The sequence below is a fragment of the Sphingobacterium gobiense genome, assembly GCF_002980575.1.
GTDB lineage: Bacteria > Bacteroidota > Bacteroidia > Sphingobacteriales > Sphingobacteriaceae > Sphingobacterium > Sphingobacterium gobiense.
In genome coordinates, this window is sequence record NZ_PVBS01000005.1 from 1 (window position 1) to 115,343 (window position 115,343).

Sequence of the window (115,343 nt, forward strand, 5' to 3'; positions counted from 1 at the left end):
ACTGTACGGCCCGGACCGAAAAAATTGTCTCTTATCTTACAACTTTCCCCCATCAAGGGTACTCGCTGCGCTACATGATCATCTATCTTAAAGAACTTCTGCACCTCCGCTTCGCGCTTCGGCTATCTGAACCGTACCTTAATAAAGCACGGAATCTCTATCTTGTTTTTTCCTCCGTTTCCGAAGGGACTGCAAAGGTAGGAAAGTTTTTCAGAAAAGAAAAAAAATATTTTTTTTATTCCCGCCCCTTCCTGCTCCCGGGTCCCTAAGGACCGCATCCCTCCCTCGCGGAGTGGGGCAAAGGTAGGGATTCTGACCCTATCCCGCAAGGACGGAAAGCCCTTTTTCGCCGGAAACAATCCAAAACACTGGAAATCTGGAGTATAGTTTTTGAAAACTACAAAACCGCGACAATAGATTGCTTAAATCGTGTACGAACAGCCTTTCCATTTTTTAACGCTGGTGTCCATTTTGGCGATCTATTCATCACACGCAAAGCTTCTTCAGCAAATTCCGGACTTATTTTATCCTTATTCACAATTTCAATATCACAGACAACACCATCTTCGCATACGGTAAATTCTATTATAGCCGTTTGTTTAAGCCCATAATCCACGTACGCCGTACTATCCATTGAATTGACAAGATCACGAATATCAAGATTATCACGAACAAATAGGTTCCACCCAGTAATACCCCCCTTAAACTGCGCATGTGTGTCTACATCATATACAATAAGGGAGTCTCTAGACGCTTGTGCGAATAACATTCCGCATGTAACACTTAACAGGAAAGCAAACAACCACCACTTCATAACTCCTCCTTTGTTTACTTTAAAAGTACAGAAAAACTATGCCTTCACCAAACCTACTATTTCCGGAAGCTTATTTTCATTGTTAAAAAGAAACGTCATTGGTTGTTCCGGATTCTTTATAATTTCAAAAAGTGTGTAGCCCCATGGTTTCCAGAAATTCTCCAACACTTGCCCATACGTTTTGGTCTGCCAATTATCAAAAATAGGTTTCAATGTCCAATCATTTAAAGCCATAGGCTCTACATACACTTTTTCAGGCGTTTCCATAAAGGTATATTCTGGCAAACGATTAAATAAATAAGCGGAATAGAAATACCGCGCACAGATTTCTTCGAATTGTATGGGGTGTAAAACATGTCCTTTTACGTGATTTAAAGTCTCTTCATGATAAATAGCATTCGTACCATTGTCCTGCAAAGTCGCTATAACACCAAAATCTCTCATGCGTAAAGAAAAAACCAAAGTATTAATCTCATCTCTGTACAAGAAGGTTTCGGGGGCGTTATCTATGGGAAACACTTGTATGTTAAATGGATTGACATGCTCAAATTCCATGGGCACAACGAGTGACTGCAACATAAAGTGTAGATTTCGGAACTTATGTACCAACGCTTGAGAAAAATTCATCTCCTCTCCACTATGTACTGCCTGTCGAATCCCGACCTGTATCTCGTTGAAAACAACGCCATATAAAATCTTCCCTATCCATTGAAACAACATTTTTTCATCTAGATTTTTTACTTCCTTATACCCCACTTTCATAGCTCTTTCTACATCGTTCTCTATCTGCTCGAACGCTTGGGCAACTCCAACAGAACAAGGTAATTTGAGCGATTTATAGGTCACGAGATTTTCATCCAACATTTTAAAAGGCTTTTCTTCCAGATCGAATGCCCGCATCATCCATACAGGAAACACTTGAACTTCTTCCTCTGGGGTCCGAAGCTTTTCTCCGGTCAAAAAACACGCTTGATTATCGAACTTAAATGCGACGAATGGATTATAAAGTCTTGATGCCATAATAAAAACAAAGGTAGGGGTTTGAAGTTAATTATGCACCATCCACAATCACCTTAAAATCTTTGAACAAAAGTACCGCATCAACTTGTTTACCATCTTTGTTTTTCACACCTTTTAACATAGAAGTCCTTCCTTTCTCCAAGAGATTTTTCATCTCTTTTTCCTCTAGAAACATCCCATTTAATGTACGCCAAATCTTAAAATCACAGCCACGGGCATAATGGTCACATTGCGCCACTTTATCATACAAAAGTATATTCCCTGATGCGCATTTCGGACATTTTATTTTTCCTTTTTGTTGAGGTTTTATTTCTTCCTGCTGTATCGTCACGCGCAATTGGAGCAATTCTTTCGTGATTTTCAAGGTATAATCCTTAATATGCTTCATAAAAACATCGTACGATACTTTATTGGCCCGCATCTCTTCTAGCTTCTGCTCCCACTTTCCTGTTAGTGTAACCTTAGCTATCGAGCGATCCTTAATTAACCGATAAACCGCAAGTCCCTTTTCTGTCGGTATAAGCTTCTTTTTATCTCGTTTAATATAATCCCGTTGAAAAAGTGTTTCTATGGTCGCTGCTCGTGTAGCCGGTGTCCCCAGACCACAATCTTTCATAGCTTGGCGCATTTCGTCATCTTCAATTTCTTTACCAGAGGTTTCCATCGCTTTTAAAAGCGATGCTTCGGTATGGATAGGCTTAGCTTTTGTAAAGCGTTCTGACAATTCCAGCGACAAAATTTCGAGTAGCTCTTCTGCTGACAATTTAGGCAATTGCGCATTCTCGTTGTCGTGGTCGTCCGTATTTTTTTCGTCATCGGGTAAATCTACCTGCTCAGCCGATAGACGCCAGCCATATTGTTTAATAACAGTTCCTTTGGCAATCAACTCCACTCCTTGTGCATCAATTGTAACGGTTGTAATATCTTTCAAACAAACATCCGAAAAACTCTCCACCATACGCTTCGCTATCATATTATAGATCTGTTGCTGCTCTTTCGGCATCGGCCCTGGTTTCTCGTCCGTAACCAATAAGGCGTGATGATCCGTCACTTTCTTATCATCAACGGAGCGTTTATTCAATCTTGCGCCAATGAGGTTACGGCTTATGGAAGCGATTTCTTCTCCTGCAGTATCCGCAAGATGTTGAAAAAGTTCTTCAATCTTTTCAAATACGTCCTCTCCTATATAACGAGATCCCGTACGCGGATACGTGATAACCTTTTTTTCATACAATGTCTGTGCAATATTCAATGTTTGATCAGCCGAATATCCGTATTTTTTGTTGGCATCTTGCTGCAAAGATGTCAGATCGAATAGCAGGGGGGGTTGCTCCTTGGTTTCCTTAGCCTCTACTTTTACCACTTTTGCTTCCGTTCCGATAGCGAGCTTTGCTATAGCTGCTTCCGCTTCTTCCTTTTTATCTATTTTATTGGACGTTGCCTTAAACTTGATATTGTCTTTTTCAAAGCCGGCCTGTATCTTGAAGAAAGCTTGCGGTTTAAAGTTCTTGTTCTCTACATATCGTGAACAAATCATCGCCAACGTTGGTGTCTGTACCCGTCCTAACGACAAAAGCCCTCTGTTTCCAGCGGCCAATGTCAGTGCTTGCGTAGCATTTATACCTATCAACCAATCGGATTCTGCCCTTGATTTAGCAGACATGTATAGGCTATCATATTCTTTTCCGTCTTTTAGGTTGGCGAAACCCTCTTTGATCGCTTTGTCTGTCTGGGAAGAAATCCAAAGTCTTTTAAACGGGGCTTTCGCATTAAGATAATAGTATATATTCCGAAAAATCAACTCTCCCTCACGTCCCGCATCCGTCGCCACAATGATTTCTTCTGCCTGCGAAATTAATTGCTTAATCGTATTCAATTGTTTCTTCGCACCAGCATCGTCTATCTGCTTTCCATCTCTTTTTACTTTCTTCACTTCTAAGCGAAATTCGGGTGGTATGATAGGCAGATTAGACACTGACCATGTGGCGTATCCGTACGCCTGCGGTGTACACAGCTGTATAAGGTGACCAAAGGCATAGGTAAAAGCATAACCATTGCCTGTAATATATCCGTCTTTCACCTCCTTGGCTCCCATCACACGAGCCAAATCCCTAGCCACAGACGGCTTCTCTGCTATAACAACTTTCATCTTAACGCTTCAGCCCTTATTTTAATTATATATCTAAAATTACTTCAATGATGGGATGGATATACCTTTTATTTTCCGGTACAAATCCACAGCGTAAATATCCGTCATTCCCGACACATAGTCCAATACAGCTCGAATTTTGGCATATGTATCGGTTTGTGCTGTATGGAATTGATCGGGAATCATCGCTACTATTTTTTTATCAAAATGTCCTTTGTCTTCTTTTAAATAGGGCGGAATAAACTCTTCCAACAACGCATTCATTACCTTAAAACCTGCTACTTCAATTTGCACTACGGTCGGCGCGTTATAGATACGGGCTACCGATATCGCCGAAATCTTCTTCATTTGCGCCACGATGTTATTATCCAACGCATCCACCAGTGGCGTCTCAAACGTACCTGCCAAAAATCTATCTTGATTTTTGGCGAATACCGACGCACAGCCGTGAATCAAAGTATTGATTGCTTTAGCGCGCAGGAGCTCTACACGACTACCCGTGTCTGCTAGAGCATCGAGTCGGTGTCGCAAGTCTTCTCCTCCACACAGCGGCAATAATAGCTCCTCTACTTCTGTATAAGAGAGTATTTTTAGATGATGGGCGTCTTCCAAGTCTATAATATTATAGCATATATCATCGGCGGCTTCTACTAAATATACCAATGGATGTCGCAAATACCCATTTGGATTCGTCGGATCTGCTTTCAATCCCAGCTCCTTGGCAATTTTTCGGAACGCTGCTGTTTCTGTATCGAAGTAACCATATTTCTTACGATGATGGTTATTTTTCAGATGCCCCTCAATAGCGGAACAAGGATATTTGACAATAGAAGCCAGTGTCGCATATGTCAAAGCAAATCCTTTTTCATCTTTCCCATTGAAAGCATGTGTCAATATACGCAATGCATTAGCGTTACCCTCAAAATGTGTTAAATCTGCCCATTCTTCGACACTAACGAGTTGTTTGTATACTTGACCTTTTCCTTCCGTAAAATAGGAAGAAATGGCCGCCTCACCCGAGTGCCCAAAAGCGGGGTTGCCCAGATCATGCGATAAACAGGCTGCGGAAACGATATTGCCTACTTCTTGCAGAAACGGATATTCTTGATCTATGTTTGGATTTTCTTTTTTCATAATATTATAAAAAAGACGTCCCAACGATCGTCCCACACTTGCTACTTCCAGACTATGGGTTAGTCTGTTGTGCACAAAAACTGCTCCGGGCAAAGGGAAAACCTGCGTTTTATTTTGCAATCGTCTAAAAGGTGAAGAAAATATCAATCTATCATAATCTCGTTGAAATTCTGAACGCGCATCAATCTGGTCACTCACTTCACGATGCTCGTACCCCCAACGTTTTGTAGATAATAACTGTTTCCAATTCATGTAAAGTATACGTTTTACGTTTGCCACAAAGATAAGGTTTATTAGGATATAGTTACTTTCCGCTTTATTTGAGCTTATCAAGCTAATTGCTTATATTTACGGTGTAAACCCTATATATCATGGATATCTATTCACTTCCGGATTATCGAAATTTTGAACACAAAATTAATGGAAAAAAAACACATCTTTTTATCTTAAAGAATCGCACAGGGATGCAGGTAGCCTTTACAGATTACGGTGCACGTATTGTTAGTGTTCTGGTTCCGGATAAGGCCGGGAATCTTCGGGACGTCGTATTGGGGTTTAATTCTATCCACGAATATTTGCAAGCAAACGAACAATATCATGGCGCTACCATAGGTCGTTTCGCTAACCGCATTGCCAATGGCCGCTTTCATTTAGATGATAAAGAATATACATTACAACAAAATAATGGCCCCAACTGTTTACACGGTGGCCCATCGGGATTCCATGCCAAGGTTTGGGACAGACGAACATCTTTCAAAAAGAAAATAGATTTTTGCTATGTCTCACCGGATGGCGAAGAAGGGTTTCCAGGAAATTTGAAGGTCACCGTATCTTATGAATTAACAGACGACAATGAAATTGTTATAAAATATAAAGCGGAAACAGATAAAAAAACAGTCATCAATCTCACTAATCACGCCTATTTCAATTTGGATGGTGAAGGGCAAGGCGATGTACTCAGCCACATCTTACATCTTCCCTCCAGCCATTTTCTGCCTATTGATGAAAATCAGATACCATTGGATAGTGAAGCTTCGGTATATGGCACTGCATTTGATTTTCGCTCGCCCAAGAAAATATCACAAGATATCGACAATGACGAGGTGCAATTAAAGCACGGCAACGGCTATGACCATACATTCGTAAATCGCCAACCGATTTCACAAGTGGCCGCATCTGCCTATTCCCCGAATTCGGGAATTCGTCTTCAGGTGTTCACCACAGAACCGGGGATACAACTTTACACTGGGAATTTCCTTTCCCGCAAAGATACCGGAAAATCCGGACGTCAATATTCGTCCAGATCAGCTTTTTGTTTCGAAACGCAACATTATCCAGATAGTCCTAATCATCCACAGTTTCCATCCACGGTATTGGAGCCGGGGCAAGTATTTGAGTCAGAAACGATTTATAAGTTTAGTCTTGTCAAATAAAACAAGCCTGTTCTTTTTAAAATATCTTATAGAATATAATCCATGAAAAGAAAATTATTAATCCTTGCAATGTTAGGTCTTGTATTCGTGTTCCAAACAGTGAATGCTCAAATAGCCGCTAAAAAAGGAACTACGTTGGACGAAATAGTGAAAGAAGTCAATATGCTGCTGCAAAAGGGCGATGACGACTCCAAAGCACTAGCGGAAAAAGAAGCTCGTGTCATGGCAAGCTCCAAAAACGAAATGTTTGTACTGATGGCTGCAAGCCTGTACAACTATCTCGGAAAAAAAGAGGAAGCCGACAAAACAAAAAGCAGTATAACAAAGAAATTTCCGCGGGGAATCCAAGCCAGAAAAGATGCTTTCGAGGCATTCATCGACGACGAATCGCTGACTGCCGAACAATTGGAAAGAAAATATGCCGATTGGGAGAAAAAATTCCCGAAATCATATTTCGAGAAATTAAACACTGGCGAGGCAGATTATGGATTCAGTATCATGACCTACTATAGCCAGGCTGCACAAAGAATGGCCAGAAGGCTTATCAAAGATGGCGAATACGACAAAATAACGACATATCTTGACAAAGAAGCAGGCGTTGACGGAACTCTTATCGCACAGGATTTATTCGAATCCGGGCAATATGAAAGGGCGCTACCTATCGCTTCATCTGCCTATAAAAAGAATGCAACGGTATTGGAAACAACCCAAAAAGAAGAAAACCCTACATATACCGCGAAGCGGAACTACAACAGCTCCGCAGCACTGTATGCCAAAGTGCTGATGAAAGCCGGAAAGAACGATGAATCTGTAAAAATTGCGCAGCAATTATTCGATTCTGGACACACCTTGCCGAGCAATACCGCTTTACTGGCAGAAGGTCTGCAAAAACAAGGCAAAGACTTAGACGCATTCCTGGTATTGCACAACGCTATGGTTAAATCCGGAAGGTCTTCAGATAATGTCGTCTTATATCAGGCAATAACGCCGATATATGGGAAGCTGAACAGTGGTAAAGGTGATTTTGAGCAATACACGTCATCTTTGGACAGCGAAATCAGCGAGGCTTTGACGGCAAAATACAAATCCCAAATGATCAAAAAGGAAGCCCCTCTGTTTTCTTTGGTGAACCGAGAAGGCGAAACGGTCTCCTTAGTTGACCTAAAAGGCAAAGTGGTTGTATTGGATTTTTGGGCGACGTGGTGTGGGCCTTGCGTCACGTCCTTTCCGGGCATGCAAGCGGCCGTAAACAAGTTTAAAGAGGACAAAGAAGTCGAATTTCTTTTTATCGATACCTGGCAGCGTGAAGAGAACTACGTAGAAGAGGTCAACAAATTTATCGACGATAACAAGTACACGTTCCACGTATTATTTGATGAAATGAAAGACCGCGATAAAGCGACAACTACGGCCTATGGCGTAAAGGGAATCCCGCACAAAGTGGTGATTGACAAAGAAGGATTTATCCGCTTCGAATCATCCGGAAGCACTGCGGATGTCGATGCCATCGTAAAAGAAATGGAAACTAAAATCGAGTTGGTCAAAAACGCTGGATAAACAGGAACGGCGATTATTGGATCGCCGTTCCTATCATTTTAACAAATCTTCCAAAGCCTTCTCTACTTTCTCAAAGCCGAACTCAGCTTTCACTTCATTAAACATCCGTGAAATTTCATCGTTACAAAGGTTACCTATACTCCCCTCGTGGGTATGGCGTACTTCTTTTGAAGGCTGAAATGTTCCGTTGTCAATATCTAAGCCTATCTGACGATAAGCCTCTCGAAATGGTATCCCCTGCAATACCGCATTATTTACTACTTCCACACTAAACAAGTAATCATATTTAGGATCATCCAAAATATGCTCTTTTACCGAAATATGTTCCAGCATAAAAGCCGTAATTTCCAAACAGTCACTTAAGGATTGGAAGGCAGGGAAAAGATTTTCTTTCAATAATTGTAAATCCCGATGATAGCCCGACGGCAGGTTTGTCGTCATTAACGCGATTTCGTTCGGTAGCGCTTGAATCTTATTACAACGCGAGCGTATCAATTCAAACACGTCTGGATTCTTCTTATGCGGCATAATACTAGATCCCGTGGTCAAATGAGCTGGGAACGATATAAAGCCAAAATTTTGATTGATGAACAGACATACGTCCATCGCAAATTTGGCTAACGTAGCAGCTAAAGCACTCATTCCCTGCGCTAATATACGTTCTGTTTTCCCTCGCCCCATTTGTGCATAGACTACATTATAGTTCAAATCATCAAAGCCTAATAATTCGGTTGTCAATTTACGGTTAAGCGGAAACGAAGAACCATACCCAGCAGCGGAACCCAATGGATTTTTATTACACACCTTCCATGCCGCTTTTAACATTTCCAGATCATCCACCAGACTTTCAGCGTATGCTCCAAACCATAAGCCGAAAGATGAAGGCATTGCAATTTGTAAATGTGTATAACCAGGAATCAATACCTGTCTATGTTGTTCACTCAATTGGATAAGTTTATGGAAAAGTATATCCGTTCGTTGTACCAAATGTTGTATTTCAGAACGAAAATATAATTTGAGATCGACCAGAACCTGATCGTTGCGAGACCTTCCTGAATGGATTTTCTTTCCCGCTTCTCCCACACGCTGCGTCAGTAGCATCTCAACCTGGGAATGCACATCTTCCACCGAATCCTCTATCGCAAAATTTCCGACTGAAATATCGCGATAGATTTGCTTTAATTCCTTTTGAACGACATCTAGATCCTCATCACTCAACAAGTTTATACTATTTAACATTTGAGTGTGTGCCAATGAGCCTAACACATCTGCTGCAGCTAAATGTAAGTCCATTGCCCTGTCGTTGCCTACAGTAAACGCTTCCACAAAGGAATCTACATTAATGTTCTTCTGCCAAATTTTCATTCAATTTCGTTTTTACCGGAACAACAAGTATTTCCTCTCCTACAAATCCTCTTAGCTTCTTGAAGCTCTCTTTTTATTTACTAATTTCTGTCACAAATTTATCGATTCTTAGCCAATAAACATAAGGTCAATTTGCTCCGTTAAAAAACACAATCGTTTCGATCAAATAAGTGGTCACTCACTTTTTTTTAAAAAATGTCTTTGTGTGAATAATTTATATCCCTATGTTTGTAAACACAAAGGGGAAATGGAATAACAAAATAAAGGCAAGTGAGTTAATACTCACACTTTATTTTACCAAGCTAACAAACTAAATTTGATAGACGAAGGTCTTAAAACTTGAAACGAAATACGGCTGACCACTTATAAACTAATTTTGTTCTGAAGCGTATCACAGAGAGGGGTGATACGCTTTTTTTATAAATTATGTAGTACCTTTGTTATTAAGGACAATACCAAAAACAATATAAGATATGGGAACAGAGAGCAAAAGACAGCAACGGTTTGCGGGCGTTATTCAAGAGGATCTTGCAGCGCTATTTCAACGAGATGGCAATTCTTGGGCTCCAGGAGCTTTTATAACCGTAACAAAAGTACGAGTTACACCGGATTTGGCAATCGCTCGTATATATTTGAGTTTTTTAAATACGAAGACAGCTAAAGAAAGTTTAAAGCAGATTCAAAGTAAGATTAGTGAAATACGTTATAAATTGGGTATTAGAATTAAAAATCAGGCGCGGATAGTTCCCGAGTTGGAATTTTTCTTGGACGACACCAACGAATACGTCGAGCACATGGACAAATTATTTGAAAAAATAAGTAAGGAACCCAGACAGCCTGATTAATCAGTGTTGATAACACCTCTCTATGCCTTATGCTTTGAATGATCGCCTCGTTTTTCCTCATCCCGCGTTGGCGGACGACGATGGCCTGCTCGCCGTTGGAGGAGATTTAAGCGTCGAACGTTTGTTATTAGCATACCAGCATGGCATTTTTCCTTGGTTTTCTGATGAGACACCTATTCTTTGGTATTCGCCACCGGAGCGTTTTGTACTCAATCCGAAAGAACTTAAAGTAACAAAGAGTATGCGCCAACTTATACGCAACTCTTCTTTCCACACGGCGCACAACACGTCTTTCGTGGAAGTCATAGATAAATGCGCATCCACAAAGCGAAGGGATGAGCAAGGAACGTGGATCACAAAGGATATGCAAGAAGCTTATATCCGTCTACATGAATTGGGTTACGCGCACAGTATAGAAACATACGACAAAAACGGAATACTGGTGGGAGGACTTTACGGAATACAGATAGGATCAATATTTTGTGGTGAGAGCATGTTTTCACATGTGCCCAACACCTCTAAGCTGGCTTTAATTTATCTCTGTAAAGAATTTAATTTCGATTTAATTGATTGCCAAATATACAGCGAACATTTAGCGTCTTTAGGTGCAAAGCTTATTCCAGGCTCCTCCTACTATGAACTTTTACAAAAACAAACTGTTGAACCCTTTGCTATTTAGACCACGCTGGGCACTCCTCAACCATGAAAAAAACTAAGTATATAATTATATAAAAATATTAAAAGCTTCAATAAATAGTAAGATGAAATTTAAAATCGGAGATTTTGTTCGTTTTGTAGACGAACCCATTGAAGGACACATAACTTCTTTTCAAGACAACGATATCATCGGTGTAACGGATAATTCTGGTTTTGAGATTCCTGTTCCTGCCAATAAGATCACATTGGTACACGGAAATATGCGCCGCGATGACGATGAGGTGGAAAAAGCACAAGTCACTACTGTCCCACCTCCCTTTGTAGAACGTGGCATTTACCTAGGTATAGCAGGAGAACAAAGGGATGGACTTGCTAAATTTTTCTTTATCAATCATACTTCTTATGATATTTTGATAACCGCAAACGAAATTAATAGTACAAAACGTACTGGTATATTCGCAGAAAAAATATCCGCCAGAGATTTCATTCAGTTTTATACGGCTAATTTCACAAACGTTAGCAAATGGCCAAACTTTGAAATACAAATTCTGCGCTATAGCATGTTACCGCATAATGCAACTACCACGCTACATAAAGAGTTTCGGTTGAAACCGCTCGATCTTATCCACCCCAAAGAAAACGACGAGCTTTTAGGAATGAAAGTTTGGCGTTATGAACTGGACAAACCCGAGGAAAACATCGGATTGGACAAATTAAAGACCCATTTTATTTCCCACCGTCCAGGTCGACGCTAGACATTATAAAGTCATGAAAAATTTATGTACCAGGTCATTTATTCATCGTAGGAATTATGATGTTTATCATATTCGCGAATCTTGAAATCACAACCATTTGTAAATCAAACAATTTAACAAGAAATTAACATTATTTAAAACCATTCTAAATTCATTGTATTGACAGATTTTTGACAGAAAACAAGGGCTTTTACTCTACATTTGCAAGGATAAAATTATTGAGCAAGATCTGGGCCTTGAAGAATTTAAAAGTAATAGCATTTACTCACAAGCACGTCGAACTAAAAGACTTGGGGAGTTTGGTCATCTGCAACGAAGAGTTAGAAGATCGCTTAGTCAATCTAAAAACTAGGTTGGATATTCCGGAAATTTTTTATATTGCGACTTGTAACCGGGTGGAGTTTGTGTTTTGTGGTGCGCATGAGTTAAGTGATGAGTTTGTAGCCGATTTCATGGGCCAAATGAACTTCTGTGTCCCAGCAGAGCGTCTCCAATGCTATTTAGGGCAGGTTACGCGTTATTCCGGCATGGACGCGTTGACTCATCTGTTTCGTATGTCTTGTTCGCTAGAGAGTTTGGTTGTTGGTGAGAAGGAAATTCTGGCCCAAGTACGTCGCGCATATGAAAGATGCCGAAAAGCAGGCTTTACAGGCGATTATTTGCGCTTAGTTATGGATCGTCTAGTTAGAACAGCTAAGGACGTATACACATATACAAATATTTCCCGTAATCCAATCTCCGTTGTTTCATTAGCTTACCGTAAACTTAAAGAGACCAAACTACCGGCTAATCCTCGGATTTTAGTCATTGGCTCAGGTGAAACCAATCAAAACTTAGCTAAATATCTAAAAAAACACCAACATTCGAATTTTGTGGTTTTCAATCGCACGTTGAAAAATGCATGGAAATTAGCTCGAGAATTGAATGCAGAAGCCTATTCATTATCAGAATTAGCTCATTATAAGAAAGGATTTGATGTGATGATTGTATGTACAGGTTCACCCGAGGCAATTATCGATATAAACCTTTATAAATCCCTTCTCAATGGGGAAACCGATAAAAAAGTAATCGTTGATTTAGCGATACCTAATGATATCGACGCCGACGTAGTAGCACAATTCCCTATCCAGTATATCGAAGTCAGCAGTCTACAAGCAATTGCCGAAAAAAATAAGCAAGACCGCTATGCAGAGCTGGAAAGTGCGGATGCTATTATCCAACAAAATATCCAAGAATTTTTACCGATTATTAAGCAACGTCGTGTTGAAGTTGCCATGCGTGAAGTGCCTGAAAAGATCAAAGAAATCCGGTCATTTGCGTTAAATGAGGTATTTGCCCAAGACCTTAAAAATCTCGACCCTCAAGCACGTGAAGTCTTAGAAAAAGTCATCAGCTATATGGAGAAGAAATACATCAAGGTACCCATGGTAATGGCTAAAGAGATTTTGGTTAAAAATTCCCAAACGGAAATCAATTAAAAATCTTCCAAAGACAGAAAATATACCATAATTCTGACAAAGACTGTCGGGATTGTATAGCTATTTAGTTAAATTTACTCCAACAATATTTTCAATGGAAGAGTAGAGCAAAATAAATTCATTTTATGGTGCCGATACGATTTCATTGCAATTGCATATGAATATGAATTACTCACAAGTAAATTTATATTATGGCATTATGCATTTTTGCTTATTTTTAAAGGCATGCATGAGCTCATTTAACATTCGGTTCGTGAATGCAAAGCATTTTATTTAGGTTTGTATGCATTTTCAAACCATTTAAGCAGGAGACGGTGAATAGAAAACTTATCATTGGAACTAGGGGTAGTCAACTGGCATTATGGCAGGCTGAGTTCATTAAGGCAAGGCTCGCAGAGATTGGCGTAGAATCCGAATTAAAAATTATAAAGACCCAAGGGGATATCATTCAGCACCTACGGCTGGACAAACTAGAGGGTAAGGGATTCTTCACAAAAGAATTAGAAGAAGAGTTACTTACAGGGCAGATAGATTTGGCTGTTCACTCTCACAAAGACTTGCCTACCGTCAACCCTCCCGGACTGACCATTGCGGCGGTGTCGGAGCGGGAGGATCCATCGGAACTACTGATTATCCATAAGGACTGTGTCGATATAAAAAAAAGGCTGTCGCTGAAACACAATGCATCTGTCGGCACTTCATCCAATCGACGTAAGGCTCAATTATTATCTTTGCGCCCAGACTTAGAGTTCACCGACTTACGGGGTAATCTCCAAACACGTATCCAGAAACTGCGCGACGAAAAGTATGATGCTATCGTTTTAGCAAAAGCTGGCATCGCTCGCGTTGAAATGGATCTATCAGACTTTCACATTGAAGAGATCCCGCCGATCGAAGTAATTCCCGCCCCGGCGCAAGGCGTGTTGGCGGTACAGATCCGGGAAGCAGATAAAGAATTGTTTGAACTTCTGCAGAAAATACACGATGAAAATGTTGCGAAAACCATTACCGTAGAGCGAAAAGTATTAAATTTATTCGATGGCGGCTGTCATGCTCCTTTAGGCTGTTTTTGTCGCGAAACAGAAGACGGACAATACGAAGCTTGGACATCCATTGCAGAAGACAATGAAGATTTTCCAAATCGCCTATATATGCGTGCTGAAAGTACAGATGATATGGCTGACCGAATTTTCGCCAAATTCCAAAAAGAAAGAAAGCTACCAAAGAGTGTTTTCATTACACGCGACCTAGACGAAAACTCTTACTTAGGTCGTTATTTAGTAAAACACAACATTCAGGTTGACGCACGTTCTCTCATAAGGATATATCCAACTATCAACAAATTGGATTCTTTTATTTTAAAACGTGCGGATTGGATTTTTTTCAACAGCAAAAATGCTATTGATCATTTTTTCAAATTAGAACCTTGGATTTTAAAAAAGACAAAACTCGCTGTACTCGGCAGAGGTTCGGAAGACGCATTACGCAAACACGGACGTGTTGCTGACTTTTCAGGAGATAACTTAGGCATCAAAACGGAAGACATTGCAAAAGAGTTTGCTAAACTTGTCGATGGCCAAACGGTCTTTATTCCCCGAGCAAAAGATTCTTTAATGTCGATTCAAAACGCACTTACGTCCAATACGAAAGTTATTGATATGCCCTTATATGAAACCGTGATACAAGAGAATGTTGATAAAACCAACGCAGAAGTGCTCATTTTCACAAGCCCTAGTAATGTAGAAGCATATTTTCAAGAACACCTCATCGACCCTGGTCAAAAAATTATTTGTATCGGACATTCTACTGCCAAGGCGATAGAAACTATGGGGCTAAACTATACGCTTCCTTTCACACCCGATGAGATTGGCCTGTCAGAAGCAATCTTTGGATTGGATTATGAATAAGTGATAAGCGATGAATAAAGAAATATTTAATCTCTAAATACTAAAGAATGTTGCACCGTCCAAGAAGAAATAGAAAATCTACTGTTATACGGGATATGATTCAGGAGCATCATCTAACCCCCGCCAACCTTATTTTCCCCCTTTTCATCATAGAGGGAAAAAATCAGAAAACCGATGTTTCTTCTATGCCCGGGATCTATCGACATTCTATTGATAACCTACTGCGCGAGGTAGAAAACTGTATGAAACTGGGGTTATACGCATTCGACCTCTTTCCCAATATTGACGACTCACTTAAAGACAAATACGCTACCGTAAGCTATCAAAAAGGCAATCTATATTTGAGAGCTATCGAGGAGGTAAAGAAAAACTTCCCTGACGCCTGTGTAATAACGGATGTAGCTATGGACCCTTACAGCTCGGACGGACACGATGGCATTGTGGAGAACGGTGTTATCCTGAACGATGAAACATTAGCTATTTTAGGAAAAATGGCGCTTGCTCATGCAGAAGCGGGCGCAGATATCATCGCTCCTTCAGACATGATGGACGGACGCATTGGCTATATCCGTGGAGTACTTGATGAAAATGGGTTTTCGGACGTTTCGCTGATGTCCTACACCGCTAAATATGCTTCGGCTTTCTATGGTCCTTTTCGGGATGCCCTTAATTCGGCACCAAAGGCAGGAGATAAAAAAACTTACCAAATGAATCCTGCTAATTCACGGGAAGCGCTCATTGAAGCGCAGTTGGATGCAGAAGAAGGCGCGGACTTCCTGATGGTTAAGCCCGGACTTCCTTATTTAGACATCATTAAATTACTACACGATAATTTTGACTTACCTATTGCAGCCTACAATGTGTCCGGTGAATATGCTATGTTGAAAGCTGCCATTCGAAATGGATGGTTGGATGAAGAGCGGGCCATTATGGAAACATTGATGAGCTTCCGTCGCGCTGGCGCAACATCAATCTTAACTTATCATGCAAAAGAGGTGTTAGAAAAAAAATGGCTATAGCCTGTTCTTTTTTAGAAAAAAGAATCAAAAAATCGTCGCTTAAAACCTTTGGCATAAGGGATAGTGCAATTAGGGTATTTCTACATTCGCCAAAGCTTTTGATGCGACATCAAGTGTTAAGGATGGGATAGTAGCAGAAATCTGGTTCCCCTCCTTCGGAGAGGTTAGAGGAGGGTCAACTTTACAGATCACAAGTCATGAACTACGAGAAACGAATCACAAAAATGGAACAAGATATTTCCCGCGTAAAATCTGCGGAACTTTTCGAGAAGGCAAAAAATTATTTTCCGGGGGGCGTAAACTCTCCAGTACGGGCGTTTAAATCAGTATATGGCACACCGCTTTTTATTGAACGAGGAGACAAGGCCCGAATATGGGATGCAGATGATAACGAATTCATTGACTACTGCTGTTCATGGGGCCCGCTTATTTTGGGGCACAACCATGATAAGGTACGGGATGCGGTAGCCCAGCAGTTAGACAAAGGACTGAGCTTCGGCGCACCTACCCGACTAGAAAATGAATTAGCAGAATTGATTTTAACCAATAACAGCTACATCGAAAAAATTCGCTTTGTCAGTTCCGGAACCGAAGCAGTTATGTCCGCTATCCGCTTGGCTAGGGGATACACCAAAAGAGATAAGATTATTAAATTCGAAGGCTGTTATCATGGTCATTCCGATTCACTATTGGTCAAAGCTGGTTCTGGATTGGTTACCTTTGGCGAAACGTCATCCGCCGGTGTACCCAAAGCATTTGCCGAAGAGACCATTGTCATTTCATTAAATGACAAACAAGCTTTAGAAGAAGTTTTCTCGTCATTTTCTGATCAGATAGCCGCTGTTATCATAGAGGGTATCCCCGCCAACAACGGTTTATTAATTCAGGATAAGGATTATATTCATTTCTTACGCCAAATTACACAAGAACATGGTGCCTTACTTATTTTTGATGAAGTAATCACCGGCTTTCGATTAGGGTTTGAAGGAGCTGCACGCTACTATGATATACAGCCTGATATTATTACTTACGGAAAGATTATCGGCGGAGGCATGCCCGTTGGCGCGTATGGCGCTTCCAAAGAGCTCATGGCACATATTTCGCCTGACGGCGGTGTATATCAAGCAGGCACGCTATCCGGAAACCCGATAGCTATGTCTGCAGGAATTGCTGCGCTTCGCATATTAGCGGAGCCCGATTTTTATACCAAACAAGAAGAGAAAACGAGAAGTTTTATAGATACAATACGCGCTTACATAGATCGGAGAAACTACGCGGTTCAAATCTTCACGGTTGGGTCTATCTTTTGGTTTGCTTTTACAGATCAAAAAAGTATCAAACGGGCGGATGAAATTGATCCGCTTTCTATGGAAAAATATAAAGTCATGCACCGTTCGCTGCTCAATCAGGGTATATACTTCGGCCCTTCGGGATACGAAGTCGGATTTATTTCCAGTGCCCACACACAGGAAGATCTAAACCAGACGATAGAAGCTATCAAGACAGCGTTGGACACGGCTTTTGCGTAATAAAACTTTTTTCCGTTATATTTGTTCAATAACAGAAGTAGTAAATCATAAAAATAATTAAATCAAAGGTATGAAAATGACCAATTTGAAAACTGCCCTAGCATTTGTTGCTGCATCAGCGACACTTGTGGCATGTAATCCAACTACAAAAAATACAGATGCCGAAACGCAAGATAGTACAGCTTTGGCTGACTCCGTTGGTAGTATTGCCGTAAATCCTTTAGCGCACGCGAAGGAGTTTCCGGGAGCAACACTGGAAATCGCGTCGATTACAGCTGAAAAAGTTGGCTCAGATTCCGCAAAAGTTACCGTTAAATATAATGTTAGCAATTTTGAACTGACCGCACAAACAGAGCATGACCACCACATGGCAAACTCGCATGACGGACAGCATATCCATTTCATTTTAGATAATGAGCCCTATGCAGCGTTGTATAAGCCTGAACATAGTGTGACGGTCGCCCTTAACTCTGAGCACTATTTGATGTCGTTTTTATCACGCTCGTTCCATGAGTCTATCAAAACAAACGATGCTTCTAAATTAGTAAAGTTTAAAGTTACTGCGGATGCTAAAATTGAAGAGTTACCAGATTCAGGACAAGCGGCGTTATTCTACAGCCGTCCGAAAGGTGAATACAAAGGAGATGACACAAAATCCTTGCTATTAGACTTTTTCACTGTTAATGGTTCTTTAGGTGCAGATGGCAATAAGGTTAAAGCAGACATTAACGGACAAGAATTCTTATTGGATCAATGGGTGCCTTACGAAGTATTGAACCTTCCGATGGGTGAGAACACATTTAAATTAACACTTGTTGATAAAGATGGAAATGCTGTAACGGGCGATAACGTTTCCGTCGAAAGAAAAATTACGCTTTCTGCGGAGTAAGAAATAAAATCAATAAAAAAGTAAGGGCAGACTATACGTCTGCCTTTACTTTTTTATCCGTATGACAGTGCTTTCTGTGGTCAAGTTTGTTTATTTTTCACGGGAAAAAGAAAAATCAGAACCCTATAGACTTCAAATTAAGCCCTGCTCTTTCATCCAAGCCGAACATCAGATTCATATTCTGAACAGCTTGGCCCGATGCTCCTTTCAACAAATTGTCGGTTGCATTTAGAATCAACAATTGATTGCCGTGTTTCTCCAAATGCATGATACTCTTATTGGTGTTGACGACCTGTTTCAAATCAATATTTGCTTTGCTTACCCATGTAAAAGGGTGGCTCGCGTAATAGTCCTCATAAAGCGTGTAAGCTTCCGCTTCAGTCAATTCGGAAGTCACGTATATCGCTGAAAAAATCCCTCTTGGAAATGCCCCCCGTTGCGGAATCATATTAATCCGTTGCATGGCCCGTTCAAGTAAGGATAAGTCAGATTGTGGTAGAAAATCTGGTTGAAGCTGATTCAACGATTCGGAGACTTCCTGCAAATGTTGATGTTCGAACGATTTATAGGCAGAAAGATTTCCACTACGCCAAGAAAAATGCGAAGTAGATGAAGGTTTTTGCCCTGCCCCCGTAGAACCCGTTGTAGCATTGATATGAATCTGCCCTGGCAATAGTCCTTTAGCCGCTAAAGGAAGTAATGCCAATTGTATATTGGTAGCAAAGCATCCCGGATTGGCGATATATTGTGCCGATTTAATCGCTTCCCTGTTGAGCTCGGGGAGACCATAGACAAAATACCCACCTTGGTGGGCGGTGTTCGCTTTCAATCGGTAATCTTGCGACAAGTCGATAATCTTAACGCGTGGATCCACTGGATTTGCATTCAGAAACTTTTGCGCATCGCCATGTCCAACACATAAAAATAGCACATCGATATCGGAATGGAAATCGGAAGAAAATTCCAATTCGGTGTCACCAAACAAATCATTGTGAACCGCATAAATTTTGTTGCCGGTATTTGAAGCCGAATTAGCGAAAACAATTTCTACATCAGGGTGATAAATCAAAACACGGAGCAGTTCACCTCCTGTATATCCCGCAGAACCTACTATACCTACTCGTATCATTCTGTTCCTCCACTATTAACTTTATGCCAAATCAATGCTTGGTTACCGAATATCTTAGCAAAACCTTTTACGTCATCGCCCGTGTACCCTTCATTCATTTCGCCATAGCTACCAAATTTAGTTGACATCAAATCATGTTCAGATTCGATTCCAACAACGATAAACCGATAAGGGTGTAGTTCGATAATAACGCGTCCTGTCACTGTTTCCTGTGCGGAACGGAGGAACGCCTCGATATCCCGCATGACGGGGTCATGCATTTGTCCTTCGTGCATATAGTTACCATAAAAAGCAGAAATCTGATCTTTCCAGGATAATTGCCATTTCGTTAAGGTATGCTTTTCCAGTGTATGGTGGGCTTTAACAAGGATAAGCGGTCCGGCAGCCTCAAAACCGACGCGTCCTTTGATTCCGATAATGGTATCCCCGACGTGTATATCGCGTCCGATACCATATGGTTGCGCTAAGTCCTGCAGCTGTTGGATAACTTTAACCGCACCTATTTGTTCACCATTAAATGCCACCGGCTCTCCTTTAACAAAGTCGATAGTTACCGTTTGCGGTTCGGAAGACGTCACTGGCGTAGGCCATGCAGTCTCTGGCAGATATTTATTCGAAGTCAAGGTCTCCGCTCCGCCGACGGAAGTGCCCCATAGTCCTTTATTGATAGAATACTTTGCTTTTTCGGCGTTGATTTCTACTCCGTGTTTAGCCAAATAAGCTATTTCTTCTTCTCTGGATAGCTTAAGATCGCGGATAGGTGTTATAATCTCCACGCCAGGAATGAGGGTATTGAAAATCATATCGAAACGAACCTGATCGTTTCCAGCCCCCGTAGAGCCATGGGCCACACATGCTGCACCTATTTTTCTCGCGTAATTGGCGATCGCGGTCGCTTGACAAACGCGCTCCGCCGATACAGAAAGTGGATAGGTAGCATTTTTTAATACATTCCCAAAAATGAGGTACTTTATAGTATCGCGGTAATAGTTCTCCGTTTCATTAATTGCAGTATGGGACTTCACGCCTAGGTCGTAAGCACGCTCTTCTATAGCTTTCAATTCATCATCCGAAAATCCTCCGGTGTTGACCACTACAGAATGTACTTCTAGTCCTAAATCTTTTGTTAGATAGATACAACAGAAGGACGTATCTAAACCACCACTAAACGCTAATACTACTTTTTTCATCTGTATATAATTATTTATGAGTGTGAATTTCAATTGTATAAAAAGCTCGTTACACTCGGTTTGTTCTTAAAAGGTGATGAAGCTATCAGATTTATTCAGCCCCCTGTGTGGTTTGTATAAATCATGATGGTTTCATTGGATTACGTTGTTTTACTAATTATATATTTTTTGCGAGGCCAGTACCCACAGGGAATATCGCAGCAACTATCTTCTTGGACGATTTCCACAATTTTGCTTCAATACGTTTCAAAAGTGATTGCTTCTTCACAATACGATCTAAACGTTCTTTCGCTTCAGCACGACGTTGAATTTTTTCTTTGAGCTCGCGTTCCTTCTCGATAGGGTCCCACAGCATTGCGGTACACATACAATTCTTACGTTCTTTGCTTACCAAAATATCAAAGTTCACACAGGATTGACAGCCTTTCCAAAACTCCTCATCTTGGGTCAGCTCGCCATAGGTTACCGGTTCATAGCCTAGGTCCGAGTTTATTTTCATAACGGCCAATCCGGTCGTTAAACCAAATATTTTCGCGCTGGGATATTTTTCGCGCGATAGATCAAAGACACGTTTCTTAATTGCTTTTGCCAATCCTACTTTTCTAAAATCCGGCGCCACAATCAATCCAGAATTAGCGACATAGTCACCGTGTCCCCAGGTTTCTATATAACAAAACCCCGCCCAACGACCATCTTTGTGCAAGGCTATGACCGCTTTGCCCTCCTCTATTTTGCGAACGACATATTCCGGTTTACGACGAGCAATACCTGTTCCACGTGCTTTCGCAGACTCAAACATTTCGTTACAAATCGTTTCTGCATGTCCTATGTGCGCAGAGGTGGCGGGAATAATTGAAAAATCTGAAAGTGTCATCGAAGATGTCGACCTAATAAATTACACATAATGTGTTCTCAACAAAACTCTGTTAATTAACGATTGAGAAACCACCGAGCCGAGTGATTGTTCATATTGGATGTCGTCCTGCCCCCCAATCAAGCTCGAGGCAGAATAGGTCGTCGGAGCCGTAATATAGGACAATTGAACCCTTTCAAAGTATACAATATATCCTTTATAAACTTCTGCGGAAGTTTTTCGAGAGTGGATGGGTGTATACCGAAGCCGTTCATTTATCTATCTATTGACTATTAATAAGACAAAAGTAAAAAATATTTTTTTTCTTTTATGCAATAGCTACTTAGTTTTTTTGTCAAAAAAATATTTATGGCGCTTCCTTCTCGCCAATCTATTAATTAGACCTCCTTTTTGATGAAAGGTTTAAAAGGAACGACCGGGCTTTAATATCACTATTTATTTCGTACTTTTGTATCGGTTTAAATTTCTCGCAAGATGGTTGGTCCAAGTATTATATTCTATATCTTTTTCGCGATACCTTATATCTTTCTTATGTATTGGCTAGTAAAACAAGACAAAAAGAAGTATGCTTGGGGACTTGCTATCGTAACTATTATCGCAATAGTGGGTATTATCGTGTCCCAAAAGGCAAGTAAAGTGGCTATTGAAAATTACAAACAGCATCAGATTGATGCCCGGGAAATTGAAAGGGAAAATCGACAAGATTCGTTAAATAATCGATAAGATGGTGTCTAAAATATTAGTTACTTATTGATAAATGTCGTGTATTATTGTCTGTTAAAAACCAAATATTCTAAACTTTTTTAGACAAAAAAATTCTTAAAAACTATTCTTTTTGAAGCATTGGCTACGTGGCGAGATTTTGAAAAAAACGTAGTGGAAATAGAACAGAAGTTGAAGAAAATAATCTAAGCTTAGGGATTTGATGTTATACTTCGAGTTATTCGCTTATATCTGCTTACCGGTTTATAGAGGGTTAACAGGGGGTTAGTAGGGGTATAATAGGGTGTTAATAGAGATTGTACCCCTATTAACACCCTATAATTTCCCTGTAAAATCACACTCAACGGATAATCTATATATAGCGAGTCTAAACCTCGCATTCCAGACAATCCATATCAACGTTCTTTTTGCCTGCGGATCATTATCTATAAGACACGCTGGTGCTTGTATGGCTAGACTATATTATTCTGTAATCCCCTCCAATTTAAATAGAAAAGCATAATTCAGCGCAACGTCCTTCAGATAATCAAACCGACCAGAAGCTCCGCCGTGTCCATATTCCATGTCTGTTTTAAACAAAACGACCTGATCCCCTTTCTTTATTTCACGTAACTTTGCTACCCATTTTGCAGGTTCGAAATATTGCACTTGACTATCGTGAAGCCCGGTGGTAACCAATAGGTTTGGATACTCCTTTGCTTCAATATTTTCATATGGCGAATACGATTTCATATAGTCATACGCTGCTTTATCATTCGGGTTCCCCCATTCATCATATTCGTTTGTGGTGAGTGGAATAGTATCATCTAACATGGTATTGACTACATCCACAAAAGGAACCTGTGCAATGATACCATTCCATAAAGCAGGAGCCATATTGATAACCGCACCCATAAGCAAACCGCCAGCACTACCACCTTGTGCATATAGATGGTCGGAACTGGTCAGTTTTTCTGAAATAAGATATTTGGCGCAATCGATAAAATCAGTGAACGTATTTTTCTTGTTCATCATTTTACCATCCTCATACCACTCCCGTCCCATCTCTTCGCCACCACGGATATGCGCAACGGCATAAGAAAAGCCTCTATCCAAAAGGCTCAGCCTCGACGAATTAAAGGTAGGATCCATAGACATACCATAGGAACCGTATCCGTAGAGCAACAAGGGTGATTTCCCATTTTTAGAGAAACCTTTTTTGTAGACTAGCGAGATAGGAATCTGGGTGCCATCAGCTGCTATAGCAAACAAACGTTCTGTTATATAGTTCTCTGCATTGTATCCACCGACAACCTCCTGCTGTTTCTTGAGGGTTCTCTCTTTGGTATTCATGTTATAGTCATATGTCGAAGATGGGGTCACGAGCGAAGTATAGCCATAACGTACCATATCGGTATCATATTCAACATTCGTGCTTGGATACACAGTATAGGCCGCCTCCCCAAAATTCAGATAATGCTGCGTTCCGCTCTTTAAAGATCGTATCGCCATTTGTGTCAAGCCATTCTTGCGTTCTGAAATCACAATATAATCCTTAAATTCATCGATATCGGAAACGAGTACGTCATGGCGGTGAGGGATAAATTCTTTCCAATGCTCCTTGGCAGTCTTATCTAACGGACACTCCATTACCTTAAAGTTTTTTGCCCCATCATTGGTCAAAATTAAAAATTTGTCTGCCAGTGCCGTCACGGAATACAACACCCCTTTCATCCGAGGTTGGAACATCTTGAAAGTACCATTCGGTTGATCAGCATCCAATATGCGAACCTCGGAGGAAAGTGTTCCACCTGAATAGATCATAATATGCTTTCCGTTTTTTGATTTTCCTACACCGATATAATTCGTATTGTCTTTCTCTTCATATACGACGACATCGCCTGCAGATCCCGAGCCCAACGTATACCGACGGATTTTCTCGCTCAGCAAGGTAGCTGGGTTTTTGGCCGTGTAGAATAACGTTTTATTATCGTTTGCCCAAGTAGCACTACCCGTTGTACGATCAATCTTGTCCGGTAATAACGCGCCGGTTTCGAGATTCTTCACATAAATCGTATACTCTCTTCGAGATACGGTATCCACTCCAAAGGAAAGCAACTTATTGTCCGGGCTTACCGAAAAGCCACCCGCAGCATAATAGGCATACCCTTCCGCCATATCATCCACGTCGAGCAATATCTCTTCCGGAGCATCCAGACTCCCCTTCTTCCGACAGAATTTATAATATTGTTTACCTTCTTCTGTACGGCTGTAATAATAGTATCCATTTTTAAAATAGGGAACGGACTCATCTTTCTCCTTTATCCGTCCCTTCATTTCGTGAAAAAGCTTTTCCTGCAGCTTTTCCGTGTCTTTCATCATCGCTGCGGTATAGTTATTTTCTGCTTCCAAATAAGCAATCACTTCTGCCGAGTTGGGACCTTTCTTAAAATAATCGTTCATCCAATAGTAATTATCCACTATTGTATCGTTATGGATAGTACGCTCATATACTTTTTTTTCTGCCACGGGGGCAGTAACATTTGGCCAAGTAGCCGCATTTTCTTTCGTGTTATCAGAACAAGATATCGTCATAGCCCCAATAATAATCATATAGTTCCAGTTTTTGTACATAAAAGCGAGTTTTGACAATAAAGTTAATGTAAAAGAATAGTGATTTATATTTTTTTAACAACATCAACTCGCGAGTTACCTTATATTTGTCTCTTGACGAAACAGAAATATATGACTAGAACAGTGAAACTTGTTGCCTTATTAGGTATCAGCATACTTCCGTTATGGGGAAATGCCCAATCAAAAACTACCAACCCACCTAATTGGTATAATCTTGATTTCGAAACAGACGGTGTACACGGAATCAGTACCGAAAAAGCATACGAGCTTTTAACAGGTAGGGAATCAACTCCCGTCGTTGTGGGTGTATTAGATGGTGGTATAGATTATAAGCACGAAGATTTGAAAGACGTCATGTGGACAAACGCCAAAGAAACTATGGGAAATGGCAAAGATGATGATGGAAATGGCTATGTCGACGATGTGCATGGATGGAACTTTATGGGGAACGCCAACGGCGAAAATGTACAATACGATAACTTGGAAATCACCCGTTTGATTCGCATTTACGAACCTAAATATATATCCGTATTACCCTCCACGCCACTTAGCGAAGCTGAACGCCGGGAGTTTGTAGCATACCAAAAGATGATAAGCGAATACACCAGCAAACTCGATCAGGCAAATTTCGGAAACCTAAACTACGGCAGACTAAAGGAAGAAATTGATATTGCCATTAAAAAAATAGGCAAAGACATCATAGAGATAACAAAAGCTGACCTTGATGCCTACAAGCCAAACACTGACCGTCAGAAAATGGCCATCCGCATGACGAAAAGGGAACTTAGTGATGAAAAGAGCTTTGAAGACTTTTACAAAGAGCTGGAAGAAGGTGTGAAATACTTTCGTGCCCAAGTGGACTATCATCTAAACAAAAATTACGACCCTCGCCACATTGTCGGCGACAATTACGAAGATGCCAGCGAACGTTTCTATGGAAACGCCGATATCAAAGGCCCAGATGCAGAACATGGAACGCACGTGGCAGGTATCATCGGTGCGAAACGCCACAACGGTATCGGAATCGACGGCGTAGCGGATAATGTGCAGATTATGGGAGTACGTGTTGTACCCGATGGTGATGAGCGTGATAAGGACGTTGCAAACGGCATACGCTATGCCGTTGATAATGGAGCAAAAGTAATCAATATGAGTTTCGGCAAGGGATATGTATTTAATAAAAAGACGGTTGATGAGGCTATAAAATATGCCGAGGAAAAAGACGTGCTTATGGTACATGCCGCAGGGAATGATGCCAAAGATATCGATATCGTCAAAAATTACCCAACGAAATATTACACAGATAGTCTGAATGCCGTATTGGGCGAAGCGTCAAACTGGATTACGGTAGGAGCTACATCATCGGGGCTCGACGGTGATTTGTTGGCTGAGTTCTCCAATTTTGGATACCGTTCAGTGGATGTCTTTGCACCCGGTGTCAAAATTAATTCTACTATGCCCGGATCTACATATAAGGAACAAAATGGAACAAGTATGGCTGCTCCGGTAGTATCCGGACTAGCGGCAGTATTACGCTCTTACTATCCGGAACTTACGGCCAAAGAAGTGAAAGACATCATCCTGAAATCCGTAACAAAGGTAGACGAAAGAGTAAAAATAAAAGTAGATGGATCTACTAAAAAAGTTTATTTGGATGAAATTAGTGTATCGGGTGGAATTGTTAATGCGAAGGCCGCTATTGAGGAGGCTGATCAGCATATCGGAAAAAAAAAGTAAAAAAATGTTAAATTTCACATAATATAAATATCTATCTTGCGTTTTATATATACTTAGATAAATAAAATGCTTATGGTAGAATTCTTTACAAAAGAACATGATACGGAGTTAAGCGAGGAGAGGGTGAGTATGGTCAAGATAGTTGATGAAATATTTGAACAAAATCTAAAATCCAATTTACAAGAATTGGCAAAAGATCCAACCCCCAAAACCATCGAGAATATATTGAACTATTCTCGTAGCTTAAGGAAGTAAAATGGCAAAGTCTCTAAATAAACTTAGAGACTTTGTTTTTTTGAATATCTTTGTTCATGCTAAAGAAAGAAAGATATCAGGAATTTGTTAAGTATTTTTCGACACACAACCCTGATGCGCAAACGGAATTAAACTATAGTAATCCTTACGAACTTCTGGTTGCCGTCATTTTATCCGCACAATGTACAGACAAGCGCATTAATCAGGTGACTCCTGTCCTCTTCAGACGTTTTCCGGATGCCGCCTCATTAGCCGTCGGCACCCCGGATGAAGTATTTAGCTACATTCGTTCGGTCAGTTATCCGAATAACAAGGCAAAGCACTTGGTTGGAATGGCTAGAAAATTGATGGAAGAATTTCATGGGGAAGTACCCGAAAAAGTGGAAGACCTTATCAAATTGCCAGGCGTCGGAAGGAAAACTGCCAATGTTATATCTTCCGTAATATACAACAAGCCCGCAATGGCGGTGGACACACATGTGTTTCGTGTAAGCAACCGTTTAGGACTAACAAGCCGCGCTACAACACCATTGGCTGTGGAAAAGCAATTGGTCAAATATCTCCCAGAGGATACAATCGCTATTGCGCATCACTGGCTTATCCTCCATGGGCGGTATATATGTGTGGCAAGAAGTCCAAAATGTGAGGCATGCCCTATTACGTATATTTGCAAGTATTTTGAAACACACTATATCAAAACGGCAAAGACGGATTAAACACAATTGAATAACTAAAAATATTAGTAAATTAATTTTGTAATTTTAAATTTTAATTTTACTTTTGACTAGATAATACTAAAAATATGAGCAGCACAGATAAACTAAAAGCTTTACAGCTAACTTTAGATAAATTGGAAAAGTCGTACGGTAAGGGCACGATTATGAAACTGGGAGATTCCGCAGTAGAACGTATTGAGGCTATTTCTACTGGATCGCTGGGTTTAGATATAGCATTAGGCATTGGAGGCGTACCCAAAGGACGTATCGTCGAAATTTACGGTCCGGAGTCATCCGGTAAAACAACCCTCGCCACCCATATTGTTGCGGAAGCACAGAAAAAGGGAGGCATAGCAGCTATCATCGATGCAGAGCACGCTTTTGATAAGTACTATGCACAAAAGCTGGGGGTAGATGTCGAAAATCTGCTTATCTCCCAGCCCGACAATGGCGAGCAGGCCTTGGAGATTGCCGATAACCTTATCCGTTCTGGAGCTATTGATGTCATCGTTATCGACTCGGTTGCTGCATTGGTACCTAAAGGAGAAATTGAAGGAGAAATGGGAGACTCAAAAATGGGGCTCCAAGCCCGTTTGATGTCACAGGCTCTGCGGAAATTGACGGGTACAATCTCTAAAACCAACTGCTGCTGTATTTTTATTAACCAGTTACGGGAGAAAATTGGTGTCATGTTCGGAAACCCAGAAACGACTACCGGTGGAAATGCACTAAAATTCTATGCTTCCGTTCGCTTGGATATTCGTAGAACTTCACAGATTAAAGATAATGACGAAGTAGCGGGTAACCGTGTTAAAGTAAAAATTGTGAAAAATAAAGTAGCCCCCCCGTTTCGTCTGGCAGAGTTCGACATTATGTTCGGCGAAGGAATTTCTAAAGTTGGCGAAATTATTGATTTAGGTGTAGAATACGGTATCATCAAGAAGTCTGGCTCATGGTTTAGCTACGGTGACACCAAGTTAGGACAAGGACGTGATGCTGTAAAGAGTTTATTATTGGACAACCCCGATTTAAGTGACGAGCTCGAAAGCAAAATTCGAGCGGAAGTCAATGGAAGTAATCTTGATGAACATGCCGTTGGAATAGAAGAATAAAAAAAGCCTGAGCATGTCTCAGGCTTTTTTTATTCTCGTCTCTTATTTTGCTTCGTCATAGCGTTTTGCAACGGCATCCCAATCGATAACGTTGAAAATCGCATCAAGATAGGCTGGACGTTTATTCTGATATTTCAAATAGTATGCGTGTTCCCATACATCAATACCCAAAATAGGTGTACCCTGTACTTCTGCCACATCCATCAGCGGATTATCTTGATTCGGAGTTGATGTAACCGCTAGCTGGCCGTCTGACTTCACGATTAACCAAGCCCAACCTGAGCCAAAGCGAGTAGCACCCGCATTCTGTAATTGTGTTTTCAGTTCCGAAAATGAGCCAAAGGTTCTGTTAATGGCCTCCCCCAGCCCACCTGTGGGTTCTCCTCCTCCATTTGCGCTTAAAACAGTCCAAAAAAGCTTATGATTAAAGTGTCCTCCACCGTTATTACGAACAGCAGCGGGATATTTAGAGATGTTTTTGTTGATTTCTTCTAAGGATAGGTTCTCAGCATCTGTCCCTGCAATCGCTTTGTTCAGATTGTCTACATAAGCTTGATGGTGACGGTCATGGTGGATTTCCATGGTGTCTTTGTCAATGTGCGGTTCCAATGCATTGCTCGCATAAGGTAAAGCTTCTAATTCAAATGCCATAATATTTCTATTTTTTTGATTATTATTAATAATGAACACGAATATAACAATTTCAGATTGGCTTAGGTTTTATTTAACCTCCAAAATCTTATTTTCTTTACCTTTTATTACGAAAAAATGATTTTATAAGATCCGTACATTCCTCCGCAAGTACGCCCGAAGCTAACTCTGTTTTTGGATGATAAAGATTCCCATATCGGGAAGCCCCTCTTTTTTTATCCGCTGCTCCATATACGATCCTAGCTATTTGGGACCAATAAGATGCCCCCGCGCACATTACACAAGGCTCTACGGTAACATACAAAGTGCAATCTTTCAAATACTTCCCGCCCACATAATTGGAAGCTGCCGTAAACGCTTGCATTTCTGCGTGAGCGGTCACGTCGTTCAAACGCTCGGTGAGATTATACCCCTTTCCGATAATCTTACCGTGGCTAACAATTATGGCCCCAATAGGAATTTCCTCCTCTTCATAAGCTTTTTGCGCCAGCTTTAACGCTTCCCGCATGTAGGCTTCATCCGTTGCTATGGGATCGAAGTCCGTTGGTTCAAAATTATACACTTTCATTTAACCTACATTTTCAGTTTTCCTAATCTACATTAATTTCGTTCCATTTGGCACCTGTCTTTCTATCGAACACAATACAATCTCTCCATTCTCATCCGGAAATCCTGTGATCAAACACTCCGACATAAAGTCTGCAATTTGCTTTTTTGGAAAATTAACTACCGCTACGATCTGCCTCCCTACCAAATCCTCTTTTTTATAATGTACTGTAATCTGTGCACTCGATTTCAATATACCTAATTCACCAAAATCGATAAGCAATTGATAGGCGGGTTTACGTGCCTTCGGAAAATCCACCGCTTCCAATATAGTTCCAGCACGCAAGTCTACTTTTTCAAAATCGTCCCATGTAATCAAGTCTGCCATTCTTATAGACGATTTGATTCCAAGTTTGAGAGTTCTTTTGCCAACGTGAATGTAATGTATTCTTTATCGCGCCGAAGCCTCTTCGCTAGGCGATTTACCAATGCCTCCTCTTCCCCGGACGTATAAACTAAATCATCATCTGTGAGGTGATTATATTTTCGACTCAATTTTATCTTCAAAACTTCCCAGTCCGAAGCAGTTATTTTTAGTATGCTCATATATAAATATTGAAATAAATACGTTATTATTGTGGTGTATTAAAATAAACAAATATTTTTCACATGAAAAAATCTATACTTACTTTAATTTGTTTAATTGCTGCTATCAGCATTTCACAAGCACAATTATTCCCCACATTTAAGGTGGGATTAAAAGCAGGTTTAGGCTTTTCCAGCCTAAGATCAGAAGGAAGATTCCTTAATTCGGACACCAAAACTGGATTCCAGTTGGGCGCGTGGGGACGCGTGGGAATAGCCGGATTCCATGTACAACCTGAAGCTTATTATGCGAGTAAAAAAGTTGGCATCCAAACAGAAAGTGGCCAAGACGGTGACGCTACCTTTAAGAGTTTTGACGTGCCTATTTTATTAGGTACAAGAATCGGACTCGGTCCAATTGGAGCACGTATTCAAGCAGGACCTGTCTTCTCTTTTGGTCAAAACGAGGATATAAGCTTCACGAAGCCTGCGGAGTGGACGGATTACAAAAAAAGCTCTACCGGAATCATCGGCGGTATCGGTGCTGACATTAGCAGCTTCACGGTCGATTTACGTTATGAGCATGGCTTGAGCAATCTGAATGAAACGGGCAATCAGAAAATAAGAATGTGGACCATCGGCGTGGGGTTCTCTTTCTTATAAGAGGAAGTCTTTTCGAAAATTTAATTTCATCAAAAAGAGGTTGTCCAAGCGGATGACCTCTTTTTGATTAGAAACGTTCTAAATTATTCGTTTTCTTTCGACTTTGTCATAATTGTGTTAACAAATAAATAGATTTGCGAAAATAATATATAAACATCTAGGATAATGAGTAATTCAAAGCCAGTTTTAAGTTCTTCACTCGGAAGAAAACTAATCATGAGCTTGACGGGGATTTTTTTATGTACGTTCCTGATCGTTCACTTGATTGGTAACTTGCAGTTATTTAACAATGACGAGGGGTACGCTTTCAATCAATATGCGTATTTCATGACCCATTTCACCCCTATTAAAGTAGTATCATACTTACTTTACGCTTCTATTATTCTACATGCTATTTATGCCTTAGTCTTAACGATGAAAAACAAGGCTGCTCGTCCGATTGGCTACGCACAGTTCAACGGCGCTGCAAATAGCAAGTGGAACTCCCGCAATATGGGAATCTTGGGAACAATCATCTTGGTTTTCCTAGCCACACACATGTACAACTTCTGGTGGAAATATCACAATGATCAAGTCCCTTATGTAGAATATCGCACGGACTTGGCTACAGGAAACACCACTGCACAGGAGATACAAGCCACGGAATTCAACGATTATCAAGTTACAACGGAAAACAATGTAGAAATCATAAAGGCACGTGATCTCTACAAACAAGTTGACTTTGCTTTCCAGAATATTGGAATAGTCATCTTCTATGTCATCGCCATGGCAGCCCTGTCCTTTCACTTAATCCACGGGTTCAAGTCGGCATTCCAGACGTTGGGCGTTTCTCATAGAAAATATGTACCCATTATTGAGTTTTTAAGTGTTTGGGTGTTTGGTATCATCATTCCAATTGGTTTTGCACTGATGCCGCTATATTTTTATTTCGTTAAATAATATTTAGGATATATCCATATCTGTTAAATATAAAGTATTTAAAATATGTTAGATTCGAAAGTACCTGTAGGCCCTTTAGCCGAGAAATGGTCAAAACATAAATTCAATATGAAGCTGGTCAACCCAGCCAACAAACGTAAATTCACTATCATTGTGGTAGGTACCGGTTTGGCGGGAGCTTCAGCAGCTGCTTCATTGGCGGAACTTGGTTACAACGTCAAAACATTCTGTTATCAAGATTCTCCGCGCCGTGCACACTCTATCGCTGCGCAAGGGGGTATAAATGCTGCGAAAAATTACCAAAATGATGGTGACTCCGTTTATCGGTTATTTTATGATACTATAAAGGGAGGAGACTATCGTGCACGTGAAGCTAACGTTTACCGTTTAGCAGAGGTCTCTGTTAATATCATTGATCAATGTGTAGCACAAGGTGTGCCTTTCGCACGCGAATACGGCGGATTACTGGATAACCGTTCTTTTGGAGGAGCGCAGGTATCCCGTACGTTCTATGCTCGTGGACAAACAGGACAGCAATTGTTGTTAGGTGCATACTCTGCATTGAACCGTCAGATAAGAAAAGGAAAAGTAACTTCTTATACACGTCATGAGATGTTGGATCTGGTAAAAATCGACGGACATGCACGTGGCATTATCACACGCGACATGGTAACAGGTAAAGTAGAAGCACATGAAGGGCATGCGGTATTGTTATGTACCGGAGGTTACGGAAATGTATTCTTTCTATCCACCAATGCTATGGGCTGTAACGTCACAGCCGCTTGGAGGGCCCATAAACGCGGTGCTTACTTTGCCAACCCTTGTTATACACAAATTCACCCTACCTGTATACCGGTAACTGGCGATCATCAATCCAAACTGACATTGATGTCTGAATCACTTCGTAACGATGGACGGGTTTGGGTTCCTAAGACACAGGAACTTGCTGAAAAACTACGTCAAGGGCAACTAAAACCTGTAGATATTAAAGAAGAGGATCGGGACTATTTTTTGGAAAGAAAATATCCATCCTTCGGTAATCTAGTACCACGTGATGTAGCCTCCCGTAACGCAAAAGAAATGGTAGATGATGGTCGTGGTGTCGGTAAGTCCGGAGTGGCTGTATTCTTAGATTTTGCAGATGCCATCAAACGTTTAGGTAAGGATACAGTAGAAGCTAAATACGGTAACTTGTTTGATATGTATTACCAAATTACAGACGAAAATCCGTACGAACAACCTATGCGTATCTACCCTGCGGTGCACTATACCATGGGGGGGGTGTGGGTGGACTATAATTTAATGACTACCGTACCAGGTTTGTACGCACTAGGCGAATGTAATTTCTCTGATCACGGCGCGAACCGTTTAGGCGCATCTGCACTTATGCAAGGTTTATCTGATGGTTATTTTGTTATTCCGTATACAGTGGGTGACTATTTAGCTAATTTAGGAAGCTTTGCTCCGGTTGATAAAAATAATCCTGCTTTCGAACAAACCCGTAAAGAAGTAGAAGATAAAATAAATACTTTATTAAGCCTTAAAGGTTCTAAAACCGTAGACGACATTCATAAAAAGTTGGGCAATATTATGTGGGAATACTGTGGTATGGCTCGTACGGCGGAAGGCTTGACAAAAGCAAAAGGTTTGATTCAGGAATTGAAAAAAGAATTTTGGTCCGACGTGAAAGTGTTGGGTGAAAACGAAGAGCTCAACATGTCGTTAGAAAAAGCCGGACGTGTCGCAGACTTTCTCGAATTAGGTGAATTGATGGTAGATGATGCATTAAACCGCAGCGAGTCGTGTGGAGGACATTTCCGCCTTGAATCGCAGACAGCAGAGGGAGAAGCAAAACGCGATGACGAAAACTATACGTATGTTGCTGCTTGGGAATTTAAAGGAGAAAATCAAGCTGAAGTTCTACACAAAGAGGAGTTGGTTTTCGAAAACGTCAAATTAACACAAAGAAGTTATAAATAGGGGATATATTATCATGGCACAACATATGAATTTAACGCTGAAAGTTTGGCGTCAGAAAAATGATAAAACCAAAGGTAAATTTGTTACTATTCAAGCAAAGGATATTGCAGACGATATGTCTTTCTTAGAGATGCTTGATATAGTAAACGAAGATCTTACACACAAGGGAGAAGACCCTATTTACTTCGATCACGACTGTCGTGAAGGTATCTGCGGTATGTGTTCACTAGTTATTAACGGTCGTCCTCACGGGCCTAAATACGGCATCACTACTTGCCAATTGCATATGCGCTCGTTCCACGATGGACAAACCATCGTCATCGAACCGTGGAGAGCCGCTGCATTTCCAGTACTGAAAGACCTAGCGGTAGATCGCACTTCCTTTGATCGTATTCAACAGGCGGGTGGTTACGTAAATGTTAACACAGGGGGAGTTCCGGACGCAAATGCTATCCCCGTACCAAAACGCATTGCAGATGAGGCTTTTGAATCCGCAACATGTATCGGTTGTGGTGCTTGTGTAGCAGCATGTAAAAATGCTTCCGCTATGCTATTTGTATCTGCCAAAATTTCCCAATTTGCTTTGCTACCTCAGGGACAAACAGAACGCTATGAAAGAGCACAAGCGATGATTGACCAAATGGATGCAGAAGGATTTGGCAATTGTACGAATACGGGCGCATGTGAAGCAGAATGTCCTAAAGGCATCAAATTATCTAACATAGCACGGATGAATCGTGAGTATTTTACAGCTAAGTTTGTCCGTGAAGAAGATATTCATACACATTCTTAGTATATTTAATTATAGAAAACAAGGTGTCCCCGTTATGCGTGCATAACGGGGACTTTTTTTTATATTTACATTCATCGTATGGAGAATAGAGATGCTTACTAAAATTCGGTTTTTACTTTTGGTTTTGACGTTATCCCTTATGGGAACGGCGCTTACCATACACTTCACCATTACTGATGAGGATATGCTCGAACTGGATGAAAAAAAACTTACTCGAAAAATCCATTGGTATGAGGACAGAATTGATGAACTATTGGGGGATAGCCTCATCATCAAAACGTTTCAGCACGCCGATAAATATCCGGTGCAGCTGACAAACATAACGACGGAGCTTACTCAAGAACACATTTACGTTAATATATACAGGGACAACCAGATTATCCACTGGTCAACGAATATATATGTCCCATTTAGTGATGTGGGATTACGTAGGAATACTTCAGTTATTCAAACAGAAAACCGTTCCTTTCTAGCAAAAAAGAAAGAACTAACTAACGGCATTTCGATACTTGCTTTGGTTCCTATAAAGCGGAATTTTGAGAACACAAACCAATTTTTGAACAATAATTTTCTTTCTACTATTGGTGTTAACAATCTTGAAATCGCACAGTATGACGATAATAAAAACATACGTAATATTTATAGTAAAGACGGCGGTTATCTATTTTCAGTCAAGTTAATTGAAGGAAAGAAAGACAACCTATACATCAACTTACAATTCTTTTGTTGGGTGACCGCGCTCGTGTGTTTACTTATATTAACCAATAGTATAGCAGTCTATTTAGCTAAGAAAGGGGAAACGTGGCTAGGAATTATTTTATTTGTAAGCATCTTGGTTGCCGTACGATATTTAGATTTAAAATCTAACTGGCTGTTCATTCATTCCAGTTTGGAACTATTTGACCCCAAACATTACGCCTATAACCAATTCCTGCCAAACATCTGGTCTTTTTTTATAACCACATGTGCTATGTTTTGGTTTATGTGTTTTATTATGTCCATTCAAAAGTATCTTCGGGTTCCTACTTTTTTATCCAAAAAAAATTATGCTATAGGCATTTCCATCATCGGTATTTTCTCTATTTATTTCTTTGGTCAGGTAATCTATTATTTTCTAGGCACACTTCTCACACACTCTCCAATTTACGAAAATGACTTTACGAAAATACTAAATCTCGGCTTCTATGGTTGGCTGTGTATCTTGCTATTTTGTATAAACGTGCTCACATTGGTATTGTATATCGATCGCATCGTACAGATGGTACGTCAACTACTCAATAACATCACTATCATACTAAATATTGAGTTGGTTTGTTTGGTTTTTGCCCTTATCGCTACAGCTCTTATTGGCTTTAATATTCTCTTCGGCATCCTCTTTGGCATCTTAGTTTTCCTCCGGACATACAAAGCTTATCATTTTTCATCACCTTACCAGCTCTCTACCTTTATTTTAACCATACTGTTATTTTCGTCCATTTCGGTCATCTCCTACAACCATTACAACGAGATAAAAAAAATAAACAGAATGGAACAAGCTATTTCTTATCTCTTAGCCGAGGACGATGTAAACGCAGTTTCATTGTTTACTGACCTCGAGAAGAATATTATAAACGATTATAGATTAAGTAAGCTCTTTAGTCTGCATGATAGCGTTCCCGATATTCCCTACATAACCGACTATATCAAAACAAGATATATGAGCGGATATTTATCAAGATTTGAATTTCAAGCTTTCTATTATGACAACGAAGGGATACCTCTGGAGAACTACACCGTGGATAAGCCTACAGAATATCGGGAAAATGTAATCAAGACCGCCATCAAAATTCCGTTCACAACGAACTTTTACCGCTTACGTAGCGAACTGGGGACCCACGAATACTTTACCCATCTTTCGATTCCTTATGAGGACAACCCCGACAAGTTTCACCATATATATATCAATCTAAAAAATCTGTCCTACAGCACATCACTTCCGTATCCGGAGGTATTAACAGATAACAACACTACGGCATGGCAGTTTGATTCCTTTGAGGACAATTCCTATGCGTTGTATAAGGGAAATAATCTAGTTACACAATACGGGAACTACAACTATACCGAGAATGATCTAAGCATTCCAAGTAAACTAAGGGAATATATGAGCCTGGAGGAAAAGGACAATTATTATCATCTCGCCTATAAACCAGATCAATATACCACCATTATTTTAAGTACACAAAAGGCCTCTTTTTGGGAATACCTCGCTTTAGCATCCATTATCTTTATTCTCTTACTGATCTTTTTCGGTCTATTTAATCTCACTAATTACCTTATCAGTACCTTTTCCAGCATATCTTTTCGATGGAATAGAATCCAATACCATTTTCGTATATTACTCAACAATATCCAGTATAGTACACGGATTCAGGCATTGGTTAGCATATCCGTTCTGCTGGGAACGTTGATATCCGGAGCGGTTGCCTTTATAAGCTTAAATAGACAGCTGGAAGAAACAACAACCAATAACCGATTAAAGGAGATTGCGGAAATCACCAAAAAAATTGAAAATCATATGGCTAGCAGCCAAACCCGCGAAGGATTTAATGAGAAAATCGCGGATATGCTCAAAGAGATGGCCCCTTCCACCATGACTAACTTCAACTTATACGATAAATCTGGAAAACTACTTTATTCCTCACAGCAACGTATTTTTGATCTCAAGCTTATATCAGAATTTATGAATCCTGTGGCGTTAAATAAACTCTCTGTGTTGCGAAAATCCGAAGCTTATGAACGCGAACGTATCTCCAATTTCTGGTTCTCTTCGGTCTATGCCACTATCAAATACGAAGACTACACAACAGCTGCTTATTTAAATATACCGTACTATACTACCGAAAAAGACGCCGCAAACAATAAAAATCTATTGCTAAACACGATTTTAAATATCTATACCTTCATTATTATTTTATTTGGATTTATCGCCGTAACGCTTTCTCGGAAAATAACCAAACCGCTAGATATTGTACGGATGAAATTGGCTGAAACGCAGCTATCGAACAAAATAAACGAGCCCCTATATTGGGATAAGAATGACGAAATTGGAATGCTCATTAAGGAATATAATCTCATGTTGATTAAACTAGAAGAGAGCGCCAAACAGTTGCGGGATGTGGAGCGGGAAACTGCTTGGCGCGAAATGGCAAAACAAGTGGCACATGAGATTAAAAACCCGCTTACACCGATGAAATTAGGTATGCAGCAACTGACACGCTCTTATCAAGAAAATGACCCACGTTTTAAAGAACGGTTTCAACGCATATCCACTTCTATTATTGAACAGATTGACATTCTTTCCAAAATCGCAACGGAGTTTTCTGCTTTTGCTAAATTACCGGAAACAAATATTGAAAAAATCGACCTTGTTGAAAAAATTCGAAAGGCTATCAATCTCTTTAGTAACACCGGAAATACGACGATTACGTTGATCAACGAAACGCCGGACAAATCGGTGTTTGTACTCGGAGACCGCGATCAATTCCTCCGGTCGTTCAACAATCTATTTAAAAATGCAATAGAGGGGAGCCTAGGGAGAAAAAAAATCAAAATTAATGTTATTTTACGTTATTCGGACGCAAATTGGGTAGAAATCCTGATTCAGGATAACGGCTTCGGTATTCCTCAAGATGTTATTCCGAAAATATTTAAACCTAATTTTACGACAAAAAGCTCGGGAACAGGATTAGGATTAGCTTTTGTAAAGCAAACGGTAACGGGAATTGGAGGAAAGATCGAATTTATGACTCAAACGAATACAGGGACAACATTTATTATAACACTACCTGTTTATACAGGTTAGGCTTTTTTATACGTTTTTGTATCCTCTTCTGTCTTATTTCAGTACGACGCTAGCGCGTCCCATAATTGCATTATCATTATATAGTAAAACCGTATATGCCCCTTTTTTAAATTTATCTTGTACCCAAAGGAACTGATACTCTTCACCATTGTTAGTAAAATCAATGGTTTCCTTGAATGTATACTGTAGTTTTTCGCCGTGCACATAAAATATATTATTAGCATCACCGAACAAATTGCCTGATGGGTCAATAACACGAACAAACACTTCTTTATTCCCTTTTGTTGTTAACGTGTTATCCGCAATAGAGAACAGCACTTGTAATCGATCTACTCGGCGAGCGCGGGATTCTGTCTCGATTTTCTCCTTTTTTGATACGGAAATTCCATTTACCTGAATATTGGAAACTTTTAAAGCCGATGCAATATTGACTTGATCCTTTAACTCCGTATTCTCTTGAGATAGCGCAGTCACCTTCTTGTCAGTAGTAGAAACCTGTCTGGAAAGCGTTTGATTTTCTTTTTGAAGAATCTCATTTCTAACTTTTAACTCGTTAAGCGCAAGGCGTAATCCAGACACATCTCCCTTTAATCGCGCGACCTCTCTTGTTGCTAATAGCATATCTTCCTCTGAAATAGTTTGATTTTCAAGCTTGGCCCGTAGTTCACTAATAGCCTCTCTCGCACGCATTTCGGAGGCCTGCACCGTCGAATCTACTCCAGCTACCTTTACCGAGACAAGATTATCCAATTCCGCCTCAATACGGTCAATCTCGATCTGTAAGTCCTGTTTCTGAATAGCCACCGTGTAGAGTTTCTCTCCAGACGATTTGAACTTTACATAAAAATAAACATTGGTTGCAAGCAATGCTGCAATCGCTATAATGAAAAAATAAATCTTCGGGTTACTTCTTTTAGACGGCTCTTCTGAATATTTGCTGGGTGCGTCAAGCGTCGCATCCATTTTATCCATATCTTGTTGTTTGTACATTCTCTTTTTCACATAAAATGCCGTAAATCATTATTATTTCATTAATATAACAAAAACTATTCCAATTAACGCTTCGCCAATAACCGTGCATTTATTCAAAATAGTTCAGAATGGTGAATCCTCCTTTTCTCAAGTACTCTTCTTTACGCATCAACTGTAAATCACTGTCTACCATCTCTTTGACCAACATAGGCAAAGTGTATTTTGGGATCCAGCCGAGTTTATTTTTTGCTTTAGTCGGGTCACCAACTAATAAATCCACCTCTGTTGGACGAAAATATTGTGGGTCGACTTTCACAACAGTCTGCCCTAATTTCACATGTTCGATAGGAATCTTCAATCGGTTCAATATTTCTTCGTCACGATCGATAACTACACCTTTTTCCATTACATCTTTACCGCTAAACTCGATCTCTATTCCTACTTCTGCAAAAGCCATGCGTACGAAATCCCTAACCGTAGTGGTTATACCTGTCGCGATAACATAGTCTTCCGGTTGCTCCTGTTGCAGAATTAACCACATAGCTTCCACATAGTCCTTAGCATGGCCCCAATCCCGTTGCGCCGATAGATTACCTAAAAATAATTTATTTTGTAAACCCAACGCTATTTTAGCCACTGCCCGTGTTATCTTACGCGTGACGAACGTTTCTCCGCGCACTGGGCTTTCGTGGTTAAACAGGATACCGTTGCAAGCAAACATGTCGTATGCTTCGCGATAGTTTACGGTAATCCAATAACCGTATAACTTGGCAACTGCATAAGGGCTGCGCGGGTAAAACGGTGTCATTTCGCTCTGCGGAACTTCCTGTACCAAACCATATAGCTCCGATGTAGATGCCTGATATACTTTTGTTTTTTTAGTCAGCCCTAATAAACGAACAGCGTCCAGAATCCGAAGGGCGCCAACGCCGTCTGCATTTGCTGTATATTCTGGTGTATCAAAACTCACCTTAACATGGGATTGCGCAGCTAAATTATATATTTCATCCGGCTGAGTTTCCTGAATAACCCGAATCAAATTACTCGAATCTGTTAAATCGCCATGATGCAAAATAAAATTACGTTTGTTTGCATGTGGATCTTGATAAAGATGATCGATACGGTCCGTATTGAATAGAGAAGAACGTCTCTTCAAGCCATGGACAACATAGCCCTTTTTTAATAGAAATTCAGCTAAATAAGCTCCGTCCTGACCCGTGACTCCGGTAATTAAAGCTATTTTGGTTTTGTTTGTATCCACTCGTCACTCCTTAGTCTTGTACGCGCGAGAAATTAAACACGAGATTACCTGTTCCATTATCCAATGGGATGGGCATACGCATTACCAAAGATTGTCCGTCGGAGTAAGAAAGATCCAAACGATAACCTGTCGTAACATTTCTGGCTTTCTCACCCGAATATATCTTTTTAAATTGGAACTGGGGATGTAAGTTATCATTCGGTATATCGTATACCGACCATACCATGTTGCGTACCGCACCATCCGCACATAGTGTTCCAGACGCGTTGAAAGCAATACTTCCTTGGTAGTTCCCACCTGGTAGAGTCCATACACTGCCGATAAAACAATCAACCGGTGCTTCATCAAAAATGTTTTTAATCGTATAAGCAGCGGGGATATCTTCTCGGTCTACCGAATTTAATACCCATTTACCTTTTAAGCCATTTCGCCATTCGCGAGCAGATGGACCGTCATTACCTAAAGATGAACCACCGCCTCCGGCAGAAGATTTTCTCTGAGCACCACATGATACCAAGAGCATCACCAAGGTAAAGATTGTACAAGCGGATAAGATATGTTTTTGCATAATATAAAAATTAGTTTTCTTAATGGAGTATATTCGCAAACTTAGATAATTTCATTTTTATATGCAATATAATTGCGTGCACATATAAAATGAGTTTGTTTTGAACCTCCGCAGCCATCAAGGCCTTTTTTTTAACGGAAATATAATAACTTTGCATGGAATGGATTCACCCAAAAATCATACCATAAGCAAAATTGTTGCAAAAGCCATCTTGCGGATTACCATTATCCTTATTGCGTTTCCTATAGTCGTCTATTTCACGAATCCTGAGGTAATGTCGCAACGGGTTTTCTTTCCCCACCGTTGGGCGGTCCTATTTCCAGTCTTATTGCTTTTGGTGTTTATAGCGCTCTTAATACCGGTTTTAAAGGATAGATACACAAAAATTGAATATAACTGGCTGTTTTCATTGACCGGCATCTTTGTATGCTTATATCTTATCTTATTCTACACACGTATTTTATCCATTTTGTAATGATGATGGCATCTTTCATTATCCGTGTCCATAGGCTTGTAATATGAAGAAAAATAAATTCTGGACATATATTAAAAACATCTTTAAGATACTCATTACAGTAGCAGCGATCTATTGGGTTTCTCAAAAGATATCGTTTACCGAGCTCAGAAGCGCATTAGAAAAGTGCAATCCGCTTTACCTCTTTCTGGGCTTATTGTCATATGCTGCATCACAACTAATGGCGTCATCCCGATTAAACAGCTTTTTAAAAGTTATTGGATTGCATATCAGTGAACGTTATAATCTAAGGCTGTATCAGGTCGGTTTACTCTACAACTTTTTCTTACCTGGAGGTATCGGAGGAGATGGCTACAAAATATATTTTCTGAAAAAGCATTATGCCATCAGGGGAAGAAGAGTATTGACCGCGGTATTCTTTGATCGGCTAAGCGGTTTGTGGGCATTATCGATTATTACTGGATGCCTTATCATATTTATGCCTCGACTCTCTATACCGAATGTGGTTACTATTAGCGTACTTATAATAGGCACAGCGACTTACCTTTATTTTTTACAACTATTTTTCAAAGAATTTTTATCAAAATTCATCATCACTCATATCAAAGCACTTGCTGTGCAAAGCTTTCAGACTTTAAGCGCCATTGCTATCTTATATGCACTGGGATTCGATGGTAAGTTCTCTCCTTATCTACTAATTTTTTTGGTATCGTCGTTAGTTGCTATTGTACCGTCCATACTTGGCGGAGCGGGTTTACGCGAATCGCTCATGGCATTTGGCGCAGAATATTTTCAGCTTGACCCACACCTAGCGGTTTTAGTGAGTTTACTTTTTTATATTATTTCACTGCTCGTGGCATCCTCAGGTCTTTATTATATCTTGAGGCCGCAACGTTTGGGCATCAAGAAATTACCATCTGCAGAAGAAGTAGAAGAAGAATTAGAAAACGAAGAATAAATACTATGGCAAATATTATTATTACAGGAGCAAGTAGTGGAATCGGTTTTGAGGCAGTTTTAGACTTAACCGCAAACAAGGAAAACAGTGTTATTGCATTGGCTCGCTCTGCAGATAAGTTACGAAAACTCCATGAAATTTCTACTTCACTCAACCCAGAGGGAGGAAAGCTTTACCCTGCTCAATTCGACATTGTGTACGACAACTACTCCGATTCTTTAGTTCCTTTTATCCAATCGAAGTTCGAAACCGTAGATATTTTAGTGAACAATGCGGGGATGTTGATTAATAAGTCATTTCTAGATACCTCATTAGCCGATTTTGCTCAAATATTGCAAACCAATTTGCTGGGACATATCAACATGATCAAACACGTCACTCCGTTAATGAAAAATGGAGGACACATTGTCAATATAGGCAGTATGGGTGGCTTCCAAGGTTCTTCTAAATTCGCGGGTCTTTCTGCTTATTCCACAAGTAAAGGGGCATTGGCTACATTGACAGAATGCCTGGCAGAGGAATTTAAAGAACGGAACATCAAAGTGAATTGTCTCGCATTAGGCTCTTCGCAGACCGAGATGTTTGAAGAAGCCTTTCCCGGTATAGAAGCAGGCACGCTCGCTTTTGAAATGGGACGTTATATAGCCGATTTTGCGCAAAACGGGCATAAATACTATAACGGAAAAATATTACCGGTTTCAAACACAACCCCATAGGAATACTTCCATACGTTTCTACAGGTTGTTAATCCACTGCGCCAAATCCGATAGCACCTGTTCATTAAAAGTTTCTTCGATATCAATATATTCCGAAACGGCACCTGTTTCAGCTTTTTGAAAGAGGTGATTCAATCCGTCGTACGCTTTTAGAAAGTTCTTTTCATTTCTCGGTAAGTGATCAGTTAAACTTTCTAAATTAGGTGCAAAAGGTACCTGCACGTCTTTTGTTCCAAAAGCAGCAAATACCGGAACGTCGATTCTTTTAATGAACGGAACGGGATCAATGCGCATAAAATAACGATAGGCCGGTAGTACCATCATTTTTATTTCGTTCTTTTGGTTATTGGAAAGATTAGGTAACGGCGATGACATATTTTCCAAAATCTGGCGGTACGCATGCTCATCACCCAAATCACTTTTTACCGCTGCGAAATTTCGACGGTTCACTTCTTTCGCGTCCCGAAGTTCTTCAGCAGACATCCCCATAACTTTCCCGATTTCATAGGCCTGCAACACCATCAATGAATCAATGGGTATCGCGGGTGCTCCCAAAAGCCCTATAAATCCGACATCGGCGGAAGATTCTCCGGCAATCAGTTCTGCAATAAGCGCCCCCTCACTATGCCCAATAATCCCCACTCGCGTGGGGTCTACTCTTTCTTGCTTTTGCAAAAATCCTATCGCAGCAATGACATCACGGCTAAAATCACCAATGGTACTTTTAGGATAATTTCCAGTAGAAGCGCCGATGCCACGTTCGTCATACCGCAACACGACAATACCTTGCCTTGTCAGATAATCGGCTATTACTTTAAAAGGTTTATGCCCCATGATTGTCTCGTCTCGATCCTGCGGACCGCTCCCACTAACCAGGACAACAGCGGGTAATTTTTCGCCTTCACGAGGGGTCGTTACGGTTCCCGCCAGCTTAACATTATCGTATTCGCTGGAAAACGCCACATCTAATGTGTCATAATTATACGGTGGCTCGGGCAGTTGTGGTCTTCGTCGTTTTGCTAGCGTCTGACCAGTTTTTGATAGGCGCATAGGGAATGTCATACTTTTTTGGGACACGACGCCTTCAATATGTTCATTTGTTAACATCTTACCTTTGTAGGTTAAGCCAATGGCGGCAACAGCTATCGATATGGAATCCTGTTGAATATGGATTGCACTGATAGGAAGTTTAGCATCTCCCTGCGCCGGGCTCTCCATCGTTCCTTTCCATGCCGAGGTGTTCTCCAAATGGAAAACGAGCGGTAGTGCAACACCCTGTACCTTTAGTTCCCCCTGCCAAGATCCCACAAATTTTTGACCATACCCCAAACAGGATTGAAGCAATACTATTATAAAAATATAATATTTCATATAAAAAGTCCTCTATATACCAATAATGCCATGCCGTCCAATACGAACACCGCAATTACTATCAAAAAACCATGCCCAAATTTCTTACTATTGATAGAATGCCGAATCCCGACTACAAGGAGATAGAAAAAATAAACTATCATGAACAGCAGGAAAATAGCTAAGAGGGCAATCCACATCATGTCCGATTGATCTAATGACATAGCGAGATTAATTTCTGCTGCCTTTTCCATTGGAATCAGCTTTACCATTCAAACAACTAACAAACCGGCAAATAACATGGGTATTCGAGCGATCAGTACATTGTTTAATATATCAACAAAACGAGTTTTTTTATACAGGACCTTCGTGAGCATGAACATTCCTAATGTCAAAATTCCCATATTCGACAGATTTCCTAATATAATAGCAGTTAGACTTGTTGCGCCCATGTATATTTGAATAATACCATCAAACACAATTTTTCCAAAATAAGAAATTGTTATCCCGACTAAAAAACCAACCATATCTATCCATAATAGATTTTTCTCCGAGTAATCTTTAAGTGGGTTTAAGAACAGCCGTTCCATATTATACTTCATATTTTATTCTTGATTAACTTGACGGTATAATTTTAATACTTCGTTTACCTCTTCCGGCTTTTGTGTCCCGATAAGCATTTTAGCGCTGTTTTGATTATTCTTCATTTTTAAGCATTTTTATCCTGTTTATCAAATCATCAAGCTTGTTCCGCACCGTCGGGTAACTCTTCCCCATTTGATTAGCCATTTCCTTCAGACTTCCCGAATTTATTAGGAACTGTAAGACAAACTCCTGTTCTTCAACACTTAACTGCATGAGCACTGGCAAATGATATTTACCAGAAACTTCCGTTTCACAATCCATACAAACCAGTTTTGATACTACTAGTTGATTCTCGCAACTTGGGCAAATTGTCGGTAATTTCATCATACCACCTTCTTTTTTCAAATATAAAAATAAATTATATTAAAATAAACATAAATATATTTAAACATATACTTATTATTATTTATAAACAAGGAATATTAATTAACTTTGTCCTCCTTTTAAGGCAATAGGACTTTAGGTCAGCGTCGCCGCGCTCTATTCCCGATTTCCCGTTAATAATCGTAAATTCGCAAAATTTTAGTCAAATGAGAAAGACACTTGGTTATATACTTACACCCCTATTTTATATCTGCTTTGCTTTGTCGTTGCTAATTTTCCATCCTATTCAATGGCTTTGCCTAAAACTTGGCGGATATGCTGCACACAAAAAAAGCGTAGACCTCTTGAACGGCCTTCTGGTAGCTTGTAATTACACCTTATTTAACCGGACTCGGTTTATAGACAACAAAAGTATTCCGACGGGTAGACAGATTATTTTTGTCGCGAATCACCAGAGCATGTTTGATATCCCACCGATGATTTATTTCTTACGGCGGTTCCATGGAAAATTCATTTCTAAAATGGAATTAGCCAAAGCGGGAATTCCGAGCATCTCTTATAATTTGCTGCATGGTGGGGCAGCAAACATAGACCGTAAAGACCCTAAACAATCCATTGCCGAAATCTTAAAGTTAGCCAACAATATGAAAACCAAAAAGTGGTCGGCTTTTATTTTTCCGGAGGGAACACGTACAAAAACAGGTAAAATGAAAGCTTTTTCGGTAGGCGGAATCGCTACGTTACTGAAAAAAAATCCAGAAGCGCTTGTTGTTCCCGTTGCTATTAAAGGCTCCTATTTAATGGTAAAATATGGGATGTTTCCGTTACGCCCATTCACCTCCATGCGTTGGGAAGTATTAAGTCCGTTGGATACGACCGGGCTCAATGCGGAAGAGATTGTAAAGAAAGCCGAAGAGATTATCAAAGAAAGAGTAGAAGCTTAATTAAGTTAATTGACTTTTCTGCCCTTCCAATCGTATTTTCCAACATTGCCTGCTACCCCTATATATACAAGGTAAACAGCATGAATAAATGACAACGGGAACAAATTGGCCAACAAAGCATGTCTGTTTACCAGACCACAAAGCGGATAAATAAAGGCCAATTCCGCAAGCACCTTCATTCCAAACGCCACGAGAAACAACACATTAAAATTCGGCAAATCAATAATAAATTGTACGAAGCTTGCAATTAACGACAAATTAAACAACCATATACTGACACCTAACCAGACAACCCGCTTGTCCCTATATTTCGTGCTTTTTGATGCCCAACGCCGCCGTTGGCTAATAAAGGACGAAAGGGTTGCTTTCGCATCGGTATATACAATAGCGTCTTTTCTTTTACAGAACCCTATCTTTTCCGCGTATTTTTCCGCTACTTTATGTAAAAACAGCTCGTCGTCACCGGAAGCAAGGTTATCGATACCGTTAAAACCACCCATTTCGTAGAATAGATCCCGTCGGTAAGCAAGATTTGCCCCATTGCAGGTCGTTGGGTTCTTATTCCCAATACCGGCGGCTCCCAAACCGATAAGATACAGAAACTCTAACGTTTGAAGACGTTCAAAATAGCTTTTCTCTTCGGAGTAAGCCACAGGCGATGAAACCATATAAGCCCCCGATTCCTCAAAATAGCCTACGACCGTACGTAGCCACCCTGTATCCATTCGGCAATCTGCATCTGTAGTAACAATTATTTCACCGGAAGCTTGTGCTATGGCTCGGCTAATAGCCAGTTTTTTGTAAGAATTTAATTTATCTCCTTCATTCAATTGCAGCAAGGTAACACCTCTTGAAGCATAGGACGCAACGATTGCAGCCGTATTGTCAGTAGAATGATCATCCACAACAATAATTTGCAAAAGTTCTTTTGGATAGTCTTGATGGACAATACAATTTAGCGTACGCGCTATATTGTCTTCTTCATTACGGGCGGCAATTAATACCGAAACAGATGTATGAACTGATGTCTGCTTCGGTTTAAAATAAGGAACCTGCATCCATCCACGCAACATATAAAATACTAACACGACATACACCACCGTCATAATAACGAGAAATATATCAAGACTTGTTGTCACCCACATAATTTACATTTAAAACAAATACAGACCCCATAATAGCGGGCAGGATAAGGTTGACAAACCAGATACAAGAAACAATCGCCATAACAGCTATTTCCTGCGTCGTAATATAACTATACAAATTACTTGCAACAAAACTACGCACACTAAAATCGAAAATATCGAGCGACGGAACGGCAGATTGAACAAAAAACAAGATGAAAATCATCAACACCATCGACACAAATGGCAACTCAGGTAAAAAGACTAACATCAACACGACATATTGCGAAGTAAATATAGCAAAGCGCGCTAACGAAAGCAGCAAGACACGCAAAAGTTCCCGCGTAGTGAAATCTTCCAGTATGGAGAAAAATGGCTTTATCTTCCGTAAAAATATAAATTTACCAACCAGATAATCTACCCAATGCACGTTGAAATAGAGCACAACAAATGCCACTGCATAAATTATAGCTAACAACCAAACGCCAAATTTGACACTATCCGGTGTCGGTAAATAAGTGGCTACAAACCAAGCGATACTCAAAGAGCCAAATACACTAGTGAGAACCAACTGTGCAAAGAGGCCCACACCCATTGCTATTGCACCTCTTGCTCTGTTACGTGGTTTTAGAAGAAGTATACGACCTCCATACTCACCAATCCTATTCGGTGTAAATATAGCCCACGTAAGACCACAAAAGACGGATTTTATAGCTTTCCACCAGCTAATTACCTCAACCCGTCGACTGAGATATTTCCATTTAACAACTTCTATGGCCCAATTCAGCAACATCATCAGCACGACTACAACCAGCGTTGCGCGTACCGTCCATGGACCGATATTTTGTAGTAGTGCGTTGAATTCGCGGAGGTTCTGTTGATTATTAACCTTCGAAACAATGAACCAGGTCGCCAATCCAACGATGGTCAATTTAATTCCTAGATTTAGATATTTCTTTTGCTGTTTCGTCAATGTTCTAATGTGATGACCGCAAAGTTAATGTAAAATCGTAATATTGCAACATGCAAAGGGAGAAGGCTAAAGAACGTATCATTTTGGGAATTGACCCGGGAACTGTCGTTATGGGCTATGGACTAGTTAAACAAACCGGGCAAAAGATAACACTTTTGAGCCTAGGTGTTGTCAAAATGGGGCATTTAGACGACCAAGGACTAAAACTCCAGCGCATCTTTAAGAAAACCATGTCTCTGATAAAAGAATACCAGCCCGATTGTGTGGCACTGGAAGCACCCTTTTATGGAAAAAACATCCAAGTCATGCTAAAACTTGGAAGAGCGCAGGGTGTGGCTATGGCGGCTGCACTGAGCGTAGACATCCCCATCTTTGAATATTCACCACGTAAAATAAAACAATCTGTCACCGGAAATGGCAGCGCCAGCAAAGAACAGGTGGCCGCTATGCTAAAAACGGTTCTGCAATTCAAAGAAACACCCGAATTCCTAGATGCGACAGATGGGTTAGCTGTAGCCGTATGCCACGCGTTCCAACAAAATAGCGGAGTGGAAAAAAAAGCCTACTCGGGATGGGAGGCTTTCGCCAAAGAAAATCAACGCAGACTACGCTAATCTAGAGTTTCACCTGCCGAATAACATTCTTCACATTGAGCTCTACAATATCCGTCATGGATTTACAATCCAAATAAGCTTCATTATTATAAAAAGCTTTATATCCTTCTCGTAACTTTGCTATATTTTCTGGCGCAGACAACTCCTGTAATTTCGAAGCATCCCGCAAGTCTTTAATGCGATGACGTTCGCTACGTACACGGTGCACGATGGAGGAACGTTCTTCTTGTTGATACTGTAACACGGTCTTTTCGTTTAAATGCTCCATAGCCAATTTAACATAAGGAAGATTTTCCTTGAAATACTGGGGCATGTACACTCTTGGATTTCCTTCATAAAATTGCTGATCGAAATCAATGCCCCGTATACGAAACTGAAAATCGTCGAAATCCGGTGTAATCTGCATCACAAAGTTGTACGCTCGCATGTCTCCAAGCAAGGAGATAATACAACGCTCATTAAACTTAACAAATTCTTTTGCAATACGGGTTTGATTATATTCTGTATTATGTATACCAGATTTACTAAACACATCGCCCGGTATCCCAACGATATGTTCTTCGACTAACGTATCACGGTCTACAAGGTAGTTTACTTGGTTAGGTGAAAGGATCTCTTCTAACTCCAGCCCATATATCCGGGAGGCATCTGCCTGCTTGATATAAAAATAGTCGTATACATCATTTAAGCGGTTTATAATACGTACCCGAAAGGGCTTTGTATTTCCAAATGCACAATATTCTATCCTGTCTATGATTTTATGTTCTACAATACGTGTATTGCCGGAAGCTTTGAGCTGTGCATATACTACCTTTAATGCGTCATATAACTGATCTTGTACATGAGGAGGGTACAGCGGTGTTTCCCATAGGGTATCGTTCCCATATTTATCCATTACCGGCGCAGTTTCCCCAAAATTCAGTAGTTCGCTATATGCCAATGGTAACCTCGTATCCCGCTGATACATGCGAAGGTACTTGTTCAAGCCTATACCTACCGGATAAATAGGTTTTTTGCGTGATATTTTAACGTCATCTTCCATTATGGAGTATTTTTTGAAAAATACGAAATTTTGACTAAAAGAAAAGAAGAAACAATTATAGTCTAACGCAATTCAAGAACAGAAATAACACATTTACAATAAACAGCCGTTATTTTACGAAGAAATAAAATTATAATACAAAAATACTTAGTATTTTTGCAAAAATAAAAAAAATCAAATAGCTACGGTTTAAGAAACGGTGCGTATACAAATGAAGAAACTCCCCGGGGAGAGGAGTTTCTTACGCTAACCAATTATAAACCTATGTTATTTTGAGGGAAGTAACATGCTATTTTAAAACAAAAGTTGTTTTTATCTCCTTTTGTTGTTACAAATATATAAATACATCAAAATATCTGAAAATTTTATTTTATTTTTATATATATTTCAAAATAAAGGCAATTTTTTAACAAAAAACACCATTTTTATGGATAAAAAGTATTCAAATTACGATTTAGACAACCTAGATATTCAAATATTGTCTATTTTAATGGAAAACGCTTCAATTCCGTACACGGAAATAGCAAAAAAACTAATAGTTTCAGGAGGAACCATCCATGTAAGGATGAAAAAAATGGAAGAATTAGGAATAATCAAAGGTTCTCAGCTTATTATAAACCCTCAGAAGGTAGGTTTTGACATTACGGCTTTCTTAGGTATTTATTTAGAGAAGGGATCCCAATACACAGATGCTGTAAAACAACTACAAGACATAAAAGAGGTGGTCGAGCTGCATTATTGTACCGGGCAGTATAGCATGTTCGCCAAGATTGTATGTAGAGATACCGCTCATTTACGTAAAGTACTGAACGAGGATATCCAATCGCTCACTGGAATTCAACGTACAGAGACCATAATCTCATTAGAAGAGAGTATAAAACGGCAAATCACCTTATAAAAAACAGAAACGGGGCGAAATTTCGCCCCGTTTCTGTTTTTTATAATATATTTTTTAATAAATCAACGTAAAAGGCAACGCCTTGCTCAATTTCTACTAAAAATATATACTCGTCTGCAGCATGCGACCGTGCCGAATCTCCCGGGCCGACTTTGACAGATGGAATGGGCAACAAAGCTTGATCACTCATCGTCGGGCTACCAAATGTCTTTGCTCCCAGACGCATGCCTGATTGGACAATAGGATGCTCCAATTCAATCGTAGAAGGATTAAGCCTGGTGGAGCGGGGATTCACACTTACCGAAGCGTACTGTTTAATGATGTCTAGCACCTGTTGATTGCTATAAACATCGGTTGTACGTACATCGACGACGAACGTACAAGATGCCGGAACGACATTGTGCTGTGTACCACCATTCACTACGGTAACAGTCATCTTTACCGGTCCTAAATATGATGAAACCTTCGGAAACTGAAATGTACGAAACCAATCTATGGCCTCCATGGCTTTATATATTGCGTTCTCGCCCTCCTCTCGTGCGGCATGTCCAGCAATACCAACGGCTTCACAATCCAAGACCATTAGTCCTTTCTCTGCGACAGCCATCTGTAGTTGGGTGGGTTCTCCAACAATCGCAAAATCCATCGGCTTGATATGCGTTATCGCTTCTTCAATACCATTTCTTCCCGAAATCTCTTCCTCTGCAGATGCCAACAAGCAGAGATTATACTGTAAATCTTCCCGCTCATAATAATATAGGAATGCTGCAATCAACGATACCAAACATCCTCCGGCGTCGTTGCTTCCCAAACCAAACAGCTTACCTTCCGTCACTACGGGATCAAACGGATCTTTTGTATAACCGCTATTGGGTCTTACTGTATCATGATGAGAATTCAAGAGAATATACGGTTTCGTTTCATCCGTATATTTATTATAAGCCCATACGTTATTGTCTGTACGTTCATAAGCTACCCCTCTTGCATGAAAAAAACGACACAACAAATCTGCTGTGTCGTCTTCTTCTTTGCTAAAAGATGGCAACGCGATCAATTGCTTCAATAGCGAAGTTGCTTCTTCTATCAAATAGGAGATATCGCTACTCATTATATAGTCCCCCTGCCTTTTCTGCGGACAGTTTGATTCCCTTGATAAAGGCTGAACTAAATCCGTTGTGTTCCATCTCATTCAGTCCCGCGATCGTACATCCTTTAGGCGAAGTTACCTTATCAATCTCTCCTTCTGGATGATTTTGCGTCTGTAATAACAAATCTGCTGCGCCCTTAGCTGTTTGTACAGCCATTTTTAAGGCATCATGTGCATGGAAGCCTATTTCCACCCCTCCTTGCGATGCCGCCCTGATAGCGCGTAAGAAAAAAGCAATACCGCATGCGCAAAGCGCTGTTGCGGACGTCATGAGATCTTCTTGAATCACAACTACAGCCCCCACTGCTTCGAATAGCAGCTCTACCTTCTTTATTTCTACATCCGCGACGCTATCGGTCGCTATACAAGTCATAGATTGCCCAATGGCAATAGCTGTATTTGGCATCGCACGCACCACTAATTTATCCTCACCAATCACTTGTTTAATATCAGCACAACTTACACCCGACACCACCGAAACAATAATCTGACTAACATGTACGGTGTCCTTCACTTCTTCCAATACTTTACGAAGTTGTTGAGGCAAGATTGCCAACACCACTATTTCAGCACGTAAAACTGCCTGCGCATTGTTATCGCTTACCTGAAACCCAAACGCAGCTTCTTCTTGTAGATTGGCAATGCTTCTTCGCGTAAGCGTTATATCAGCCTGCACATACTGTCCCGATTTTACAAGCCCTTTAGCAAGGGAAAGGCCGATATTTCCACTACCGATTATCGTTATTTTGCTCATTTTAAATAAATCATGATAGTTAGCCTATTTCGACAACAAACACGTTCCAAATTCTCCCTGTTGATATTTATACAAGTTTAAGGCATTACCAATATATACATTTTTCACTCCTTTTCCAAGCGCCTCAAATGCATTTTCCAACTTCGGGATCATGCCTTCGTAAATTACGTTTGTTGCTTTAAGTTGTTCGAATTCATCTGCTTTGATTGATTGGATGACGGAATCCGAATCGTTGACATCACGCAACACGCCATCTTTTTCAAAACAGTAAATTAACTTCGTTTCATATATCTTCGCTAACGAAACAGCTAATGCGGAGGCAATGGTATCCGCATTAGTATTTAGTAATTGTCCTAAACCATTATGGGTAATGGCCGAAAACACTGGTGTAAACCCCGCTTCTAAAAATTTCTTTATACTATGAGGGTTAACAGAGTCCACTAAAATGTCTCCGACATATCCGTAATCAATCTCTCTAACAGGTCGCTTTATCGCTTTGATCGTATTACCATCTGCTCCGCACAATCCTAGCGCATCGCATCCCAATTTTTGCAAAGAAGAAACAACGTGTTTATTGGTTAATCCTGCATACACCATCGTTACTACATCCAACATGGGCTTATTCGTAATACGGCGGCCATCAACCAATTTTGCCTCAATACCTAAATCTGCTGCAATTCGCGTGGCTATCTTCCCGCCTCCGTGAACTAGTATTTTTTTACCGCGTAAAGCCGAAAACTGCTCCAGGAAACGCTGCAACTGAGCATCATCATCAATGACATTTCCCCCAATTTTAATAATATGCAACCCACTATTCATAGATAACGTGATACTTTTACTTTTTTAAACTTTCCAACATACGTTTTAACACCACCTGGGCCGCCCAAACACGATTACCAGCTTCTTTAACGACTAAAGAATTAGGTCCATCAAGAATTTCCGACGACAGTTCTAAATCTCGTCGCACAGGCAGACAGTGCATTACTTTTGCATCATTCGTCAAGGCCAATTTATTGTTGGTCATCAGCCAATCTCCCTCCACCGGATGAACCTGTCCATAGTCGTGATAAGAAGACCAGTTTTTAACATAGATAAAATCAGCCGCTGTCAAAGCATCATCCAAATCGCCAACTATACGTGCTCCTGCTGTAAACTCGTCGTTCAATTCATATCCGGTAGGATGAGCAATAGTAAAATCCACCAGACCTTGCTCCTGTGCCTTGCACATCCATTCCGAAAAGGAATTCGGAACGGCTTGAGGCAACGCTTTGACATGAGGTGCCCAAGCTAATACCACTTTGGGCCTGGCCATCTTTTTATATTCCATAATGGTAATTAAATCCGTTAAACTTTGTAAGGGATGACGCGTAGCACTTTCTAAAGAAACAACCGGAACCCCACAAAATTTCACAAATTTATTAAATAATTCCTCTGTATAATCCGCTACTTTATCTTTCAAACTGGGGAAAGAGCGTAGACCTAAAATATCACAATACTCACCCATCACAGCGGCAGCCTCCCGGATATGCTCCACTGTTGTTCCGTTCATGATAACACCATCCTTGGTTTCTAATGCCCAACCTTCTTTATCCATATTGATGACCATAACGTCCATACCAAGACTCATTGCCGCCTTTTGCGTACTCAAACGCGTACGCAAACTCGGGTTCAAAAATACTAAACCCAATGTTTTGTTCTTTCCTAATTCCCGCCAACTGTAAGGATTGGCTTTTAGCGACAAGGCTTCTTGCACGACCAAATCTAAATTGTCAATATCAGCAACTGAAAAAAATTTCTCCATCTTTCCATGTAAAAAATAAGGTCATTCCGCTCCATGGTCGAAATGACGGTTAATATTCGATTAAACTGCCTTCAATCGCTCGTCAAGAGCAGTCAAAAATGCATCTGCCATATCGCTCGTTATATTCAAAGCAGGTAAAACTCGAATAATATTAGGTTTCGCCTCTCCGGTAAAAATTCTGTTCTTTATCAACAGATCTCTTTTAACGCTTACTAATTCTTCTGGTAACACAACACCTATCATCAACCCCCTCCCCCTTACCTCTTTTACTCTGTCAAACTTATTCAATTCCTTAATGAGATAGTTTCCGACATTTTGGGCATTTGTCAGTAAATCTTCCTCTTTCATCACATCTAATACGGCAATTGCCGCTGCACAAGCAAGATGGTTTCCCCCAAAAGTGGTTCCCAACATACCGAAAGATGCTTGGAATTTAGGTGATATACTGATTGCGCCAATCGGGAATCCATTCCCCATTCCTTTCGCCATCGAATAAATATCTGCATCTACACCTGCATAATCCTGCGAATAAAAATCACCTGTACGACCGTAGCCGCATTGTACAGCATCCGCAATAAATACCGTTCCATACTGATCACAAAGTGAACGGATCAACCGAAGAAAAGCAATCGACGCCTCCCGTATTCCCCCGACACCTTGTATACCCTCGATAATGACAGCAGCTATTTCGTCTCCGAAATCTTGGAAAGCACGAGTTAAGGCCTCTTCGTCATTAAAAGGCAGAAATACGACATTTTCGGTTTGATTTACGGGAGCTACAATAGCAGGGTTATCCGTCGTAGCTACGGCCAATGAAGTACGTCCATGAAAAGACTTAGTGAAAGCAATAATCTTTTTTCGGCCGTTATGGAAAGATGCCAATTTCAAAGCATTTTCATTCGCCTCGGCGCCTGAATTGCAAAGAAACAACGTGTAATCATCTTTGCCCGACATCTCACCCAGCTTTTGTGCTAGCTGCTTCTGCAACGGGATCTCTACCGAATTTGAATAGAATCCGATTTTATTCAATTGTGCCGTGAGTGCTTCAACATAATGTGGATGGCTATGTCCAATCGAAATCACAGCGTGCCCACCATACAGGTCGAGATATTCGGTACCTACTGCGTCCCATACAATAGACCCTTTTGCTCTTACTATGTTAATAGGGTTTATGGGGTAAACATTAAATAAATCCATGTAAATTAAATAATTGCTAACAAATATAACGAAGAGCAACTAAAAAACAGCACAGTTTATAGAGTTAACAATACTAAATATTAAATTAACATCGATATAACACTAAAATAATATTAACATCTTACATTTAAACTTATAGCTCGAACTGAGACAGGGCAATAATTTGATATGATAATTTTATTCAAGTATTTATTTCTTCCGGTATTCTTGTTATGCATGAGCAGTGTATTATTTGCCCAAAAACACACTTTCTACGCTCCGCTCACGCAGGAATCGATGCGCGAAAATCCTGATATCGCATTTAAGCAGATAAGACGAACCTTACACAATGCTTTAGCGAATGGGAATGATTACGAAGTGGCCGTCTGCTATGGACAGATGGGCGAGTTATACTATTTTCAGGCAGCTTATCTGCAAGCACTGGATAATTTCTACCGGGCAGAGTCCCTGTTCAGAAAACAAAGCCAAATACCAGAATTAGCAGCGATATGGATTAAAATCGGCGAAACCAACTTTCATAACAAACAATATCCGTCGTCCTTAAAGGCCTTTGAACAAGGACTTGCACTATATACATCAGCAGACACACGAGAAGGTATCGCGGATGCCCTGGCGCACATCGGACAGGTTCATGAGAAAAACGGGAATCTAGAAGAAGCTAACCGTTACCAGCATTTGGCACTCGCACAGCTTGGTGAGCAAAGCAACTCAGCACTCGCTGCCAAAATTTATGAAAACATCGGCAGCGTTTACGAGGATAAACTTCAACTTGACTCGGCACGTCTATATTTCAGCAAAGCACTGGAAATCAGTAAAAGAACGGATGACAAAACTCTCCATATCGAAATCACCAATAATATGGGGGACATTTACCGAAAAACAGGAGCATACAACACCGCGCTCGATTACACGCGCCAAGCGGCTTCCTTGGCAAAACAGATGAATGAACACTACCAGCTGTCCAGCGCCTATCGCGATCTCGCCAAAATATTTTCTCTGGTGGAGCAACACGATAGTGCCTACCATTATAGTGAAGCTGGGAGAAATATCCACGCCGACATGTTCTCGGAAGATAATGCCAAACAACTAACCGTACTCCAGACTTTATTTGAGCTTGAACAGAAAGAAGACGCTATTACCCAATATGAACGGGAACGCGGAGTACACTTTACGATGTTGCTGTTTGGCGCAGCAATCGTATTGCTGTTACTTTTCTTAGGCCTTAGTATTATCAGTCGGCAACGATTAAAAATCCTAAATGAACGCAAGCTGCACGAGCAAAGCCAAAAACTCTACGAAACACAGAAAATAGCCATGGAGACGGATCTCCATAACAAGCAATTGAAAGCTGAAAACCTTCGGAATGAACTAGAGCTCAAAAGCAAAGAATTAACCAGCCATACGCTCCATCTCATTCAAAAAAATCAACTGCTCGAAGAACTTAAGGACAAATTGGACGCAATCGTTAAAAGCGACAAAAGAGACCAACGTAAAGAACTAAAACAGGTAATGAATCTACTCCAGCTCAATCATAACCAAGACAAAAACTGGGAGGACTTCCGTGTTGTATTTGAGCGTGTTCATGAACACTTCTTCGACGGATTAAAAGCACACTGTAGTAAATTGAGTTCCGCTGACCTCCGATTGGCAGCATTATTAAAAATGAATTTGAGTTCCGCCGATATATCGACCCTACTAGGTATATCTCAAGACAGTCTTCGCATCGCCCGATATCGACTAAGAAAAAAACTCGCTCTTCCGGAGGGAAAAAGCTTAGGCGTATTTATCCAACAACTTTAACCACTTCCTTATCAAGATAATTTAATATACACTTAATAAAAATTTAATGGCGACCTAAAAACTCCACAAAAAACTAATAAACAACCAAATACGGAATTAAAAAACAAAATGTTGCTGTGTCGTATACGGTCGTAATGCCGATGTTAATGTTTTGTTTACGGCCGAGAATTGGTATTGCCAGCTCGGTCTCCAATCTTTGCCTACGTATTTAATTAATGCTATGTACATCACACCAAACAATTCTTTTATGAAACTTATTTACACTATTCTGTGTTTATTTTGCTGTTCAGCATCTTATGGACAGACGACCATCCTGAAAGGCAAAGTCATGGATGCTATGGATCGCTTTTCACTACCCGGGGCAACATTAAGACTTGAGCCCGGCAATCGTTATACTGTCTCGAATGTTAATGGAGATTTCGAGTTTTTAAGTGTTCCCGCAGGCACTTATACCCTCAGCGTGAACTATTTGGGTTATCAAGCGTATACCAAGCAGATTTCGGTGAATGGTAAACAAGAGCAATTGGAAGTCTTGTTATCGTCTTCTAGCCAGACTATCGGCGAAGTCAGCGTTATGGGAGACATCGTTAAAGGACAAGCCAGAGCCTTAAACCAGCAGAAAAATAACAGCAATATCACCAACATCATCTCGAGTGATCAAGTCGGACGTTTTCCTGATCAGAATATCGGCGATGCGTTGAAACGAGTTCCCGGTATTACCATGCAAAATGATCAAGGTGAAGCGCGTAACATCATCATACGTGGTCTATCGCCAGAGTTGAACTCCGTAACGCTGAACGGCGATCGTATTCCATCAGCCGAGGGCGATAACCGGAATGTCCAAATGGATTTGATACCAGCCGATATGATCTCGACCATCGAAGTCAACAAAACCTTGACACCGGATATGGATGCCGATGCTATCGGTGGCTCAGTAAACCTGATTACCCGAGCCGTACCGAATAAACAACGTATTTCGGCTACATTGGGGGGAGGCTACATGCCAATCCGCGAAAAAGGCATTTACAATGGTTCGCTGGTGTACGGTAATCGATTCGCGGATAACAAACTGGGCATTGTATTAAGTGGTACAATCCAAACTCAAAATTTCGGTTCTGATAACATCGAGGCTGTATGGGACCAACACGACAACCGCGTATTTATGGATCAAATGGATATTCGAAAATACGATGTACAGCGCATCCGCCGTAGTTTTTCCCTCGCAACTGATTATGAAATCAATTCCCGAAACCGATTGGAACTGAACGCTATCTACAACTGGCGCGATGACCGGGAGAACCGTTATCGCACACGGTATAGATCGATGGAATGGGATAAAGATAAGCAGACCTATATCGGCGATATCCGTAGAGAAACCAAAGGTGGTATCGATAAAAATAACAACAACACGAGGTTAGAAGATCAACGCGTGCTAAACTTCTCTTTAAAAGGCGAACACTTACTGACTTCTAAACTGGATTTTGATTGGGCTGCTTCGTATTCTAAGGCGTCTGAAGACCGACCACATGAACGCTACATTGACTATCAAATGCGTAAGGTAGAACTCGGACAAGATTTGACAGACCCAAATAAACCGCTCGTAATCGATAACAATCAAGATTACTCAGCGTTTGGGATGCGAAAACTTACCGAAAATCATGATTATACATCAGAAGATGAGTTTGGTGCCAAGTTTAATTTTCGGTTGCCCCTAAGTATCATCGACGGACAAAAAGGGCGTTTACGCTTTGGAGGTCGTTTACGACTTAAAAATAAGAAAAGAGACAATATCTTCTACGAATACACCCCCGTTGCTGCCGTATTTGGCGCCATGAGTACGTTGCCCATGGAAAATTGGTCGGGCAATAACTATCAACCGGGGAGTCAGTATATTCCCGGCGGATTTATCAACAAGCGATTCCTTGGAGTCTGGGATCTAACAAATCGTGATCTGTTTGAAGAAAAAGCTGATCCATCCGAATATCTAGCCGTAAATTATAAAGCCAAAGAAATTATCACGGCTGGTTACGTACGCTGGGATCAAAACTTTACAGAGCGCACGTCTATGATTGTGGGAGCACGTATAGAGCATACCAGCATCGATTACTCGGGTAATTTCGTCGAAGATGAAGAAGATTTAATAAGCGCTGTAAACAACAAAAACAGTTACATCAACATTCTCCCAAGCTTAACATTGAGACATGATGTTACAAACGACTTCATACTTCGCGCGGCAGTAACAACTAGCTTAGCTAGGCCCAATTATTACGCATTAGCTCCATTTATTAACTCGCTCCCCGGTGACACGGAAATCGACGCTGGAAATCCCAACTTAAAGGCAACTTACGCTACGAATTTCGACTTGATGGCAGAAAATTATTTTCAAAACGTTGGTCTCGTATCCGCAGGAGCCTTTTATAAACGACTAAATAACTTCATCTATCGCTACGCCGATAGAAGTTATACAAGCAGCAAATTCGCCAACGATTTCCCGGATATCTCAAACCCAATTCCTACAGGTGAAGAATGGAGATTTACCCAATCCCGTAATGGGAATAACGTCGATGTGTATGGCTTCGAAGTGGCGTTCCAGCGCCAGTTAGACTTCCTACCCGGCAAATTCCTGAAAGGCTTCGGTATCTATACCAACTATACATACACATATTCCAAAGCACATGGTATCCAGAGTAGTGAAGACGGAGATGAAAGAACAGGTCTGAGACTACCTAGAACGGCTCCACATATGTTCAACGGCTCCCTTTCTTGGGAAAACAATAGATTTTCAGCTCGTGTATCGGCAAATTACACAGCCGCATACCTGGATGAAATCACGGAATCGTCGTTTTACGATGCATACTATGATCGTCAGTTCTTTATAGATGCTAACGCATCCTATAAAATTACAGGGCAGTTCCGGATATTCGGTGAAGCAAATAACTTAACGAATCAGCCCCTACGTTACTATCAAGGAACCAAAGAACGCATGATGCAGTTGGAATATTATCGTCCACGTTTTAACTTAGGATTGAAATTTGATTTATAGTAACTCGATTATTATACCATGCCAAAACCAGCAGAGAAACGTCTTTGTTAGTTTTGGCATAAATAAAGCATGATATGAAAAAATTACTCTTAGCCACTATAATCTCCCTCAACCTGTCCTTCGCGTGCGGACAGGTGAATCCATTTGAATTCGAGAAGCAAACAGGATATAAAGGCAACAACATTCCGGATTTAACCTATCTGGAAGACAGTTACAGCTTTCTGGTGCTGGGAGATTTCGGTCGTGTAGGAAACTATTATCAACAAGATGTGGCACGGGAATTAGGTCATGCAACAATTGTGCTTGATGCGGAATTTATCGTTTCCGTAGGTGACAATTTTTATCCAAATGGTGTAGCAAGTACCACAGACTACCAGTGGGTTTCATCGTTTGAGTCCATTTACAATGATGCTAGCCTTTATCGCGATTGGTATGTAGCCCTAGGCAACCACGACTACCGGGGAAATGTGCAAGCCCAAATCGATTACTCCAATGTAAGCAGGCGATGGAATATGCCGGCACGGTATTATAGCAAAACATTTCACGTCAACAATGATGAAAAGATGCTGCTCATCGTGATGGACACCAATCCCTATATTGAGAGTTATCATCAAGCCTCCGAAAAATATATAGGCGTAGCAGAGCAGGACACAGCAAAACAAACTCAATGGCTGATCGAACAACTGAAAACAAGCGATCCGCAGATAAAATGGAAGATTGTCGTAGGCCATCATCCGTTATATTCGGGAGGAAAACGGAAAGACAGTGAAGACACCAAATTATTTGAGAAAAAATTTGCCGACTTATTTGACAAACACCAAGTCGATGCTTATATCTGTGGGCATGAGCATGACCTACAGATTATCAAACCTAAAGAGCGCTTTACCACCCAATTCCTTTCGGGCGCAGCCAGCGAGGTACGCGAAACGGGTAACCGCGAAGGAACAATATTCGCTACCGCTGAACCTGGTTTTATGGCGTTTTCCGTCTTCGGCAGCAAAATGCTGGTACAGACTGTCCGTGCCGGTGAAACAGGAGCAACTGTGCTACACAAATTTGAATTAGCAAAATAAATATTACCATAAACACATAACGATGAATAAATATTTTTTTTGGTCAGCATTAATCCTTTTGGTATCCTGTCAAGACAGATTAGCACCTGTGGCAGAAAATGCTATTAAACCAACCGTCATTACAGAACCTACTCCGAACGACACGGATGACCCTGCGATCTGGATTCATCCCCAAGACGCTTCCAAAAGCTTAATTATTGGTACCGACAAGGAGGTCGGCGGCGGACTCTACATATACAATTTAGCAGGAAAAATCGTCAAAAAGTATGTAGAGATGCAACGCCCAAACAATGTGGACGTAGCCTACGGACTGATGATCAACGGCGTAAAGACGGACGTCGCCGTGACCACCGAACGTAAAGCGAATACCATACGCATATTCGCTCTCCCCGACTTGACTCCGATTGACAATGGTGGTATACCCATCTTTGAAGGTGAAGAGGAGCGGGATGGTATGGGGATTGCCTTATACACCAAGCAAATCGACTCGGTGACTACCGAGATACACGCTATTGTCGGGCGGAAATCCGGTCCTTCGGGGAGTTATTTGTGGCAATATAAATTAAGTGGAGCTACGGATGGCAGCGTGAAGGCGGAAGTGATCCGTAAATTTGGCACCTATAGCGGAAAGAAAGAGATCGAAGCCATTGCCGTCGATAATGAATTAGGTTACGTATACTATTCCGATGAAACAGCCGGTGTACGTAAGTATTACGCCGATCCTGCAAGGGGGGATGAGGAATTAGCTTTCTTTGCCCGAGAGGATGCAAGGCGTGATCATGAGGGAATTGCAATCTATAAAAAAGACGACGCCACGGGTTATATCCTCGTCTCCAATCAACAAAACAATACGTTCTTGGTATATAAACGCGAGGGCGAAAGCAACGGTCCACATGTGCATACACTCATAGCAGATGTTCCGGTATCTAGTATAGAATGTGACGGTGCGGACGCAACTTCTGTATCACTAGGCGACAGATTTCCAAAGGGTGTGTTTGTTGCGATGAGCAACGGAAATGTTTTTCAGTTATACGATTGGCGCATTTTGCAGGATTGGATTGACCGTCATCCTGTTCAAGATGAATAGCGAAGCGCTATAACAAAACACAGGCGGCTCTTTATGTAGAGCCGCCTATGTTTTTGTCGAGGAGCAGATTGAATTATATACCGTTCACAGTTTGTATAACCCAATATTAACATTAATATATCAACACTAACTAAAACAAAAAAGCCGCCTCCAAAAGGGGGCGGCCATAATATTAAAAAGACTTTATTAACCCTTTTTCTCTTCTGTATCCGAAGACTCTTCAGTCGCGGGAGCTTCCTCTGCTACCGTTTCAGCACTAGGAGATTCTTCTTTAACTTCTTCCGTCGCCTCAACTGTTTCAGCTACCTCAACTTCCGCAGCTTTTTTCTTGCCACCACGTCGGCGTGTCGCTTTCTTCTCTGTCTTCGCTATTTGACCGTAGATTTCATTATAGTCTACCAACTCGATGAATGCCATTTCCGCGTTATCACCAAGACGATTCTCTAACTTGATAATACGTGTATAACCTCCCGGACGAGAAGCTACTTTCTCCGAAATCTCGCGAAATAAAATCGTAACTGCTTCCTTGTCTTTTAAGTAAGCAAATACTGTACGACGAGAATGCGTTGTGTCATTTTTTGATTTTGTGATCAATGGCTCTACATACGCACGCAATGCTCTAGCTTTAGCCAAAGTCGTCGTAATACGCTTATGTTTAATCAATGAAGTCGCCATGTTAGCTAACATCGCCTTACGGTGACTGTCAGTGCGCCCTAATTTGTGTACTTTTTTTCCGTGTCTCATTTTTTTTGTTTTTTGTGCGTACCGTTCTTATCTTCATACTTATAACTCGCCTATCACTTCACAAGCGTGTTTAGTATGACAAAGAGGAATTACGCAACAGGTCGCTTATTTGTAATATATTATTCCTCGTCCAATTTGTATTTGGATAAATTCATACCGAATGATAAACCTTTCGATTTAACTAGCTCCTGAATTTCACTCAATGATTTTTTACCAAAGTTACGGAACTTCAACATATCCGCTACGTCGTATGTCACCAATTCCGCCAGTGTACGAATATCAGCTGCTTTCAAACAGTTTAACGCCCGAACAGAAAGGTCCAAATCCACTAACTCCGTTTTCAAGATTTTACGCATGTGTAAAATTTCCTCGTCAACAACTTTGGTTTCCTCTTTCGTTTGGGACTCCAACAACATGTTTTCGTCAGAAAATAACATGAAATGCTGAATTAAGATCTTGGCGGCTTCTTTCAAAGCCTCTTCGGGATGAATAGAACCGTCAGTAGAAATATCCAACAACAATTTTTCATAGTCAGTTTTCTGTTCTACACGATAGTTCTCTATAGTATATTTTACGTTCTTAATTGGCGTGTAAATAGAATCCACAGCGATAAAACCTACCGGACCGTCTGTAACTTTATTTTCTTCAGCATTTACATATCCGCGTCCCTTAGCGACCGAAATTTCAACCTCTATGGTGACCGAATTATCCATGTTACAGATAACCAAGTCGGGATTTAAAACCGTAAAATTATTGGAGAACTTAGTAATGTCGCCCGCCTTAAACTGATCTTGACCGTTGATAACAACAAAAATTTTCTCGCTATCACCCTGCTCACCAGTCTTCTTGAAACGGACCTGTTTCAAGTTCAAAATGATCTCTGTAACATCTTCAACAACCCCTTTGATAGTAGAAAACTCGTGCGAAACGCCTGAAAACCTTACCGACGTAATTGCATATCCTTCTAGGGAGGACAATAAAATACGGCGCAAAGCATTACCAATAGTTACACCAAAACCAGGCTCTAATGGACGAAATTCGAAAGTACCATCAAAATCAGTTGATTTTTGCATGATAACTTTATCCGGTCTTTGAAATGCTAAAATTGCCATTTATTTTCTTTTAAAAGTTTTTATTAATAAACATAAAATACAACAGAAGAAGTATGATTAGCAAAAACCATACTTCTTTCCATTATTTTACTATTTAGAGTATAACTCTACGATTAAGTTTTCTTTAATGTTTTCCGGAATATCAACTCTTTCAGGGAAAGAAACGAACGTCCCTGTTAATTCATTAGGGTTCCACTCTAACCAATTGAATTTGTTAATTTTTCTTCCTTCTACAGAAGCTACAACAGCTTCCAAAGATTTGGAACGCTCGCGAACAGCGACGACATCGCCTGGACGTAAGCTATATGATGGGATGTTAACGACTTCACCGTTAACAGTAACATGCTTGTGTGAAACCAACTGACGAGCTGCTGCGCGCGTTGGAGCAATACCCAAACGGTAAACAACGTTATCCAAGCGAGCTTCCAATAACCTCAAGAAGTTCTCACCTGTAATACCTTGTTTCGCTGATGCCTTTGCAAACAGCGTACGGAACTGACGTTCCAAAACACCGTAAGTGTACTTTGCTTTTTGTTTTTCTAACAACTGAATAGCGTATTCAGATTGTTTACCTCTTCTTCTCGATGGACCATGCTGTCCTGGAGGATAATTCTTTTTTTCTAACGCTTTATCAGGGCCAAAGATGGGTTCTCTGAATTTACGTGCAATTTTGGACTTAGGTCCTGTATATCTTGCCATTTTTTCTCTCTGTTTGAAGTATCAATCAGCCTATAGCTGACGAATCTTATCTTAAACAATAAAAATTATTAAACTCTTCTGCGTTTTGGAGGACGACAACCATTGTGTGGAAGCGGAGTGATATCCTTAATTGTAGTCACATCGATTCCAACAGTCTGTAGGGTACGGATAGCCGACTCACGTCCAGCTCCAGGACCTTTTACAAAAACTTCTACCTTGCGTAAACCCAAGTCAAACGCCACTTTACCACAGTCTTGAGCAGCTTGTCCTGCCGCGTACGGCGTATTCTTCTTTGAACCTCTGAAGCCCATTTTACCTGCTGATGACCATGAAATAGTCTGACCTTGATTATTTGTCAAAGTAATGATGATGTTGTTAAAGGTAGCGTTGATGTGAGCTTGACCAATAGGCTCGATAACGACGATACGCTTTTTGGTAACCTTTTTACTTTTAGCCATTTCTTAATTATTATTTAGTAGCTTTTTTCTTGTTTGCAACTGTTTTACGTTTACCTTTACGGGTACGAGAGTTGTTCTTTGTACGTTGACCACGAAGAGGTAAATGTTTACGGTGACGTAAACCGCGGTAACAGCCGATATCCATCAAACGTTTGATGTTCAACTGAACTTCAGAACGCAAAGCACCTTCGACTTTAATTTCGTCGTTGATGATATTACGGATGGCTGTCAGTTGATCATCATTCCATTCAGATACTTTAACATCCTCACTAATACCTGCTTTTTTCAAGATATGAGCCGCAGTAGAACGACCGATACCGAAAATGTAGGTAAGGCCTATTACGCCTCTTTTGTTTTTAGGTAAATCTATACCTGCTATCCTTGCCATATAATACTTTAAGCGATTATGTTAATAACTACCCTTGACGTTGCTTGAACTTAGGGTTCTTTTTGTTGATTACAAAAACCTTTCCTTTGCGACGGATAATCTTACAATCCGCGCTACGTTTTTTTATTGATGCTCTAACTTTCATTGTTGTAGTATTTTAAAAGCTCATTATACCGAAAAGAAAAACAATCGCTACTTATAGCGATAGGTAATCCTTCCCTTTGTCAAATCGTAAGGAGACATTTCCAACTTCACCTTATCTCCAGGTAGAATTTTGATATAATGCATGCGCATTTTACCGGAAATATGAGCAATAATTTCGTGCCCATTTTCCAATTCTACACGGAACATCGCGTTAGAAAGCGCTTCCTTAATTATACCATCTTGTTCTATTGAGGCTTGCTTAGCCATATATTCTAACTTAATTTACTTCTTTTTAGCCCGCACAAACAGGAGTGCAAAGATAAATAAAAAATATTGAAAACCAACTACTTTTTACTCAAAACTTCTTCCACGTGTTCAAAAGTCAACAACACGTCTGGAACACCCTTTCTAATCGCAACCATTTGCTCAAAATGCGCAGATAGTTTTCCATCAATGGTACTCACAGTCCAACCATCGTCCCAGAATTTCACACCAGCCTTGCCCGCGTTGATCATCGGCTCAATACAAATGACTAAGCCAGTTTCCAACTTAGGGCCAGAGCCGCGTCTTCCGTAATTCGGCACCTCCGGCTTCTCATGCAGATCTAAACCAACTCCATGTCCTACTAACTCTCTTACTATACCATAGTTGTATGGAGCAATATAATCTTGCACGGCTGCTGAAATGTCGCCAACGCGCTTTCCGGCTACCGCCTGCTCTATCCCCTTATACAACGCCGCTTTCGTGACATCCAACAACTGCTGTGCTTCAGTTGAAATCTCACCTACACCAAATGTATATGCCGAATCGCTAATGAATCCTTTTAGGTTGACTCCCCCATCGATCGAAACAATATCGCCTTCTTGAAGCGGCTTATCAGTCGGAAAACCATGAACCACCTGATCATTCAGGGATATACAAAGTGAATAAGGAAAGCCTTGATAGTTCAAAAAAGCAGGAGTACCGCCGTGGTCGTGGATAAAATCATAAGCCAACTTATCCAAAGACAGCGTAGTAATACCGGGTTTTACTTCCTTCGCAATCTCAGCAAGCAATAACGAGAGTACATTTGCAGACTCTCGTATTTGCTCAATTTGTTCTTCTGTCTTATAAAAAACCTTGGACATCTATTAAAGCGCTGCTTGATCTATACCCTCTACGGAAGTAGTTGTAGAACGGCCTTTCACACGACCTGTCTTCATTAAACCATCATAATGACGCATTAGCAAATGACTCTCAATCTGCTGTAAAGTATCTAACACCACGCCCACCAAAATCAATAAAGAAGTACCTCCATAGAAATGTGCAAATTGGTTATTCACGCCTACTTTAGCAGCCAAAGCAGGTAAGACAGCGATAATCGCAATGAATATTGCTCCTGGGAAGGTAATACGGGAGATCACGTTATCGATAAAGATATTCGTATCGTAACCAGGCTTAATTCCAGGAATAAAACCACCGTTCTTCTTCATGTCCTCAGACATTTGCTGTGGATTCACCATAATTGCGGTATAGAAAAACGTAAATGCAATAATGAGAACAGCAAATGTTACATTGTAGGCAACAGATGTATAGTTACTCAATGACGCTAAAAAATCTGATTGTAAATCCGGAAAAAACTGAGACAAAGCCATTGGCAAGAACATAATTGCTTGCGCAAATATAATAGGCATAACACCGGCAGCATTCACCTTTAAAGGAATATACTGACGTACGCCGCCTACCTGCTTATTACCGACAATTTTTTTAGCATACTGTACAGGAACTTTACGAATCCCCTGTACCACTAAAATGGCGAAAATCACGACAAAGAAAAGGGCTACGAATTCTAATAACAACGGAATTGGTCCGCCACCACTCGGGCTCATACGAGAACCCCATTCGGCCACAATACCTGCTGGCAACTGTGCTATGATACCCGCCATGATAATTAATGAAATACCATTACCAATACCTTTATCTGTAATTTTTTCACCAAGCCACATCACAAACAAGGTACCTGCTGTTAATACCACTGCAGAAAGAATAGTGAACATCGGCTCCGCTAACGTTTTCGCTTCCGCAGGAACCTGTGTTTTCACGTAAGCCACTGCCTGAACCAACGTAATCGCCAATGTCAGATAACGCGTAATCTGTGTCATTTTTTTACGACCCGATTCACCTTCTTTTTGCATTTTCTGAAATGCAGGAACCGCTATCCCCAATAATTGAACAACGATTGATGCAGAAATGTAGGGCATTACACCCAAAGCGAAAATTGCCGAACGAGAAAATGACCCTCCAGCAAACATATTGATTAAATCCAATATGCTATTTCCTTCGCTACTTCTAGCCACTAATGCATCAGGGTTGACACCCGGCAGAACCACGTGACAACCAATACGGTAGATTAGAAGAAGTAGCAACGTCGTCATGATACGATTGCGTAAATCTTCTATTTTCCATATATTGGTTAAGGTTGTGATTAGTTTCTTCATGTAATTTTATAGTTTTTCGATAGAACCACCTACAGCTTCAATAGCTTTCTGTGCCGAAGCCGAAAACGCGTGTGCTTTGACTTCTACTTTAGTAGTCAATTCACCACGACCCAAGATTTTCACTAAGTCTTTTTTAGCTACCAATCCATGCACTTTCAAAGTATCGAAGTCAATAGCTGTTAAATTATACTTGGTTACCAGCTCCTGCAATACGTCTAGGTTAATTCCCTTGTACTCGACGCGGTTAATGTTTTTGAAACCGAACTTAGGTACACGACGTTGCAACGGCATTTGACCACCTTCGAAACCAATCTTTGTAGAATGTCCAGAACGCGAACCGGCTCCTTTATGACCACGAGTCGATGTACCGCCACGACCAGATCCTTGACCTCTACCAATACGTTTTCTGTTTTTAACAGAACCTTTAGCTGGTTTTAAACTACTTAAATTCATTTTGTCTTAAAATATTGTGTTACGCCTTCGCTCTCACTAAACAGGTCGTAACGATGAATAATTGTATTAATAAGGTAAATGGAAAGAATTCGAAATCCTTTCCATCCACCTATTCACTCTTAAACCGTCTCTACCGCTACTAAGTGATTGACCTTCCTCACCATACCGATAATGGACGGTGTAGCTTCAACCTCTACAGCATGATTGATACGTTTCAAGCCTAGGGCTTGAATAGTTCTCTTTTGGCGCTCGCTTCTGTCGATAACGCTCTTTATCTGGGTGATTTTGATTTTTGCCATGATAATTAACCGTTAAATACTTTGTTTAAATCGACGCCGCGGTTTTGGGCAACTGTATATGCATCACGAAGTTTCACCAATGCGTCAATAGTCGCTTTCACAACGTTGTGCGGATTGGATGAACCCAATGATTTCGCTAATACGTCCTTGATACCCGCGCTTTCCAATACAGCACGCATTGCTCCACCTGCTAGTACTCCTGTACCATGGACAGCTGGTTTTACTAAAACGCGACCTCCGGAGAATTTGCCGTGCTGCTCGTGAGGAACCGTACCGTTAATGATAGGAACTTTAATCAAGTTCTTCTTCGCGTCATCGATACCCTTAGTAATAGCCTCAGTAACTTCTTTTGCTTTACCAAGACCATATCCCACGATACCATTTTCGTCACCCACAACAACAATAGCTGAAAAACTGAAGGTACGACCACCTTTAGTCACTTTCGCTACGCGTTGGATGCTCACTAAGCGATCTTTTAATTCAATCTCGCTTGATTTCACTCTTTTTATATTGCTTAATGCCATGTTCTTATTGATTAAAAGTCCAAACCGCCTTCGCGAGCACCTTCAGCCAATGATTTTACACGGCCATGGTATAAGTACCCATTACGGTCAAAAACTACCTTGCTAATACCTGCTGCAACAGCTTTCTCTGCCACTGCCTTCCCTACAGCTTTTGATTGCTCTATTTTCGTACCGCTTACGGCAAAATCTTTTGAGCCCGAAGACGCTGAAGCCAAAGTTTTCCCAGCTTCGTCATCGATGATCTGCGCATAGATACCTTTATTGCTTCTAAAAACTGATAAACGTGGACGCTCCGCTGTTCCAGTCAGGCTTTTTCTTATTCCTTTTTTTATTCGCTCTCTGCGAGATGTTTTATTTCCTGCCATGGTTATTATTTTTTAGCTGATTTACCTGCTTTTCTTCTTAATACTTCACCCGCAAACTTAACGCCTTTTCCTTTGTAAGGCTCTGGTTTGCGGAAACTACGGATCTTTGCAGCAACCTGACCGATCAACTGCTTGTCTGCACTTTCCAACGTGATGGTAGGGTTTTTACCTTTTTCTGCGGTAGTTGTTACTTTAATTTCCTTTGGCAATATAAAAACAATCGGGTGAGAGAAACCTAAGGCTAACTCCAATGTATTACCTGTACTTGTTGCACGGTAACCTACACCGACTAGTTCTTGTGTAGTCTTGTATCCTTCAGTAACGCCTAAAACCATATTATTGATTAAGGCACGGTACAAACCATGTAATGATTTGTGTCTTTTTTGTTCGGTAGGGCGTGTAACTACAATCTGACCGTCTTCTTGTTTAACGGTGATGTCGCTGTCTACCTGTTGCGTTAATTCGCCTTTTGGTCCTTTTACTGTTACCAGATTTTTCTCTGATACAGTAATCGTTACTCCCGAAGGAATAGCGATAGGCGCTTTTCCAATTCTTGACATTTCTTTGTGTTTTTACCTAGATTAATAAACGTAACATAAAACCTCACCACCTACGTTTTGCAGACGGGCTTCTTTATCTGTCATCACACCTTTAGATGTAGACAAGACAGCAATACCCAAGCCGTTCAAAACGCGAGGCATGTTTTCAACACCTGCATACTTTCTTAAACCAGGTTTACTCACACGTGTCAATGTGCGAATAGCCGGAATTTTGCTAATTGGATGGTACTTCAAAGCTATTTTGATGCTACCTTGAGGTCCGTTTTCATCGAATTTGTAATTAGCAATGTAACCTTTATCAAAAAGAACTTTGGTAATCTCTTTTTTAAGGTTCGATGCAGGAATTTCAACAACCCTGTGGTTGGCCTTAATGGCATTCCTTACTCGTGTAAGGTAATCCGCTATTGGATCTGTATTCATTATATGATTAAAATTATGACAATGGTTTCCATGACTTAATCGAAGCCAAAGACCTATTGTCTGTTAACAAAATTTTCAAAAATAAACCTGCATGAACTGTCATTAAAAACAAAATACTAGTTCATGCAAGCTTCATTTCCTTTGTAAGGCAAATTATTTCAATGAAAAAACCCGACAAACCCAAATCGGATTTGCCCGGGCAAAAGTAAATGTTTTTTTCCTGATTACCAAGAAGCTTTTTTCACCCCTGGAATTTTACCGTCCAATGCCATCTCACGGAAAGTTACACGAGAGATGCCAAATTGACGCATATATCCTTTCGGACGTCCAGTCAATTTACAACGGTTGTGCAAACGTACCGGCGAAGCATTCTTAGGCAATTTATCTAAAGCGGCATAGTCTCCTGCTGCTTTTAAAGCCGCACGTTTCTCTGCATATTTAGCTACCAATTTCTGACGCTTGATTTCGCGTGCTTTTATTCCTTCTTTAGCCATTGTTGTTTGAGTTTTGATTTTTGAACGGTAAACCGAATTGTTTCAGTAACTCCAAAGCTTCCACATCATTGTCAGCAGAAGTTACAAAAGTGATATCCATACCTTGGATCTTATTGATTTTGTCAATGTTGATCTCAGGAAAGATAATCTGCTCGGTGATACCTAAATTATAGTTACCTCTTCCGTCAAAACCTTTCTCGTTGATACCACGGAAATCGCGGATACGAGGTAAGGATACAGACACCAAACGGTCAAGGAACTCGAACATATTGTTGTCGCGCAATGTTACACGTGCGCCAATAGGCATTCCTTTACGCAATTTAAAGTTAGAAATATCCTTCTTTGATTTTGTAGAAACAGCTTGCTGACCAGTAATTAACGTTAACTCAGCCACAGCGTTATCAATCAATTTTTTATCAGCAGTAGCAGCGCCGATACCTTGCGATACAACAATCTTCTCCAGCTTCGGAACTTGCATAACGCTTTTATACTGGAACTTTTCCTTTAGCGCTGTACGGATTTCATCCGCGTATTTCGCTTTTAATCTTGGTACGTAAGTCATTATTTAATTTCCTCCCCTGATTTTTTTGCGTAACGAACAATTTTGCCATCTGCATTCACACGACGACCGATACGGGTAGGTTCACCTGTTTTAGGGTCGATCAGTGCTAAATTAGAGATGTGGATAGCAGCTTCTTTCTCAATGATACCACCGTTAGGGTTAGCTGCACTAGGCTTCGTATGCTTTTTTACAATATTAGCGCCTTCTACAACAGCTCTGTTAGTTTCCTTTATAACCTCTAGAACTTTTCCCTGAACACCTTTAGCGTTACCGGCGATAACTTTCACTAAATCTCCAGCTTTGATTTTGATTTTGTGCGTAGTTGTTTTTTTATTCTGTGCCATAATTATAAAACCTCCGGTGCTAGTGATACAATCTTCATGAACTGCTTCTCACGTAATTCCCGAGCTACTGGGCCGAAGATACGTGTTCCACGTGGTTCATCATTATTATTTAACAATACAGCAGCATTGTCATCGAAACGAATGTAAGAGCCATCTTTACGACGGATTTCTTTTTTTGTACGTACGACTACTGCTTTAGAAACGGTTCCTTTCTTCACGTTTCCTGAAGGCAAAGCGCTTTTCACGGTAACAACAATTTTATCACCGATGGATGCATAACGCTTCCCTGTACCACCTAACACACGGATTACTAAAACTTCTTTAGCGCCAGAGTTGTCGGCTACAGTTAATCTTGATTCCTGTTGTACCATTATTTAGCCCTTTCTAATATTTCAACCAATCTCCAGTTCTTTGTTTTACTCAGCGGACGAGTTTCCATGATTAATACCGTATCGCCGATACCGCAGGTATTTGTTTCGTCATGAGCCTTAAATTTAGTAGTTTTTTTTACGAACTTACCATAGATAGGATGTTTTACTTTACGTTCAACAGCTACTACGATAGATTTGTCCATTTTGTTGCTAACTACCAAGCCGATTCTTGTTTTTCTTAAATTTCTTTCCATTTTTCGACTTTACATTTATGCCTCAGCGGCTGTTTTGGATTCCGCAGCAATTCTACGTTTTGAAATCTCTGTCGAGATACGAGCGATAGTTTTGCGCGCTGCTTTGATCGCATTAGGGTTCTCAATAGCAGAAACAGCATGTGCAAATTTCAACTTGTTAAGAGCAGTCTTCTCTTGTCCGAGACGAGCTGTAAGTTCCTCTTGTGATAATTCGGTAATTTCTGAATTCTTCATTTTCTTTCAGTGTTGTGTGGGTTATCAATCAGCTTCATGTGTATCTTGTGGGTAACGGCCACAAAATCCAAACCAATTGACATTACCAACGTTTTATGCTTCTGCGTAGTCTCTACGTATAACAAACTTTGTTTGAACCGGCAATTTTTGAGCGGCTAAACGTAATGCTTCTTTGGCAATCTCCAAAGGCACACCCTCGGCTTCAAATAACATACGGCCTGGACGCACTACGGCTACCCAGTATTCCGGAGCTCCCTTACCTTTACCCATACGTACCTCCGCTGGTTTTTTAGTAACGGGTTTGTCAGGGAAAATACGGATCCACACTTGACCTTCACGTTTCATGTAACGTGTTACGGCGATACGTGCAGCCTCAATTTGACGGCTAGTAATCCATGCTGGCTCCATTGACTTGATACCGAAAGAACCGAAAGCTAACTCCGCTCCACGAGAAGCGTTACCTTTCATACGGCCTTTCTGCATCTTCCTGAACTTCGTTCTTTTTGGCTGTAACATGTTCGTATTTTATTTAATCCACCAGCTGGCGGATATTTGTTTTAATCTATTAATTAATTATCCTCTGTTTGAACCACCACGGTTTCCGCCACGATTACTTCCACCACGATTTCCACCACGTCCACCACCTTTTCGGTTGTCACGACGATCGCCACCACCTTCGTTTCCACCACGGGTTTTCGTGTTTGACGTTTGTCCGATGTTAGGAGATAAGTCACGCTTACCGTAAACCTCACCTTTACAGATCCAGACCTTCACGCCAATCTTACCGTAAGTTGTCAACGCTTCTGCTAATGCATAGTCGATATCGGCACGGAATGTGTGCAAAGGTGTTCTTCCTTCCTTATATTGTTCGGTACGAGCCATTTCAGCACCGCCCAAACGACCTGAACACATCACCTTGATGCCCTCTGCACCCATGCGCATGGTTGACGCAATCGCCGTTTTCATTGCACGACGGAATGAAATACGTGCTTCTAGTTGCTTAGCAATACCTTCTGCTACCAATTTTGCATCAAGTTCAGGGCGTTTGATTTCAAAAATGTTGATCTGAACGTCTTTCTTCGTCAATTTCTTCAACTCTTCTTTAATCTTGTCAACTTCTTGACCACCCTTACCGATAACGATTCCTGGTCTAGCCGTATGGATTGTAACCGTGATGCGTTTCAAAGTTCTTTCAATAACAACCTTTGCTACGCCGCCTTTTGCGATACGTACAGAAAGATATTTTCTGATCTTTTCGTCTTCAACTAACTTATCAGAATAGTTGTTGCCTCCGAACCAATTAGAATCCCATCCTTTGATGATACCTAATCTGCTACCTATTGGATTTGCTTTTTGTCCCATTCTTATAATAAATTAGCTGTTTACGTTATTTAAACTATCTACTACCAAAGTTACATGGTTTGAACGTTTACGAATTCTATAACCACGGCCTTGTGGAGCTGGACGTAATCTCTTCAATTGACGACCGCCCCCTACTTGTATTTCTTTCACATACAAAGCGCTGTCTTCCAACGAAGCTCCTTCATTCTTTGCTTCCCAATTCTTGATAGCTGATAATAATAATTTCTCAACACGAGCTGCAGCTTCTTTTCCAGAATGTTTCAAGATGTAAAGGGCCGCTTCCACTTTTTCGCCACGGATAAGATCTACCACTAAACGCATTTTACGCGGTGAAGTAGGGCAGTTCAATAACTTGGCAGTAGAAGCTCCTCCTACTTGAGCTTTTTCCTGCTCCTTGCGCTGCCTGATTAAGACAGATTTTTTGAGTTTTTTTGTTGCTTCCATTACCTAATTATTTTTTCTTTTCTGCGTGGCCTTTGAATGTACGCGTAGGCGCGAATTCACCAAGCTTGTGACCAACCATATTTTCCGTTACATAAACAGGGATGAATTTATTCCCGTTGTGCACTGCGAAGGTATGACCAACAAAATCAGGTGAAATCATAGATCTGCGAGACCATGTTTTGATTACTGATTTCTTGTTTGTTTCATTCATAGAAAGAACTTTTCTTTCTAAGTTGTGATCGATATAAGGACCTTTTTTAATTGAACGAGCCATTATTTTTTCCTTCTCTCAATGATGTAACGATTCGATATTTTCTTCTTAGAGCGTGTTTTGAAGCCTTTAGCCAACACACCTGTACGCGAGCGAGGGTGACCTCCTGAAGAACGGCCTTCACCACCACCCATCGGGTGATCGACCGGGTTCATTGCCACACCACGTACGCGAGGACGACGTCCCAAATGACGTTTGCGACCCGCTTTACCCAATACTTGGTTTGCTTTTTCCGCGTTCGATACAGAACCGATTGTCGCAACACATGTCGACAAGATCATACGTGTCTCGCCTGAAGGTAATTTAATGATGGCATACTTCCCATCGCGGGCAGATAACTGCGCATACGTACCAGCCGAACGAGCAATTGAACCTCCTTGCCCAGGATTCAACTCAATATTATGGATAATTGAACCGAGTGGGATATTTGCTAGCGGCAACGTATTGCCTATTTCTGGGGCTACTTTATCACCTGCTACTATCGTTTGGCCAACTGTTAATCCAGCCGGAGCAATGATGTAACGTTTTTCACCATCAGCATAATGCAATAATGCAATACGCGCGGTACGATTTGGATCGTACTCAATGGTAGCTACTTTTGCAGGGATATCTTTTTTATCGCGTTTGAAATCAATTAATCGGTATACTTTTTTATGTCCCCCACCGAGATAACGCATAGTCATTTTACCGGACTTATTACGACCGCCTGATTTCTTAACGATACCAACTACTAATGATTTCTCCGGAACGTTAGTTGTAACGTCCGAGTAGTCAGCACCTACTCTAAAGCGAGTACCAGGGGTAACCGGTTTGAATCTTTTAACTGCCATTTTTTATTATAGTGTAGTGTAAAAGTCAATAGTTTCACCATCTTTCACTGTGATGATGGCTTTTTTATATTTAGGAGCCCTTCCGGATACAAAACCTGCTTTTGTGTAACGGCTTTTTGCTTTACCGGCAACAACCGCTGTGTTGACCGCCAAAACAGTCACACCGAACATTTCTTCAACAGCTTGTTTGATCTGTATTTTATTAGCTCTGTGATCAACCTTGAAAGCGTAACGGTTTAATTTCTCCGTCAATAACGAAGCTTTCTCAGTTAAGATAGGTTTTTTGATAATCTCCATATTACTTAGCGAATGCTTCCTCCAAAGTTTTAACAGAATCTGTCGTCAACAAAAGTTTAGTAGCGTTCAATACATCATAAGTATTTAATTCCGCAGCAATGATAACTTTTGTTTTTTTCAAGTTTCTGCTTGATAAATAAACGTTCTTGTTTTCTGTTGGCAATACGAGAAGTGTCTTCTCATCGGCACAGTTCAATGCATTGATGAACGACACATAGCTCTTGGTTTTGATTGCATCGAAGTTTACTTCATCCAATACCAATATGTTGTTCTCTTTAGCTTTGTAGCTCAATGCAGATTTGCGCGCCACCTGCTTCAACTTTTTATTCAATTTGAACGAATAGTCGCGGGGTTGCGGGCCAAATACACGACCACCACCGTTAAACAATGGAGATTTGATAGAACCAGCACGGGCACCACCAGTACCTTTTTGTTTGTGTAATTTACGAGTAGAACCTGCGATTTCGTTACGTTGTTTAGATTTGTGTGTTCCTTGGCGTTGGTTCGCTAGGTATTGTTTCACATCCAAATAGATCGCATGGTCGTTTGGCTCTACACCGAATACGGACTCAGGAAGCTGCACCTTGGCACCTGTTTCTTTACCTGATAAATTTAATACATTAACTTCCATCTCTCTACTATTTGTCTACGATTACATAAGAACCTTTAGCTCCTGGAACGGAACCATTAACAACAATTAGGTTTTGTTCAGGGTAAACTTTCAAAACCTGTAAGTTCTGAATCTTCACTCTTTCTCCACCCGTACGACCAGCCATGCGTTTTCCTTTGAATACGCGAGAAGGCCAAGAAGCTGCGCCTAATGAACCCGGAGCACGTAATCTGTTGTGCTGACCGTGAGTCGCACCACCTACACCGCCAAATCCGTGACGCTTCATCACACCTTGAAAGCCCTTACCTTTGGAAGTACCGACTACATCCACATACTCGCCTTCTTCAAAAATAGTGACATCCACTGTTTCACCTAGTTGTTTCTCATCCTCAAAATGCTTGAATTCAACTAGCTTACGCTTAGGACTAACCCCTGCTTTTGCAAAGTGTCCTTTTAAAGGAGCTGTCGTGTTCTTTTCTTTGGCATCATCATAGCCAAGTTGAACAGCCGAGTAGCCATCCTTTTCTACCGTACGTATCTGCGTTACCACGCACGGCCCAGCCTCAATTACTGTACAAGGGATGTTTTTCCCTTCCGCATCGAACAGGCTGGTCATTCCTACTTTTTTACCAATAATTCCTGACATCTTATAAATAAATTAATTAATCGTCCATCGAAGCAGTAGGGCTTCGCTCAAGACATACTTTCCCCACAAAGGGATTGCAAAGGTAGAAAGAATTTTATAAGTATCAAATAGTTAGGGAATTATTTTTTTGCGAAATTGCACCGTTTACGTATGCAGTTAACACTACCTTATTTTCTTTAGCTTATGTTAATATATTTCGTCCGATACGACACCCCTCTTGGGGTATAAACCTCGCGCAGCAATTTCAAGCATATAACTACACTTAATATCTCATTTAATAAAGTGCTGTTATTGATTAATAATTCGGTTATGGATTAATCAATACTGCTCTGTATTCAGCATTACAAGCGTACAAGCTTCCACCGCTTCAATTCCGGCTTCTTCGAGTTTCTGCTTAAGTTCCTCATTCTCTGTACCGGGATTAAAAATAACCCGTTTTGGTTTGGTCTGCAAGATATAATCATAATATACGGATTGATTCTGCGGGCCAACATACAGTGTAATCGTATCAATGTCCGTGTGAATAGTACCCGTTGTTTCTATCGGTATTCCTGCTACCTTACCTTCTTTTCTTCCTACATTCACAATCGGGTATCCTTTGCGAACCAACTTATTTGCCACCAAATAAGCATACCGAGCGGGGTTAGTGCTTGCACCAACAATAAGTGTCTTCTTCATAAATTGAACATAAGTTAGTTGACAATGAAATCACCATTTGCATTATAAGCGTTTTGCCGTAAAACAGGCATTTTCAAAATTTTATATAAGTCGTCTAGTTTTACCAAACTACCATTTACCATATTGGACAACAGTACAATCGTTATATCATTAGTCAGATCCCTGACATATAGATTGCGAAATCCGTGCCACCATCCTGTATGATAAACAATCTGAGCTTCTTCAGGTGAAAACGTTCGCCAGCCATAGCCATAGCTAAAAAGACTGCGTCTTGCATCGCTACGGGGTGCATAAGCAGAATCTAGCATGGATTCGCCAATAATCCGTCCATCTTTTAATGCAATGTCCAATAAAAATAAATCCTGTACGGTACTGTAGATCCCTTTATCTCCAACAGGACCATCCAGATAATTTTGTACGACCGATCTTCTCCACACCCTATCATGACCAATAACATCCGTCGGAATTTTATCGTATACTGCTTTTGACAACACAGCCGTGTTTTTCATGCCTGCTGGATCAAAAATTGATTCTTTCATGTATATTGCAAAATCCTGCCCTGTCACTTTTTCGATAATCGAGGCCAACACCATGTAGTTGGAATTATTATAATGGAAACGTCCATCAGGAGCTCCATACCGCGTAGGCTTATGTTCTATCAATAGATCCATCGCGTCCATATTGCTCATCGCTTTTTTTCGGTCTTTCCACGCTTCCTCAGAAAAATAAATATAATTCGGCAGACCACTACGATGGCTCAATAGCATTTGTATAGTGATGTTCGGATATGGAAAATCGTGAAAGAAATCATTCACCGTTTGATCCAATTGCAATTTCTCCTCTTCCACTAATTTCAATATACCTAATGCAGTTAATGGTTTGGAAACCGAAGCCAACTCAAATTTAGACGTAATCTTTAGGCTATCCTTATGGAGATAGTCCGCCCATCCAAATGCATTTTGATAAATTATTTTCCCTTTTTTAGCAATCAACACATTCCCGTTAAAAGCCGATTTCCGATGTAGGTTTTGCATAAAGTCGTCTAACTCGTGATCTGCATCTGCTGGATTGTATACGAGCGCAATACTGTCTTTCTCTTGTTGCTTTTGCTGTTTCTGTTCTATTTTCTGTTGTTTCGCTTCCGGCGAAGAACAAGACATCAAGCCGGACAATAAACTGATAATTAAGATCTTCAAAAAATGTATACTCACTGAACTGCCTCTCAAATATATTACGGTTTAAATTAAATACATGCTACCGTTCCAAATTAATATTTATTAAGAGAAAAATCAAGGATTATTCTCTATCATTTATACAAAAAGGACATCTGTCTATGGATGTCCTTTTTAATTCTATTATGAAAATACCTGCGCTTTACGCTAAAAGCCTGATTGGCGCTTCCAATAGTCCTTTCAATGTTTGTAGAAATGCTGCTCCCGTAGCACCATCAACCACCCGGTGGTCACAACCTAAAGTTAACTTCATGATGTTACCCGGTACGACAGCACCATCTTTGACTACTGGAACCTGCTGAATAGCCCCTACAGACAAGATAGCACCATCAGGTGAATTGATAATGGATGTGAATTCGTCAATTCCAAACATACCTAAATTGGAAACCGTGAACGTTGAACCTTCCCAATCTGATGGTTGCAATTTCTTAGCTTTCGCTTTCTGACCATATTCTTTCACTTCTGCAGATATATGAGATAACGATTTACCATCAGCAAAGCGCACAACTGGCACCAATAGGCCATCTTCTACAGCCATTGCTACGCCAACATTTACGTGTTCATTAAAACGAATGGTATCCCCTTGCCATGACGAATTTACCGCAGGGTGCTGTTTCAACGCTACAGCAACTGCCTTAATAACGATGTCGTTGAAAGAAACTTTTACCGGTGCTACTGCATTAATTTGACCACGGGCTTCGATAGCATTATCCATATCTACGGAAATGGTCAAATAGAAATGCGGAGCTGTGAATAGAGATTCTGATAACCGCCGAGCAATGGTCTTGCGCATTTGCGACACTTTTTGCTCCGTATATTTTTCTTCTCCAATATACTGTGGTAAAGATATCGTTTTGGACTCCGTAGCTGCAGATGCAGGTGCCGAAGGCTGTTCCTTTGCTTTTGGAACAAAGGTCTCTACATCTTTCTTCACAATCCGTCCACCCTCAGCAGAACCTTCTATATCATTTAAATTAATACCTTTTTCCTTTGCTATTTTGCGAGCTAAAGGAGATGCTTTGACGCGCGAATCGTCCGACGCGTTAGAAGCAGAGGCTGTCGAACCAGACGCTTCTTCTTTTGTTTCCTTGCTTTCCTGCTTAGCTTCTTCCGATTTAGCAACTTTACCAGAAGAGCTGGGTTGTTGCTTAAGCAAAGGCTTCACATCTGTTCCCTCTGGACCGACAATAGCAATAATATCATTCACTTTCGCTGCTTGTCCCGCCTCTACTCCAATGTATAGCAATGTCCCCTCTGCATAGGCAGTAACTTCCATCGTCGCCTTGTCTGTTTCCACATCTGCAATAGCATCGTCAGACTTGATAGCATCTCCTACTTTAAAATTCCATTGTGCGATTACCCCTTCGGTCATCGTGTCGCTCAATAGTGGCATCGTGATAACCGTACAACCTAAGTCTTCTGCAGAAACGGATGGTGAATCTTCGTCCACATCATCCGAAGCAGGCTCTTCTGTATTGGAGGACGCCTCTTCTTTATTCTCTTCTTCTTTAGAGGCAGAACTGTCCCCTTCTAATAAGCTTTTATAATCTTCTCCTTCTTCCCCCAAAACGGCAATTACAGCGTCAACTGCTACCGCCTCGCCTTCTTTTGGGCCTATGTACAACAATGTTCCCTCTTGATAAGATTCAAAATCCATTGTTGCCTTATCTGTTTCAACTTCGGCAATTAGGTCACCTGAGTTTACTTTATCACCGACTTTTTTGTGCCATTTTGCGATTACACCTTCGGTCATGGTGTCGCTCATTTTCGGCATTTTTACTACTTCAGCCATATCGTATAGTAGATTGTATCTTTAAGTTAAAGTAATTCGCTAAATCATTCCTTTATGAAAGGGTAGTCCTCTTGCACATACACATCTTCATAGATGGCTGAAGGATCTGGATACGGAGACTCTTCTGCGAACTTCACAGCCTCGTCGATCACCTTTTTCACTTCAGCTTCTACCTCTTTAAACCAAGCCTCATCTGCATATTTATTTTCCATAATAGCCGCTTTAGTGGTAATCAAAGGATCTTTCCCTTTATACTCCTCTAACTCTTCTTTTGTACGGTATTTAGCGGGATCTGACATAGAATGTCCTTTATAGCGGTAAGTACGGATTTCTAAGAAAGTTGGGCCTTCGCCTGCACGAGCACGTTGAACAGCCTCATCCATAGCATTATGTACGGCTACAGGATCCATTCCATCAACAGGCGCACTCGGCATATCAAATGCGTGTCCCATTTTATAAATATCCACCATGTTCGTGGTACGCTGCACGGAGGTACCCATCGCATACCCGTTGTTCTCACAAACAAAAATAACCGGCAATTTCCACAACATCGCCATGTTGAAGGCCTCATTTAAAGCTCCCTGGCGAACAGCACCATCACCCATAAAACATACATTGACATTATCATTTCCCAAATACTGTTCCGCAAAAGCAATACCTGCTCCCAATGGGATCTGTCCACCAACGATTCCGTGACCACCCATCATTTTATGTTCTTTCGAGAAAAAGTGCATGGAGCCACCCTTACCTTTAGAGCAACCTGTCACTTTTCCAAAAAGCTCTGCCATACATTCTTTAGCAGACATACCTTTTGCTAAAGCATGCGCATGGTCACGGTAAGATGTTATAACGGAATCCTCGGGTCTAGTAGCAGAAATAGTGCCTGCCATAACCGCTTCCTGACCAATATAAAGGTGACAAAATCCGCGAATTTTTTGCTGACCGTATAATTGACCTGCTTTCTCCTCGAATTTACGCATAAGTAACATGGACTTATACCATTCTAAGTATGTTTCTTTTGTTATAGGTGTTGAACTCATTTTGAAGTATTGAATTTCTTAACTAATCCGACTACAAATCTAATCATTTATAACGATATTTCGGGCAATATTTCAGCAGGAAAAGGTGTTTTTTGTCAAAAAAGCAATCAATTCCTCATATGAAATTTTTTGTTGCTCACCCGATGCCATGTCCTTCAGTGAATACGCACCGGATGCCATCTCCTCTTCCCCAACCAGCAATACATAAGGAATTTGTTTGCCATCCGCATATCCCATTTGTTTCTTCAACTTCGTCGAAGCAGGATAAAGCTCAGCAGCCACTCCGGCTTTTCTTAAATTGAATAACAAAGGAAGTGCATGCGCATACGTTTCTTCGCCAAAATTTGTAATAAGTACTTGTGTTGAGGAAGCAGAAGAAGCTGGAAAAAGTTCCAACTCTTCCAACACATCGTAAATGCGGTCAGCACCAAATGAAATGCCCACACCCGTAAGACCTTTTAATCCGAACATTCCAGTTAAGTCATCGTACCGACCTCCACCTCCGATACTCCCCATTGAGACCTCATTTGTCTTTACTTCAAAAATACAACCAGTGTAGTAGTTTAAACCACGTGCGAGGGTTATATCCACTTCTATACTATTATCCAACAATCGTTCTACCCCGAAATCCTTCAGATAACGGAAGACCTCCTCTATTTCTGCGACACCTTGCAGTCCAATGGAAGAAGCAGATAATATCTCTTTTAAAGACATTAGTTTTTCATCATTGGAACCATCAAGCAGAATGATGGGCTTCAATAAATCGAGATCTGTTTCCGTAAACCCACGTCCCAACAGCTCACTGTTTACACCATCCAGCCCAATTTTATCTAATTTGTCGATAGCCACAGTCATATCAACAATCAACTCAGGTTTTCCTATCACTTCCGCGATACCCGATAAAACCTTACGGTTATTAATCTTTATAGTAAAATCGTTCAAGCCTAAAGCCGCTAAGGCCTCTCGATAAATCAGTATAAATTCTGCTTCGTTAAGCAATGAGGAAGATCCTACTACGTCAACATCACATTGATAAAATTCTCTATATCGCCCCCGTTGCGGCCTATCCGCACGCCACACAGGTTGTATCTGAAAACGTTTAAAGGGCAGGACAATCTCATGTTGATGCATGACAACGTATCGAGCGAAAGGCACGGTCAAATCATAACGGAGTGCTTTTTCTGAAATATGAGAAAGTAGCTTATTGGACAATTTTTCGCTTAAGAACGCTGCTGGCGCTTTAGCTAGATAATCCCCGGAGTTGAGTATCTTAAAAATTAATTTATCTCCCTCTTCACCGTATTTTCCTGTTAAAGTAGATAAATTCTCGAACGAGGGGGTTTGAATCTCATTGTAACCAAATTTTTTAAAGACAGTCCTTAAAGTATTGAATATATAATTTCGCTTTTCCATTTCCCGAGGAGAGAAATCGCGCGTGCCTTTAGCTAATGAAGGTTTGATATTTGCCATATGGCAAAGGTAATAAAAAAGGGAATTAACGGGAAAGTTCTTCCATGCCAAACACTTTCAACTCCTCACAAGCCTTTTCTGCGGCCAGCTTTTCAGCACTTTTCTTATTAAAATCCTTTCCGACACCCTGTATCTCGCCATCTATAACAACTTTCATTGTAAACAGTTTAGACGATTCGCCTGGTGGATTCTCGACCGGTACAAACTGAATATCCTTTCCAAAATGTTGACACCATTCAATAAGACGACTCTTAAAATTAGTTTCGGTAATTTCCAACATCTGAATATCAACATGGGGTTTGATAATCCGCATTAACAGAAATTCCCGAGTGAATGCATATCCCCTATCCATATATACGGCACCAACAACAGCTTCAAAAGCGTCCCCAAGCAGAGATCCCTGCTTGTTCGGATAGCTTATCATACGGGCATCGTATTCTATCAACTCATTAAAACCCAGCTTATGGGATAGTTGATTCAGATTGGCACGACTAACAATTTTCGAGCGAAGTTCCGTCAAAAATCCTTCACCTTTATAAGGGTACAACTTAAATAACAGCTCCGCGACGACAGAACCCAATACAGCATCCCCCAAAAACTCAAGCCTCTCGTTACTATTCTTTACACCGTCCTTAATGGTGGTTGCAACAGACTTATGGCGAAACGCCATTTGATATAACTTGATATTCCCCGGAACAAATCCAAGGATATTCTTCAGTTTACGAACGTAAGCTCTATGCGGAGAAAAGTATAAATAGTATATCCTCAAGAAAGGCATTAAGTCTATGATATAAATAAGTAATAGGCAGTCTCTCTTCGAAACCACCTATTATTTGTATCTCAATAATCCCCTTTTTCTTAATATAAAATATTAAGAGTGGTATTTCTTTACAATAATGGATGCATTATGACCGCCGAAACCGAATGTATTACTCAATGCAGCATTTACTTCCCGTTTCTGAGCCTTATTAAAAGTAAAGTTTAGATTATTATCAATCTCTGGGTCATCCGTAAAATGATTAATAGTAGGCGGTACAATATCATGTTTAACGGACAAGATGGAAGCCATAGCTTCTATTGCTCCTGCTGCTCCCAATAGGTGCCCTGTCATTGACTTTGTAGAGCTGAGGTTCATCTTATACGCATGCTCGCCAAATAACCCGATAATAGCCTTTGGCTCACTGATATCCCCAACCGGTGTAGATGTACCGTGAAGATTGATATAATCAATATCTGAATACGCAAGTCCTGAATCCGTAATGGCCATATTCATCGCCAATTTAGCACCCAACCCCTCGGGATGAGATGCGGTAATATGATGTGCATCTGCACTCATACCACCTCCCGCAACTTCAGCGTAAATCTTGGCTCCACGCGCCAGCGCATGCTCCAAACTTTCTAGGATAATAGCTCCCGAACCTTCACCCGAAACAAAACCGTCACGATCCTTATCAAAAGGACGAGATGCGGTTTTAGGGTCGTCATTGCGGGTAGATAATGCGTGCATTGCATTAAATCCACCTATACCGGCTTCGTTTACCGTCGCTTCTGAACCACCAGTGATAATAACATCAGCTTTACCTAACCGAATATAGTTAAAGGCATCAATCATCGCATTTGTAGCAGACGCGCAGGCAGAAACTGCCGAAAAATTTGGCCCGTGCAAACCATAACGCATAGAAATATGACCAGGAGCAATATCGATAAGCATTTTTGGGATAAAGAAAGGATTGAAACGGGGTGTTCCATCACCTCTGACAAAATTTGCCACTTCTTCAGTAAAAGTAGTCAAACCACCAATACCAGCCCCCCAAATAACACCTATCCGGTTTCTGTCTAAGTTATCGAATTCTAATCCAGCATCCTTTACAGCTTCATCTGTAGAGGCGATAGCATACTGAACGAAAGGATCGACCTTGCGAGCCTCTTTACGATCCATATGGTTATGTGGATCAAATCCCTTCACTTCACAAGCGAATTGGGTCTTAAATTTTGATGCATCGAAATGCGTAATAGGAGCAGCGCCACTCACACCATTAAGCAATCCGTCCCAATAACTTGAGACATCATTTCCTAAAGGTGTAAGGGCACCTAACCCTGTTACAACTACTCTTTTAAGCTCCATTAAATATGTTTGGCCTAATAAATTAGTTATTAACGTTCTTTTCTAAATAAGAGATAGCTTGACCTACTGTACTGATGTTTTCAGCTTGATCATCTGGAATAGCCACGTTAAATTCTTTTTCGAATTCCATGATCAACTCAACTGTGTCAAGTGAGTCTGCACCTAAATCATTCGTGAATGAAGCCTCTGGTGTTACTTCTGCTTCGTCTACACCTAACTTTTCAACGATAATTGCTTTTACTCTTGATGCGATATCTGACATGATTTTATAATTTAATTGTTTAATAAATCTGTGCAAAGAAAAATAAATTTCCCCAAATATCAAACCCTTTTTTGACTTGATGGTGGGAAAGAAGAACGTCCTGACTCTCTAACCTGTCTAAAAACCGCTACCATTACCATACAGAGCGTATCCAATATTAACATTTTTTTTTGTTTATACCAAAAACTTTGAAACCAACAGGTGTTTTTAACCATAAAAATAGGTAGAAATATACTTTACAGGCGATTTTTTCCTAATTTCGAAAACTGTGAGCATAACTAAAAAACATTTGACACTTGATCTCGATTTCGATATCGAGCTCGATTTCGTATTGATTGGCATCAGTTCACCATTACGCGACTACAGACTATGTCATTTTCTTTACAAACATGCTGGCCTGGCGTTTGAGCGTGGAAAAGAAGATTATGTGGATCACAAAGGATATGCAAAAGAAAAAGAGCGAGATGAGATGGATTACCATATCGTGTATGAAAAAAATAAACAAAAGAAGCTGCTAAAACACTATTTCACAATCTATCGCTATTGTGACAACAATTTTGAATTCGAATTCTACATCATAAGCAACCGTAGTTTAGAGGGCACTTTTCTTCTCCCCGAACTTCCAAATTTTGACTACTTTTTAATTATAAAACATTATATAGACCGAGACGACCTCCGCACATTGTTAACCGAAATAAAGGACATCAATGAAGTCATTCTAGCTAAAAAGTTAGACCCCGCATCATTGAAATCCAAAGAAAATCTTATATTTTAGCGTTTTAAAATAACGCAAAGTGTAAATTTTACACTTTCTTAAACCTAACTTATTAAACAGATTGCTATTTTTGCACTATACTGTTTTACTTCTTAAAAGAATAAAATACACATAAATAAAACACTGTAAATGAATAAGATTCAAAAAAGGACAAAAATTGTTGCCACACTAGGTCCGGCATCGTCAGATAAGACCATATTGACGAACATGATTGCAAAAGGTGTGGATGTCTGTCGCCTTAATTTCTCTCACGGCAGCCAAGACGACCACCTCAAAGTGATTAAAACTATTCAAGAAATTAACAATGAACATCCTTTTAACGTAGGAATTTTGGCGGATCTTCAGGGTCCGAAAATTCGTATTGGGAAAATGAAAGAGGGAGGAGCTATTTTAATCAATGGTTCGCAGGTCGAGATTACAACCAAAGAGCTCATTGGCGACGAAGCGCGCATATATATCACGTACGAAAATTTCCCGAATGATGTTAAGGAGAATGAAATCATCTTATTGGATGATGGAAAGCTACAATTGAGGGTTATCAGTACGAACCACAAAGATACAGTAAAATGCCAAGTGGTACATGGTGGCGTATTGACTTCCCGCAAAGGTGTCAATCTTCCCAATACAAAAGTTTCCATCCCCTCTCTTACGGAAGAAGATCTGGACAACCTCAACTTTGCTTTAGATAACGGAGCAGATTGGATTGCTATGTCCTTTGTACGTTCGGCAGAAGATATCCACCAATGTAAGGAAATCATCAAGTCGAAAGGAAGCCATGCATTAGTGATTGCTAAAATTGAAAAACCAGAAGCCATTGATAATATCGATGCCATTATAGAAGCAACTGATGCGATTATGGTAGCACGTGGCGACTTGGGTGTCGAGATGCCAATGGAAGTCGTTCCCGGTTTACAAAAAATGATCGTACAAAAATGTCGCGATCTTTCTAGACCTGTAATTATCGCCACGCAGATGCTGGAAAGTATGATTACAACACCTCGTCCTACGCGCGCAGAAGTCAACGATGTCGCCAATTCCGTATTAGACGGTGCTGATGCAGTGATGTTGAGTGGGGAAACCTCCGTCGGAGAGTTCCCGGAAATTGTTATCGAAACGATGACAAAAGTCATTACACAAGTGGAAGCCACATCCTACCCCTATTACAGTCCGAAAGAGAGCGTTCTGTCCGAACAAACAAAGATATCAGACGCGATATGCGGGTCTTCCATACACCTTGCCAAAAATACCAAAGCAACCGCTTTTGCTGTTATGACATCTTCGGGATATACAGCACTTGAAATTTCAAGCTATCGCCCCGACGCGCATATATATGTCTTTACAGGCAACAAGAACTTAATCAATCAACTTAGTTTACTATGGGGTGTAAAAGTATTTGTGTATAGTAAATTTGAAAGTACCGATGGCACTATCCAAGACGTGAACGGCTTACTGAAGGAACTTAACCTCGTTTCTCCAGGAGAAATTGTCATCAACACAGCGTCTACTCCTTTACACCAAAAAGGAAAAACCAATACGATTAGAGTCTCCCAGCTGAGTTAGCTTGACGTTGATCAACAGAAATAGCGTGGATTAAAGAGTCTACGCTATTTTTTTGCCTTCTTTGTATCAAAGCTATTACAAGTGTCAATTTAACATGATTTTATCTATTTTGTTCTTTTCTTTGAGTTACTAGCTTTAATTAATGAAAAGGTGTATACTTATTTTTCTGTGCATGATCAGCCATTACCTGTTTGCACAGTCCGTACAAGGTGTAATTGTAGACGAAGCGGACCAAAAACCACTGGAAAACGCTTCTATAGTCCTTTTGGACACAGATTCCATTATGCGGTATTTTACACGGGCTGATCCAAACGGGAAATTTAGTCTGGAAAAAATAGAAAAGGGGGAATACCTGTTTCTCGTTACGTATCCGAAATTCGAGATCCTTAGCCAGCCACTAGAAATAAAAAATGACCATATCGACCTGAAAAGTATTAGTCTCAACTCACAATCTAATCTACTAGAAGAAGTTGTAATTAACCAGAAAATCCCTATTAAAATCAAAGGCGACACGATAGAATATGATGCGGGAAGCTTTGAAACAGAAAAGAACGCCAAACTGGAAGATTTGTTACGTAGGCTCCCTGGATTAACAGTATCGGCTTCCGGCGAAATCACTGCACAAGGCAAAAATGTTTCCAAAGTATTGATTGATGGAGAAGAATTTTTTGGTTACGACCCTAAAATTGCTATCCGAAACGTTAGGGCAGACGCAGTTGATAAAGTACAAGTATACGAACGTAAGTCTGATGAAGCCGAGCTTACCGGCATAGATGACGGTGAACGCTATCAAACAGTAAATGTCGTTCTAAAAGAAGAAGCTAGACAAGGTATCTTTGGTAACGCAAATGCCAGCCTCGGTACAGAAAGTCTTTTTGACGCCAATATATTTGCCGCTAAATTCAATAGGTCTGAACGCCTAGCATTCACCGGAAACTGGAACAACATGACAAACGGTGGTGATGCCAGCCGGATCCGCATGAACAATCAAATTGTTGGTCGTCCGACACATAAAAGTGGAGGGTTGAACTATGAGAACAATTTTCTCGACAGAAAGCTACATTTGACATCTAGTTACAACTTTCTCAATAATGGTATGGCTAATGAATCCTCAAGCTACAATATGCGGATATTAAACGATAACCATACGCAGGAAACAACAAGGGAATCCGATTCTGAAAGCGACAGCAAACAGCATACCTTACGATCGCGAATCCGTTATAGAATCGATTCTGTAAGCAATTTAAATATACAGCTGAACGGCGGAAAAGGACAGCAAACATCCGCTAATAATTCAAAGAGCACGACTATTCGTAATGGTACAGTAATAGCCAACGAATTTGAGAGCCGAAATAGCAGTAAAAGCGACAAAGAGGACCTTGACATGAAGGTCGACTACCGCAGGCGGCTTCATAAAAACGGTCGAAGTTTAAACCTTCACCTCAATACGAGAATAGACAATACAACCTCGACGAACCAGGTAAACGAACAAACAAATCTATACGACAGTCTTGGTGTTTTCGAAAGAGATGTGTCTGTTCATCAAACGCGACTTGTAGAAAACACCAATAACGGGATGGGCGTATCCTTTAATCTCAGTGAGCCTATTACCCGACAGTTAAATGCTACATTGGGGTATAGCTTCAATACCAATTCACGCACGGGATTGACCAATGCGTATGATATCGACTCCCATACAACCGATATGACATTGGATAGCTTATATTCAAAAAATGAGAAAAACCATTCTCGAAATAACGGCGTTGATCTCAGCTTAAATTTTAATACAGAAAAATTCAACATCAATGTAACGAACAGGATGACCCACCGTTATCAAGAATTAGCTGACAGCTATCGAGATGTAGAACTTTCCAGAAGCTTCTGGCAAAACAATCTCAATGCTAATGTTTCTTACCGCATTAGCAATAATAAAAACTTGACTATACGTTATCAGAACAATACGAATGTACCGAGCTTCACTCAATTACAACCGATACAACCACCCACTAATGAATTGTACCGACAACTCGGAAACCCCGACTTGAAGCGGGAAACAAACAACAATATCAACTTCAATTTTAATAAATTTAGTTTGTTGAAAGCATCTTCTTTTAATATCAACGCGATGAGCGGTTTTACAAAAAATGCTATTGTCAATCGATCGATTATCGACGAGGAGGGAAGAACAACAACATCCTTTGTCAATATTCAGGACCATATTAACTGGAACGGGCGTGTGCACGCCAACTATACCCGTCCTATTTTAAATGGCATTGTCCAATTTGGCCCATTTACATCCCTGCAATACGCTAATAACTACGAATACGTCAACGGTGAACTCAATCGTAGCAACAATACTAATGCGAATGCGGGCATAAGTGCGAATAAAGAAGATTCGAAAAACGTAAATTTCAATCTAAATTTAAGCATAGGAGTCAATAATGAAGTAAATAGCCTACGAGAAGATCTGAACAATACAGCTTTTAGGTCAGCTGCTAATGCAGACCTAAAATACTTTTTGCCGTTTAAGTTTAGTCTTACCCAGGTATTGCATTATGGTTATACGGGAAAATCGAAAGTCTTTCCAGAACCGATTACCCAGTTTTATATGAATCTCGAACTCACGCGAAAGTTATTACAGGATGAGTCATTATTACTAAGTGTTAAAGCTTTTGACGTATTCAATAGCTTCAATAACACCAACAGGTCCTTTAACGACAATAGTTTTTCGGAATCACAGCAACTGATGCTGACACAATATTTTATGCTTGGCCTGAAATGGGATTTTAATAAGAATTTAGGAAAGAAAAGCGAAAGTTAAAAAATGAGTAAACTGATTTTAATATATATTACGTTCGTATGCTGTTGTTATTTTGAGGGAGCAGCACAACATGCTTACTTCCCACAAAAAGGCATTATTAGTTTTGAAAAAGAGGTATATATAAGAGCCCGGATGCGTGAAATGACGAATAAGCAATCGACCGGCGCTGGCGGGAATCGGGGAATGATGATGCGGTTCGGCGGCAATATCGATGACATACCGGAAAAAAGCTCGTCTATGTTCACGCTACGATTTGACGAAGACGAGACGCTCATGACACCTGCTGAGTCAGAACAGACTGAAACTACTGCAACCCCGGGCCGCGGTAGCGCAGGAAGAGGAGGTAACAGGAATATGAACCGTAGAGCAAGCGCGCCCAGTGTCCGACGAGCCTCCCGACCGGGCGAACATAAAGTGTATTACCAAAATCTCCATGATGGCACGAGCGAGTTGGAACTTGATTTAGATGAAAAATACTTGTTACAGGACTCGTTGCAACAAATCACCTGGCGCTTTACCGATGAATATCGAAATATAGCAGGGTATGATTGTCGACGAGTTAACGGTGCTACATCCGATTCGCTTTATATAGTCGCTTTTTATACCGACCAGATACCCATATCCGGAGGGCCGGCATTGGTACACGGACTTCCTGGCATGATACTAGGGCTCGCCATACCAGAAATGCATATCAATTACTGGGCCCGCAACATCGATTTTGTGGTAGACAATGTACCCAATCAATGGCGGGACAAAAAAAGTAAACCTATGACTATGAATGACTTTTTTGATGCATTAGGCAACAATCGATTTTTCGGAGGAGGGTCCAATCCGCGGCAGCAAAGGCGGAATCTTTTGGAAAATTTGATTTATTAATAAAGCTATGAAGACCTCCCAGGTTATCGTCCCTGTTCTCGGCGCTGTTTAATCATGAAGGTTTATGCTTTCCTTTACTGCTTTAGATAGCGAATCATACACCAATGCATAACTATCATCGATAAAAGTTCTCAAACGCTCATCAGGAAGTTGTCTGTTACAATAAACAGTGTTCCAGTGCTTCTTGTTCATGTGATAGCCAGGAATAACCGTTTCAGGATAGTTCAAACGTAATTCAACGGCACGGTCGGGATCGCATTTCACATTGAAGCACAACGTATCAACTTGGTCTAGTCCAACCAACAGAAACACCTTACCTCCCACTTTAAATACTAAGGTATCTGGACCAAAAGGTAATTCTTCTGTCACGCCCGGTTGAGCCAGACAATATTCCCGAATGTCTTCAATATTCATTTCTGTCGTTTGAAGATAAATTAACTTAACCGAGCGAGTAGTTCTTTTTGCAGTTCCTCTCCGCTATCTTCGTTATACCACTTCTGCATAACTTCCTTAATTTCCTCGAACGGTTTTCCCTCCTCTTTCATCTGCAGATATAAATACTGCAACGGTTGGGGGCGAGGGCCCCATATCACCTTATCGTGTCCTACATCATTCCGAATAATAAGTTTCGGAATTGATTTGCTTCCATCAGTAAGGTAATCTTCGATGAGAAACGGCTCGGTGTCACGGAGCTGTATTTCAAAATCAATATTCGGATTATTCTTAACCATCATATAAAGTTGTGTCACAGAATGAGCTGCGTCGCCACACCATGGTTCGGTGATCACAATCCAGTGCTGCGGTTCGGTCATGCTAGCTATCAAGCTTTTTATAGCTTGATTTGGTTCAAAACGTTTTAACCACCGGTTCATCCTCGACCAATTTAATTTTGTATAATTTAAATACGCTGCGTCCCCGTAGGGATCGTAGTCCTCGGGTGAAGTCAAAATTTGTTCAAAATAATCTAAGTATTCCTGAAAGGTCATGTTTATGCTTAATGTTACCACGAATTTACTAATTTATTCCGGGTAAAAAAATTTTTGGTGGCGGGCTGCTTTCTGTAAACTATAAAATTAAGCCATTTGCCATCCCCCTTTTATTGTTTAGGGTGATATTATGACAGTTTGACAGAACAGCTTACAAGAAAAACGACATAAGAGACATTTTAATGTCGATTTTAACCTTGGCACAGGTGTTGTTAAAGAGATAACATATCATTAAAAATAAAGTTAATTACTAATTTGTAAATATAAAAAACGAGATATGTCAAAAATTATTGGAATCGACTTAGGTACTACAAACTCATGTGTTGCCGTGATGGAGGGTAACGAGCCGGTAGTTATTGCAAACAACGAGGGAAAACGTACGACCCCCTCTATTGTTGCTTTTGTTGAAGGCGGCGAACGTAAAGTAGGTGATCCTGCAAAACGTCAGGCTATCACGAATCCGAATAAAACAGTCTATTCAATCAAGCGTTTCATGGGCTTGTCTTATGATGAATCTACAAAAGAGGCTGGACACGTTCCTTATGCGGTAGTAAAAGGTGATAACAATACACCGCGCGTTGAAATCGGCGATCGCAAATATACGCCACAGGAAATTTCTGCGATGATTCTTCAAAAAATGAAAAAAACAGCTGAAGACTTCTTAGGGCAGGAAGTAAGCGAAGCGGTTATTACCGTCCCGGCTTACTTTAACGATGCACAACGCCAAGCTACAAAAGAAGCCGGTGAAATTGCTGGTCTCACTGTAAAGCGTATTATCAATGAACCGACTGCTGCTGCATTGGCATACGGTTTGGATAAAGCGCACAAAGACATGAAGATTGTCGTGTTCGACTGTGGTGGAGGTACGCATGACGTTTCGGTACTGGAACTTGGAGATGGTGTATTTGAAGTCAAATCCACAGATGGTGACACCCACTTAGGTGGTGATGATTTTGACAATGTCATTATCAACTGGTTGGCAGAAGAATTTGCAAATGAAAACAATGGCTTTGACCTTAAAAAGGATGCAATGGCGTTACAACGCTTGAAAGAAGCTGCGGAAAAAGCTAAAATCGAATTGTCCAGCACCACTTCAACAGAAATCAACTTGCCTTACGTCACTGCTGATGCAACCGGTCCTAAACACTTGGTACGCACCCTTTCGCGCGCTAAATTTGAATCTTTAGCCGCTGATTTGATTAAACGTACAATAGATCCTTGTAAATCGGCCTTGAAAAATGCAGGATATGATACTTCCGATATTGATGAAATCATATTGGTAGGAGGTTCTACCCGTATTCCAGCTATCGTAGAAGCAGTGAAGAACTTCTTTGGCAAAGAGCCGTCAAAAGGTGTAAACCCGGACGAAGTTGTAGCGCTGGGAGCTGCTATCCAAGGTGGTGTATTAACAGGAGAAGTAAAAGATGTATTATTGCTAGATGTTACACCACTTTCATTAGGTATCGAAACAATGGGTGGGGTAATGACCAAGTTAATCGAAGCAAATACAACTATCCCGACGAAAAAATCAGAAGTATTCTCCACCGCATCGGATAATCAGCCTTCTGTGGAGATACATATTCTGCAAGGTGAGCGGCCAATGGCAGCACAAAACCGTACGATTGGACGTTTCCAGTTAACGGACATTCCGCCGGCACCTCGTGGCGTACCTCAAATCGAAGTAACGTTTGATATTGATGCCAATGGTATTATTAAGGTGTCAGCAAAGGACAAGGCCACCGGTAAAGAGCAAAATATCCGTATCGAAGCTTCTTCTGGATTATCTGAAGAAGAAATTCAAAAAATGAAACAAGAAGCAGAAGCGAATGCGGAAGCAGATAAGAAAGTAAAAGAAGAAGCAGAGAAAATAAATGCTGCTGATGCGTTGATCTTCTCCACAGAGAAACAACTGAAAGAATATGGAGACAAGTTATCCGCAGATAAAAAAGGTACTATCGATGCTGGTTTAGAAAAACTGAAAACGGCCTACGCTGCAAAAAACTTTGCCGATATCGATACCGCTTCTGCTGAACTTCAGAATGCTTGGAATGCAGCATCGGAAGAGATGTACGCGGCTTCACAGCAAGGCGGATCAGAGCAACCGCAAGGTGGCGATGCGGGTCAAGCACAAAATAACAATAAACAAGGTGGCGATGATGTGCAAGATGTAGAGTTTGAAGAAGTGAAATAAGCCCAACTGTTTTAAGAAAAAAAGCGGCCAATTGGCCGCTTTTTTTCTTAAAACAGTTTTTCGGGGTATACGCCCTCTTTAATGAGACTGGAGATAGATTCCTGCACAATGGGTTTGTCTTCTTTGTATGTTACGCCGAACCACTTGGAAGAAGTAGGAATAACCCGAAAGCTAGCCATGTCATTTTTCACCATATAATCGGGAACAGAAGGAATAAAAAACTCTGATTTTGGGTTGTCACCGTTGGCTTCTACAAATTTAGAAAACATACTTTGTGCTACATCAAAAATCCGAGGAGTAAATCCCCAAAAATTCATCGAAACCCTAGTGTCGGGATTCAAATCGTGTTGTTTACCATCCTCCTCGTACACAATTTTCCTATTGCCGGCATCATCTGTTACATAATAGATATTTGTACGTTCCGTTACCGAAACCATATTCCCGTCCCCATCTACATCACACACACCTCTAGAGACATATCCATAATCTGACATGGTATTTCCGACTTTAAATCCCATGAGAGCCATTCTTTCATCTGTAACTTCATTTCGCAAGAAAGCAGCCATTTTTTCAAAAGCATCCTTGCCGTAAAAATCATCTGCATTAACAACACAAAAAGGTTCATTGATATGGTCCTTAGCACTCATAACAGCATGGGCAGTTCCCCAAGGTTTCGTACGTTCAATTACACTGTCAATACCAAATTTTGTCAGATCAAAACTTTGAAAAGCATAGTCTACTTCAATCTTACCACTCAGTTTTTTGTCAAAAACCGCACGCATCTTCTCTACAAATTCCTCGCGAATAATAAATACGACTTTCCCAAAACCGGCTCGAATAGCATCATATATTGAATAGTCAATAATGGTTTCTTCATGCGGCCCGAATCCATCAATCTGTTTTAACGACCCGTATCTACTCGCCATTCCCGCGGCTAGAATTAACAATGTTGGTTTACTCATTATTTACTTTTTGTTAACAATTACAAAATCCCACTTAACAAATATAAAAATTTATTCTATCTATTTCTTTCTGAACATGGCGCTTAAGATACCGTTCGCCAATTTCCCTAAAAGCTTTGCTCCCTCTCTTGCTAACGTACGGGAAGCCTGTGTTTTCGCGGCTTCTATCGGTGTCTGTCTGGAACTTCGTCTACCCGTGCTACGGTTTATCGATCTTTCAGCTTCTTTCTTTGCTTTCTCCTGTTCTTCCCGTGCCTCAAGCACAGCCGTCTTCTCGTCCACAATTTCCGCGGCGCTCCTCCGTTCTACGCGCTCCTGATATTTACTATAAAATTCGGAATCCGTTGTAATCTGCGAATACGTTTCTGGTCGACATGGCCCCATAATTGCTCTAGCAGGCACTAAATGCGTAGCGACTACCTCAGTGGGAATTCCCTTTTCGTTGAGCACCGTAATTAAAGCTTGCCCTGTACCTAAAGATGTTAACACCTTGTCTATTTCATAAAAAGGAGAATACGGATAGGTCTTTACTGTTTTGCGAAGGTTATCTGCGTCATTAGGCGTAAATGCTCGCAGCGCATGCTGCACCCGATTACCCAATTGGCCTAAGACAGACGCCGGAATATCGGTAGCCGCTTGTGTACAGAAAAACACGCCGATCCCTTTCGACCGGATTAAACGTATTATCTGTTCAACCTGTGTAAGAAAAGCCTTCGATGCATTGTTGAATAATAAGTGCGCCTCATCAAAGAAAAAAACCAGCTTAGGCTTATCTAGGTCGCCAACTTCAGGTAGTTTTTTAAACAACTGCGCTAAAAGGCTCAACAGAAAAGTAGAAAACACCAAAGGTTGGTCTTGAATGTCCGAAATATTCAATAACGTAATTACACCTCTTCCGTCAACCTTATTGAAAAGATCCTGTATGTCAAACTCCTTTTCTCCAAAAATATGGGCTATACCCTGTTGTTCTACGGCCACAATCTTCCGTAAAATAGTGCCCGAAGTCGCCGTACTTATTTTACCGTAATCATCCTTTATATCCTCTGCCCCAGGGCCACCTGCAAGATAAGCAAGTAATTTCTTTAAATCATTTAGATCAATCAGCTCCCATCGTTGATCTTCAGCATACTTAAATATAGCAGACAATACGCCCGTTTGCGTATCATTCAAATCCAATACACGTGCTAGCAGAATGGGACCAAAATCTTGCACAGTAATACGCATAGGAGCGCCTAACTTTCCGCTAAGCGAAAACAGTTCCAACGGAAACTGTGCGGGTTCAAACGGAATCCCCACAAGTTGCCCACGTGCTAACAATGCTTCGTTAGTCTTTCCCTGCTCCGCCAATCCTGACAAATCCCCTTTTACATCAAGCATAAAGACGGGCACGCCTTTATCGGACAGTTGCTCTGCGATCAACTGTAGGGTACGGGTTTTCCCCGTACCGGTAGCGCCCGCGATGAGCCCATGTCGGTTCATAATTTTAAGCGCCAAGTTGACCTTAGCATCGGTAATAACCTCACTACCCAGTATTCCAGAACCTAACTGGATATGATCTCCCTTCGGATTGTAGGACGTTGTTATTTTTTCAACAAATTCTTCTATGTTCGATATCATATGTCGATTAGTTAAATGGCCAAACGAAACAAAAATGCCACATAATTGTAACAATTTCAATTAAATAAGGAAAGATATGGATAATTAATAAATAATTAACACGAATTGTTTGCTTTCGCTATTTTTTCCAAAGAAAAAATTGTATTTTTGGAAAGAACAAAATAAAAGAGCGTGATAACGAAGACGACAAGGATACTAGCAGCGAAATTGTGTTTTGCCATCTTTATGACAAAGATGCTGATTTCGGCTACGCCTATGTTTGTCAATATACTCGATCAAGGAACCATTTTACAGGTTGTTCTTCAATTAGAAATTGAGAATACTGCAAAGGGAAACAACGCTTCTGAGGATTTACACGAAGCAGGCGCGAAGCTTTTCACAACAACTTCTGATTATCTTTCATTTTGCCCGGTTATCGAGAACCTGAGTAAAGAGAAGCGTTATTTGAAAAACGAAGGACTTTTTAGCGTGTTCCATCCGTCCGTTCCTCCCCCACCCCCCAACAGTTAATCCCTATCTTACATGCATTTTTTTGAGGTTTTATTCAGCTTCAAAATGTTTTATTGGTTTGGTTTATTTGAATAGATAACGGATTAAAAATTTAATTTTATGTCAGGAACTCGTCTGTCTGCTTTTCTTAAATTATCGAAAAGGGACTTAAAATATGATTTCCCATCAAGTATTGTAGTGTTTCTTGTAGCGCTACCACTCTGTTTGGGTATTGCTATGGCTTCCGGTGCGCCATTATTCGCCGGTTTATTAACAGGAATTATTGGTGGATTGGTTGTTGCATCGATGAGCAAATCTCCGCTCAGCGTGAGCGGTCCCGCAGCTGGTTTAACGGTAATTGTACTAGGTGCCATCGAACAATTAGGTGCGTACGAAACATTTTTGCTCGCTGTTGTCATCGCGGGTATTGTCCAACTTATTTTGGGCATCATCAAAGCGGGCATGATTGGAAACTATTTTCCATCGGCTGTAATTTTAGGCATGTTGGCTGCGATCGGTATCACCATAATACTTAAACAAATACCGTTGGCTTTTGGGTTATCAGAAGAACATGCTTTCGAACTCGACGCCGGTGGAGGTATCGCTGCATTTCAAGATACGGTTTTGTCCGGCGTCAACTGGGGAGCCACTATCATCTGCTTCCTATCCCTTGCCATACTTATTTATTGGCCAAAAATAAAAGGTGTCAATAAAGTTCCTGCTCCACTTGTGGTCGTGTTATTAGGCGTCGGTTTAGCATCTATTTTTCAAGGATCCGGTATGCAGCTAAATCAAAATCATTTTGTGATGATCCCCATCGTGAGCTCATTCCAAGAATTTACACAATTATTCATTTTTCCTGATTTTACGCAGATTTTGAATAAAGATGTATGGATAGTTGCCTTTACGATTGCTATCATTGCCAGTTTAGAAACGTTGCTCAGTATCGAAGCTATCGATAAGATAGACCCCTTTAAACGTGTTACGCCGACCAATAGAGAACTGGTAGCCCAAGGCGTTGGTAATATGACCAGTGGGTTTCTAGGTGGGCTTCCCTTGACATCTGTTATTGTACGTTCTTCCGCAAACGCACAAGCTGGGGGTCGGACACGCCAGTCTGCCATGTTACATGGCCTTTGGCTTCTAGTAGCGCTTCTAGCTATACCTACCCTCATCAATTTGATCCCGTTATCGTGTTTAGCTGCCATACTACTCCATACGGGTTACAAGCTCGCTAACCCAAGCTTGTTTAAAAAGATGCTACGTAAAGGATTGGATCAATTTATTCCCTTCGCTGCAACCATCGTAGCGGTTGTATTTACGGACCTGTTGATGGGCGTGGGAATAGGTATTGTAGTAGCCCTGTTCTATATTATTCGTGCAAATATGCAGAATGCCTTTAAAATGGAAATTAGTAACGAAAATGGTGAAAAAAAGGTTACTATGACGCTTGCAGAAGAAGTATCTTTCCTCAACAAAGTACCTATTCAACAAAAACTCTACAGCTTACCGAAAGGTGTACAGGCCATTCGAATTGACGGGAGATTTAGCAAATTCATCGATAAAGACGTCATCGAAGTTCTCAAAGATTTTCAGATGAATGCGATGAGTAAAGGTATTGATATAGAACTAGACGCTATTACTTACAAAAAAAATCGAGAAGTAGTCGTACAACAAGAGCAGGTAGAAGTATAGCACTGCTTGAGAACATCATCGGTACCGACCGGTAGCAAAAACAAATATTTAATTAAATTTACGAAAATGTACTAACTTGGTTGATTTCATGCAACTAGTTAACATCATAAGAAATAACAAATTATCATTATGGAAAATAAAGAACTAGAACTAGGTTTTCAGAAAATATTAGAAGGCAACAAGTCTTGGATAGAGTTTGTTAAAAATGATACATCGGGGCGATTTGAACAATTGGCTAAAGGACAAAGTCCAGAGATCCTCTGGATTGGTTGCGCAGATAGCCGTGTTCCAGCCAATGAAATAGTAGGTTCGAAACCTGGCGAAGTGTTCGTACACCGCAACATCGCCAACATGTGTGTACACTCGGATATGAGCATGCTATCCGTCTTGGACTATGCTGTAAACGTATTGAAAGTAAAACACATTGTGGTAGCCGGTCATTATGGCTGCGGTGGGGTTGCAGCATCGCTAAGCCGAAAACAATACGGAGTAATTGACAACTGGCTATGCCACATCAAGGACGTTTATCGTTTGCATGCTAACGAAATCGATGGTATTACAGACCATGAGGAAAAAGTAAACCGTCTTATTGAACTCAATGTAAAAGAACAGGTGTTTAATCTATGTACCACTTCTATTGTACAAAATGCCTGGAAAAACAATCAACCATTAGCCGTACATGGAATGGTGATTGATATTGGCAGCGGAAAGCTTCAAGATTTAGACAATACGTTTACAAGTAACGAAGCACTGGGCAAGGTATTTGCCTTCCAATAACAACACATACAAGTTTAAGATTACCAGGAGAGACGTCTATATAGGCGTCTCTTTTTGGTATATTATGATTTTTACAATGAAACCAATCAGGGCTCATTATAAAATTTTAATTTCGTGAAATTTTACTTAACAACAATGAACTGGAATAAATCATTATTATTAGCGGCAGCCTTATTCACATTTTCGGCTTCTGTACACGTTAACGCGCAGGATAACCTTATCAACGCGTTAAAACACAATGTCAGCGACAACAGTAAAGAGGGTTTTCGATTTACGGAAGTGATCAATTTGGGAAACACCTCGATTAAAAACCAAGGTTCTTCCGGCACGTGCTGGTCCTATTCAGGCAATTCTTTCCTAGAGTCTGAAATGATCCGAATGGGCAAACAGCCGGTAGAAATATCGCCTATCTATACAGCACGCAATACCTACATCGAAAAAGCCAAGAACTTCGTCCGCTTACATGGAGAACAGGCGCAAGGTGACGGCGGACAGTTACATGACGTATTGACTATCTTCCGTAAATACGGTGCGGTTCCACAAGCAGTCTACACAGGATTACAAGAGGGGCAAAAACGCAATAACTTCGGAGAGATGAGCCCCATACTACAAGGCATTACAGCGAGCATTGCAAAAAGTAAAAAGCCAAGTACAACCTGGATAACCGCTTTTACCGCAGCAATGGACGCCTATTTAGGTGAGGTACCCGAATCCTTCCCGTATGAAGGAAAGACGTATACCCCTCGGACATTTGCAGACGAAGTGATCGGCATTAATCCGGATGATTATATCGGCATTTCGTCATTCGAAGAACACCCGTACTACAAACCATTTGTTTTATTGATCCCCGACAACTGGTCTTTTGAAAGTTTCTATAATGTACAGATAAACGACCTCACGGATATCATCGACAAAGCGCTTCAAAATGGATACACCATTGCTTGGGCGACAGATGTATCTGAAAAGAGCTTTAGCTGGAAAAACGGCGTGGCGTATGTACCGAAAAAACCAATAGAGCAAATGAGTGCAGAAGAAATAGAAACGATGTTTAATGGTCCAAAACCTGAAGCCACCATCACCCCTGCCCAACGCCAAGAAGCTTTTGATAACTACACAACTACCGACGACCACGGGATGCACATCGTCGGGACAGTCAAAGACCAAAATGGCAAAGAATACTATATCGTAAAAAACTCGTGGGGAGAATCCAATGACTACAAAGGATATATGTATGCAACTAAAGAATACGTCCGATACAAAACAATTTCCATTTTATTGCATAAAAAAGCTTTAAGCAAAAACATGCAATCCCAATTAGGCATATAAAAAAGAGGGGCACTTGATCAGCGCCCCTCTTTTTTTATTCTATTTCCTTATAACCCACTCCCATATTCTGGAACATAAATGCCCATTTATCCGTTTGCTCGGCGATCACCATCTCAGTCGATTTCCCGGCACCATGCCCCGCTTTCGTATCGATACGGATTAAAACAGGATTATCGCCTGTGTGGTATTCTTGCAACCGCGCAGCAAATTTAAACGAATGTGCTGGCACTACACGGTCGTCGTGATCCGCAGTAGTTACCATGGTCGATGGATAAGCCGTTCCAGGCTTCAGCGCGTGATAAGGTGAATATTTATACAAATATTCAAACATTTCTTTGCTATCTTCAGAAGTACCATAATCGAATGCCCAGCCTGCACCCGCGGTAAATTTGTGATAACGCAGCATGTCCAACACACCAACCGCCGGGAAAGCCACTTTGAAGAGTTCAGGTCGTTGCGTCATACTCGCTCCAACCAATAATCCTCCATTGGAACCTCCAGCAATAGCCAGTTTATCCGGGGACGTATACTGCTGGTCGATCAAGTATTCTGCTGCTGCGATAAAATCATCAAATACGTTTTGCTTGTTCATTTGTGTACCAGCAAGATGCCAACGTTCTCCGTACTCCCCTCCTCCACGAAGATTCGCTACAGCATATACTCCACCTTGTTCGAGCAGGATAATATTACTGGTAGAAAAGGAGGGTGTTAAGCTGATATTGAATCCACCATAGCCATACAACATCGTTGGATTTGTACCATCTAATTGGATGCCCTTTTTATACGTAACGATCATCGGTATCTTCGTCCCGTCTTTAGATGTAAAGAATACTTGCTTCGATTCATAGTTTGACGGATCAAAATTAATCGCCGATTCTTTATAAATTTCTGACTTTCCAGATGCGATATCATACCTGTAGATCGTAACTGGATTCACATAGTTTGTAAACGAATAATATAAGTCCTCGTCTTCCAATTTCGCATCAAATCCGCCCGCAGATCCTATACCTGGTAGTTCGACTTCTCTTTCTAATTTTCCATTTCGGTCGTATTGTTTTATAAGCGAAGCTGCATCTTTCAGGTAGTTAGCGAATATTTTGCCTCCACCTACAGTCGGCGAAAGTGCTTGTTCCGTTTCAGCGATTAAGGTCTCCCAATTTTCCGGCTGTGGAGTAGCAGCGTCAACCGTTACAACGCGTCCATTTGGCGCATCCAATTCTGTATAGATAAACAATTTAGACCCGTCGTTATCTATGATCTCATGGTTTTTATCCATATCGCCCACTACCGTTACAAACCCAGCATCAGGAGAAGAAAGATCTTTTATATATAGTTCATTACCCGAGGTAGCATTTGCTGCCGATACGATCAAATAGCGTTCGTCTTCCGTTAATCCGGCACCAATGTAGCGACGCGGCATAGTTGGACCGCCAAATACCAGTTCATCATCTGTCTGCGGTGTGTTTAACTTATGAAAAAATAATTTATGTTGATCCGTCATAGCGGATAAAGCGGAACCTTCTTTAGGTTTATCATAACTGCTATAATAGATACCTTCGTTAGCTTTCCATGCTAATCCCGAAAACTTGACATCCATCAGCGTATCCCCTACAACAGATTTATCCTCTGTTTTCAGAACGACCACTTTTCTCCAGTCGGATCCACCTTCCGAAATCTGATAGGCGACCAACGAGCCATCTTTAGAGAAGGATATGCCGGCCAATGAGCTTGTACCATCTTCTGAAAACTTATTAGGATCCAGAAAAACTTCCTCTTTTCCATCCTCCCCCTTTTTACGCCAGAGTACGTATTGGTTCTGAAGCCCATCATTTTTATAGAAATAAATATAGTCTCCCTCCTTAATTGGGGCTCCCTCTTTCTCATAATTCCACAAACTTTCCAAGCGTTTGTGGATAGCCTCGCGAAATGGAATCTGGCCTAGATAATCTTGTGTTACTTCGTTCTGCGCAGTTACCCATTGCTTGGTTTCAGCAGATAGGTCATCTTCTAACCAACGATACGGGTCGTCTACAATCGTCCCGAAATAATCATCTTTTTGATCTGTCTTTTCCGTTTTTGGATAAGGTTTTAGCACCATGTTGTCGTTTGATTCAATAACATGCTCTTGGCTACAGGCGATAAAACCAAATGCCAACAGCATAATCCCTAATTTTTTATTCATAATCCTCTTTGTTGTTTAAGTAAACGCAAGATAAGATTTTTTTTGGGAGAGTCGATTATCCTTGTTATTTGCTAATTTTGTCGTTCCATGAGAGATAAAATATATTTTGCTTCGGATTTTCATTTGGGTGTTACGCCCAAAGCAGCTTCTCTTGAACGGGAGCGGCGGCTGGTCGCTTGGCTAGACCACATCAAACCCGATGCAAAGGCACTTTTTTTAGTGGGCGATATTTTTGATTTCTGGTTTGAATACAGCACCGTAGTTCCCAAAGGATTTATCCGCTTTCTCGGTAAATTAGCGGAATTGGCAGACCTCGGCGTGGAGATAACACTCTTTAAAGGGAACCACGACATGTGGATGTTCGGTTACTTAAAAGAACAGCTAAACGCCAATATTGTCGAAAATGAGATGATACTGGATATAAATGACAAACGATTCTATATTCATCATGGAGATGGGCTAGGCCCAGGGGATACAAAGTATAAGTTTCTGAAAGCCTTTTTCCGAAGCAGGGTTTGTCAGTGGCTTTTCGCTAGATTACATCCCAACTTGGGCATTGGTATTGCACAAAAATGGTCCAGTCACAGTCGTGCGGCAAACCTGGACGAAGAACGTTTCTTGGGAGAAGATCGAGAATGGTTAATTCAATATGCCAAGGAGCTGTTGCAACAGGAGCATTTTGATTATTTTATCTTCGGCCATCGTCATCTCCCCTACGACATCGAGCTCCGTGAAAACAGTCGTATCATTAATCTTGGCGAATGGATGCACACTTGTACCTATGCCATATGGGACGGCAAACAATTGGAATTGAAGAAATGGACGCCCTAACGATTATCCACCGCATTGCCCCACTAAAGGCACGAGATCAACAAGCCCTATTAGTACTTTTCGAAGAAGTTACGTTTAAGAAACAAGATAACATTATAGAGACGGGAAAAAAATCTCATTATGTTTATTTTTTAAAGACCGGTTCTTGTCGTATATTTTACTACAAAGAACATCGGGAGGTCATTTTAGATTTTGCTTTTCCTGGCGATGCCCTCATTTCCTTAAATAGCTACGTACATGGCAAACCTGGCTATGAAACAATACAATCCCTTGAACCGGTAACGGCGTATCGAATCCATGCGGCCCAGCTACAATCGCTCTTTGCCAATACCTTAGGTATAGCCAATTGGGGCAGAAAACTTGCCGAAGTAGAAACTTTAAAAATCGAATATCGGCTCATGTCAAAACTGTTTAAAACAGCAAGCGAAAGCTATCAAGACCTATTGAATCGTGCACCGGAACTCGTCAATCAAATTAAACTCGGATTTATCGCTTCGTACTTAGGCATATCACAGGTTACCCTAAGTAGAATTCGCGGGAAACAAGGAAAGTCGTCAGAAAAATAAAAAAGGCGCCTTTATATAAAGACACCTTTTTTCTCTAGCGGTCTGGACGGGACTCGAACCCGCGACCCCATGCGTGACAGGCATGTATTCTAACCAGCTGAACTACCAGACCTCATTTTTTCTCCTTCTTTTGAGAACATATGTTTTAAGAACTTTTGAAGCAGCGCTCCATTTATTTTAGCGGTCTGGACGGGACTCGAACCCGCGACCCCATGCGTGACAGGCATGTATTCTAACCAGCTGAACTACCAGACCTCATTTCCTTCCCGTTTGAAGGTGTGCAAATATAGGTGTATTTTACAGAATGTCGAAATTTTTTTGAAAAAATTTAATCCACTGCTCCCTCTTTCATTTTCTCTGCATTTTCTGCAAATTGTAGGGCATCTATAATACCCTGAATATCACCATCCATAACGGCGGGGAGATTATAGAGCGTCATACCGATACGGTGTTCAGTAACGCGTCCCTGCGGATAATTGTATGTCCGTACCTTGGCAGAACGGTCTCCCGTAGATACCATTGTTTTACGTTTAGCCGCTACATCACCATGTTTTTTCTGAACCTCCAGCTCGTATAACTTATTTCGAAGCATCTCCATCGCAAGTTCCCGATTGGCTAACTGGGACCGTTCAACCTGGCACACCACAACAATGCCAGAAGGCTTGTGTGTCAATTGCACCTTCGTCTCTACTTTGTTGACGTTTTGTCCACCGGCTCCCCCCGAACGAGAGGTTTGGAGTTCAATGTCGCCGGGGTTCAATTCGACATCGACATCTTCTGCTTCCGGCAAAACAGCTACCGACGCTGCGGATGTATGGACACGCCCCTGCGTTTCAGTATCTGGAACACGCTGTACGCGGTGTACACCCGATTCATATTTCAATTGACCATATACATCCTCGCCGAGGACTTTTAAAATGACTTCCTTATATCCACCAGACGTTCCTTCAGTCACATCCATTACTTCTGTGCGCCAGCCCTTTGTTTCAAAAAAACGGGTATACATCCTATACAAATCACCAGCGAATAGAGCGGCTTCATCACCTCCTGTACCACCTCGAATTTCAATAATCGCATTTTTTCCGTCTTCAGGATCCTTAGGGATAAGCATCAATCGAATTTCTTCTTCTTTTTCCTCTTTTTCTGTCAGTAAGAGGTCGAGCTCTTCTTTCGCCATCTCCCGTAGCTCCTGATCTTTTTCATTAGCGAGTATATCTTTGCTTGTATCGATATTACTAACGATATTTTTATAGATGTGATATTGCTCTACGATTTTCCCCAAGTCTTTATACTCCTTATTCAACTTGGCAAAACGCTTCATATCATTGATCGTATCGGGATTACTTAATTCGGCCTCCACCTCTTCCCAACGTCCTTTTATAGCTTGTAGTTTCTCTAACATAGTGCGTAATGCTCTTAAAAAGGGAAAGGTATTTCCCATCTTTATCAGGCACAAAAGTACGTATTTTTTTGGTATTAATGTGCGGAAACCACCTTGAGGCCAATAATTGAGGTGATCAATGTCAAAATAAAAAATACGCGCCAAAAATCAGTTGGTTCTTTAAATATAAAAATACCTACCAACACCGTCCCCACGGCACCGATGCCCGTCCAAACAGCATAAGCCGTTCCGAGCGGGAGCGCCTGGGTGGCTTTCATCAACAGCAGCATGCTGACGGTCAGACATAAGCCAAAGCCTCCATACCAAAGGTACATTTCTGTTCCAGTTGTGTGTTTAGCTTTTCCCAAGCACGATGTAAATCCCACTTCAAATAATCCCGCAATAATTAATATAATCCAGTTCATAGTTCTTTATTATCTACAACAAAGATCTGGATACAAAAACAGAATCCTTTTTACAAATGATAAAAAACGAAGGTTATTATTCACTACCCTCGTTTGACCTTTGGCTTTAAATCAGTCAATGAGCCGATTTTGACAGGCCCTCCCTGCTCGATACTACGACGGGCGGCGACACCAATCAGAATAGACATCACACCATCTCGTAGACCAGCGGAATGGCCATATGGATCAGGAGCTTCTGATTGTTTGAACAATTTATCATGCAAGCGACGATCGCCACCGCCATGACCAGCACGCTCGCTAGCTACCTGAATGATCTGATAATCCTGCCAGTTCTTATAAAGTACAAGTGGTTCATGAATGACGTCAACGTTTTCGACCTGCTGCATCTCCGCAGCATGCAAACTTTCTTGATCCAAACTGTCATTTTTCATCCACGGGATGTCAAGCCAAGCTTCGATACGCCCTTTTTGTCCATTAAAGGCAATACGCCAGCCCTCAAACGGGGAATAAGTAGTCAGCGAGTAATTGGCGATAGCACCATTCGCATATTTAATTTGCGCTGACATCTTGTCGTAAATATCAATTTCATTTCGATAAACACATCCATCTCGGACATACCCGTCATGTGCTTCGTTAGCTACATATAGATTCATAGCATGGGAATCTTTGGTGATGTCCCAATAGTAATTGCACTCTTTTTTATATGTGCAACTTCGACAATTTGCTCCTCTGAATGCCCCATTTTTACCATAGTGCTCCAACGCACCATAAGCAAATACTTCATCCGGCTCCGAATCCAACCACCAATTGAGTAGATCAAAATGATGCGTAGCCTTATGTATCCATAAAGATCCGCCCTTATCCATCAGCCCGTGCCAACGGCGGAAATAAGACGCACCATGATGGACATTGAGATACCAATTGAAATCGACCGAAGTAATTTCCCCGATTTCTCCGTTCATGATCAACTCTTTGATTTTCGTCATATAGGGGCTCCACCGATAATTGAACCCTACAATCAGCTTTTTACCGTACTGGCGTTCAGCATCCAGAATTGCTTGCGCTTTTACTTCATCGGTCGTTAGCGGTTTCTCAGTGAGCACGTCACAACCAGCAGCTAGCCCCCCGATAATCTGCTCATGGTGAGATGAATCTGTCGTACACACGATAACCAAGTCTGGTTTCGTCTCGCGCAGCATTTCCTCAAAGCTCACGAAGGTGGGACAGTTCACTTTCATGTATTCCTTCCCGTACTGTAGCCTACCTGGGTTGATATCACTTAGACCTACAAATTCCAGTTGGTCTGGATACTGTTCTACCAAACGACGACCCCAAAAGGAAATACCCCGTATACCCGTACCCACCAAAGTAACCCTAAGTTTACGGCGTAGGCCGAACGCGTTGGCGGGCAGCGATACGGCCGATCCTGCGGCAAGCATAGCTAAAGCGTGCAAAAATGATCTTCTCGAAAAATTCTCCATGTTATTTCCGTTTATAATAGTTTATGCTGTTTTCAAACTTTCACAGTTAGTAATCCAAAATAAGAAAAAACTTGGGATCAACCAAATATAACCGAGCACTCCCCTCCCCCGGGCATAAATTTATTTTCAAGAATAGTAGCATAGCAAAAAAGAAGGTGCGATTTTCATCGCACCTTCAACCTTTAAAATTATAAAAACTACTAATTATGAAAAAACTAAGCAGTCTCCTCTACATCAGCTGTGGAAAACTCCTCGAATACTTCTGCAAACCCTTCATAGTCCGCATCTCCTTGAGGCGAGAAACTACGGATCCCGTTCTCTTCCACATAGATTTTAAGTTCGGGATGTATATCTCCGTCAGCAAATACAGCTATATCGGTGTAGGAAAGCGCTCCTTTGTATAGGTCTACATACGATCCTTCACCATAAGGGCCTGCTTCCTCAACATGCATATCACTTTGCGACGCCATTTCCCCGTATTTACTTCCAATAGTATCAAAGTCTTCGTTCGCGTAAAGGGAATACATCACTTTGGCATCCTTGAATGTAGGATCATCTTTGTAAGCCGTTTTCAAATAAGCCGGAACCATAGCGGAAAACCAACCATGGCAGTGCACTACGTCCGGTGACCATCCTAACTTCTTCACAGTCTCTAATACACCTTTACAGAAGAACAGCGAACGTTCGTTGTTGTCTGTAAAAAACGCACCTTTGTCGTCACGAAAAACCTTTTTCCGCTGAAAATACTCTTCATTATCTAAAAAATACACCTGCATGCGTGCAGTGGGTAATGAAGCAACCTTAATAATGAGCGGATTGTCATTGTTATCCACCACGATGTTCATTCCCGACAACCTTATCACTTCATGAAGCCGATTTCTGCGCTCATTAATATTACCGAAACGCGGCATCAAAATACGGATTTCAAATCCTTTTTCTTGCATCGCTTGTGGTAATTGGCGTGTTATTTCAGAAATTTTGCTTATTTCAAGGAAAGGCGACATCTCATGGGTTACAAACAATATTTTCGTTTTTGCCATCTCCAATTCTTTTTTTATTTATCGAACAGTAAAATCGGTCCACAAAGATACGACTTTTTTATGAATTTTACAATTCATTAAGTTTCATCCCTTTATATTACCAATTTATTTCCGCAAATTTGCGCCCTTATTTAACGTTTTGCGGTGAGGATATTTAGAACAAAACAGGCCCTTCAAAGTTACCTTGATGAATTGCGTGAAGCCAAGCAACGCGTAGCCCTTGTACCGACTATGGGGGCACTTCACGAGGGACACCTTACATTAGTAAAAGAAGCCCAACAAATTGCTGATGTTGTGGTCTGTAGTATTTTTGTAAATCCCACGCAATTTAATGATCCGGGCGATCTTGAAAGGTATCCACGCCCGGAAGAAAATGACCTACAATTGTTACAAACAATCCACTGTGATATCGCATTTATGCCAACGGTGGAAGAAATGTATCCAGAAACCGAGGAGCCCTGGCACCTTGACCTCGGAAGCCTAGAAAAGGTATGGGAAGGAGAAAAGCGGCCGGGTCACTTTCAAGGTGTAACCCAGATTGTATATAAGCTGTTCAGCTTAGTTGAACCCGATGTTGCCTGCTTTGGCCAAAAAGATTTCCAGCAAATAATGGTTATCCAACGGTTAATTGAACTAAAAAAACTATCCGTCGTCCTCCATATTTGCCCTACAGTCAGAAACGAGAAGGGGCTCGCACTAAGCTCCCGCAATATGCGCCTTTCAGCGGAGGGAAAACATAAAGCACTGGCATTATATCGTTCGTTACGTCATATCGAACGTTATTTCGAGGTCCGCAATCTAAACACACTTCGAACAGAAGCACTAGACATCCTCCATCAAGAGGGAGAAATAGATGTCGAATATTTAGCCATCTGTGAAACGCGTTCGTTACAAGAAGTCGACCAGATCGAGCCCAGAAAAAAGCATGTTGCGTTACTGGTTGCTTGGATAGAAGGCGTAAGGTTGATAGACAATATGTTATTGGATTAAAAAATTTTAGGTAATTTTGTAATATGTTGATTGAAGTAATGAAATCAAAGATTCATCGGGTTCGTGTTACGCAGGCGGAACTGAACTACGTGGGAAGCATCACGATTGATGAGGATTTGATGGATGCAGCAAATATTGTTGCGAACGAAAAGGTGCAGATTGTAAACAACAATAACGGGGCTCGGCTAGAGACTTATGTTATTCCGGGTGAACGCGGCAAAGGCACTATCTGTCTTAACGGCGCGGCCGCACGGTTGGTACAGGTCGGTGATATTATTATTATCATTTCTTATGCGAGCATGACACCTGAAGAAGCGAAAGTACACAAGCCTGCTCTGCTATTTCCAGACCATAACAATAAATTGACACTGTAGTTCTGATAGCATTTCGTAACTTCGCAGATAACAACGTACGATATCGTCATGCATAAATTAAGTAACACATATCGCATTTTCATCGCTTGGTCATTAAGCGTATGGATGGTGGCTATTATCACCAGCGGTGTCGTATTTATGCACAAGGAAGTCACCTCAACAGGAGAGATTGTTACACACATTCACCCCTATGACTTTACTAAAAAGGGACACCCTGACCATCATCACCATTCTGATGATGAAATACATTTCTTAGATGTCGTATTCGCAGGCGTATTCGTAGCAAATGATTTGCAAGCATTCGAACTCGCTATCGCTCCGATTAAGCTTTGTATACATTATGCAGAGTTAACGGAAAACGCGCCTTCCACCCCACTCATTCACTACGACTTACGGGGACCACCCGCCCTTCTTTTATCCTAACCCCAACTTCCGAAGATCCACCGGAAAGTTAACTAAACGCATTTATTATTACACTATAAGGTCGGCATCATATGGTGGTTTCATTCACTTCCTGCATACCTTGATTGCTCGCTCCCTTAGCACCTATCACCGTAATGTTATTACATAACAAAAACACGGACTTCATGATTGTGTTATGGTCGTGAGCTTAACATGAATTACTTACATGACAAAAAGATACAACTATAAGCTTTTTCTTTTAGCTTTACTTTATATATTTCCTATCGCCCTATTCTCACAAACATCATTGAACGGAAAAGTAACGGGGCCGGATGGTAACCCCATCGGTCAAGCTACAGTACTTGTAGACGGCTCCGGCAGCGCTACCTCAACGAATGAGCACGGAGAATTTATGCTATCCGGCGTGTCAAATGGAAAAACAACAATCATCACGCGTGCTGTCGGTTACCAAACGAACAGAAAAACAGTGCCCAGTAGTACAAACGACGTTTTGCATATTATCTTACAGGAAGACAACTTAAATTTAAATGAGGTCGTCGTCAGTGCCACCCGTTATGGTCTTGACCGGCGTGACGCCCCTGTCGTTGTGAACGTATTAAGCCCTAAGCTTTTCAATGCTACACAATCTGTAGCCATGTCGGAGACCTTAAACTACCAGCCCGGCGTGCGCGTGGAAAACAACTGTCAAAACTGCGGATTCTCTCAAGTGCGACTGAACGGGATGGAGGGGGCTTACTCCCAAATACTGATCAACAGTCGTTCGGTATTTAGTGCCTTAAATAGTGTCTATGGACTGGATCAAATCCCAACCAGCATGATCGACCGCATCGAAGTCGTCAGAAGTGGTGGATCTGCGCTCTTTGGTGCTAATGCCATCGCCGGAACCATCAATATCATTACGAAAGATCCCATAGAAAATGACTGGCAGGTAAAATCCACCAACTCCCTAATTGATGGCAGTGCATGGGATAATACGATCGACTTCAACACTTCCACCGTGACAGACGATTTACGCGTAGGGGTTACTTTCTACGGGATGCACCGCAACCGGGAGGCTTGGGATGCCAATGGCGACGGATTCTCGGAAATGACGAAGCTACGCAACACGACTTTTGGCACGAAAGCTTTTTTTAAACCGTCCGAATACGATAAAATCACGGTGGACCTGAGCGTACTGAACGAGTTTCGCCGTGGGGGCGACCGACTGGAAATCGCGCCGCATTTTACCGATATTACGGAGCAGCTCCAGACCAACTCCTTCATCGGTGGGGCCACGTACGATCATTACTCCCAAAACTGGAAACATAAAATATCGATTTACGCATCGGCTCAAAAAAGCACGCGCGACAGCTACTACGGTGGTTTAGGCGGTTCCAGAACGCGTCAGGATAGTATTACCGCGGCAAACGCCTACGGCGTTACAAACGACTTTGCTATGGTTGCCGGCGGACAATACACCTATACCTTCGCAAAAGATGTGTTGACAGCCGGCGTAGAGCTTACCACCAACAAGACCACCGATGATATCCCTGGCTACGACCGGAATATAGACCAAAAGACGCAGGGTATTGGCAGTTACGCGCAGTACGAGTGGAAGGTTGCCGAGCCATTAAAACTTCTAGTCGGTGCCCGCTACGATTACACCAAGGTGGATGGAAAATATAGCCTCTTGCAGCACCATCGTACCTCAGACGAAAGCTTTGGCACCTTTAGTCCACGTTTCACTTTACTATACGATATCCATCCTGAATTGCAGTTCCGTGGTGGATATGCCCGGGGATTTCGCGCTCCACAAGCCTTCAACGAAGATATGCACGTCACCTCGGTCGCCGGCGAGCAAGTATTTGTCCTGATGGGGCAAGACCTAAAAACGGAAACTTCCGATGCATATACCGGATCGTTTAATTACACCCGAAATTTCGGCAACACCCAGACAAGCCTGTTGGTAGA

Annotated in this window: 119 protein-coding genes and 2 tRNA genes (1 of these 121 running past the window's edge); 45 read left to right on the forward strand and 76 right to left on the reverse strand. The window is 41.0% G+C overall.

Annotated elements, in window-relative coordinates; translation table 11 throughout:
* Nucleotides 1–269: hypothetical protein (locus tag C5749_RS19765; RefSeq protein ID WP_219848028.1), on the forward strand; the 269-nt coding region annotated here is incomplete at its 5' end.
* 128 nt (nucleotides 270–397) lie between these two features.
* On the opposite strand, the gene C5749_RS17520 is transcribed toward C5749_RS19765, so the two are convergent.
* Genes C5749_RS17520 through C5749_RS17535 form a run of 4 tightly spaced genes read right to left on the reverse strand, consistent with a single transcriptional unit; the run spans nucleotide 398 to nucleotide 5,369 of the window.
* Entirely contained in the window at nucleotides 398–814 is a 417-nt protein-coding gene (locus tag C5749_RS17520) for an energy transducer TonB (protein ID WP_105727537.1), read from the reverse strand.
* A gap of 36 nt (nucleotides 815–850) precedes the next feature.
* Complete coding sequence (locus tag C5749_RS17525) at nucleotides 851–1,834, reverse strand: hypothetical protein (protein ID WP_105727538.1); 984 nt, start codon at nucleotides 1,832–1,834, stop codon at nucleotides 851–853.
* 31 nt (nucleotides 1,835–1,865) lie between these two features.
* On the reverse strand, nucleotides 1,866–3,983 hold the full coding sequence (locus C5749_RS17530; protein ID WP_105727539.1) for a type IA DNA topoisomerase: 2,118 nt from the start codon (nucleotides 3,981–3,983) through the stop codon (nucleotides 1,866–1,868).
* A 39-nt stretch (nucleotides 3,984–4,022) separates the two neighbouring features.
* Nucleotides 4,023–5,369, reverse strand: a complete 1,347-nt coding sequence (locus C5749_RS17535) for a deoxyguanosinetriphosphate triphosphohydrolase (protein WP_105727540.1) — start codon at nucleotides 5,367–5,369, stop codon at nucleotides 4,023–4,025.
* Between the two features lie 119 nt (nucleotides 5,370–5,488).
* Here C5749_RS17535 and C5749_RS17540 point away from each other — a divergent pair, with 119 nt between their 5' ends.
* Nucleotides 5,489–6,550, forward strand: a complete 1,062-nt coding sequence (locus C5749_RS17540) for an aldose epimerase family protein (protein WP_105727541.1) — start codon at nucleotides 5,489–5,491, stop codon at nucleotides 6,548–6,550.
* 42 nt (nucleotides 6,551–6,592) lie between these two features.
* Complete coding sequence (locus C5749_RS17545; protein ID WP_105727542.1) at nucleotides 6,593–8,107, forward strand: peroxiredoxin family protein; 1,515 nt, start codon at nucleotides 6,593–6,595, stop codon at nucleotides 8,105–8,107.
* A 33-nt stretch (nucleotides 8,108–8,140) separates the two neighbouring features.
* Here the strand turns inward: C5749_RS17545 and argH are convergent, their stop codons facing one another.
* A complete protein-coding gene (gene argH / locus C5749_RS17550) occupies nucleotides 8,141–9,472 on the reverse strand; it encodes an argininosuccinate lyase (RefSeq protein WP_105727543.1) in 1,332 nt (443 codons plus the stop codon).
* A gap of 473 nt (nucleotides 9,473–9,945) precedes the next feature.
* On the opposite strand from argH, the gene rbfA reads away from it, so the two are divergent.
* The 8 genes from rbfA (at nucleotide 9,946) to C5749_RS17590 (ending at nucleotide 18,551) form a co-directional block, all read left to right on the forward strand.
* Nucleotides 9,946–10,317 carry a 30S ribosome-binding factor RbfA gene (gene rbfA / locus C5749_RS17555; protein ID WP_105717681.1) on the forward strand — a complete coding sequence of 124 codons (372 nt, stop codon included), beginning with the start codon at nucleotides 9,946–9,948 and terminating at the stop codon, nucleotides 10,315–10,317.
* A gap of 22 nt (nucleotides 10,318–10,339) precedes the next feature.
* A complete protein-coding gene (gene aat, locus C5749_RS17560) occupies nucleotides 10,340–10,996 on the forward strand; it encodes a leucyl/phenylalanyl-tRNA--protein transferase (RefSeq protein WP_105727544.1) in 657 nt (218 codons plus the stop codon).
* Nucleotides 10,997–11,078: 82 nt separating this feature from the next.
* On the forward strand, nucleotides 11,079–11,729 hold the full coding sequence (locus C5749_RS17565) for a hypothetical protein (RefSeq protein ID WP_105727545.1): 651 nt from the start codon (nucleotides 11,079–11,081) through the stop codon (nucleotides 11,727–11,729).
* 236 nt (nucleotides 11,730–11,965) lie between these two features.
* The gene (hemA, locus tag C5749_RS17570; RefSeq protein WP_105727738.1) at nucleotides 11,966–13,207 is read left to right on the forward strand and encodes a glutamyl-tRNA reductase; all 1,242 of its coding nucleotides are present in this window, start codon (nucleotides 11,966–11,968) and stop codon (nucleotides 13,205–13,207) included.
* A gap of 314 nt (nucleotides 13,208–13,521) precedes the next feature.
* Nucleotides 13,522–15,114 carry a hydroxymethylbilane synthase gene (gene hemC / locus C5749_RS17575; protein WP_105727739.1) on the forward strand — a complete coding sequence of 531 codons (1,593 nt, stop codon included), beginning with the start codon at nucleotides 13,522–13,524 and terminating at the stop codon, nucleotides 15,112–15,114.
* A 47-nt stretch (nucleotides 15,115–15,161) separates the two neighbouring features.
* A complete protein-coding gene (hemB, locus tag C5749_RS17580) occupies nucleotides 15,162–16,133 on the forward strand; it encodes a porphobilinogen synthase (RefSeq protein WP_105727546.1) in 972 nt (323 codons plus the stop codon).
* Nucleotides 16,134–16,357: 224 nt separating this feature from the next.
* Nucleotides 16,358–17,662 (forward strand): glutamate-1-semialdehyde 2,1-aminomutase, encoded by a 1,305-nt coding sequence (gene hemL, locus C5749_RS17585; protein ID WP_105727740.1) that lies wholly within the window; start codon nucleotides 16,358–16,360, stop codon nucleotides 17,660–17,662.
* A gap of 70 nt (nucleotides 17,663–17,732) precedes the next feature.
* Nucleotides 17,733–18,551, forward strand: coding sequence for a hypothetical protein (locus C5749_RS17590; protein ID WP_105727547.1), 819 nt, complete (start codon nucleotides 17,733–17,735; stop codon nucleotides 18,549–18,551).
* Between the two features lie 115 nt (nucleotides 18,552–18,666).
* Here the strand turns inward: C5749_RS17590 and argC are convergent, their stop codons facing one another.
* From argC to C5749_RS17605, 3 genes are all read right to left on the reverse strand, one after another.
* Nucleotides 18,667–19,680, reverse strand: a complete 1,014-nt coding sequence (argC, locus tag C5749_RS17595; protein ID WP_105727548.1) for an N-acetyl-gamma-glutamyl-phosphate reductase — start codon at nucleotides 19,678–19,680, stop codon at nucleotides 18,667–18,669.
* Complete coding sequence (argG, locus tag C5749_RS17600; RefSeq protein ID WP_105727549.1) at nucleotides 19,677–20,870, reverse strand: argininosuccinate synthase; 1,194 nt, start codon at nucleotides 20,868–20,870, stop codon at nucleotides 19,677–19,679. Before argG ends, argC begins: the two co-directional genes overlap by 4 nt.
* A 157-nt stretch (nucleotides 20,871–21,027) precedes the next feature.
* Complete coding sequence (locus C5749_RS17605) at nucleotides 21,028–21,744, reverse strand: GNAT family N-acetyltransferase (RefSeq protein WP_105727550.1); 717 nt, start codon at nucleotides 21,742–21,744, stop codon at nucleotides 21,028–21,030.
* 531 nt (nucleotides 21,745–22,275) lie between these two features.
* Between C5749_RS17605 and C5749_RS17610 the strand changes: the two genes are divergently transcribed.
* The gene (locus C5749_RS17610; RefSeq protein WP_245893829.1) at nucleotides 22,276–22,467 is read left to right on the forward strand and encodes a hypothetical protein; all 192 of its coding nucleotides are present in this window, start codon (nucleotides 22,276–22,278) and stop codon (nucleotides 22,465–22,467) included.
* Between the two features lie 462 nt (nucleotides 22,468–22,929).
* Here the strand turns inward: C5749_RS17610 and C5749_RS17615 are convergent, their stop codons facing one another.
* A complete protein-coding gene (locus C5749_RS17615; protein ID WP_105727552.1) occupies nucleotides 22,930–25,080 on the reverse strand; it encodes a S9 family peptidase in 2,151 nt (716 codons plus the stop codon).
* A gap of 111 nt (nucleotides 25,081–25,191) precedes the next feature.
* Between C5749_RS17615 and C5749_RS17620 the strand changes: the two genes are divergently transcribed.
* From C5749_RS17620 to recA, 4 genes are all read left to right on the forward strand, one after another.
* Nucleotides 25,192–26,817, forward strand: a complete 1,626-nt coding sequence (locus C5749_RS17620; protein ID WP_105727553.1) for a S8 family peptidase — start codon at nucleotides 25,192–25,194, stop codon at nucleotides 26,815–26,817.
* A 72-nt stretch (nucleotides 26,818–26,889) separates the two neighbouring features.
* The gene (locus C5749_RS17625) at nucleotides 26,890–27,072 is read left to right on the forward strand and encodes a hypothetical protein (RefSeq protein ID WP_105727741.1); all 183 of its coding nucleotides are present in this window, start codon (nucleotides 26,890–26,892) and stop codon (nucleotides 27,070–27,072) included.
* A gap of 56 nt (nucleotides 27,073–27,128) precedes the next feature.
* Nucleotides 27,129–27,788: an endonuclease III gene (gene nth, locus C5749_RS17630; RefSeq protein ID WP_105727554.1), complete on the forward strand. Its 660-nt coding sequence runs from the start codon at nucleotides 27,129–27,131 to the stop codon at nucleotides 27,786–27,788.
* 86 nt (nucleotides 27,789–27,874) lie between these two features.
* Nucleotides 27,875–28,900 (forward strand): recombinase RecA, encoded by a 1,026-nt coding sequence (gene recA, locus C5749_RS17635; RefSeq protein ID WP_105727555.1) that lies wholly within the window; start codon nucleotides 27,875–27,877, stop codon nucleotides 28,898–28,900.
* A gap of 42 nt (nucleotides 28,901–28,942) precedes the next feature.
* Here recA and C5749_RS17640 read toward each other — a convergent pair whose 3' ends face one another.
* From C5749_RS17640 to C5749_RS17655, 4 genes are all read right to left on the reverse strand, one after another.
* Nucleotides 28,943–29,551 (reverse strand): superoxide dismutase, encoded by a 609-nt coding sequence (locus C5749_RS17640; protein WP_105727556.1) that lies wholly within the window; start codon nucleotides 29,549–29,551, stop codon nucleotides 28,943–28,945.
* A 97-nt stretch (nucleotides 29,552–29,648) separates the two neighbouring features.
* Nucleotides 29,649–30,119 carry a nucleoside deaminase gene (locus C5749_RS17645; RefSeq protein ID WP_105727557.1) on the reverse strand — a complete coding sequence of 157 codons (471 nt, stop codon included), beginning with the start codon at nucleotides 30,117–30,119 and terminating at the stop codon, nucleotides 29,649–29,651.
* Between the two features lie 27 nt (nucleotides 30,120–30,146).
* Entirely contained in the window at nucleotides 30,147–30,485 is a 339-nt protein-coding gene (locus C5749_RS17650) for a tRNA-binding protein (protein ID WP_105727558.1), read from the reverse strand.
* 2 nt (nucleotides 30,486–30,487) lie between these two features.
* Nucleotides 30,488–30,703 (reverse strand): CsbD family protein, encoded by a 216-nt coding sequence (locus C5749_RS17655; RefSeq protein WP_105727559.1) that lies wholly within the window; start codon nucleotides 30,701–30,703, stop codon nucleotides 30,488–30,490.
* A 63-nt stretch (nucleotides 30,704–30,766) separates the two neighbouring features.
* Between C5749_RS17655 and C5749_RS17660 the strand changes: the two genes are divergently transcribed.
* The 5 genes from C5749_RS17660 (at nucleotide 30,767) to C5749_RS17680 (ending at nucleotide 38,898) form a co-directional block, all read left to right on the forward strand.
* A complete protein-coding gene (locus C5749_RS17660) occupies nucleotides 30,767–31,345 on the forward strand; it encodes an outer membrane beta-barrel protein (protein WP_105727560.1) in 579 nt (192 codons plus the stop codon).
* A 165-nt stretch (nucleotides 31,346–31,510) separates the two neighbouring features.
* Nucleotides 31,511–32,284 carry a succinate dehydrogenase cytochrome b subunit gene (locus C5749_RS17665; protein ID WP_105727561.1) on the forward strand — a complete coding sequence of 258 codons (774 nt, stop codon included), beginning with the start codon at nucleotides 31,511–31,513 and terminating at the stop codon, nucleotides 32,282–32,284.
* A gap of 45 nt (nucleotides 32,285–32,329) precedes the next feature.
* A complete protein-coding gene (locus C5749_RS17670; protein WP_105727562.1) occupies nucleotides 32,330–34,264 on the forward strand; it encodes a fumarate reductase/succinate dehydrogenase flavoprotein subunit in 1,935 nt (644 codons plus the stop codon).
* Nucleotides 34,265–34,277: 13 nt separating this feature from the next.
* Nucleotides 34,278–35,057: a succinate dehydrogenase/fumarate reductase iron-sulfur subunit gene (locus C5749_RS17675; protein ID WP_181151517.1), complete on the forward strand. Its 780-nt coding sequence runs from the start codon at nucleotides 34,278–34,280 to the stop codon at nucleotides 35,055–35,057.
* 91 nt (nucleotides 35,058–35,148) lie between these two features.
* On the forward strand, nucleotides 35,149–38,898 hold the full coding sequence (locus tag C5749_RS17680; RefSeq protein ID WP_105727563.1) for an ATP-binding protein: 3,750 nt from the start codon (nucleotides 35,149–35,151) through the stop codon (nucleotides 38,896–38,898).
* A gap of 33 nt (nucleotides 38,899–38,931) precedes the next feature.
* On the opposite strand, the gene C5749_RS17685 is transcribed toward C5749_RS17680, so the two are convergent.
* The 3 genes from C5749_RS17685 to C5749_RS17695 all read right to left on the reverse strand — a co-directional run bounded on the left by C5749_RS17685 (nucleotide 38,932) and on the right by C5749_RS17695 (nucleotide 41,699).
* Nucleotides 38,932–39,888, reverse strand: coding sequence for an ATG16 family protein (locus C5749_RS17685; RefSeq protein WP_245893830.1), 957 nt, complete (start codon nucleotides 39,886–39,888; stop codon nucleotides 38,932–38,934).
* 91 nt (nucleotides 39,889–39,979) lie between these two features.
* Nucleotides 39,980–41,131, reverse strand: a complete 1,152-nt coding sequence (gene gmd, locus C5749_RS17690) for a GDP-mannose 4,6-dehydratase (protein ID WP_105727564.1) — start codon at nucleotides 41,129–41,131, stop codon at nucleotides 39,980–39,982.
* A 10-nt stretch (nucleotides 41,132–41,141) separates the two neighbouring features.
* The gene (locus C5749_RS17695; RefSeq protein WP_105727565.1) at nucleotides 41,142–41,699 is read right to left on the reverse strand and encodes a hypothetical protein; all 558 of its coding nucleotides are present in this window, start codon (nucleotides 41,697–41,699) and stop codon (nucleotides 41,142–41,144) included.
* A gap of 518 nt (nucleotides 41,700–42,217) precedes the next feature.
* On the opposite strand from C5749_RS17695, the gene C5749_RS17705 reads away from it, so the two are divergent.
* Nucleotides 42,218–43,132 (forward strand): lysylphosphatidylglycerol synthase transmembrane domain-containing protein, encoded by a 915-nt coding sequence (locus tag C5749_RS17705; protein WP_105727567.1) that lies wholly within the window; start codon nucleotides 42,218–42,220, stop codon nucleotides 43,130–43,132.
* Nucleotides 43,133–43,137: 5 nt separating this feature from the next.
* Nucleotides 43,138–43,848, forward strand: coding sequence for an SDR family NAD(P)-dependent oxidoreductase (locus C5749_RS17710; RefSeq protein WP_105727568.1), 711 nt, complete (start codon nucleotides 43,138–43,140; stop codon nucleotides 43,846–43,848).
* Nucleotides 43,849–43,866: 18 nt separating this feature from the next.
* Here the strand turns inward: C5749_RS17710 and C5749_RS17715 are convergent, their stop codons facing one another.
* The 4 genes from C5749_RS17715 to C5749_RS17730 all read right to left on the reverse strand — a co-directional run bounded on the left by C5749_RS17715 (nucleotide 43,867) and on the right by C5749_RS17730 (nucleotide 46,170).
* A complete protein-coding gene (locus C5749_RS17715; RefSeq protein ID WP_105727569.1) occupies nucleotides 43,867–45,219 on the reverse strand; it encodes an alpha/beta hydrolase family protein in 1,353 nt (450 codons plus the stop codon).
* Nucleotides 45,216–45,452 carry a hypothetical protein gene (locus C5749_RS17720; RefSeq protein WP_146113789.1) on the reverse strand — a complete coding sequence of 79 codons (237 nt, stop codon included), beginning with the start codon at nucleotides 45,450–45,452 and terminating at the stop codon, nucleotides 45,216–45,218. The genes C5749_RS17715 and C5749_RS17720 overlap by 4 nt, the downstream gene beginning before the upstream one ends.
* A gap of 18 nt (nucleotides 45,453–45,470) precedes the next feature.
* Nucleotides 45,471–45,800: a hypothetical protein gene (locus tag C5749_RS17725; protein ID WP_105727571.1), complete on the reverse strand. Its 330-nt coding sequence runs from the start codon at nucleotides 45,798–45,800 to the stop codon at nucleotides 45,471–45,473.
* Nucleotides 45,801–45,894: 94 nt separating this feature from the next.
* Nucleotides 45,895–46,170, reverse strand: coding sequence for a DUF2089 family protein (locus C5749_RS17730; protein WP_105727572.1), 276 nt, complete (start codon nucleotides 46,168–46,170; stop codon nucleotides 45,895–45,897).
* A 203-nt stretch (nucleotides 46,171–46,373) separates the two neighbouring features.
* Between C5749_RS17730 and C5749_RS17735 the strand changes: the two genes are divergently transcribed.
* Nucleotides 46,374–47,111 carry a lysophospholipid acyltransferase family protein gene (locus tag C5749_RS17735; RefSeq protein WP_105727573.1) on the forward strand — a complete coding sequence of 246 codons (738 nt, stop codon included), beginning with the start codon at nucleotides 46,374–46,376 and terminating at the stop codon, nucleotides 47,109–47,111.
* Between the two features lie 5 nt (nucleotides 47,112–47,116).
* Here the strand turns inward: C5749_RS17735 and C5749_RS17740 are convergent, their stop codons facing one another.
* Together C5749_RS17740 and C5749_RS17745 are read right to left on the reverse strand one after the other, a co-directional pair.
* The gene (locus C5749_RS17740; RefSeq protein ID WP_245893834.1) at nucleotides 47,117–48,256 is read right to left on the reverse strand and encodes a glycosyltransferase family 2 protein; all 1,140 of its coding nucleotides are present in this window, start codon (nucleotides 48,254–48,256) and stop codon (nucleotides 47,117–47,119) included.
* Entirely contained in the window at nucleotides 48,234–49,208 is a 975-nt protein-coding gene (locus C5749_RS17745) for a lysylphosphatidylglycerol synthase domain-containing protein (RefSeq protein WP_105727574.1), read from the reverse strand. The genes C5749_RS17740 and C5749_RS17745 overlap by 23 nt, the downstream gene beginning before the upstream one ends.
* A gap of 50 nt (nucleotides 49,209–49,258) precedes the next feature.
* On the opposite strand from C5749_RS17745, the gene ruvC reads away from it, so the two are divergent.
* On the forward strand, nucleotides 49,259–49,822 hold the full coding sequence (gene ruvC / locus C5749_RS17750; RefSeq protein WP_105727575.1) for a crossover junction endodeoxyribonuclease RuvC: 564 nt from the start codon (nucleotides 49,259–49,261) through the stop codon (nucleotides 49,820–49,822).
* 1 nt (nucleotide 49,823) lies between these two features.
* Here ruvC and C5749_RS17755 read toward each other — a convergent pair whose 3' ends face one another.
* On the reverse strand, nucleotides 49,824–50,864 hold the full coding sequence (locus C5749_RS17755; RefSeq protein WP_105727576.1) for a hypothetical protein: 1,041 nt from the start codon (nucleotides 50,862–50,864) through the stop codon (nucleotides 49,824–49,826).
* Between the two features lie 427 nt (nucleotides 50,865–51,291).
* On the opposite strand from C5749_RS17755, the gene C5749_RS17760 reads away from it, so the two are divergent.
* Entirely contained in the window at nucleotides 51,292–51,762 is a 471-nt protein-coding gene (locus C5749_RS17760) for an Lrp/AsnC ligand binding domain-containing protein (protein WP_105727745.1), read from the forward strand.
* Nucleotides 51,763–51,802: 40 nt separating this feature from the next.
* Here C5749_RS17760 and C5749_RS17765 read toward each other — a convergent pair whose 3' ends face one another.
* The 5 genes from C5749_RS17765 to C5749_RS17785 are packed head-to-tail and all read right to left on the reverse strand — an operon-like array spanning nucleotide 51,803 to nucleotide 56,661.
* Complete coding sequence (locus tag C5749_RS17765; protein ID WP_105727577.1) at nucleotides 51,803–52,870, reverse strand: M20 family metallo-hydrolase; 1,068 nt, start codon at nucleotides 52,868–52,870, stop codon at nucleotides 51,803–51,805.
* Nucleotides 52,863–53,663 carry a pyrroline-5-carboxylate reductase gene (gene proC, locus C5749_RS17770; RefSeq protein ID WP_105727578.1) on the reverse strand — a complete coding sequence of 267 codons (801 nt, stop codon included), beginning with the start codon at nucleotides 53,661–53,663 and terminating at the stop codon, nucleotides 52,863–52,865. Before proC ends, C5749_RS17765 begins: the two co-directional genes overlap by 8 nt.
* Before the next feature lie 24 nt (nucleotides 53,664–53,687).
* Nucleotides 53,688–54,482 carry an acetylglutamate kinase gene (gene argB, locus C5749_RS17775; RefSeq protein WP_105727579.1) on the reverse strand — a complete coding sequence of 265 codons (795 nt, stop codon included), beginning with the start codon at nucleotides 54,480–54,482 and terminating at the stop codon, nucleotides 53,688–53,690.
* A 16-nt stretch (nucleotides 54,483–54,498) separates the two neighbouring features.
* Complete coding sequence (locus tag C5749_RS17780; RefSeq protein ID WP_105727580.1) at nucleotides 54,499–55,464, reverse strand: Rossmann-fold NAD(P)-binding domain-containing protein; 966 nt, start codon at nucleotides 55,462–55,464, stop codon at nucleotides 54,499–54,501.
* A 60-nt stretch (nucleotides 55,465–55,524) separates the two neighbouring features.
* The gene (locus C5749_RS17785) at nucleotides 55,525–56,661 is read right to left on the reverse strand and encodes an aspartate aminotransferase family protein (protein ID WP_105727581.1); all 1,137 of its coding nucleotides are present in this window, start codon (nucleotides 56,659–56,661) and stop codon (nucleotides 55,525–55,527) included.
* Between the two features lie 216 nt (nucleotides 56,662–56,877).
* On the opposite strand from C5749_RS17785, the gene C5749_RS17790 reads away from it, so the two are divergent.
* From C5749_RS17790 to C5749_RS17805, 4 genes are all read left to right on the forward strand, one after another.
* Nucleotides 56,878–58,461, forward strand: a complete 1,584-nt coding sequence (locus tag C5749_RS17790; protein ID WP_181151518.1) for a tetratricopeptide repeat protein — start codon at nucleotides 56,878–56,880, stop codon at nucleotides 58,459–58,461.
* A 247-nt stretch (nucleotides 58,462–58,708) separates the two neighbouring features.
* A complete protein-coding gene (locus C5749_RS17795; RefSeq protein WP_105727746.1) occupies nucleotides 58,709–61,504 on the forward strand; it encodes a TonB-dependent receptor in 2,796 nt (931 codons plus the stop codon).
* A gap of 74 nt (nucleotides 61,505–61,578) precedes the next feature.
* Nucleotides 61,579–62,577 carry a metallophosphoesterase gene (locus tag C5749_RS17800; protein ID WP_105727583.1) on the forward strand — a complete coding sequence of 333 codons (999 nt, stop codon included), beginning with the start codon at nucleotides 61,579–61,581 and terminating at the stop codon, nucleotides 62,575–62,577.
* A 22-nt stretch (nucleotides 62,578–62,599) separates the two neighbouring features.
* Complete coding sequence (locus C5749_RS17805; protein WP_105727584.1) at nucleotides 62,600–63,664, forward strand: phytase; 1,065 nt, start codon at nucleotides 62,600–62,602, stop codon at nucleotides 63,662–63,664.
* A gap of 186 nt (nucleotides 63,665–63,850) precedes the next feature.
* Here C5749_RS17805 and rplQ read toward each other — a convergent pair whose 3' ends face one another.
* From rplQ to C5749_RS17990, 37 genes are all read right to left on the reverse strand, one after another.
* Complete coding sequence (gene rplQ, locus C5749_RS17810) at nucleotides 63,851–64,408, reverse strand: 50S ribosomal protein L17 (RefSeq protein WP_105727585.1); 558 nt, start codon at nucleotides 64,406–64,408, stop codon at nucleotides 63,851–63,853.
* A gap of 119 nt (nucleotides 64,409–64,527) precedes the next feature.
* Nucleotides 64,528–65,520: a DNA-directed RNA polymerase subunit alpha gene (locus C5749_RS17815; RefSeq protein ID WP_105727586.1), complete on the reverse strand. Its 993-nt coding sequence runs from the start codon at nucleotides 65,518–65,520 to the stop codon at nucleotides 64,528–64,530.
* Nucleotides 65,521–65,610: 90 nt separating this feature from the next.
* On the reverse strand, nucleotides 65,611–66,219 hold the full coding sequence (rpsD, locus tag C5749_RS17820; RefSeq protein WP_105727587.1) for a 30S ribosomal protein S4: 609 nt from the start codon (nucleotides 66,217–66,219) through the stop codon (nucleotides 65,611–65,613).
* Nucleotides 66,220–66,287: 68 nt separating this feature from the next.
* The gene (rpsK, locus tag C5749_RS17825) at nucleotides 66,288–66,677 is read right to left on the reverse strand and encodes a 30S ribosomal protein S11 (protein ID WP_105717628.1); all 390 of its coding nucleotides are present in this window, start codon (nucleotides 66,675–66,677) and stop codon (nucleotides 66,288–66,290) included.
* Between the two features lie 10 nt (nucleotides 66,678–66,687).
* Nucleotides 66,688–67,065, reverse strand: a complete 378-nt coding sequence (rpsM, locus tag C5749_RS17830; RefSeq protein ID WP_105717627.1) for a 30S ribosomal protein S13 — start codon at nucleotides 67,063–67,065, stop codon at nucleotides 66,688–66,690.
* A 28-nt stretch (nucleotides 67,066–67,093) separates the two neighbouring features.
* On the reverse strand, nucleotides 67,094–67,210 hold the full coding sequence (gene ykgO / locus C5749_RS17835; protein WP_013665024.1) for a type B 50S ribosomal protein L36: 117 nt from the start codon (nucleotides 67,208–67,210) through the stop codon (nucleotides 67,094–67,096).
* A gap of 47 nt (nucleotides 67,211–67,257) precedes the next feature.
* Nucleotides 67,258–67,476 (reverse strand): translation initiation factor IF-1, encoded by a 219-nt coding sequence (gene infA, locus C5749_RS17840; RefSeq protein WP_021071231.1) that lies wholly within the window; start codon nucleotides 67,474–67,476, stop codon nucleotides 67,258–67,260.
* A gap of 77 nt (nucleotides 67,477–67,553) precedes the next feature.
* Nucleotides 67,554–68,336 (reverse strand): type I methionyl aminopeptidase, encoded by a 783-nt coding sequence (gene map, locus C5749_RS17845; protein WP_105727588.1) that lies wholly within the window; start codon nucleotides 68,334–68,336, stop codon nucleotides 67,554–67,556.
* Nucleotides 68,337–68,339: 3 nt separating this feature from the next.
* A complete protein-coding gene (gene secY / locus C5749_RS17850) occupies nucleotides 68,340–69,686 on the reverse strand; it encodes a preprotein translocase subunit SecY (RefSeq protein WP_105727589.1) in 1,347 nt (448 codons plus the stop codon).
* 6 nt (nucleotides 69,687–69,692) lie between these two features.
* Nucleotides 69,693–70,139, reverse strand: coding sequence for a 50S ribosomal protein L15 (gene rplO / locus C5749_RS17855; RefSeq protein WP_105727590.1), 447 nt, complete (start codon nucleotides 70,137–70,139; stop codon nucleotides 69,693–69,695).
* Nucleotides 70,140–70,258: 119 nt separating this feature from the next.
* On the reverse strand, nucleotides 70,259–70,438 hold the full coding sequence (gene rpmD / locus C5749_RS17860; protein WP_105727591.1) for a 50S ribosomal protein L30: 180 nt from the start codon (nucleotides 70,436–70,438) through the stop codon (nucleotides 70,259–70,261).
* Between the two features lie 5 nt (nucleotides 70,439–70,443).
* Entirely contained in the window at nucleotides 70,444–70,962 is a 519-nt protein-coding gene (gene rpsE, locus C5749_RS17865; RefSeq protein WP_105727592.1) for a 30S ribosomal protein S5, read from the reverse strand.
* A gap of 11 nt (nucleotides 70,963–70,973) precedes the next feature.
* A complete protein-coding gene (gene rplR / locus C5749_RS17870; RefSeq protein ID WP_105727593.1) occupies nucleotides 70,974–71,327 on the reverse strand; it encodes a 50S ribosomal protein L18 in 354 nt (117 codons plus the stop codon).
* A gap of 5 nt (nucleotides 71,328–71,332) precedes the next feature.
* On the reverse strand, nucleotides 71,333–71,887 hold the full coding sequence (gene rplF / locus C5749_RS17875; RefSeq protein ID WP_105727594.1) for a 50S ribosomal protein L6: 555 nt from the start codon (nucleotides 71,885–71,887) through the stop codon (nucleotides 71,333–71,335).
* Nucleotides 71,888–71,908: 21 nt separating this feature from the next.
* Nucleotides 71,909–72,307, reverse strand: coding sequence for a 30S ribosomal protein S8 (gene rpsH, locus C5749_RS17880; RefSeq protein ID WP_105717619.1), 399 nt, complete (start codon nucleotides 72,305–72,307; stop codon nucleotides 71,909–71,911).
* A gap of 224 nt (nucleotides 72,308–72,531) precedes the next feature.
* Entirely contained in the window at nucleotides 72,532–72,801 is a 270-nt protein-coding gene (rpsN, locus tag C5749_RS17885; RefSeq protein ID WP_105717618.1) for a 30S ribosomal protein S14, read from the reverse strand.
* On the reverse strand, nucleotides 72,794–73,363 hold the full coding sequence (gene rplE / locus C5749_RS17890; protein ID WP_105727595.1) for a 50S ribosomal protein L5: 570 nt from the start codon (nucleotides 73,361–73,363) through the stop codon (nucleotides 72,794–72,796). Before rplE ends, rpsN begins: the two co-directional genes overlap by 8 nt.
* The gene (gene rplX / locus C5749_RS17895; protein WP_105727596.1) at nucleotides 73,363–73,707 is read right to left on the reverse strand and encodes a 50S ribosomal protein L24; all 345 of its coding nucleotides are present in this window, start codon (nucleotides 73,705–73,707) and stop codon (nucleotides 73,363–73,365) included. The genes rplE and rplX overlap by 1 nt, the downstream gene beginning before the upstream one ends.
* 2 nt (nucleotides 73,708–73,709) lie before the next feature.
* On the reverse strand, nucleotides 73,710–74,078 hold the full coding sequence (gene rplN / locus C5749_RS17900) for a 50S ribosomal protein L14 (RefSeq protein WP_105717615.1): 369 nt from the start codon (nucleotides 74,076–74,078) through the stop codon (nucleotides 73,710–73,712).
* Complete coding sequence (gene rpsQ, locus C5749_RS17905) at nucleotides 74,078–74,332, reverse strand: 30S ribosomal protein S17 (protein ID WP_099370336.1); 255 nt, start codon at nucleotides 74,330–74,332, stop codon at nucleotides 74,078–74,080. Before rpsQ ends, rplN begins: the two co-directional genes overlap by 1 nt.
* A 15-nt stretch (nucleotides 74,333–74,347) precedes the next feature.
* Entirely contained in the window at nucleotides 74,348–74,566 is a 219-nt protein-coding gene (gene rpmC, locus C5749_RS17910; RefSeq protein WP_105727597.1) for a 50S ribosomal protein L29, read from the reverse strand.
* 93 nt (nucleotides 74,567–74,659) lie between these two features.
* Nucleotides 74,660–75,082, reverse strand: a complete 423-nt coding sequence (gene rplP / locus C5749_RS17915) for a 50S ribosomal protein L16 (RefSeq protein ID WP_105727598.1) — start codon at nucleotides 75,080–75,082, stop codon at nucleotides 74,660–74,662.
* Nucleotides 75,083–75,139: 57 nt separating this feature from the next.
* Nucleotides 75,140–75,928: a 30S ribosomal protein S3 gene (gene rpsC, locus C5749_RS17920; RefSeq protein ID WP_105727599.1), complete on the reverse strand. Its 789-nt coding sequence runs from the start codon at nucleotides 75,926–75,928 to the stop codon at nucleotides 75,140–75,142.
* Between the two features lie 12 nt (nucleotides 75,929–75,940).
* On the reverse strand, nucleotides 75,941–76,372 hold the full coding sequence (gene rplV, locus C5749_RS17925; RefSeq protein WP_105727600.1) for a 50S ribosomal protein L22: 432 nt from the start codon (nucleotides 76,370–76,372) through the stop codon (nucleotides 75,941–75,943).
* A 7-nt stretch (nucleotides 76,373–76,379) separates the two neighbouring features.
* Nucleotides 76,380–76,646 (reverse strand): 30S ribosomal protein S19, encoded by a 267-nt coding sequence (gene rpsS, locus C5749_RS17930; protein WP_037498931.1) that lies wholly within the window; start codon nucleotides 76,644–76,646, stop codon nucleotides 76,380–76,382.
* On the reverse strand, nucleotides 76,646–77,473 hold the full coding sequence (rplB, locus tag C5749_RS17935) for a 50S ribosomal protein L2 (RefSeq protein ID WP_105727601.1): 828 nt from the start codon (nucleotides 77,471–77,473) through the stop codon (nucleotides 76,646–76,648). Before rplB ends, rpsS begins: the two co-directional genes overlap by 1 nt.
* A 6-nt stretch (nucleotides 77,474–77,479) precedes the next feature.
* On the reverse strand, nucleotides 77,480–77,770 hold the full coding sequence (rplW, locus tag C5749_RS17940; protein ID WP_105717610.1) for a 50S ribosomal protein L23: 291 nt from the start codon (nucleotides 77,768–77,770) through the stop codon (nucleotides 77,480–77,482).
* A gap of 1 nt (nucleotide 77,771) precedes the next feature.
* Complete coding sequence (rplD, locus tag C5749_RS17945; RefSeq protein WP_105717609.1) at nucleotides 77,772–78,401, reverse strand: 50S ribosomal protein L4; 630 nt, start codon at nucleotides 78,399–78,401, stop codon at nucleotides 77,772–77,774.
* Between the two features lie 7 nt (nucleotides 78,402–78,408).
* Nucleotides 78,409–79,026 (reverse strand): 50S ribosomal protein L3, encoded by a 618-nt coding sequence (rplC, locus tag C5749_RS17950; RefSeq protein ID WP_105717608.1) that lies wholly within the window; start codon nucleotides 79,024–79,026, stop codon nucleotides 78,409–78,411.
* Between the two features lie 318 nt (nucleotides 79,027–79,344).
* Complete coding sequence (locus C5749_RS17955; RefSeq protein WP_105727602.1) at nucleotides 79,345–79,704, reverse strand: CoA-binding protein; 360 nt, start codon at nucleotides 79,702–79,704, stop codon at nucleotides 79,345–79,347.
* Nucleotides 79,705–79,718: 14 nt separating this feature from the next.
* Nucleotides 79,719–80,864 (reverse strand): serine hydrolase domain-containing protein, encoded by a 1,146-nt coding sequence (locus C5749_RS17960; RefSeq protein ID WP_181151526.1) that lies wholly within the window; start codon nucleotides 80,862–80,864, stop codon nucleotides 79,719–79,721.
* A gap of 214 nt (nucleotides 80,865–81,078) precedes the next feature.
* The gene (locus tag C5749_RS17965; RefSeq protein ID WP_105727604.1) at nucleotides 81,079–82,728 is read right to left on the reverse strand and encodes a 2-oxo acid dehydrogenase subunit E2; all 1,650 of its coding nucleotides are present in this window, start codon (nucleotides 82,726–82,728) and stop codon (nucleotides 81,079–81,081) included.
* A gap of 44 nt (nucleotides 82,729–82,772) precedes the next feature.
* The gene (pdhA, locus tag C5749_RS17970) at nucleotides 82,773–83,768 is read right to left on the reverse strand and encodes a pyruvate dehydrogenase (acetyl-transferring) E1 component subunit alpha (RefSeq protein ID WP_105727605.1); all 996 of its coding nucleotides are present in this window, start codon (nucleotides 83,766–83,768) and stop codon (nucleotides 82,773–82,775) included.
* 72 nt (nucleotides 83,769–83,840) lie between these two features.
* Nucleotides 83,841–85,238 carry a histidine--tRNA ligase gene (hisS, locus tag C5749_RS17975; protein ID WP_105727606.1) on the reverse strand — a complete coding sequence of 466 codons (1,398 nt, stop codon included), beginning with the start codon at nucleotides 85,236–85,238 and terminating at the stop codon, nucleotides 83,841–83,843.
* A gap of 25 nt (nucleotides 85,239–85,263) precedes the next feature.
* Nucleotides 85,264–86,016 carry a ribonuclease III gene (rnc, locus tag C5749_RS17980; RefSeq protein WP_105727607.1) on the reverse strand — a complete coding sequence of 251 codons (753 nt, stop codon included), beginning with the start codon at nucleotides 86,014–86,016 and terminating at the stop codon, nucleotides 85,264–85,266.
* Nucleotides 86,017–86,109: 93 nt separating this feature from the next.
* Nucleotides 86,110–87,363: a beta-ketoacyl-ACP synthase II gene (gene fabF, locus C5749_RS17985; RefSeq protein WP_105727608.1), complete on the reverse strand. Its 1,254-nt coding sequence runs from the start codon at nucleotides 87,361–87,363 to the stop codon at nucleotides 86,110–86,112.
* 22 nt (nucleotides 87,364–87,385) lie between these two features.
* Entirely contained in the window at nucleotides 87,386–87,625 is a 240-nt protein-coding gene (locus tag C5749_RS17990) for an acyl carrier protein (protein WP_105717695.1), read from the reverse strand.
* Nucleotides 87,626–87,893: 268 nt separating this feature from the next.
* On the opposite strand from C5749_RS17990, the gene C5749_RS17995 reads away from it, so the two are divergent.
* The 4 genes from C5749_RS17995 to C5749_RS18010 all read left to right on the forward strand — a co-directional run bounded on the left by C5749_RS17995 (nucleotide 87,894) and on the right by C5749_RS18010 (nucleotide 93,657).
* The gene (locus C5749_RS17995; RefSeq protein ID WP_245893835.1) at nucleotides 87,894–88,400 is read left to right on the forward strand and encodes an IPExxxVDY family protein; all 507 of its coding nucleotides are present in this window, start codon (nucleotides 87,894–87,896) and stop codon (nucleotides 88,398–88,400) included.
* A gap of 129 nt (nucleotides 88,401–88,529) precedes the next feature.
* A complete protein-coding gene (gene pyk / locus C5749_RS18000) occupies nucleotides 88,530–89,960 on the forward strand; it encodes a pyruvate kinase (protein WP_105727609.1) in 1,431 nt (476 codons plus the stop codon).
* Between the two features lie 172 nt (nucleotides 89,961–90,132).
* The gene (locus tag C5749_RS18005) at nucleotides 90,133–92,781 is read left to right on the forward strand and encodes an outer membrane beta-barrel protein (protein ID WP_181151519.1); all 2,649 of its coding nucleotides are present in this window, start codon (nucleotides 90,133–90,135) and stop codon (nucleotides 92,779–92,781) included.
* 3 nt (nucleotides 92,782–92,784) lie between these two features.
* Nucleotides 92,785–93,657: a GLPGLI family protein gene (locus C5749_RS18010; RefSeq protein WP_105727611.1), complete on the forward strand. Its 873-nt coding sequence runs from the start codon at nucleotides 92,785–92,787 to the stop codon at nucleotides 93,655–93,657.
* Nucleotides 93,658–93,705: 48 nt separating this feature from the next.
* On the opposite strand, the gene C5749_RS18015 is transcribed toward C5749_RS18010, so the two are convergent.
* Together C5749_RS18015 and C5749_RS18020 are read right to left on the reverse strand one after the other, a co-directional pair.
* Nucleotides 93,706–94,071 carry an MmcQ/YjbR family DNA-binding protein gene (locus tag C5749_RS18015; protein ID WP_105727612.1) on the reverse strand — a complete coding sequence of 122 codons (366 nt, stop codon included), beginning with the start codon at nucleotides 94,069–94,071 and terminating at the stop codon, nucleotides 93,706–93,708.
* 20 nt (nucleotides 94,072–94,091) lie between these two features.
* Nucleotides 94,092–94,643, reverse strand: coding sequence for a thioredoxin family protein (locus C5749_RS18020; protein ID WP_105727613.1), 552 nt, complete (start codon nucleotides 94,641–94,643; stop codon nucleotides 94,092–94,094).
* A gap of 277 nt (nucleotides 94,644–94,920) precedes the next feature.
* On the opposite strand from C5749_RS18020, the gene dnaK reads away from it, so the two are divergent.
* Nucleotides 94,921–96,834 (forward strand): molecular chaperone DnaK, encoded by a 1,914-nt coding sequence (dnaK, locus tag C5749_RS18025; RefSeq protein WP_105727614.1) that lies wholly within the window; start codon nucleotides 94,921–94,923, stop codon nucleotides 96,832–96,834.
* A 47-nt stretch (nucleotides 96,835–96,881) separates the two neighbouring features.
* On the opposite strand, the gene C5749_RS18030 is transcribed toward dnaK, so the two are convergent.
* The gene (locus C5749_RS18030; RefSeq protein WP_105727615.1) at nucleotides 96,882–97,796 is read right to left on the reverse strand and encodes a sugar phosphate nucleotidyltransferase; all 915 of its coding nucleotides are present in this window, start codon (nucleotides 97,794–97,796) and stop codon (nucleotides 96,882–96,884) included.
* Nucleotides 97,797–97,856: 60 nt separating this feature from the next.
* On the reverse strand, nucleotides 97,857–99,413 hold the full coding sequence (locus C5749_RS18035; protein ID WP_245893836.1) for a helicase HerA-like domain-containing protein: 1,557 nt from the start codon (nucleotides 99,411–99,413) through the stop codon (nucleotides 97,857–97,859).
* Nucleotides 99,414–99,584: 171 nt separating this feature from the next.
* Between C5749_RS18035 and C5749_RS18040 the strand changes: the two genes are divergently transcribed.
* The 4 genes from C5749_RS18040 to C5749_RS18055 all read left to right on the forward strand — a co-directional run bounded on the left by C5749_RS18040 (nucleotide 99,585) and on the right by C5749_RS18055 (nucleotide 103,700).
* Nucleotides 99,585–99,923, forward strand: coding sequence for a hypothetical protein (locus C5749_RS18040; RefSeq protein WP_245893838.1), 339 nt, complete (start codon nucleotides 99,585–99,587; stop codon nucleotides 99,921–99,923).
* 99 nt (nucleotides 99,924–100,022) lie between these two features.
* Nucleotides 100,023–101,597: a SulP family inorganic anion transporter gene (locus tag C5749_RS18045; protein WP_105727616.1), complete on the forward strand. Its 1,575-nt coding sequence runs from the start codon at nucleotides 100,023–100,025 to the stop codon at nucleotides 101,595–101,597.
* Between the two features lie 129 nt (nucleotides 101,598–101,726).
* Nucleotides 101,727–102,374: a carbonic anhydrase gene (locus C5749_RS18050; RefSeq protein WP_105727617.1), complete on the forward strand. Its 648-nt coding sequence runs from the start codon at nucleotides 101,727–101,729 to the stop codon at nucleotides 102,372–102,374.
* Between the two features lie 135 nt (nucleotides 102,375–102,509).
* On the forward strand, nucleotides 102,510–103,700 hold the full coding sequence (locus tag C5749_RS18055) for a C1 family peptidase (protein WP_105727618.1): 1,191 nt from the start codon (nucleotides 102,510–102,512) through the stop codon (nucleotides 103,698–103,700).
* Nucleotides 103,701–103,734: 34 nt separating this feature from the next.
* Here C5749_RS18055 and C5749_RS18060 read toward each other — a convergent pair whose 3' ends face one another.
* Nucleotides 103,735–105,882, reverse strand: coding sequence for a prolyl oligopeptidase family serine peptidase (locus C5749_RS18060; protein WP_105727619.1), 2,148 nt, complete (start codon nucleotides 105,880–105,882; stop codon nucleotides 103,735–103,737).
* Between the two features lie 87 nt (nucleotides 105,883–105,969).
* On the opposite strand from C5749_RS18060, the gene C5749_RS18065 reads away from it, so the two are divergent.
* The gene (locus C5749_RS18065) at nucleotides 105,970–106,713 is read left to right on the forward strand and encodes a UDP-2,3-diacylglucosamine diphosphatase (protein WP_105727620.1); all 744 of its coding nucleotides are present in this window, start codon (nucleotides 105,970–105,972) and stop codon (nucleotides 106,711–106,713) included.
* Nucleotides 106,671–107,279: a Crp/Fnr family transcriptional regulator gene (locus tag C5749_RS18070; protein ID WP_181151520.1), complete on the forward strand. Its 609-nt coding sequence runs from the start codon at nucleotides 106,671–106,673 to the stop codon at nucleotides 107,277–107,279. The genes C5749_RS18065 and C5749_RS18070 overlap by 43 nt, the downstream gene beginning before the upstream one ends.
* Nucleotides 107,280–107,317: 38 nt before the next feature.
* Here C5749_RS18070 and C5749_RS18075 read toward each other — a convergent pair.
* The 6 genes from C5749_RS18075 to C5749_RS18100 form a co-directional block, all read right to left on the reverse strand.
* A tRNA-Asp gene (locus C5749_RS18075) sits at nucleotides 107,318–107,391 on the reverse strand.
* Nucleotides 107,392–107,460: 69 nt separating this feature from the next.
* Nucleotides 107,461–107,534: transfer RNA gene (locus C5749_RS18080), tRNA-Asp, on the reverse strand.
* A 73-nt stretch (nucleotides 107,535–107,607) separates the two neighbouring features.
* Complete coding sequence (prfA, locus tag C5749_RS18085) at nucleotides 107,608–108,681, reverse strand: peptide chain release factor 1 (RefSeq protein WP_105727751.1); 1,074 nt, start codon at nucleotides 108,679–108,681, stop codon at nucleotides 107,608–107,610.
* A gap of 74 nt (nucleotides 108,682–108,755) precedes the next feature.
* Nucleotides 108,756–109,085: a DMT family transporter gene (locus C5749_RS18090; RefSeq protein WP_105727621.1), complete on the reverse strand. Its 330-nt coding sequence runs from the start codon at nucleotides 109,083–109,085 to the stop codon at nucleotides 108,756–108,758.
* 83 nt (nucleotides 109,086–109,168) lie between these two features.
* A complete protein-coding gene (locus tag C5749_RS18095; RefSeq protein ID WP_219848029.1) occupies nucleotides 109,169–110,566 on the reverse strand; it encodes a Gfo/Idh/MocA family oxidoreductase in 1,398 nt (465 codons plus the stop codon).
* A gap of 215 nt (nucleotides 110,567–110,781) precedes the next feature.
* Entirely contained in the window at nucleotides 110,782–111,606 is an 825-nt protein-coding gene (locus tag C5749_RS18100) for a glycogen/starch synthase (RefSeq protein ID WP_105727623.1), read from the reverse strand.
* A 144-nt stretch (nucleotides 111,607–111,750) separates the two neighbouring features.
* Between C5749_RS18100 and panC the strand changes: the two genes are divergently transcribed.
* The 4 genes from panC to C5749_RS18120 all read left to right on the forward strand — a co-directional run.
* Nucleotides 111,751–112,596, forward strand: a complete 846-nt coding sequence (panC, locus tag C5749_RS18105) for a pantoate--beta-alanine ligase (RefSeq protein ID WP_105727624.1) — start codon at nucleotides 111,751–111,753, stop codon at nucleotides 112,594–112,596.
* Between the two features lie 23 nt (nucleotides 112,597–112,619).
* Nucleotides 112,620–112,970 carry an aspartate 1-decarboxylase gene (gene panD, locus C5749_RS18110; protein ID WP_105727625.1) on the forward strand — a complete coding sequence of 117 codons (351 nt, stop codon included), beginning with the start codon at nucleotides 112,620–112,622 and terminating at the stop codon, nucleotides 112,968–112,970.
* Between the two features lie 48 nt (nucleotides 112,971–113,018).
* Nucleotides 113,019–113,393 (forward strand): hypothetical protein, encoded by a 375-nt coding sequence (locus tag C5749_RS19865; protein WP_245893839.1) that lies wholly within the window; start codon nucleotides 113,019–113,021, stop codon nucleotides 113,391–113,393.
* Between the two features lie 205 nt (nucleotides 113,394–113,598).
* A protein-coding gene (locus C5749_RS18120; protein WP_105727626.1) for a TonB-dependent receptor crosses the window boundary here: on the forward strand, nucleotides 113,599–115,343 show its 5' portion. Its footprint extends 604 nt past the window's final position; the window shows 1,745 of its 2,349 coding nt (coding positions 1–1,745); the start codon lies at nucleotides 113,599–113,601; the stop codon falls past the right edge of the window.

Coding starts and splice junctions, on each gene's coding strand:
- pyk (WP_105727609.1), top strand. CDS start 88,530: ATGAATAAGATTCAAAAAAGGACAAAAATTGTTGCCACACTAGGTCCG.
- rplV (WP_105727600.1), bottom strand. CDS start 76,372: ATGGAAGCAACAAAAAAACTCAAAAAATCTGTCTTAATCAGGCAGCGC.
- hemB (WP_105727546.1), top strand. CDS start 15,162: ATGTTGCACCGTCCAAGAAGAAATAGAAAATCTACTGTTATACGGGAT.
- C5749_RS18050 (WP_105727617.1), top strand. CDS start 101,727: ATGGAAAATAAAGAACTAGAACTAGGTTTTCAGAAAATATTAGAAGGC.
- C5749_RS17620 (WP_105727553.1), top strand. CDS start 25,192: ATGACTAGAACAGTGAAACTTGTTGCCTTATTAGGTATCAGCATACTT.
- C5749_RS17990 (WP_105717695.1), bottom strand. CDS start 87,625: ATGTCAGATATCGCATCAAGAGTAAAAGCAATTATCGTTGAAAAGTTA.
- C5749_RS18005 (WP_181151519.1), top strand. CDS start 90,133: ATGATCAGCCATTACCTGTTTGCACAGTCCGTACAAGGTGTAATTGTA.
- C5749_RS17795 (WP_105727746.1), top strand. CDS start 58,709: ATGAAACTTATTTACACTATTCTGTGTTTATTTTGCTGTTCAGCATCT.
- nth (WP_105727554.1), top strand. CDS start 27,129: ATGCTAAAGAAAGAAAGATATCAGGAATTTGTTAAGTATTTTTCGACA.
- prfA (WP_105727751.1), bottom strand. CDS start 108,681: ATGTTAGAGAAACTACAAGCTATAAAAGGACGTTGGGAAGAGGTGGAG.
- C5749_RS17520 (WP_105727537.1), bottom strand. CDS start 814: ATGAAGTGGTGGTTGTTTGCTTTCCTGTTAAGTGTTACATGCGGAATG.
- rplW (WP_105717610.1), bottom strand. CDS start 77,770: ATGGAGATTATCAAAAAACCTATCTTAACTGAGAAAGCTTCGTTATTG.
- C5749_RS17640 (WP_105727556.1), bottom strand. CDS start 29,551: ATGGCATTTGAATTAGAAGCTTTACCTTATGCGAGCAATGCATTGGAA.
- C5749_RS18010 (WP_105727611.1), top strand. CDS start 92,785: ATGAGTAAACTGATTTTAATATATATTACGTTCGTATGCTGTTGTTAT.
- rpsM (WP_105717627.1), bottom strand. CDS start 67,065: ATGGCAAGGATAGCAGGTATAGATTTACCTAAAAACAAAAGAGGCGTA.
- C5749_RS17650 (WP_105727558.1), bottom strand. CDS start 30,485: ATGGCAGACTTGATTACATGGGACGATTTTGAAAAAGTAGACTTGCGT.
- fabF (WP_105727608.1), bottom strand. CDS start 87,363: ATGGAGCTTAAAAGAGTAGTTGTAACAGGGTTAGGTGCCCTTACACCT.
- rplR (WP_105727593.1), bottom strand. CDS start 71,327: ATGGCAGGAAATAAAACATCTCGCAGAGAGCGAATAAAAAAAGGAATA.
- C5749_RS18090 (WP_105727621.1), bottom strand. CDS start 109,085: ATGAACTGGATTATATTAATTATTGCGGGATTATTTGAAGTGGGATTT.
- C5749_RS18095 (WP_219848029.1), bottom strand. CDS start 110,566: ATGGAGAATTTTTCGAGAAGATCATTTTTGCACGCTTTAGCTATGCTT.
- C5749_RS17530 (WP_105727539.1), bottom strand. CDS start 3,983: ATGAAAGTTGTTATAGCAGAGAAGCCGTCTGTGGCTAGGGATTTGGCT.
- C5749_RS17955 (WP_105727602.1), bottom strand. CDS start 79,704: ATGAAGAAGACACTTATTGTTGGTGCAAGCACTAACCCCGCTCGGTAT.
- aat (WP_105727544.1), top strand. CDS start 10,340: ATGCCTTATGCTTTGAATGATCGCCTCGTTTTTCCTCATCCCGCGTTG.
- C5749_RS18035 (WP_245893836.1), bottom strand. CDS start 99,413: ATGATATCGAACATAGAAGAATTTGTTGAAAAAATAACAACGTCCTAC.
- rplN (WP_105717615.1), bottom strand. CDS start 74,078: ATGGTACAACAGGAATCAAGATTAACTGTAGCCGACAACTCTGGCGCT.
- rpmC (WP_105727597.1), bottom strand. CDS start 74,566: ATGAAGAATTCAGAAATTACCGAATTATCACAAGAGGAACTTACAGCT.
- panD (WP_105727625.1), top strand. CDS start 112,620: ATGTTGATTGAAGTAATGAAATCAAAGATTCATCGGGTTCGTGTTACG.
- rplF (WP_105727594.1), bottom strand. CDS start 71,887: ATGTCAAGAATTGGAAAAGCGCCTATCGCTATTCCTTCGGGAGTAACG.
- C5749_RS17720 (WP_146113789.1), bottom strand. CDS start 45,452: ATGGAAAAGGCAGCAGAAATTAATCTCGCTATGTCATTAGATCAATCG.
- C5749_RS17665 (WP_105727561.1), top strand. CDS start 31,511: ATGAGTAATTCAAAGCCAGTTTTAAGTTCTTCACTCGGAAGAAAACTA.
- C5749_RS17705 (WP_105727567.1), top strand. CDS start 42,218: ATGAAGAAAAATAAATTCTGGACATATATTAAAAACATCTTTAAGATA.
- C5749_RS17535 (WP_105727540.1), bottom strand. CDS start 5,369: ATGAATTGGAAACAGTTATTATCTACAAAACGTTGGGGGTACGAGCAT.
- rplQ (WP_105727585.1), bottom strand. CDS start 64,408: ATGAGACACGGAAAAAAAGTACACAAATTAGGGCGCACTGACAGTCAC.
- C5749_RS18100 (WP_105727623.1), bottom strand. CDS start 111,606: ATGGCAAAAACGAAAATATTGTTTGTAACCCATGAGATGTCGCCTTTC.
- argG (WP_105727549.1), bottom strand. CDS start 20,870: ATGAAAAAAGTAGTATTAGCGTTTAGTGGTGGTTTAGATACGTCCTTC.
- rbfA (WP_105717681.1), top strand. CDS start 9,946: ATGGGAACAGAGAGCAAAAGACAGCAACGGTTTGCGGGCGTTATTCAA.
- rplB (WP_105727601.1), bottom strand. CDS start 77,473: ATGGCAGTTAAAAGATTCAAACCGGTTACCCCTGGTACTCGCTTTAGA.
- dnaK (WP_105727614.1), top strand. CDS start 94,921: ATGTCAAAAATTATTGGAATCGACTTAGGTACTACAAACTCATGTGTT.
- C5749_RS17755 (WP_105727576.1), bottom strand. CDS start 50,864: ATGGAAGATGACGTTAAAATATCACGCAAAAAACCTATTTATCCGGTA.
- C5749_RS17815 (WP_105727586.1), bottom strand. CDS start 65,520: ATGGCAATTTTAGCATTTCAAAGACCGGATAAAGTTATCATGCAAAAA.
- pdhA (WP_105727605.1), bottom strand. CDS start 83,768: ATGAGTTCAACACCTATAACAAAAGAAACATACTTAGAATGGTATAAG.
- C5749_RS17680 (WP_105727563.1), top strand. CDS start 35,149: ATGCTTACTAAAATTCGGTTTTTACTTTTGGTTTTGACGTTATCCCTT.
- C5749_RS17760 (WP_105727745.1), top strand. CDS start 51,292: ATGGATAAAAAGTATTCAAATTACGATTTAGACAACCTAGATATTCAA.
- rpsE (WP_105727592.1), bottom strand. CDS start 70,962: ATGGCATTAAGCAATATAAAAAGAGTGAAATCAAGCGAGATTGAATTA.
- C5749_RS17765 (WP_105727577.1), bottom strand. CDS start 52,870: ATGAGTAGCGATATCTCCTATTTGATAGAAGAAGCAACTTCGCTATTG.
- rplC (WP_105717608.1), bottom strand. CDS start 79,026: ATGTCAGGAATTATTGGTAAAAAAGTAGGAATGACCAGCCTGTTCGAT.
- secY (WP_105727589.1), bottom strand. CDS start 69,686: ATGAAGAAACTAATCACAACCTTAACCAATATATGGAAAATAGAAGAT.
- rpmD (WP_105727591.1), bottom strand. CDS start 70,438: ATGGCAAAAATCAAAATCACCCAGATAAAGAGCGTTATCGACAGAAGC.
- rnc (WP_105727607.1), bottom strand. CDS start 86,016: ATGCCTTTCTTGAGGATATACTATTTATACTTTTCTCCGCATAGAGCT.
- C5749_RS18065 (WP_105727620.1), top strand. CDS start 105,970: ATGAGAGATAAAATATATTTTGCTTCGGATTTTCATTTGGGTGTTACG.
- C5749_RS17790 (WP_181151518.1), top strand. CDS start 56,878: ATGAGCAGTGTATTATTTGCCCAAAAACACACTTTCTACGCTCCGCTC.
- C5749_RS18060 (WP_105727619.1), bottom strand. CDS start 105,882: ATGAATAAAAAATTAGGGATTATGCTGTTGGCATTTGGTTTTATCGCC.
- C5749_RS17590 (WP_105727547.1), top strand. CDS start 17,733: ATGAAAATGACCAATTTGAAAACTGCCCTAGCATTTGTTGCTGCATCA.
- proC (WP_105727578.1), bottom strand. CDS start 53,663: ATGAGCAAAATAACGATAATCGGTAGTGGAAATATCGGCCTTTCCCTT.
- rpsK (WP_105717628.1), bottom strand. CDS start 66,677: ATGGCTAAAAGTAAAAAGGTTACCAAAAAGCGTATCGTCGTTATCGAG.
- C5749_RS17960 (WP_181151526.1), bottom strand. CDS start 80,864: ATGTCTTGTTCTTCGCCGGAAGCGAAACAACAGAAAATAGAACAGAAA.
- C5749_RS17805 (WP_105727584.1), top strand. CDS start 62,600: ATGAATAAATATTTTTTTTGGTCAGCATTAATCCTTTTGGTATCCTGT.
- C5749_RS17645 (WP_105727557.1), bottom strand. CDS start 30,119: ATGAAAGTGTATAATTTTGAACCAACGGACTTCGATCCCATAGCAACG.
- C5749_RS17540 (WP_105727541.1), top strand. CDS start 5,489: ATGGATATCTATTCACTTCCGGATTATCGAAATTTTGAACACAAAATT.
- C5749_RS17685 (WP_245893830.1), bottom strand. CDS start 39,888: ATGTACAAACAACAAGATATGGATAAAATGGATGCGACGCTTGACGCA.
- map (WP_105727588.1), bottom strand. CDS start 68,336: ATGTCCAAGGTTTTTTATAAGACAGAAGAACAAATTGAGCAAATACGA.
- C5749_RS17715 (WP_105727569.1), bottom strand. CDS start 45,219: ATGAAATATTATATTTTTATAATAGTATTGCTTCAATCCTGTTTGGGG.
- rplD (WP_105717609.1), bottom strand. CDS start 78,401: ATGGAAGTTAATGTATTAAATTTATCAGGTAAAGAAACAGGTGCCAAG.
- C5749_RS17565 (WP_105727545.1), top strand. CDS start 11,079: ATGAAATTTAAAATCGGAGATTTTGTTCGTTTTGTAGACGAACCCATT.
- rpsS (WP_037498931.1), bottom strand. CDS start 76,646: ATGGCTCGTTCAATTAAAAAAGGTCCTTATATCGATCACAACTTAGAA.
- C5749_RS17725 (WP_105727571.1), bottom strand. CDS start 45,800: ATGAAGTATAATATGGAACGGCTGTTCTTAAACCCACTTAAAGATTAC.
- C5749_RS18020 (WP_105727613.1), bottom strand. CDS start 94,643: ATGACCTTTCAGGAATACTTAGATTATTTTGAACAAATTTTGACTTCA.
- C5749_RS17785 (WP_105727581.1), bottom strand. CDS start 56,661: ATGGATTTATTTAATGTTTACCCCATAAACCCTATTAACATAGTAAGA.
- C5749_RS17545 (WP_105727542.1), top strand. CDS start 6,593: ATGAAAAGAAAATTATTAATCCTTGCAATGTTAGGTCTTGTATTCGTG.
- C5749_RS17660 (WP_105727560.1), top strand. CDS start 30,767: ATGAAAAAATCTATACTTACTTTAATTTGTTTAATTGCTGCTATCAGC.
- rpsN (WP_105717618.1), bottom strand. CDS start 72,801: ATGGCTAAAGAAGGAATAAAAGCACGCGAAATCAAGCGTCAGAAATTG.
- C5749_RS17800 (WP_105727583.1), top strand. CDS start 61,579: ATGAAAAAATTACTCTTAGCCACTATAATCTCCCTCAACCTGTCCTTC.
- rpsD (WP_105727587.1), bottom strand. CDS start 66,219: ATGGCAAGATATACAGGACCTAAGTCCAAAATTGCACGTAAATTCAGA.
- C5749_RS17735 (WP_105727573.1), top strand. CDS start 46,374: ATGAGAAAGACACTTGGTTATATACTTACACCCCTATTTTATATCTGC.
- recA (WP_105727555.1), top strand. CDS start 27,875: ATGAGCAGCACAGATAAACTAAAAGCTTTACAGCTAACTTTAGATAAA.
- C5749_RS17605 (WP_105727550.1), bottom strand. CDS start 21,744: ATGACACTTTCAGATTTTTCAATTATTCCCGCCACCTCTGCGCACATA.
- hisS (WP_105727606.1), bottom strand. CDS start 85,238: ATGGCAAATATCAAACCTTCATTAGCTAAAGGCACGCGCGATTTCTCT.
- C5749_RS17740 (WP_245893834.1), bottom strand. CDS start 48,256: ATGTGGGTGACAACAAGTCTTGATATATTTCTCGTTATTATGACGGTG.
- C5749_RS17525 (WP_105727538.1), bottom strand. CDS start 1,834: ATGGCATCAAGACTTTATAATCCATTCGTCGCATTTAAGTTCGATAAT.
- argB (WP_105727579.1), bottom strand. CDS start 54,482: ATGAATAGTGGGTTGCATATTATTAAAATTGGGGGAAATGTCATTGAT.
- C5749_RS17965 (WP_105727604.1), bottom strand. CDS start 82,728: ATGGCTGAAGTAGTAAAAATGCCGAAAATGAGCGACACCATGACCGAA.
- rplE (WP_105727595.1), bottom strand. CDS start 73,363: ATGACTTACGTACCAAGATTAAAAGCGAAATACGCGGATGAAATCCGT.
- C5749_RS17655 (WP_105727559.1), bottom strand. CDS start 30,703: ATGAGCATACTAAAAATAACTGCTTCGGACTGGGAAGTTTTGAAGATA.
- rpsC (WP_105727599.1), bottom strand. CDS start 75,928: ATGGGACAAAAAGCAAATCCAATAGGTAGCAGATTAGGTATCATCAAA.
- C5749_RS17675 (WP_181151517.1), top strand. CDS start 34,278: ATGGCACAACATATGAATTTAACGCTGAAAGTTTGGCGTCAGAAAAAT.
- C5749_RS17625 (WP_105727741.1), top strand. CDS start 26,890: ATGGTAGAATTCTTTACAAAAGAACATGATACGGAGTTAAGCGAGGAG.
- C5749_RS17780 (WP_105727580.1), bottom strand. CDS start 55,464: ATGGAGAAATTTTTTTCAGTTGCTGATATTGACAATTTAGATTTGGTC.
- rpsQ (WP_099370336.1), bottom strand. CDS start 74,332: ATGGAAAGAAATTTAAGAAAAACAAGAATCGGCTTGGTAGTTAGCAAC.
- ykgO (WP_013665024.1), bottom strand. CDS start 67,210: ATGAAAGTTAGAGCATCAATAAAAAAACGTAGCGCGGATTGTAAGATT.
- infA (WP_021071231.1), bottom strand. CDS start 67,476: ATGGCTAAGCAAGCCTCAATAGAACAAGATGGTATAATTAAGGAAGCG.
- C5749_RS17695 (WP_105727565.1), bottom strand. CDS start 41,699: ATGCAAAAACATATCTTATCCGCTTGTACAATCTTTACCTTGGTGATG.
- C5749_RS18030 (WP_105727615.1), bottom strand. CDS start 97,796: ATGAGTAAACCAACATTGTTAATTCTAGCCGCGGGAATGGCGAGTAGA.
- C5749_RS19865 (WP_245893839.1), top strand. CDS start 113,019: ATGCATAAATTAAGTAACACATATCGCATTTTCATCGCTTGGTCATTA.
- ruvC (WP_105727575.1), top strand. CDS start 49,259: ATGCAAAGGGAGAAGGCTAAAGAACGTATCATTTTGGGAATTGACCCG.
- C5749_RS18015 (WP_105727612.1), bottom strand. CDS start 94,071: ATGAATATTGAAGACATTCGGGAATATTGTCTGGCTCAACCGGGCGTG.
- C5749_RS18055 (WP_105727618.1), top strand. CDS start 102,510: ATGAACTGGAATAAATCATTATTATTAGCGGCAGCCTTATTCACATTT.
- C5749_RS17730 (WP_105727572.1), bottom strand. CDS start 46,170: ATGATGAAATTACCGACAATTTGCCCAAGTTGCGAGAATCAACTAGTA.
- rpsH (WP_105717619.1), bottom strand. CDS start 72,307: ATGAATACAGATCCAATAGCGGATTACCTTACACGAGTAAGGAATGCC.
- argH (WP_105727543.1), bottom strand. CDS start 9,472: ATGAAAATTTGGCAGAAGAACATTAATGTAGATTCCTTTGTGGAAGCG.
- C5749_RS17615 (WP_105727552.1), bottom strand. CDS start 25,080: ATGTACAAAAACTGGAACTATATGATTATTATTGGGGCTATGACGATA.
- C5749_RS17610 (WP_245893829.1), top strand. CDS start 22,276: ATGTATTGGCTAGTAAAACAAGACAAAAAGAAGTATGCTTGGGGACTT.
- C5749_RS18070 (WP_181151520.1), top strand. CDS start 106,671: ATGGGACGGCAAACAATTGGAATTGAAGAAATGGACGCCCTAACGATT.
- hemL (WP_105727740.1), top strand. CDS start 16,358: ATGGAACAAGATATTTCCCGCGTAAAATCTGCGGAACTTTTCGAGAAG.
- rplO (WP_105727590.1), bottom strand. CDS start 70,139: ATGAATTTAAGTAGTTTAAAACCAGCTAAAGGTTCTGTTAAAAACAGA.
- rplP (WP_105727598.1), bottom strand. CDS start 75,082: ATGTTACAGCCAAAAAGAACGAAGTTCAGGAAGATGCAGAAAGGCCGT.
- C5749_RS17710 (WP_105727568.1), top strand. CDS start 43,138: ATGGCAAATATTATTATTACAGGAGCAAGTAGTGGAATCGGTTTTGAG.
- rplX (WP_105727596.1), bottom strand. CDS start 73,707: ATGGCACAGAATAAAAAAACAACTACGCACAAAATCAAAATCAAAGCT.
- C5749_RS18045 (WP_105727616.1), top strand. CDS start 100,023: ATGTCAGGAACTCGTCTGTCTGCTTTTCTTAAATTATCGAAAAGGGAC.
- argC (WP_105727548.1), bottom strand. CDS start 19,680: ATGATACGAGTAGGTATAGTAGGTTCTGCGGGATATACAGGAGGTGAA.
- C5749_RS17670 (WP_105727562.1), top strand. CDS start 32,330: ATGTTAGATTCGAAAGTACCTGTAGGCCCTTTAGCCGAGAAATGGTCA.